Genomic DNA, 112,135 nt, shown 5'->3' on the forward strand with positions numbered 1-112,135 from the left:
CAAGAACTGACACATCACTGCCCGCTGTCAGCAGCCCCTTCGTCTGCTGACAGCGGGACACAGACCCCCGCAAGATCAATGCGGCGCTGCACTAGTGCCGCGGCAGGCAACGTTTGCCCGGTAAGGAGCGGCGTCCGGGGCGTCCTCTCGGCGTGCCGGACGAAAGCCCTCGGACTGGACGTACTTGGGGTTTCGGCCGGTGCGGCGAGAGGGCGTGCCGGGCGTCGCGACGGGGCAAACGTTGCCTGCCGCGGCACTAGGGGCCACCTGCGGCAGACGCGCCTCACAGCAGCGGGAGTCCGTCGGTCTCCCGTCGCTCCAGCCGGGTCACCAGTTCCGCCGCCGAGGACTTGATGGTCTCCAGGCCGGACCTGCCCCAGGGCCGCGGCTGTGTGTCGGCCACGCACAGGGTGCCCAGCGTCATCCCCGTGCTGTCGATGAGCGGAGCGCCCAGATAGGAGTGGATGCCGAACTCGTCGACGACCGGGTTGCCGGCGAAGCGCGGGTAGTCACGGACGTCCTCCAGGACCAGCGCCTTGCGCCGGACCACCACATGGGGGCAGAAGCCGTGGTCGCGGGCGAGTTCACGGCCCAGCACCGCCGTGGTCCCGTCCGCCCGCACCACGCGCGGTGCCCCCTGCGAGCGGTGCAGGCCGGCGAAGAACTGCCGGTGCTCGTCGATGAAGTTGACCATGGCGTACGGCACCCCGGTGAGCTCGGCGAGCCGGCCGGCGTAGGCGTCCAGCTCGGGCTCCGGACGTTCGCCCAGACCGAGTTCGCCGAGGCGGCGGGTACGGGCGGGGGCCTCTTTGTCCTCCGGAGTGAGCAGTAGCCGGCCGGCGGGACGTGACGGGTCGTACCTCATGGGCGGTCGCTGGGGACGTGGGCGCCGTGGCTCGGCGCGTGCGCCGGTGCGTGGGCGATGAGGTGCCGTACCAGGGTGAGCAGGGTCTGGACGCCCGAACTGGAGATGCGGGCGTCGCAGCGCACGACCGGGATCTCCGGCGGCAGGTCGATGGCGGCGCGGACCTCCTCCGGGTCGTAGTGGTAGGAGCCGTCGAACTGGTTGATGGCGACGATGAAGCCGAGGCCGCGCTGCTCGAAGAAGTCGACCGCGGCGAAGCACTCCTCCAACCGCCGGGTGTCGGCGAGGATGACCGCGCCGAGCGCGCCCTCGGAGAGCTCGTCCCACATGAACCAGAACCGTTCCTGGCCGGGTGTGCCGAACAGGTACAGCACGTGTTCCGGGTCGAGGGTGATGCGGCCGAAGTCCATGGCCACCGTCGTCTCGACCTTGTTCTCGATCCCGTCGAGACGGTCGGTGGCGGCGCTGACCGTGGTGAGGAGTTCCTCCGTGCTCAGCGGCGCGATCTCGCTGACCGCGCCCACGAAGGTCGTCTTGCCGACTCCGAACCCGCCCGCGACCAGGATCTTCAGTGCGGTGGGGAAGGGGTCAGAGCTGTCGTCGTAGTCCATCGAGCACTGCCTCCAGAAGGGCCCGGTCAGTCGGGTTGTGGGTGAACTCGGGGGGCTTGGTGGTCAGCGCCCCGCAGTCGACGAGGTCCGACAGCAGCACCTTGGTGACCACCGCCGGCAGCTTCAGATGGGCGGCGACCTCGGCGACCGAGACGGGTGCCCGGCACAGGTCGAGGGCCTGCTGGTGCTCGGGGCCGAGGTAGCCGAGAGGCGTGGCGCCGGTGGCCATCACGTGCGACAGGAGGTCGAGCGCGATGGTCGGCCGGGTGCGGCCGTTGCTGACCGTGAAGGGGCGCACCAGCCGTCCGGCCGCGTCGTCGAGCCAGGGCCCCTCGCCGGCCGCCGCCACGCTCAAGGCCTCATCGCCGGGGGTTCGACGGAGTGCTGCCGGGGTGCGGTGACCAGGTAGGGACGGACGCTCTTGACCAGCATCGCCATCTCGTAGCCGAGCACCGCCGCGTCGGCCTCGCGGCCGGCCAGCACGGCGAGACAGGTGCCGGAGCCCGCGGTGGTCACGAACAGCAGGGTCGAGTCGAGTTCGACGACCACCTGGCGGACCTCGCCGCCGTCGCCGAAGCGGACTCCGGCGCTGCGGCCGAGGGAGTACAGGCCGGAGGCCAGGGCGGCCATGTGGTCGGCGCTGTCGTGGTCGAGCCCGTGGACCGACTTCACGAGCCCGTCGCAGGACAGCAGAACCGCACTGGTGGTGTGCGGGACGCGCTGCACGAGGCCGCTCATCAGCCAGTCGAGATCGGATACATGGCCGGTCGGCGCTTCGCTCGCCATGGTGGATCGACTCCTTGAGGTACGAAGGTCTGCGGGAGCGGTGGGGACGGGGGTGGAGCGGGAGGGTGTGAGGGGGTGGGCCGCTGGGGTGGTCATCCGGCTGGTGCGCTCCCGTCGTGCCGGGTGGGGTGGTCCGTCCCGCGCGCCGCGGCGGGGCGCGCCTCGGCTATACGGGCCCGGTCCATGTGCGGTCCGCCCATGGGTGCCGGGGCCGTGTGGGGGCGCACCATGTGAGGGGCCGTCGCCGTGTGCTCGGGCCCCGTGTGTTCCGCCTCCAGGTGTTGCTGGGCCTCCGCCAGGCCGATGCCGCGCTGGAAGGCGGCCATCAGTCCAGGGTCGTGGCCGGTGTGGTACTCGCTGTCCTGGCGTGGCGCGGGGCCGTCGCGCAACTGGGGCGCGATGTGCTCCTGGGCGCGGCGGCGGGGCAGTTGGGGCTTGCCCATGGTGCCGCGGACGGTACCGGTGCGCGGCGTCGGCCCGGTGGTCACGTTCTCCGCGACGAGCCGCCGGTCGTCGGGCCGGATCCCGGGCACGGCCTCCGCCGGATTGGGCCGCTCGGCATGGGGACCGCGCACGGGCAGCGGGGCGGGCCCACCGCCGTCGCCCACCCCGGCGCCCCTCCCCGAACCGCCGGCGGCCGAGGCGCCGTCAGCGACAGAACCGCCCAACGTGCCGCCGTCCACCGCTGTGGTGCCGCCCACGCCGCCGTTCGCGAAGGCGCCACCCGCCACGACACCGTTCACCGCAGACCCGCCCACGGTGGTGCCGCCGCCCATGGCGTCCTGCGCCAGGCCGCCATCCGCCGCGGTGTCGCCGCCGGGGCCGGCATGCGCCGGGAACCCGTTCGGCGTCGGCGCGGCGGGGCCGGTGGCCTCCCACTGCTGTGCGGGGTGCGGGCTCGGCGGCGCGGGCACGCGGCGCCCGGGCGGCGTCTGCGGCTGCGGCTGGGCGGGCCGGGGCGGTACGGCGGCCCCGGTGGCACCGTCCTGCGGCTGGGACGCGCCCCCGGGGACGCCCGGCCGCGGGCCCAGCAACCCCTGCGGCACGACGAGCACGGCCTGCACACCGCCGTAGATGTTGGTCTGCAGCCGGACGGTGATGCCGTGCCGCCGGGCGAGCTGCGAGACCACGAACAGTCCGATCCGGCCGTCCGCCAGCAGACTGGCGACGTTGACCTGGTCGGGGTCGGTGAGCAGGGCGTTCATCTTCTTCTGCTCGCCGGCGGGCAGGCCGAGACCCCGGTCCTCGACCTCCACGGCGAGTCCCGAGGTGACGAGGTTGGCCCGCAGCAGGACCTGGGTGTGCGGGGCGGAGAACACCGTGGCGTTCTCGACGAGTTCGGCCAGCAGGTGGATCACGTCGGCGACGGCGTGCCCCCGCAGCGTGCCGTCGATCGGCGGCACGAGCTTGACCCGTGAGTACTGCTCGACCTCGGCGATGGCGGAGCGCAGCACCTCGGTCATGGACACCGGGTGGCTCCACTGCCGGCGTGAGACGGCGCCGCCGAGCACGGCGAGGTTCTCCGCGTGCCGGCGGATCCGGGTGGCGAGGTGGTCGACGTGGAAGAGGCCCTTGAGCAGGTCGGGGTCCTCGATCTCGTTCTCCAGCTCGTCGAGGATCGAGATCTCCCGGTGCACCAGGGACTGCAGCCGCCGGGCGAGGTTCACGAACACCTCGAGCTTCTGTTCGCTGCCCGCCTGGCTGGAGAGCTGGGCGGCCTGCACGACGGCGGTGACGGCGCCTTCGTGCGCCCGGCTCAGGTCGGCGGCGAGCAGCTCGAAGTCGTCGGCGTCGTCGGCGGGCGCACTGCGGGGCCCCGGCTGGGGCGGAGCCTCGCCGCGGCGCAGGGCATCGACCAGGGCGCGCAGATCGGCCTCGCCGCGGGCGGCGGCGCGACGCAGGACGCCCACCCGTTCGCTCACGGTCCGCGCGGCGCGGTCGGCTGCCACGGCCGCGATCACGATGCCGGCCAGGGCGACCGAGACGGCGCCGCCGAGGACGCCCCACAGGGCGGGGCCGGGCCGGGTCCCGGTGGAGCGGATGGTGAACAGCACGGCCGCGCTGGCGCTGAGGGCGACCGCGATGGGCGGCAGGACGGCGAGCCTGAGCAACTGGGGCCGTATGTGGTTCTCGGGCAGCGAGGCAGCGGTGCGGGCGACGGGCCGTCCGTGCCGTCCGCCCTCGCGGCGGTCTGCGCGTGCGGCCGGTGCGCGGAGGTGAGACATCGGTGTCCTCGTCGTGCTGGTCCGTCGGTGCCAGGGGCGCGGGCTGCGCGGTTCGGGCAGGCGTTGCCCGATGGACACTCACAGTAGTCGCCAAGGCATCATGTGCGGTGGGCAGTTGACAAAGTCCCACGCGGAGCGTCCCGCTCTGGTATGAGGCGTCGTACGACAGACCGATAAACCCAGCGGACGGCCGGCCCCACTCCATAAAGGATCGATCGGAGCTGGTCAGAAGCGGTCACCGGAAATGATGGAGGGCCGGGGAGCCATCGCTCCCCGGCCCTCGCCCGTCGCCGTTGCCTGTCCGCCCACCGATCGGACCGGACCGTTCGGGACCGTCACGAGCCCCGATGAGTCATCCCCTGAACATCACTGTCCGTGTCAACCGTCGGGGCCTTCTCACGCCTTCGGCTGGGTGAAGCGCAGGCTGTTGCCGAAGGGGTCCCGCAGGCCGCAGTCGATGCCGTACGGACGCTCGGTGGGCTCCTCGGTGAACTCGACGCCCTTGGCCCGCAGGGTCTCGTACGTCTTGCGGCAGTCGTCCGTGCTGAAGATGAGGAAGCCGCCGGTCGCGCCCTTGGTCAGCAGGTCGCGGACCTGCTCCGCGGTCTCCTCGGACAGCCGCGGGGGGCCGGGCTTCTCCAGCAGGACCTGGCGCTCGGGGTGCCTGGGCACGTTGACGGTGAGCCAGCGCATGAAGCCGAGGTCGGCGTCGGTGTTGACCTCGAGGCCGAGCTTTCCGACGTAGAAGTCGAGGGCCTCGTCCTGGTCGAGGACGTAGATCTGCGAGTGCGTGATTCCTGTGAACATGGGGATCACGCTACGAGCCCGCCCCCGCGAAAACTTATCCAAAACTGCTCAGTCGGCCGGACGAGGCAAACACCGAGCGGCGAACGGTGAGCGCCTGGCGGGCGGTCAGGCGCCCGGTCGCATCCACGCCATGGTGAAGCAGGTCGGTACGTCCAGGGCCACGGCCTGTTTGCGGTACTCCCTCGGTGAACGGCCCACGACGTCGCGGAAGGTGCGGCTGAAGGTGCCCGGGCTGGCGAATCCGACCTCGAAGCAGATGTCCGTGACGCTGCGATCGGTCTCCCGCAGCAGGAACATCGCCCGCTCGACCCGGCGGCGCTGCAAGTAGCGGTGCGGTGTCTCGCCGAACGTGGCGCGGAAGGTGCGCGCGAAGTGAGCCGGGGACACATGGGCGATCCGGGCCAGCGCGGGTACGTCCAGCGGCTGCGCGTAGGCGCGGTCCATCGCGTCCCGGGCCCGGAGCATCCGGCGGTTGGTCTCTTCGGCGGCGCGGCTCACGGCGTCATCACACCACGGGGTGGGCTTTCCCCGGGATACCGCATTCGAACTGCTGCTGGCCCACCAGACCGATCCCACCCGGGCCGACCGCATGGGCGACACACCGCCGCCCAGCCCGCCGGCGGCCTCACCCCCGCAGGCAGCGTCCGGCGCGAGGAGGTGCACCGGTAGCTGCGCGAACACCGCATACCGGTGGAGCCTGGCGCGGCGCCGTATCCAGTGCGGCTGGCTCTCGCCCACGAGGTCGAGGTCGTCACGAGACGCGACCGGAGTGATCTCCGGAACGGGCCACGTGCGGTTCAGCGGCAGGGACACGTCCTTCCACCAGGGACGCGTGGGCAGGTCGCCGGCAGGCTCGAAAGGCTGGCCCGGCACGGGCAGGGCGACCGCCTGCCCGACGGCGGTGGCTGCGGCCGGCGTCCACTCCCCCGGCTCGGCCCAGGGATGCGTCGAGGTGGGCCCGCATGCCCTCCTCGGGCGTCATGTGGACGCCCGCCACTGCCGTCCCGGCGACACCGTCACCGTCCGCCACGTCCGCCACGTCCGCAGAGGCGCCCGTCGAGGTGGCGGAGACCGGTCCCGGTATCCCCGCCGACGAGCTGCCGCATGTCTTCGACCGTCCGTGGCGCGGTGCCCGCGCTCGTGCCGGAGGCGGCAGCGGCCTTGCCGTGGTCAAGGAGCTGGTCACCGCCCACGGCGGCACGGTCACCGCGGGCTCCGAACCAGGCGGCGGGACGCGGATGACGCTCCGGCTGCCCAGGGCCGCGCCCGACGGGGCACGGCTCGTTCCCAGCCCCGGCGCCGAGCCGCCAGTCACCTCTCGGGCAAATACCCCTAGGGGTATTTGACGGCCCCCTTCGGATCGCCGTATTCTCGCCGGAGAGATACCCCCGGGGGTAATTGAGGAGGCAATCAAGTGGCTCGCGAAGTGACACAGGAAGCGTTCGCGGCGGCCTGGGCCGACGGCGCACTCGTCATCGACGTGCGGGAGGCGGACGAGTACGCCGCCGGACACGTGCCCGGCGCCCGCCTGATGGCGCTGCGTACCGTGCCCGCCCGGTGCGGTGAACTGCCCAGCGACCGACCGGTGTTCGTGATCTGCGCCAGCGGCAACCGCAGCAAGACGGCTGCCGACTGGATGAACTCCCGTGGCGTCGACGCCTACTCCGTGACCGGCGGCACGGGCGCCTGGGCCCGCGCCGGGCGTCCCGTCGCGGCCGGTTCGCACGAGCACGCCGCCTGACCCCGTCCGGCACCCGTGCAACGGCCAGCCGGAAAGGAGCCCGCCTTGGCCGCCACACCCTTCCCCACCGACACTCCGATCTCCGGCCGCCACCGCGTCGCCGTGATCGGCGGCGGCAGCGCCGGCATCAGCGTCGCCGCCCGCCTCCGCCGCGCCGGAGTCGGCGACATCACCCTGATCGAACCGTCCGACACCCACTGGTACCAGCCGCTGTGGACCCTGGTCGGCGGTGGCCAGGCACCCCTGCGCGCGACCCGCCGCCCCGAGGGATCGGTCATCCCGGACGGCGTGCGCTGGATCCGCCGCCGCGCCCTGGCCGTGGACCCCGACAGCCGCACGGTGGCCCTGTCCGGCGACGCCGAACTCACCTACGGGCACCTGGTCGTGGCGCCCGGCCTGCAGTTGGACTGGGGCGGCGTGCCGGGGTTGGCCGAGGCGGTCGGGCGCGACGTGGTGAGCAGCAACTACGCACCCGAGTACGCCGCGCGGACCTGGGAACTGATCCAGCAGATGCGCTCGGGCACGGCCGTCTTCACTCATCCGGCGACCCCGCTGAAGTGCGGTGGCGCCCCCCAGAAGATCGCCTACCTGGCCGCCGACCACTGGCGCAGGCGGAAGGTCCTCGACGACATCCGGATCGTCCTCGTCATCCCCGATCCGGCGATGTTCAAGGTGCCCGCCTGGTCGCAGGTCCTGGAGACGGTGGCCGCCCGGTACGGCATCGAGGTGCGGCTGCGTTCCGAGATGACCGCCGTCGACGGCCACGCCCGCGAAGTCACGGTCACCGACCACGCGAACGGCACGAAGGAGACCATCGGCTACGACCTCCTGCACGCCGTTCCTCCGCAGAGCGCCCCCGACTGGGTCAAGACGAGCCCGCTCGCCGACCCGGCCAGCCCGCAGGGCTTCGTCGCCGCCGACAAACACACCCTCCGACACCCTTCCTACGACAACGTCTTCGCCCTCGGCGACGTGGCGAACCTGCCCACGTCGAAGACCGGTGCCGCGGTGCGCAAGCAGGCCCCGGTCGTGGCCGGCAACCTGCTCGACGTCATGAACGGCCGTTCTCCGTCGCACCGGTACGACGGCTACACGTCCTGCCCGCTGGTGACCGCCCGGGACCGGATGTTGCTCGCCGAGTTCGACTACGACCTCAACCCCACCCCGTCCCTCCCGCTGCTCGACCCCTTCAAGGAGCGGCGCACGATGTGGCTGTTCAAACGGTACGGACTGCCGCCGGTCTACTGGCACGGCATGCTCACCGGCCGCCTCTGACCGGTCGGCCCGGGCACCCCCCGACCCGGGCCGACCACCGCCCCTCCGCCCTCCTACAGGGGCGGGCCAGCGCCTTCTATGTACCCCCCGGGGTAATCCACCTCGTCCGACAGGGAGGTCACCCGACCATGTTCTTCGCCCAGTACTACCTCGACTGCCTCTCCCAGGCGTCCTACATGATCGCCGACGAGACCACCGGCAAGGCCGTCGTCGTCGACCCGCGCCGCGACATCTCCGAGTACCTCACCGACGCCGCCGCCCACGGTTTCACCATCGAGGCCGTCATCAACACCCACTTCCACGCCGACTTCCTCGCCGGCCACCTGGAACTCGCCGATCGAACCGGAGCCTGGATCGGCTACGGACAGCGCGCCGAGGCCGAGTACCCCATCCACAAGCTGGTCGACTGCGAACGCATCACCCTCGGCGACGTCCAGCTCCAGATCCTCGAAACCCCCGGTCACACCCCGGAATCGATCAGCGTCCTGGTGTACGAGCACATAGGCGACGCCGTCCCCTACGGCGTGCTGTCCGGCGACGCACTGTTCATCGGCGACGTCGGCCGCCCCGACCTGCTCGCCTCGATCGGCGTGACGGCCGACGAACTCGGCCGCATGCTCTACGACACCATCCAGCACAAGCTGATGGCCCTCCCGGATGCCGTGCGGGTCTTCCCCGCCCATGGCGCCGGATCCGCCTGCGGCAAGAACCTCTCCCCCCAGCGCCAGTCCACCATCGGCGAACAGCGCGCCACCAACTACGCCTGCCGCCCGATGAGCGAGGAGACGTTCGTGTCGCTGGTGACGGAGGGCCAGCCGTCCGCGCCCGCCTACTTCGTCTACGACGCCATCCTCAACCGCAAGGCACACGGCCTGTACGACCCGGCCAACGCGCCCCGGCCGCTTTCGGTCGAGGAGTTCATGCAGCGGCGCGCGGCAGGAGCGGTCGTGGTCGACGCCCGCTCGCCGCAAGACTTCGCGCCCGGGTATCTGCGCGGCTCGGTCAACGTGCCCGCGGACGGCCGGTTCGCCGAGCAGGCCGGCATGGTCGTCGCCCCCGAACAGGACGTCGTCGTCATCGCTCCGCAGGACCGCGAGGAGGAGGTCGTCACCCGGCTGGCCCGGATCGGCTTCGACAAGGTCGGCGGCTACCTGCGCGAGCCCGAAGGCGCCTTCCCGGCCCTGGCCGACGAGATGGAACAGGCCAGCCGCCTCACCGCCGACGAACTGCGCCACCTGCTGGACGGGGACGAACCGCCGCTCGTGCTGGACGTGCGCAACACCGCAGAGCGCGAAGAGGGCTCCATCGAGGGCTCACTGCACATCCCGCTGGCCGAACTCGCGCGCCGCGTCGAGGAGCTACCGGCCTACCGTCCCCTGGTCGTGCACTGCGCGGGCGGTCACCGCTCCTCCATCGCGGCCAGCCTGCTGCGCCACCAGGGCCGTACCGACGTCTCCGACCTGCTCGGCGGCTACGGCGCCTGGCTCACCCTGCCCGCATCCGCCGACGTCTGATCCACCCGCGCACCGGGCGGCGATCAGGCTGCCGGCCGCCGCCCGCTCCCCATCGAGACAGCACGCATCACCGACAGCAGGGACCCCCGATGTCCCTCCATGCCGGCAAACCACGCCTCGACCCCGCCCGCACGCCCGGCGAGTTCCGCACCGCCCACATCCCCGGCTCCTACAACGTCCCCCTCAACACCCTGCGCGAACACCGCGCCGAACTGCGCCACCACCTCCACGAGGACGTCATCCTCATCTTTCGCTCCGGAGCTCGCGCCGCCCAGGCCGAAGAGGCCCTCGTCGAAGCCGGACCGCCCAACCTGCGCGTCCTCGACGGCTGCGTCCTGGCCTGGGAGACCGCCGGAGGCCCGCTCACCCGCGGGCCCGAACGCTTGGCCCCGTGACCTGGCCCGCCTGCTCCTCCTGCACGCCGGCCCGGCCGAGCACGGCACCGAGCCCGTCGGGCCGACACGCGAGGACTCCCCCCTGGCGTGACAGGCGATGGCGCGGCCCTGCCGCTCGCGCGGCACCGGCTCGACGACACGGCACTCGGTCGGATCACGCCCGAGGAAGGACGTACCGAACTCGGCGTTCGACCGTTCCGCCACGTCCCGCGGCAGGGTCCACCCCGCCACCGCCACGCCCGTGCCGTGGGCGGCGAACAGCGCGGCGCTGGTGGCCCGTTGATGATCCCGGTGCCCGGTGACGCCCCCCGGGTCGAACACCAGCAGGTGGCTGGGGCGCCGCTCGTCGATCAGCCGGGCCACCTCCCCGGCGAGCCGGTGCGGCGGAACACCGTCGAGGCCACCGTCCGGGTGCCCGGACAGCTCCACCCGCTCGGACACCCGGCTCCCGTGCCGCGCACCCAAGTTCGTCCGCGCGCAGGGCATGCAGGTCGCCGGGCCTGCCGTGCAGGGTGGACGCCTCGCCATGGGTGCAGCAGAGCACGGCTGTGGGCACACCGGACCGGACAGCAGGGCGAGCAGGCCACCCAGGCCGAACGACTCGTCGTCGGGATGGGCGACCACCGCCAGCACCCGCCGCATCCCGCCCGGCAGCCCGCGCCCTGCGCCCGTGTCGGCCATCTCAGGTGTAGATGATCTGGCCGCCGGCCGCGTGCTCGTAGAACTCGCCGACCGTGATGATGCCCTGGACCTGCTCGACCAGGTCATCCTTGTCGAGTTCGAAGAGGTCGACGGATGCCTTGCAAGCGTAGATGCCCGCGCCGGTGTCGGCGATCATCTCGATGAACTCCGGGATCGGCGGGATGTCGAGTTTGTCCATCTTGCGTTCCATGTAGCGGGTGACCAGGTCCGGGACCCCCGGCATGCCGCCCAGCAGGGTCGGCAGATGCAGACCGGGGTTGCCGACGGTGGCCAGCTTGATGTGCTCCCAGTGCTTCTTCGTGATGGCATCGAGGCCGAAGAAGGTGAAGAACAGGTCGGCCTCGATTCCCTCGGCGCGGGCACCGTTGGCCATGATCAGGGCCGGGTAGATCCCTTCCAGGGATCCCTTGGAGACGATGATCGAGACCTTCTCGATGGTTGCGGTGGCGGCCATGACGGCTCACGCTCCTCAGATGCAGCCGCGCGGCTTGGGGATACCGGCGATCTTCGCGGCAGTCTTCGCCGGCCCCTTGGGAAACAGCTGGTAGAGCTCCTTGACGCTCACACCGGAGGTCTTGCCGAGAACCCGCACGGTCGGGCCGGTGCCCTTGGCCGCGTACTGCTCGCGCATGAAGCGGATGACGATCCAGTGCCGGTCGGTCAGCGTGTCGATGCCGGCCTCCTTGGCGATCTGCTCGGCCATCGGCTCCGTCCAGCACGCGGGGTCGGTGAAGAAGCCCTCGTCGTCGACGGGGATGTCGGTGTTGTCGTAGGTGGTGGTGGGCATGACGGGGTCCTCTCCCCTGGGCCTGGACGCACACGTGGCCGCGGCCGGACACGTGGTTCTCAGTCCGATACGTGATGCTTGCCGTGCTCGGGCATCGCCGAGCCGATACCGGGCAGTTCCCGGCCGGGCAGCAGGCTGTGCCAGTACAGCCACTCGAAGGCGAGCTTGCCGAGGTGGGCGGCGTGCGACTCCTTCAGCAGCGGCAGACCGACCGGGCCCGGGAAATGGCCGGGCAGCGGCTCGGTGTCGTAGTTGAAGTCGATCAGCAACGCCTTGTGGAAACCCGTCTCCACGAAGCAGTTGGCGTGCCCGTCGAACGAGGCATCCAGCGGCTGCCCGGCAAGGAACCGGCCGATGTTGCGCACCAGCACCTCGCCCTCGAAATGGGCCACCGATCCGGCCTTGGAGGCGGGCAGGCCCGCCGCGTCCCCGATCGCGAACACCTCGGGCCGGACCGGGAGTTGCAGGGTGTGCGGGTCGACGGGGACGAAGCCGAGTTCGTCGCCCAGCCCCTCGGAGCGCTCCACGTACTCGGCGCCGCCGTGCAGGGGCACCACGACCGCCAGGTCGAAGGGCACTTCGCGCTCGTCGTACGACACCAGCCGACCGCGTTCGCCATCGACCTCGCCCAGGGTGAACTCCGTGACCAGCTCGATGCCCTTGTCCTTGAGAAGCCCGCCCAGCGCCCTGGCGGCGACCGGCTTGGTGAACGCCCCGTCGAGCGGGGTGGCGTACGTCAGCTCGACCCGGTCCCGGATGCCCCGGTGCTGGAAGTACCAGTCCGCCAGGAAGGCGAACTCCAAAGGCGCGACGGGGCACTTGAGGGGCAGGTCGGCGACATCGATCACCAGACGGCCGCCCTCGAAGCGCTCCAAAGCTTCGTGCAGGCCCACGGCTCCGGGAAGGTCGTAGAAGGTGAAGACCTTCTCGCGCCAGCCGGTTCCGGTCAGCCCCTCGGTCTCCTCCGGCAGCAGCCTGGCCCCGGTGGCGAGCACCAGGACGTCGTACGGCAGCCGTACGCCACCGGCGAGGTGTACAGTCCGCGCGTCCAGGTCGACCCGCTCGATCCGCGCCTGCTTGTAGTCGACGGCCGCGTCCAGCTGCCGGGGACGGGGGCGGACGAGGTGATCGGGCTGGGCCAGCCCGAAGGGCACGAACAGCAGGCCGGGCTGATAGAGGTGGTCGTCGTTCTGGTCGACGACCGTGATCCGGAACTCGCGCCGGTCGTACGTGCGACACAGGCGGTTGGCCGTCATGGTGCCGGCGGTTCCGCCACCGAGAATCACGATGTGTTTGCCCATGACCCCACTGTCGTACGGCAGATGACAGCCAGGCATGGGCCGCTGGTCCCACCCGAGTACCCACCCGGGTATTTCTTCGGCCAGGCCCACCGGCCCCAGGCCTCCATGTACCTGGCACGAACACCCTGATAAAATACCCAGCAGGGTATATCGCCGCATATGCAGGCACGAGGGCCGAACGGTCCCCGGCGCACCCCGTCCGTCCCTCACCCCGCCCCTGCACTCAGCGGTCGACTGGAGTCCGGAGCAGTCGACATCAGCGAGAAGGGCTCGGCCATGACCGGCAGCACACCGCAGACCCTCAGCACGAACCGCACCCAGTCCGGGGACGTGCACCGCCTGGAGGTCATCCACGTAGAAGGCGACGTCTACAGCGTGGACATCCGCGAACACCGCCTCCATGTCGACCAGCCGCTGGCGGCGGGCGGCACGGACACCGCGCCCACGCCCACCGAGCTCTTCGCAGCGTCACTGGCCACCTGTGTCGCGTTCTACGCGGGCCGCTACCTCCACCGGCACAGCCTGCCCCAGGCCGGTCTGCGCGTCCGCACGGAGTTCACCATGGCCACCGACCGACCGCCACGTGTCACCTCCCTGCGCCTCGTGATCGTCCCGCCGCCCGAGCTGCCCGAGCGACGGCGTGCGGCCCTGCTGGCCGTGGCCTCGCACTGCACGGTCCACACCACCCTCCACCAGCCGCCCGAGACCGGCATCGAGCTGGCGCCATGAGTACGACCTCGGTGCCGGCCGTGCCGGCACTGCTGGAGCGCATCCGCAGCGGCCTGATCGGCGACGACGAGGTACTCGACGGGCCCTACGGCCCGAAGCGAATCGTCTACGCCGACTACACCGCCTCCGGCCGCTCCCTCGACTTCATCGAGGACCTGATCCGCGAGCAGGTGCTGCCGTGCTACGGCAACACCCACACCGAGAGTTCCAGCACCGGGTTGCAGACGACCCGGCTGCGCGAGGACGCCCGCCGGATCATCCGCGACGCGGTCGGCGGCACCGAGGACGACCTCGTCATCTTCTGCGGCTCCGGCGCGACGGCCGCGGTCAACAAACTCGTCGGCATCCTTCAGCTGCGTCACCCGGAGAAGCCGCCCGAGGCCGAGCGTCCGGTGGTCTTCGTCGGGCCGTACGAGCACCATTCCAACGAGCTGCCCTGGCGTGAGTCCATCGCCGACGTCGTGGTGATCGGCGAAGATCCCGAAGGCCACGTCGACCTGGCCCAGCTCGAGGTGGGCCTACGGCGGTACGCCGATCGTCCGCTGCTGATCGGCAGCTTCTCCGCCGCCTCCAACGTCACAGGCATCCTCACCGACACCGACCGCATCGCACGGTTGCTGCACACCTACGGCGCGCTGTCCTTCTGGGACTACGCGGCGGCGGCACCGTACATCCCGATCGGGGTGGCTGAGAGCGCTCCGGGCGCCGGGGACCACAAGGACGCGCTGTTCCTGTCCCCGCACAAGTTCGTCGGCGGCCCACAGACCCCCGGCGTGCTCGTCGTGCGCCGCGAGCTGGTGCGCAACCCGGTGCCCACCGCGCCCGGCGGCGGCACGGTCGCCTTCGTCGATCCCCTCGGCCACCGTTATCTCGACGACCCGGTGGCCCGCGAGGAGGGCGGCACCCCCGCGATCGTCGAATCCATCCGGGCCGGGCTCGTCTTCGCCCTCAAGCAGGCCGTCGGCACCGACACCATCCAGGCCGCGGAAGAACACCACTGGCGCCGCGCGCTCGCCGAATGGGACCGCAACCCCGACATCGAGATCCTCGGCAACCACCACGCCCGCCGCCTGTCCATCGTCTCCTTCCGCATCCGCCACGGCGAACAGGTCTACCTGCACCACAACTTCGTCGTCGCCCTCCTCAACGACCTGTTCGGCATCCAGGCCCGCGGCGGCTGCTCCTGCGCGGGCCCCTACGGCCACCGCCTGCTCGGGATCGACGCCCCCACCTCGCACGCCCTGCTCGACGAGGTCGTCCACGGCTGCGACGGCATCAAACCCGGCTGGGTCCGCGTCAACTTCAACTACTTCATCAGTGACACCGTCCGCGACTACCTCATCGACGCCGTCGCACTGATCGCCACGCACGGTCACCGGCTCCTGCCCGACTACCGCTTCGACCCGCACACCGGACAGTGGCGCCACCACAGTGGCATCACCCGGCGCCCGCTGCGACTGACCGACGTGCGCTTCCGCGTCGACGGCCGGATCTCCGCTCCGGCCGTCCGCCACCGCCGGCTGGGCGAGGAGGCACTGTCCGGTCAACTCGCCCGTGCCCGTGCCGTGCTGGCCGCTCGTCCCGACGGGCTCGACGACGGCCCCACCGGACTGCCGGCCGACTTCGAGCGCATGCGCTGGTTCCCGCTGCCGCCCGCCTGCCTGGAACAAACCCGGGCCGGCACCGGTTGAACCGAGCAGACCAAGATACCCCACCGGGTATACAGGAGCGGAGGGAAACCCCATGCCGACCGTCGAACTGACCAAGGGCAACTTCGAGGAGACCGTCACCGGCTCCCAGATCCTGCTGATCGACTTCTGGGCCGCCTGGTGCGGACCGTGCCGGATGTTCGGCCCCGTCTACGAGAAGGCGGCCGAGCGCCACCCGGACATCGTCTTCGGCAAGGTCGACACCGAGGCCCAGCCCGAACTCGCCGGCGCCTTCCAGATCTCCTCCATCCCCACCCTGATGGCCGTCCGCGACCGGACCGTCCTGTACTCGCAGCCCGGCGCGCTGCCACCGCAGGCCCTGGAGGAACTCATCGGCAAGATCCGGGCCGTTGACATGGAGGACGTTCGCCGGAAGGCCGCCGCGGGCTCTGCGGAAGCGAACTGACGCCCAAGGCGCCCATCAACCATGAAGGGCGCCCTGGAACGTCGGGCTCAGTGGGCGCGAAGAGCGGCGAGTGCCGCGTCGAGGTCGGCCCCGCGGGCGCGGTTGTGCGGCAGCTTGCCGAGCATGACGGCCATGCCGCAGGTGTTGGTGAGGGCGGAGAAGACCAGGCCGCCCGCGATGCCGGCCGAGAGCAGGAGGAGGGCCGGATGCATGAGCAGGCCGAGAACGAGGCCGAGGAGGACCAGGCTGCCGGCAGTGAAGCGCACCTGGCGTTCCATGCTCCAGCCCGAACGGGTGTCGCAGGCGGCGGGGATGTGCAGGTCGTGCCCCTCGGCGGCCCAGGCGCCGGTGCCGCCGGCGAGGGTCGCCGTGGCGATGCCCTGCTCGGCCAGCAGCTTGCAGGCGTTCTCCGAGCGGGCGCCCGAGGCGCACACGACGAGGACGTCGCCGCGCTCGGCGGCGTGCCGTATCTCCGGCAGCGCCCGCCGGACGTGATCCTGGGGGATGTTCAGGGCGCCGGGCAGATGGCCTGAGGCGTACTCGGCGGGCGTGCGCACGTCGATGACGGTCAGCTCGTGCAGCCGCGTGCGGGCCTGGTCCGTGCCGAGGGCGACAGGGGTCGGGAAGTTGGTCATGACGAGTGCGATCCTTAACGGTCGACGCCGTCCCGAACAGGGACGTACAGTACCCCTAGGGGTATTTTTCGAGGGAGTGATCGTGGAACTGGAGCTTGAGGGTGCGGACCTGAAGGCCGTGCTGAACCGGCTGCGCCGGGCGCAGGGTCAGATCTCCGGGGTGATCCGGATGATCGAGGAGGGGCGCGACTGCGAAGACGTCGTCACGCAGCTCGCCGCAGCATCGCGCGCGCTGGACCGTGCCGGTTTCGCGATCATCGCGACGGGCCTGCAGCAGTGCGTGACCGACATGGAGTCAGGGCGCAAGAACGGTGAGGACCCGGAGGCGATGCGCGCCCGTCTGGAGAAGCTGTTCCTGTCTCTGGCCTGATCACGCATCTCTCACGACCTCATACCACCGCGTCGATGAGCATGAAGGCGGCCACGGCCAGCAGCACCAGGGCGAAGATGCGCTGAAGCGTGTGCCCGGTGACCTTCGTGGCCAGCCGCTTGCCGTCCCAGGCACCGAGGATCGCGGCTCCGATGAACGGGCCGACCACCGCCCAGTCCAGCCCCTCGACCGTGCCGGCCCGCATCGACAGTGCGGCCAGCGAGTTGACGGTGATGACCAGCAGGCTGGTGCCCACCGCGCTGCGCATCCGCATGCCCAGCACCCCCACCAGCGCCGGTACGGCGAGAAAGCCGCCGCCGACGCCGAGGACACCGGTGACCGCGCCAAGGCCGGCACCGGCCGCCGCCGCCCGCACCGGCCGTACCGTCACGGCGCCTTCCGCGGCGGGGCGGGAGCGCAGCATGCGCACGGCGGCCACTCCTGCGACCACGCCGAAGGCTGCCGTGAGCACGGCCGCCGGGACACGGGCGGCCAGTGCGCCGCCCAGCATCGCCGGGCCGATCCCGGCCGCCGCGAACAGCAGCCCGGTACGCCAGCGCACATGCCCGTCGCGGGCATGCGCGACCATCGCGGTGACCGAGGTGAGCGTGACGATGACCAGGCTCGCGGTCGTCGCCACGACGGGGCTGAAGCCGAGCAGGTAGATCAGGGCCGGGACGGCCAGCACGCTGCCGCCGCCGCCGAGCGCGCCGAGCGCCAGGCCGATGACTGCTCCGGCGGCCAGGGCGAGTATGAGTGCGCTCACGCGACGGTGCCGCTCTGTCTGCGCGCGTCCACCACCGGCAGCCCCGCCTTGGCCCAGTCCCGCATCCCGCCGACCACGTCGACGGCTTCCGAGCCCCGGGCGACAAGCAGTTCGGCGGCCTGCCGGGAGCGGTTGCCGGAACGGCAGATCACGATCAGCGGCCGTGTCTGCGCGTGGGCGGGCAGCCCCGCCCCGGCGGCCAGCGCCGACAGGGACAGGTGCACGGCCCGTGGCGCGTGCCCAGCCTGCCACTCGTAGGGCTCGCGCACGTCCAGCAGCACGGCGTCACTGCCGGCATCGGGGTTGCCGTGCCCGGTGCGTATGGCCGCCTCCTGCACACTCACGCGCCCCGGGCCGCCCCGGGCCCGTCGGAAGATGCTCATCTCGGTTTCTGGCTCCTGTTTCGTCACGTCGTCAGGGAAGATCGGCCGGCCTCCGCGGCGTCCGGCGCCGTCAAGAGGTCCGGAGGGTGAGTCCCGCCTTCTCGGCCATCTCGAAGGAGTCGTCCACGGCGACGACGTCCCGGCCGGCGGCGTCCAGCAGGGAGGCGGCGATCGCGGCGCGCATCCCGCCGGCGCAGTGCACCCAGACCTCGCCCTCGGGAACCTCGTCGAGGCGGCGGGGCAGGGTGTGGATCGGGATGTGGACCGAACCCTCGACGAATCCACCCGTACGTTCGGATGCCCGGCGCACGTCGAGGACCACGACGCCGCCCCGCAAGCACCCCGCGAGATCGGCGAACGTCGCCCGGCGGATGGACGCCGGCGTCTCGCCCGCGCGCACCCAGTCGGTCGGCCCGCCGGTGGCCGCGGCGGCCGGGCGGTCGATACCCACCCGCACCAACTCACGCTGTGCCGCTGCGAGTTGTTCGGGCGACTCGGCGAGCAGGGTGACCGGCTTGCCCCACGGGATCAGCCAGGCCAGATACGTGGCGAGCTGCCCCTCCGCCTCGAAGTTGAAGGAGCCCGCGAGGTGCCCGGCGGCGAAGGCGACCCGGTTGCGCAGATCGACCACCCACTCCCCCTCATTCAGCCGCGCGGCGATCTCGTCGGCGCCCGCGACGGGCGGCGGGGTCAGGTCGACGGGCGCGGGTCCGGCGGCGTTGGCCGGGCCCATGTGTGTGTAGTAGGCGGGCACGTCGTCCAGGCCGGCCAACAGGTCGGCGACGAAGGTGTCGACGTCCCGGGTAAGGGCCTCGTTGGACACCTTCTCCTTGCCGATGGTGGTGTCGCCGCCCTCGGCCTGGGAGGAGGAGCAGAAGCTGCCGAAGCCGTGCGTGGGCAGCGCGGCCGTCTCGTCGGGCAGCTCGGCCGCCAGCCGGTGCGCGGAGGCGTGCTGGGCGCGGGCAAGGCCCTCGGTCAGCCGGGGCTCGACCAGGTCGGGGCGGCCGACGGTGCCGATGAGCAGCGAACCACCGGTGAACGCCGCGACCACCGTGCCGTTCTCCTCCAGGACGTAGGAGGTGTGGTGCGGGGTGTGCCCGGGGGTGGCCAGCGCGCGCAGGATCAGGCCGGCGCCGGTGTCGATCTCCGTACAGTCGCCGTCGCGCACCGGTACGCGCTCAAAGGAGACGCGGGCCCCGGCGGGCACGAGGTAGGCGGCGCCCGTGATCCGGGCGAGCTCCAGGCCGCCGGTCACGTAGTCGTTGTGCACGTGCGTCTCCACAACGTGGGAGATCCGCACCCCGCGCCGAGCGGCTGCTTCCAGCACCCGGTCGAGGTCACGCGGCGGGTCGACCGCGACCGCCGCCCGCTCACCGCCCGCCAGGTAGCTCCGATTGCCGAGCCCCGACACCTCGATCGTGTCGACGAAGAACACGAGGTACTCCCTTCAGTGCAGATTTACCCCAGGGGGTATATCTTCGACGGTAGCATGAGTACCCCGGGGGGTATTTTCAAGGACAGGGAAGCCCGCGGAAAACAACTCCCGAGTACCTCGCACATCGGCTGGACACCCGTCCCGCACCACTCGAGCCGACAAGAAAGGCCATCGCCATGCGCTATGACCGCACCGTGCACCTCGACACCGACTTCGCCACCGCCGTGGAGCGCGTCCGCGACGCCCTCGCCGCCCAGGGGTTCGGCATCCTCACCGAGATCGACGTCACCGCCACCCTCAAGGCCAAGCTCGACCACGACATGGAGGACTACGTCATCCTCGGCGCCTGCAACCCGCCCCTCGCCCACCGCGCCCTGGAGACCGACCGCTCCATCGGCCTGCTGCTGCCCTGCAACGTCGTCGTGCGCCGCGACGGAAACCACACCGCCGTACAGGCCCTTGACCCGAACACCATGGTCGCCCTCACCGAACTCGACGCCCTGCGCCCGGTCGCCGAAGAGGCCACCCGCCGCCTCGACTCCGCCCTCGCCTCACTCACCACACCCGGCGCGAAGTGCTGAGCAGGGGCGCGGCCCTCACGGAAACCGCGTCGCGGGCAAGAGCGGCCCCAAGCCGGATAACCCCCGTGGTTCTGCAGGGCTTCATATACGGGTTCTCCACCGCACCCGCCTCGGGGACCCCCGGTCGGCCGACGGCGTCCGGCGGAGGACGTCGAACCTGAGGACGCCGCTCCTGACGGTCAGGTCACCCGACTTTCAGACGTTCCTCACCCGATGCGTCCCCGCGCGTGGGGACGTACGACTGCACAGCCTGGGGCTCCCACTCGACGGCCATGAGGACGACCTCACCCCCGGTCCCCTCCTCGGCGCACTCGGCCAGCCGCGTGGACAGCCGACCCAGGCACGCATCCGGCGCCAGAGTGGCCAGGCCGTCCGGAGCACGTCCACCAGCGGGTGCCCGTCCCGGCCCTCTGCTATGCGCCAGTCACCTTCACCCGAGCAATCACCCCTCTACGGGGCATGGAAGGCAGCGGCCGGTACTCCCACGCCTTCTCCTTCTGCAGCCGCGCGGACCCATGGATCGTCCGAAACGCTTGCAGCCGCTCAGCTTCCGACATGACCGCCAAGGCATCCCTCACACACCTCAGCTCGTCCATGATCAGACCTCGCCCACAAGATCGAGATCCTCACGAGCCGGCTTCACGGCGAGCGCGGGGACCGGCCACTCATGGTCAGGCACGTACCCCACACCCCGCCACCACGGCTCGACGGGCAGCACCCCGGCCGGCTCGAACGGCTGCCCCGGCACAGGAAGCGCGACCGCCTGCCCCACCGCATCAGCAGCGGCCTTGGTCCACTCACCGGGCTCGGCCCACGGATGGAAGGCCAGGTTGAAGGTCCCCCAGTGGATCGGCAGCAGCACACCACTGGGCTCGCCTTGCTGCAGGTCAAGGTGCGCTTGGACGCCCTGGACAGGGCTCATGTGAATGTCCGGCCACGCGCCCGGAACCGGCGCAGAGTCCGTGTGGTTCTTGGGCCAGAAGTCGGAGTACGCGCCGATCTGGATCATCGTGGCGTCGAACGGGCCGTGCTCGGCGCCGATGTCCTTGAAGCCCTCGAAGTACCCGGTGTCGCCGCTGTGGTAGATCCGGTGCTCGGGACCGGCGACGGCCCAGGACGCCCACAGGGTGTGCTGGGTGTTGCGCAGGCCGCGCCCGCAGAAGTGGCGGGCCGGGGTGGCGGTGAGGGTCAGGCCGCCGACCTTGGTCGCCTCGTGCCAGTCCAGCTCGCGGATCCGGTCGGCGCAGACGCCCCAGAACTCCAGGTGTTCGCCGACGCCCAGCGGGACGGCGAACACGGTGTCCGTGCCCGCCAGCGCCTTGATCGTGGGCATGTCCAGGTGGTCGTAGTGGTCGTGGGAGATGACGACGACGTCCACCGGACCGAGCGCGGCGAGCGGCAGCGGTACGGGGTGCAGCCGCTTGGGGCCGGCGAAGGGGACCGGGGAGCAGCGCTCTCCCCACACGGGGTCGAAGAGCACCCGGTGTCCGTCGATCTCGGCGAGCACGCTGGAGTGCCCCATCCAGGTCAGCCGCAGCCCGGTGGCCGGCGGGCGCGCGATGTCGGCGAGCGTGGTGCCGTGGACGGGGATGTTCCCGCTGGGGGCGCGCCGGGGTCGTTCGTCCTTGTCGAAGAAGACCTTGGCGAACTCCGTCAGGGAACCTGACGGCCGGGTCCGGGCGACGCCTCCGGGGTTCTGGAAGACGCCGTCCTTGAAGTGCGGCGATCTGCGGATGCGTGCCAGCCGCTCACCGCTCGGGTCCGCGCCGAAGGCCGCGGGCTGCAGCGCGCGGAGCCCGGAGCTCAGGGGACGGAAACCGGACACGGTACCTCCAGGTGGAGTCGGTGAGGCAGTCCATTATGGGTGCCCCTTCCGACAACACCGGGCTCGTCCGAGTCCTGCCGGACGGTTTCCAAAGAAAGACCAAAGAAACCGGGGCTGTCATCGACCGTCGGGAGCCGGGCGGTGTTGCCGTTGACACGGCCGGGGCCGCTTCCGATACTGACCGGCAGTTCAGTAAAACGCCGCCGAGGAGACCTCATGACCGCCCCGCTGATGTCGCTCACCTGGACGGACCACGTCACCGGCCGTCAGGGTTTCCTGGTCGTCGACCGGCTGGTGCGCGGTGTCTGCAGTGGCGGGCTGCGGATGCGCCCGGGCTGCACCCTGGAGGAGGTCGCCGGGCTCGCGCGCGGGATGACCATGAAGGAGGCGCTGCACTACGACCCCGAGGGCCGCTACGTCCCGCTGGGCGGCGCCAAGGGCGGCATCGACTGCGATCCCCGGGACGCGGGGGCCTACGAGCTCCTGGTGCGCTATCTGCGCGCGATGAAGCCGTACATCGAGAGCTGCTGGACCACGGGCGAGGACCTGGGGCTGACCCAGGACCTGGTGGACCGGGCGGCCACCGAGGCGGGGCTGGTCTCCTCCATCCAGGCCGTGTATCCGCTGCTGGACGACGAGGCGGCGGCCCGTGAGCGGCTCGCGGACGCCTTCGCGGTCGAGGTGGACGGCATCGGGCTCGACGAACTGGCCGGCGGCTGCGGGGTCGCCGAGGCCGCATTGACGGCGCTGGACCGGGCCGGGGTGCCGTACGAGGGCACGCGGGTGGCGGTGCAGGGGCTGGGCACGATGGGCGGGGCCACGGCGCGCTTCCTCACGCACGCGGGGCTCTCGGTCGTGGCCGTCGCCGACATCAAGGGCACGATCCTCAACCCGGCCGGCCTGGACGTCGAGGCACTGCTGGCGGCGCGCGACGCCTACGGCACCGTGGACCGTGCCGCACTGCGCCCGCAGGACCGTGAACTGCCGGGCGAGGCCTGGCTGTCCGTCGACGCGGAGGTGCTGGTGCCGGCGGCCGTCTCGTACGCGATCGACACCGTCGACCAGGAGCGGATCACCGCCCGCTGGATCGTCGAGGCGGCCAACATGCCGGTGCTGCCGGAGGCGGAGGAACTGCTGGCCGCGCGCGGGGTCACCGTGCTGCCGGACGTGGTGGTCAACTCCGGTACGAACGCCTGGTGGTGGTGGACGCTGTTCGGTGACATCGGTCCCGACGCGGACGAGGCCTTCGCCCACACGCGGCGCTCGATGCGGGCGCTGACCGAACAGATGCTCTCCCGCGCGGAGGCCGACGGGACGACCCCGAGGGCGGCCGCCCACGCCATCGTGGCGGACCGGCTGCCGGTCATCGCGGAACGGTTCGGCTGGTACCGGTGACCCCCGGCGGCACGGTCCTGGTTCCGCGGGCCGAGTAGGGTCGGCCGGCGTGGCCGTTCGACTGTGTTGTCTGCTGTGGGCCAGGCCCGGTGCGGCCGAGGCCCTCATCGTGTACGAGGACAAGGTGCTGGCGCTGCTGGGCGAGCACGGCGGACGTGTCCTGCAACGGGCCCGCACCGACGGCGCCGAGGGCGGGCCGGACGAGATCCAGCTGATCGAGTTCGACTCCGGGACCGGCTTCGACGCCTTCATGGCGGACGAGCGGCGCACCGCCCTGGCCGGCGAGCGCGACGCGGCGATCGCGCGCACCGAGCTGTACCCGGTGGAACTCGTCGAGCAGCGGTCTCACCCGGCATCGCCGGTGGCTACGGAATAAGGTGACCGCGTGGCGAGAGTGCGGTTGAGCGTGGCGGAGCGGCGCGAGGAATTGCTGCGGGCGGCGATCGAGCAGATCGAGGTGCGTGGCGTCGCGGCGGTCAGGATCGCCGACGTGGCCTCGGCGCTCGGCGTGAGCAACGCGCTCGTGCTGTACCACTTCTCCACCAAGGAGAAGCTGGTCGCCGCCGCCTTCACCTATGCGGCCGAGGACGACCTGGCTCATCTGCGCAAGCTGCTCGGCCGGCGCACCACGGCGCTGCGGCGGCTGCGCTCGGCCGTGCGCTGGTACGCCCCGACCGGTCAGGCCAAGGGCTGGCGGCTGTGGATCGAGGGCTGGGCGGCGGCGCTGCGCGAACCGGCGCTCCAGGAGGTCACCCGCGACCTCGACCGGCGGTGGAAGGCCGCGCTCGCCGAGGTCATCGCGGAGGGCGTGGCCGCGGGCGAATTCCGCTGCCCGGACCCGACGGCAGCGGCGCTGCGCCTGACGGCCCTGCTGGACGGGCTCGCCGTGCAGCTGACGTCGTACCCGGGCGCCGTGTCGCGGGCCCGCGCCCAGGAGTGGGTGGACGAGGCCGTGGCCCGCGAACTGGGCCTGGAACGGGCGGAGTCGACCGCATCAGAGGGGTGAGCGTCCCCCGTCCCGCGCCGGGGGACGCCCACCGCCCTCACGCCACCGAGGCGATCCGCATCTTGATGTCGTCCGGCGACAGCGTGCCCTTCGCCGTGACGTGGTCGCCCGAGGACTCGCCGCGCAGCCGGCGCCCGATCCACGGCACCAGGTACTCGCGCGCCCAGTGCACGTCGTCCCGCCGCACCTCGAGGGTGCCGCGCGGCGGCAGCGGCGGCCAGGGCTGGTCGGGATCGGCCGGCACCTCGAGGCCGAGGACCTGGCCGGCCCGCAGCGCCACGCGCGTGTGCCCCTCGGGCGAGAGGTGCAACCGGTCGTCGTCCCAGGCCCTGCGGTCCTGGACGGTCCTGAGGGACCACAGGTCCAGCACGGGGCAGCCGTACCTGTCGGCGATGGCCCGTACGTGCCCGTTGTAGGTGGCGATCTTGCCGCGCAGGTGCTTGAGCACGGGCACGCCACGGGTGTCGAAGCCCGTCGTCACCATCACGGTGCCGGCGGCCCGGGTGAGCGTCGCCACCGCCCGCTCGAAACGCTCGGCGACCTCGTCCGGGTCGGTGCCGGGCCGGATGATGTCGTTGCCGCCGGCACAGAAGGAGACCAGGTCCGGCGCGAGTTCGACGGCCCGCGGGACCTGGTCCGCCACGATCTGGTCGAGCAGTTTGCCGCGCACGGCGAGGTTGGCGTAGGAGAAGTCGCCCTCGGGGCGCCGGTCCGCGAGCAGCACCGCGAACCGGTCCGCCCAGCCGACCATCGCCCCGTCGGGACCGGGATCTCCCACGCCCTCGGTGAAGCTGTCCCCCACCGCGACGTACGACCCGATCACTGCTCCGCTGTCTCTGCTGTCACTTTTCGAATCGTCTGCCACGGCGGCCATGATTCACCTTCGAATGTGACCTACGCGACCGTAGGAAAGGGTTGACGGGCGGTGAGATAAACCACTGCCAAAGGGTTCACCAAGACCGGAATACCCCTCGGATCAGGGATGTTGACGGGTGAACCGCCAGACCCTGAAGTCGCCCGTTGTTCCACCAGCGGACCGTCGAGCAGTCGGAGACGATCCGGACATGGTTCGTTGCCGAGGCCGTGCCGGAAGTCGTCGTGGGCGAGGAGCCGGCCGCGATGGCGGGGTACGGCGCTCGCCGCGGCCGCGGGGGACGACCCGTGCTGTCGACACCGCCTGACGCCCCGCCACACGACCGCAACACCGAAGGCCGGACCCGGGGATCGGGGTCCGGCCTTCGGCGGCGTGTCGGGCGCGTGGTCGGCGGGGGCTAGCCGACGGCGACGCCCTTGGAGCGGAGGTAGGCGACCGGGTCCACGTCGGAGCCGTAGTTTGGCGTGGTGCGGATCTCGAAGTGCAGGTGCGGACCGGTGACGTTGCCGGTGGCGCCGGAGAGGCCGAGCTGCTCGCCCGGGGTCACGCTCTGGCCGACCGAGACGGAGATCTGGGAGAGGTGGCCGTACTGGGCGTAGTAGCCGTCGGCGAGCCTGATGACGACCTGGTTGCCGTACGCGCCGCCCCAGCCGGCGGTGACGACGGTGCCCGCGCCCACGGCCTTGACCGGGGTGCCGGTCGGGACGACGAAGTCGACGCCGGTGTGGTAGCCGCTGGCCCACATGCTGCCGGCGACGTGGTAGCCGGTGCCGATGGTGCCGCCGGTCACGGGGAGGTTGAAGCCGGTGGCGGTCGACGCGACGGCCTGGGTGACCTTCGGGGCGGAGGAGGCGCTCGACGAGGAAGAGGAAGCGGAAGAGGACGACGCGGCGGAGGGGGACGCGGACTTGGTGGTGGCGGTCGGCGTCGCCCCGCCGTCGAGGGTGAGCTTGAGGCCCGGGTGGATCAGCGACGGGTCGGCGCCGACAGCCTGGCGGTTGTCCGCGTACAGCTTGTGCCAGCCGCCCCGGACGTGCTGCTCGTCGGCGATCTTCGAGAGGTAGTCGCCGGCCCGGACCGAATAGGTGCGCACACCCCGATGGTTGGCGGCGGTCTTCTTTTCGGTCGCCTTCTTACCGACGGCCGGAAGGGACTGGACGGCCTTTTCGGAAACCGACCGGGGGGCGGACTGCGCGGTGGCCGCATGGGCGCCGGTGGCCCCCATGAGCGGCAGGGCGAGAGCGGCGCCGCCGGTTCCGGCGACGGCGATGGAGCGGGTGAAGCGCTTGGGCTTCGGGCGGCGGTGCTTACCCTTCGCGGGCATGGCGAATTCCTCTCCGTCGCCTGCGAGGTGAGCTGTCGGGTGCGGGCTGGAGATGCCCGGCCGCGTTTTTTCGGCGCGGCTTTACCCCTAGCCGTTCCGGAGACCGGAACAGGCGTCGTACCTGTGGGTCCCCCGCTCCTGCCGTTCACGGGTGAGTTGTGCGGGCTCCGGGCGGCGGCAGGACTGGGCGTCCGTCCGGATTGGTGGCGAACGTAAGCGACCAGGACGCAGAGGGACAAGCGCCGGTTCCCGTGGAATGCGTTTCCGTAGATCGACTGCCGGAATTCACGGTCACCCTCCGTGAATTACCGAACGTCCACATCACCCGAACACCCTTGAAGAGCAGATGAATTACGTGAACATGACGTGCAACGCACCGTCACGGATATGACGCTCCTCACGTGACGGTGCTCCAGCATTTCCCATTCCAGAGCGAGTTGGAATGAAGCCAGCAATTCGGACAGAAGGCTCAGATGCGGCGCAGCCGGATGACTGTCGCATCGAGGTCGCCGCGCAATCCGGTGACCAGTCCGTGATGCGACAGAACGGCCCCTCGATGAATTTCGCCCGTTTCAGGGCATTCGTACGACGCGGCCGGGTCGAGCCCGCGCAGCCGCAGGGCCGGTACGGGTTCTCCGTAACTCTGGGCCTGGAGCCAGGCGAGGACGACGGTTTCGTTCCCACGCACGTACTGCACCGCGCACAGGCCGCCCGTCGGGGGCCGCAGCCGGTGGAGGTCGCCGTGCTGGACCAAGGGGCGGATCTCCTTGTAGAGGCTCACCCAGTCGCGAGCCTCGGCGAGCTCCTCCTCGGTCCACTGGGTGAGATCCCCGCCGACGCCCAGCACGCCCGCCATGGCGCTCACGAACCGGAAGCGCAGCGAGCTGACCCGGCCGTTGAGCTGGGTGTTGGGACTGTCGGTGACCCAGGCGGCCATCACCCGCGCGGGATGGATCTGACTGAAGCCGTGCTGGATGGCGAGCCGGTCGAGCGGGTCGGTGTTGTCGGAGGTCCACACCTGGTCGGTACGGCTCATGATGCCGAGGTCGATCCGGCCGCCGCCGCCCGAGCAGGACTCGAAGGCGACGTCCGGGTGGGCGGCCCGCAGCCGGTCGAGGAGGGCGTACAGGGCGCGGACGTGGTCGACCCACAGGCGCTGCGGGTAGGGGTCGCCGGGCCAGCCCGCGTCGGTGAAGCAGCGGTTGAAGTCCCACTTCACGTAGTCGATCGAGGCGCTGGACAGCAGGGCGTCCAGTTGCTCCCAGAGGTACTCCTGGACGTCCTCGCGGGCCAGGTTCAGTACGAGCTGGTTGCGGAACTCCGTCCGCTTTCGTCCTGGTTGGTACTGCACCCAGTCGGGGTGGGCGCGGTAGAGGTCGCTGTCCGGGTTGACCATCTCGGGCTCGACCCAGATGCCGAACTGCATGCCGAGCGCGTGCACGTAGTCGGCGAGCGGCGCCAGGCCCTTGGGGAAGCGGTCGGGGTTGGGGGTCCAGTCGCCGAGTCCGGCGCGGTCGCTGGTGCGCTTGCCGAACCAGCCGTCGTCGACGACGAACAGTTCGACGCCGATGGCCGCGGCACGGCGGGCGAGCACCCCCTGCTGCTCCTCGGAGATGTCGAACTCGGTCGCCTCCCAGGAGTTGAACAGCACCGGCCGGTCCCGGTCGGCGTCGGGGATGACGTAGGCACGCTGGTAGGCGTGCCAGGCCCGGCTCGCGCCCCCGAATCCGCCTTCGCTCCACAGGCCGGCGAAGACGGGCGTGGTGTACGACTCCCCCGCGGCCAGGCGCAGCAGCCCGGAGTCGTCGTAGCCGGCGCCGCCGGTGATCTGCACGCGCGCGTCGGGGAGTTGCGCGACCGCGATCCGCCAGGAACCGGACCAGCCGAGCGCGCAGCCGTAGACCTCGCCGCGCTCCTCGGTGGCGTCCGTGTCGAGGGCGACCCAGGGCAGGTGCTGGTGGCCGGTGTGGCCGCGGCGGCTGCCGATGACCTTCTCGCCATGGGTGAGCGGCGCTGCGGTCAGCAGGGACTCGGCGGCCCAGCGGCCGTGCAGCTGGGACAGCCGCCAGCCCTCGCGGTCGGGCAGCGTCCAGGTGGCGGCGTCGGCGCGCAGCAGTTCCAGGGGCGCGGGCCCCTCGTTGTCGAGGGTCACCCAGCGTTCCACCACGTCGCGCCGCATGCGGTAGTGCAGCGTGACGAGGAGCCCGCCGTCGCGGAAGCGCAGCCGCAGGTGGTCGCCCTCCGCCTCGTACGCCTCGAAGCGCCACTCGGTGCCGCGCCGCTCCTCGGTGCGCACGGACAGAGCGGGCCGCGTGAACCGTGGGCCGCCCTCGACCGGGTACTCCTCGCGGCCGTCCAGCTGCGACTCGAAGGGCCGGTAGACGGGCAGCGGACGGACGGCGAGCGCCTCGGCGTCGGCGAGCGCGATCCGCGGCCCCCAGTGCAGGTGCAGAAGCTCGTCGTCCTCGGTGAGATGGACGGCGTAGCCGCTGGCCGGGCCGGTCAGCAGCCAGGTACGGCCGTTGTCGGAGATCTCGAGCATCTAGCCCCCACACATTCGAACAGGTGCGATCAAGCAGCAACATCATCAACGGCGGCGGCCCCCGGCGGCAACGCCTGTGGACAACTCATTGCCGTACCGACCGGTATGGTCGAGGAGGTGCCCGTCGCCGAGCCGCGCCGGCGGGGCCGAATGGGAGGAGCCCCCGTGACGCAGCAGATCCCGTCGACCGAACCGGAGCTGGCCGGAGTGCGCAACTTCCGCGACGTGGGCGGCCTGCCGACGACGGACGGACGACGGGTGCGGCACGGAGTGCTCTTCCGCAGCGGCCATCTGGCGCACGCCACGGAGCAGGACGCCGCGTTCCTGTCCTCATTGGGACTGCACACGATCTTCGACTTCCGCAACGCCGCGGACCACAAGCTGGAGGGCCCGGACGTCGAACTGCCGGGGGTGCGCAACGTGAACCTGCCGCTGTCGGATCCGGCGGACGGCTCCGGGTTCTGGAGGATGGTCCGGGACGGCGAGATCGACCAGTTGCGCGAGATCCTCGGCGACGGCCGGGCGGCGAACCGGATGATCGCCTCCTACCGCAAGATCATCAGGGAACGCACCGAGGAGCACGCGCGCGTGCTGCGTTCGCTCGCCGAGGACAGCCTGCCCGCGCTGCTGCACTGCGCGGCGGGCAAGGACCGCGCGGGCCTGTCCATAGCGGTGACCCTGCTCGCGCTGGGCGTCGAGCGGGAGGCGATCGTCGCCGACTACCTGGAGTCGAACGCCAAGCACCGCCGCTACAAGGTGCGCCGCAGCAGCACCTCCAGGGCCGGCTACTCCCCCGAGGTCATGGAACTGCTCAGCCCCCTGTTCGAGGCGCGCGCCACATACCTTCAGGCGGCCTTCGAGACGATCGACGAGACGTGGGGCGGCGTCGAGCCCTACCTGGAGCAGGGCCTCGGCGTGACGCCGGAGATCCGCGGGCGCCTGCGGGAGCGGCTGCTCGACTGACGCCGGGCTACTTGGCGCCGACCGCGAACAACAGGTAGACGAAGGCCGCGAAGAGGTGGCCCACCGCGATGTAGATGATCAGCCGCACCCACAGGGCGCGGGGAAACTTCTCTTCCATGTTTCTGTTGCTCATGGCGTGTCTCCGGTGACGGGGCCCAGGCACAGGGTGGCCGTGGGGCTCTGCAGCAGGGTGTGTACGAACAGGAGCTCGACGCCATCGGCGTCCTGGGCGGCGATCCGGTGCGGGGTCAGCGAGTCGAAGTGCGCGCTGTCGCCCGGTCCGAGCCGGTGCGCGGTGTCCCCGAGGCGCAGCCGCAGCCGTCCCTTCAGGACGTACAGCCACTCCTCACCGGGGTGCACCCGCACGATGTCGCCCTGCGAGCCGTGCGGTACGTGGACGCGCAGGGCCTGCATGCCGCGGCCGGGCGCGCCGGCCTGGTAGTAGGTCCAGCCGCCCGCGGCGGTCGGTTCCATGGCGGCGCCGCGCACGACGGCGTCCCGGTCGGCGACGGTCTCGCCCAGCAGCTCCGAGACCGTCGTACCGTAGACACGGGCGAGAGTGAGCAGCATCGGCAGGGAGGGCTGGCGCTGCCCGGTCTCCAGCCGGGAGAGATGGGCCGGTGACAGCCCGGCGGTACGCGCCGCCGCCTCCAGGGTGAGGGCGGCCCGCCTGCGCAGGGCGCGAAGCTGCGGCGCGACGGCGGGCAGTACCTGGTCCGGCCCGGCCGGGGGCTCGGCACCGGTCTCGGCTTCGGGAGAGCTCATGCTCTCCATTCAGCCGGTCGATTGCCTGTACGGCAAATTCCTTGCCTCAGAGGCAAAAGCGCCCCGGCCCCGTCACTCCGTCGCCGTCATCGTCTCGTACGCCTTGTGCCGTACGTCCGGGTCCGGATGGCGGCGCAGCACACGCAGCAGCGACCGCCATTCGTCCGGCCAGCCGAGGCTGCCGGCCGTGCGGGCCACCAGCCCCGCCGCGAGCAGACCGGGGACGGTGCCGCCGTCGCCGGCGAGCCGCTCGGCCGCCGCCAGCAGGGCCGTGCCGCGCTCGGGCCGGGCCCGGTGCGCCCAGCCCGCGTCCAGCCGGGTGGAGGCCTGGAGCGTGACCACCGTCGGGCTGCCCTCCAGTGCCTCCGCCAGATCCAGCAGCCGTCCGAGCAGCCGGTCCGGTTCCTCGGTCCGGTCCACCAACCGGCACAGCACGCCCGCGCGTTCGGCCGCCAGCAGCGGTTCGGGAGCGAGCAGCGCGGCGATCTCCTCCAGTACCTCGGGCCGTCCCCCATTGTCGGACGGGGACACCAGGGTGCGCAGCCGTTGCAGGGCCGGCAGGTCCCGGTCCTCGAGGGCCTCGCCGCCACCCTCGGGCGTGTGCATCGCGGCCAGCAGCCCGGTCACCGCGCAGTGGAAGGCGCTGCCGTCGGCCGCGCCGGACACCGGATGCGGCAGGTCGGAGAAGACCAGGTCGCGCAGCACCCACGCCGCATGGTCCCAGTGCTCCCGGCTGCCCAGGTCGCACACCGTGCCGGCGATCCGGTCGGCCAGCCCCGGCGCGTACCGGGTCCACGGGGCCAGCGCCCGCAGGAAGGCCCAGCCGGAGAACCCCTCGCACGACGCCAGGCCGGCGGCGTAGACCGCGTCGACCGCCGCCGCGTACCGGTCGCGGTGCGCCTGGGCCAGTTCCCATGGCCCCACCTCCACGACCGCCCTGAGCACGGCCGGGGTGTCGTCCCGTGCGGCGGCGTCCAGCAGCCGCCAGGCCTCCGGCACCCCCAGCAGCGGGGGCAGGGCGCGGATCACGGCGGTCCGCACGTCCGGGTGGGCATCCTCGTCGAAACCGCGGGCGAGCAGCGCCACCGCCTGACGGGGCGGCAGATGGCGGGCGGCGAGACGTACGGCCTCCTTGCGGGAGGTCACCTTCGCGGGCCGCTCCCCGGTCAACAACGCAAGCAGTGCACGGGCCAGGTCGGAGGGGGCGGTGAAACGGGCGGCTCGGCTCGCCGCGTACACGGCGACCCGGGCACGGTCGCCGCCCGCCTGCTCAAGCAGCACCGGCAGCGCGTCCTGGGGACGGTCGGTCCAGGGCAGCGCGGCGAGCGCCGCCTCGGCGACGACCACCTCCTCGTCGTCCTTGTGCCGCAGGGCCAGGGCCAGGCCCAGCTCCGGCACCGGGGCCGCGGCGCGGAGCGCGGAGGCCCGGTCGTCCAGCGGCAGCGAGCGGTCCCCCGCCGTCCGCTCGGCGAGCCGTGCCGCGGCCCGCTGCTGGCGGGGCAGCCAGCGGTCGGCGGCGGTGAGGTCCGGCAGCGGGCGCGCGGCGCCGGGCACGAGGAAACGCCCGTACGGCGGGGTGTCGGCCAGCAGGACGTCCAGCAGGTCGGTGCGGTCGCGGGAGAGCACCTGCCGTACCGGGGCGAGGACCGCCGCCGACGGCTCCCGCTCGACGATCCGGGCGGCCCGGTCCCGGCGGGTGGCGGGCGCGGCCAGCCACAGCGTCGCGGCCGCCTCGAACGTCGGGTCGTCGCCGCGCTCCAGCGCCAGGGCGAGCATGTCCTGCAGTGCGGGCATCCGCCGGGCCCGCGGGCCGAACGCGGCGGCCAGGCCGAGCAGCAGCCGGAAGTCGGACCTGGCCGCGGCGGCCTCCAGCCAGGGCCGCAGCGCCTCGAACACCTCGTGCTCCTGGCCGCGCCGCAGGACCCGGTACAGGGGTCCGAAGTCCGGTACGCCGACCCGGCCCACGATGCGCTCCAGGGTGCTCAACGCCCAGGTGCGCAGGGGCGTTTCCGCGTCCCTGGCGTGTTCGACCAGGATGCGCTCGGCGAGGGTGCGCAGCGCCGTCAGGCTGCTCGGCGAACAGTCCCGGGCCGCGAGGGCGTCGACAGCGATCCGGTCGAGCGCCTCCGCGTCGGCGGGGGCGAACAGACGCGGAGGCGTCCGGGCGAGCGCCGTCAGCGCGGCCTCGCGCACGGGGTCCTGGTCGTTGCGCAGCCGGCCGGCCACGCTCAGCACCTCGGTGATCGCCTCCCGGCCGCCGTCGCGGGCGGCGCAGGCGACGAACAGCGGCCAGGCGGCGGCGCGCTCGTCCGCGTCGGAGCGCCGGGTCGCGGCGAGCAGCGCGGCGCGCGCCTCGTCGTACGGGCCGTGGGCGAGTGTGTCCAGCTCGTCCCATGCGTCGACCCGGGAGCCGAAGTCGGCGGCGATCCTGCGCACTTCGGCCCAGCGGCGTTCGCGCGGCAGCAGGTCGAGCACGCTCAGGGCCGGGTCCCCGTCCGTCCCGTCCACGGTGACCGCGTCGAGGAAGGCCGCACGGCTGCCGGGGGCCATGGCCTTCATCAGTCCGGCCAGGTGGCCGGGGCGGTGCAGCCAGTGGCGGCCCAGCATCGGCAGGGACGGCGGCTCGGCCCGCACCAGCCTGCGCAGCACGCCGGGGGGCAGCGCGGGCTGGTAACGCGGTGTGTGCCGGTCTGGCGAGATGATCCACCGGACGACCCGCTCGGCGTCGGCGTCGACCAGCGCGCCGAGGCCGCCGTGCAGACCGGGCGGCAGGGCGGGCGGCCCGTGCCGCTCCAGCAGGGCCAGGACCCCGTCGGGCAGGCGCGGGGCGAGTGCGGCGACCGTCGTGGCGTTCTGGCGCCACCACTCCTCCCTGGCCCGGTGGTCGGACCGGTCGGCCAGGGCGCGTTCGGCGTGGGCCAGCACCGGGCCGGGGTGGCGCCGGGCGAGCCGTGGCCAGTTGTCCACGGCGTGCGCGAGCCGGGGCAGCTCCTGTGCGACGAGGGGCGTGGAGCAGGCGGGCAGCAGACGCGCGGCCTCGGCCTCGCCCCACTCCTCGCCGAGCCGCACCACCAGCCGCTCGGCGAGCGCGGTACGCCCGCCGGAGGCGAGCAGCCGGGCCAGCCGTCCGCGCAGCGCGGCCGGTGCGTCGTCGTACGCCGCCTCCACCGCCGCGTCGGGCACGGGCAGGGTGCGGGCGGCGCGCTGGGCGTACCCGGCGACGACCGCGTCCGGGTCGGCGAGCCGGGCGGCGAGGAAGCCGGCGTCCCGGCCGACGAGGGCGGCCAGCGCGGCGAGGCGGCGCCCGTAGGGGCCTTGGGCGTCGAGGTCGGTGAGGAGCGGAGCGAGTTCCCCCTGCTCCACGAGCAGGCGCGCGGTCTTGGCGGTGAGGGCGAGACGGGCCGGGAAAGACAGTCCTTCGAGTGCGGAGAGCAACTGCTCCGCGGTGGTCGGCATCCGGCGATTGTGTCGCACGGTGATCGCTCGCGCGATCGATTATTCGGGCGGCCGGGGGCCGTGGAGCAACCCCGGCCGCCCGGCGCGTCAGCGGTTGGCCACCGCCTGCTTCACCAGCGTCTTGCTGAAGTCCCACATCAGCCCGCCGCCGCTGTGCGCGTCGTCCATCACGGCCGTGAAGGCGTCCACGAACCGCTCCACGTCCGGCTCGCCGATGATCAGCGGCGGGATCAGCTTGATCACCTCCAGGTGGTCGCCGGAGACCTGGGTGAGGATCCGGTGCCGCTGGAGCAGCGGTACGACGACCATCTGCGCGAACAGTCCCTTGCGCGCGGCCTGCAGCATGGTCCAACGACTGCGCAGCTTCAGCGACTTGGGCTTGCCGAACTCGATGCCGATCATCAGGCCCCGGCCGCGCACGTCGGCGACCAACTCGTACTTGTCGACGAGGGCCGCGAGCCGGGAGCGCAACTGCTCTCCCGTGGCCCGGGCGTTGGCGACGACCTGTTCGTTCTCCATCACGGAGAGCACGGCCAGCCCCGCCGCCATGGCCTGGGCGTTGGAGCCGAAGCTCGCGGAGTGGACCAGCACCCGGTCCATGGACGAGTAGACCTTCTTGAAGATCCAGTCCTTGCCGAGCGTGGCGCCGACCGGGACGTAACCGCCGGACAGGGCCTTGGCCACGCACACCAGGTCCGGCTCGACGCCCTCCTCGTGCTGGTAGGCGTAGAAGTCACCGGTGCGGCCGAGGCCCGTCTGCACCTCGTCGGCGATGAGCAGCGCCTTGTGCCGGCGCAACAGCTCCTGGGCGCCCCGCAGATAGCCGGGCGGCGCCTCGTGCACGCCCTTGCCCTGGATCGGCTCGACGATCAGGGCGGCGACGTCGCCCTTCTTCAACTCCCGTGCGAGCGCATCGAGATCGCCGAGCGGGACGGCCGTGTCGGGCAGCAGCGGGGCGAAGCCGTCCCGGAAGCCGTCCTCGCCGTTGACCGACAGGGAGCCGGTGGTCAGCCCGTGGAAGGCGTGCTCGCAGTACAGGACACGCGGCCTGCCGGTGGCGAACCGGGCGAACTTCAGCGCGGTCTCCACCGCCTCCGTGCCGCTGTTGCCGAAGAACACCCGGTCCAGGTGCGGGCTGTGGGTCAGCAGCTTCTCGGCGAGCAGCCCGGGCAGCGGCTGGCAGTCGAAGCGGGTGAGGTCGGCGAGGGAGGCGTCGAGGACGTCGTGCAGCGCCTTGCGGACGACGGGGTGGTGGCGGCCGACGCCCATCACCCCGAACCCGGCGAGCATGTCCAGGTAGTCGTTGCCGTCCGCGTCCCAGAAGTGGGCGCCCTCGGCGCGCTCGTAGACCTTGTCGAAGCCGATCGTGTGCAGCATGCGCGGGAGTTGGTGGTTCAGGTACTTCCCGTGCAGTTCGTAGCGCTCGGCTCCGCGTTCGGCCAAGAGTGCGCCGAGGTCGAACTCCTTGGTCATTCAGCCTTCTCCTTGACGGTGCCGTTCACCTGTTCCTTGACGGCCAGTGTGTCCTCGGCCTCCTTGACGGCCAGGCTCGCGCTGATCCGCCCGGCCACCTCGACCGGCGTCAGGCCGATGTCGGCCAGCACCTCGCCGCGCTTGGCGTGCGCGAGGAACTGCTCCGGGATGCCGAACCGTCGTACGGGGACGTCGACTTCGGCGTCCGAGAGGGCCAGCGCGACGGCCGAGCCCACGCCGGCCGCGCGACTGTTGTCCTCGACGACGGCGACCAGCCGGTGCTCGGCGGCGAGGCCGGGGAGCGCCGGGTCGACGGGTTTGACCCAGCGCGGGTCGACGACCGTGCAGGAGACGCCGCGCGCCTCGAGCAGTTCGGCCGCCTGCAGGCACACGGGGGCCATCACGCCGACGGCGACCAGCAGCACCTCGGGGGTGTCCGGGCCCCGGTGCAGGACGTCGACGCCGCCGATCCGGTCGACCGCCGGGATCTCCGGTCCCACCGACTCCTTCGGGAAGCGGACCAGCGTCGGCGCGTCGTCGACGCCGACGGCCTCGCGCAGCTGGGCGCGCAACTGGTCGGCGTCCCGGGGGGCGGCGATCCTGAGGCCGGGGACGACCTGGAGGATCGACATGTCCCACATGCCGTTGTGGGAGGGCCCGTCGACGCCGGTGACGCCGGCCCGGTCGAGCACGAACGTCACTCCGCAGCGGTGCAGTGCCACGTCCATCAGCAGTTGGTCGAAGGCGCGGTTGAGGAAGGTGGCGTAGACGGCGACGACGGGGTGCAGGCCCCCGGTGGCGAGGCCGGCCGCGCTCACCGCGGCGTGCTGCTCGGCGATGCCCACGTCCCACACGCGGTCGGGGAACCTCGCGGCGAACTTGCCGAGGCCCACCGGGTGCAGCATGGCCGCGGTGATCGCGACGACGTCCTCGCGCTCCTCGCCGATCCTGACGATCTCGTCGCCGAACACCGAGGTCCAGGACGGTGCGATGGACGGCGTGAGCGGCTCGCAGGTGAGCGGGTCCATCACGCCGACCGTGTGGAAGTGGTCCTCCTCGTGGGCGATCGCGGGTTCGTAGCCGCGGCCCTTCTCGGTGAGGCAGTGGACGAGGACGGGTCCGTGGAAGCGTTTCGCACGCCTGAGCGCGGACTCGACGGCGCCGATGTCGTGTCCGTCGATCGGGCCGACGTACTTCAGGCCCAGGTCCTCGAACATGCCCTGTGGGGCGAAGGCGTCCTTGAAGCCCTTCTTCGCGCCGTGCAGGGACTCGTAGACGGTGTTGCCGACGACGGGCGTGCGCAGCAGCACCTCCTTGCCCCAGGCGAGCACCTTCTCGTAGCCGTCGGTGGTGCGCAGGGTGGCGAGGTGGTTGGCGAGGCCCCCGATGGTCGGCGCGTAGGAGCGCTCGTTGTCGTTGACGACGATGATCAGCGGTCGGTCCTTGGCGGCCGCTATGTTGTTCAGCGCCTCCCAGGCCATGCCGCCGGTAAGCGCGCCGTCGCCGATGACGGCGACGACGTGCCCCTTCTCCCCCTGCACCTGGCGGGCCTTGGCGAGGCCGTCGGCCCAGCCGAGCGCCGTGGAGGCGTGGCTGTTCTCGACGATGTCGTGCTCGGACTCCTCACGGGAGGGATAGCCGGACAAGCCACCCTTGCCCCGCAGCTTGGAGAAGTCCTTGCGGCCCGTCAAGATCTTGTGGACGTAACTCTGGTGGCCGGTGTCCCAGACGATGCGGTCGACGGGTGACTCGAAGACCCGGTGGAGCGCGATGGAGAGTTCCACCACGCCCAGGTTGGGCCCGAGATGTCCGCCGGTCCTGGCCACCGCGTGCACCAGGAACTCCCTGATCTCTTCGGACAGTTCGCGAAGTTCCGGCTTGGACAGCGCCTTCAGGTCGCGTGGTCCACGGATGTTCTCCAGAATGGTCACGCTCGGGCCCCCTTCGGTCCGTGCTGTTCAGCTCACGGTGACGGCCGGCTCCCCCGACGCGGCGCCGTCCTGTTCCATCTGCTCGGCGATCTTCATCGCCTCCTCGATGAGGGTCTCCACGATCTTCGACTCGGGTACGGTCTTGATGACCTCGCCCTTGACGAAGATCTGCCCCTTGCCGTTGCCGGAGGCGACCCCGAGGTCGGCCTCCCGTGCCTCGCCGGGACCGTTGACCACACAACCCATCACGGCTACCCGCAGGGGGACTTCCATGCCCTCCAGGCCGGCCGTGACCTCGTCGGCGAGCTTGTAGACGTCGACCTGGGCGCGCCCGCAGGACGGGCACGAGACGATCTCCAGGCGGCGCTGCCTGAGGCCCAGGGACTCCAGGATCTGGATGCCGACCTTGACCTCCTCGGCGGGCGGCGCCGACAACGACACCCGGATGGTGTCGCCGATGCCCTGGCTGAGCAGCGCGCCGAAGGCGACCGCCGACTTGATCGTGCCCTGGAACGCGGGGCCCGCCTCCGTCACACCGAGGTGCAGCGGGTACTCGCACTGGGCGGCGAGCTGCCGGTAGGCCTCGATCATCACGACCGGGTCGTTGTGCTTCACCGAGATCTTGATGTCCCGGAAGTCGTGCTCCTCGAAGAGCGACGCCTCCCACAGCGCGGACTCGACCAGCGCCTCGGGCGTGGCCTTGCCGTACTTCTCCAGCAGCCGCCGGTCGAGCGAGCCGGCGTTGACGCCGATCCGGATCGGCGTGCCGTGGTCCTTGGCGGCCCGCGCGATCTCCTTGACCTTGTCGTCGAACTGCTTGATGTTGCCGGGGTTCACCCGCACCGCCGCGCAGCCGGCCTCGATCGCCGCGAACACGTACTTCGGCTGGAAGTGGATGTCGGCGATCACCGGGATCTGCGACTTGCGGGCAATGGTGGCGAGGGCGTCCGCGTCGTCCTGCGTGGGACAGGCGACGCGGACGATCTGACAGCCGGACGCGGTGAGTTCGGCGATCTGCTGCAGGGTGGCGCCGATGTCGGACGTACGGGTCGTCGTCATCGACTGCACCGACACCGGTGCCCCGCCCCCGACCGGCACCGGCCCGACATGGATCTGCCGCGACACCCGCCGCGCGGCGATCGGCCGGGCCGGTACCTCGGGGACGCCCAGGGAGACGGCGGTCATCGCGTCACTCCCGGTTTCCGGCGACCGTCTCGCGCATCGCGCGCAGGGACTCCTTCAGCGAGCCCATGGTGGCGAGGACGGCGGTCGGCTCGTAGCCGCAGTGCGCCATGCAGTTGGCGCAGCGCGGGTCCTTGCCGCGGCCGTACTTGTCCCAGTCGGTCTCCTCGATGAGTTCGCGGTACGTCGGCACATACCCGTCGCTCATCAGGTAGCAGGGGCGCTGCCAGCCGAAGAGCGAGTAGTTCGGGATCGCCCAGGCGGTGCACGGGAAGTCGACCTTGCCCTCGAGGAAGTCGAGGAACAGCGGCGAGTGGTTGAACCGCCACCTGCGCCGGTTGCCGCCCGCGAAGGCCTTCTTGAACAGCTCGCGGGTCTGCTCCACGCCCAGGAAGTGCTCCTGGTCGGGGGCCTTCTCGTAGGCGTAGGCGGGCGAGATCATCATCTCGTCGACCTTGAGGTCGTCGTTGAGGAAGTTGAGCACCTCGATGATGGTCTGCGGGGTGTCGGTGTTGAAGAAGGTCGAGTTGGTGGTGACCCGGAAGCCGCGCCGCTTGGCCTCCTTGATCGCCTCCACCGCCTCGTCGAACACGCCCTCCTTCGCAACGGACTCGTCGTGCCGCTCACGCAGCCCGTCGATGTGCACCGCGAACGCGAAGTACGGGGAGGGCTTGAACAGGTGCATCTTCTTGCGCAGCAGCATCGCGTTGGTGCACAGGAAGATGTACTTCTTCCGGGCCACCAACTGCCGCACGATCTCGTCGATCTGGGGGTGCATCAGCGGCTCGCCGCCGGCGATCGACACCATCGGCGCACCGGACTCCAGCACCGCTCCCACGGCCTGCGCGACCGGCATGCGCTGCTTGAGCACGCCCGCCGGGTGCTGGATCTTGCCGCAGCCCTCGCACTTCAGGTTGCATGCGAAGAGAGGCTCCAGCTCCACGATCAGCGGGAACTTGTCCCGCTTGCGGAGCTTCTGTTCGGCCAAGTACGTAGCGACCTTGATGGACTGGCGCAGTGGCATGGCCATCTGGCTCACCTCCTGGGGAGCAGCAAAGAACGGTGCCATTCGAAGAAAGCGGGAAGTACGGAACGAAGGACGCGGAAGGCTGATATTCCACCGCGCATCGTGCCGATCCGGACCAGTTCATGTTCAGGAGCGTCCACGACCACCCGTACGGCCGCAACCGGGCGCTCGCCGGTGCGCACAGCGCTCAGGAGCGTCGCCGCCGATTCCATGTCGACCGCGATTGCGCCGGTCGCGAGCAGCTCCGACCGTTCCTGACCACGGACGACGTGATCGGAGCCGGTGAGCGGCCCGGTGTGGACGGTGCGGCCGGGCACGGCGCGCACGAGTTCCTTGACGAGCACTTCGGTGCCGACGCACGGGACTCTCCCGCGCGGGTGCCGGGTCTCCTCGGCGACGACCAGGTCGCCGGGGTGCATGCCGGGGGCGAGCCCGGCGCAGAAACCGGTGGCCAGGACGGCGGCCCCGGCGAGCTCGGGCCGGGACAGGACCCGGGTGGTGGAGACCTCGGCGGCCTCGGGTCCCATGCCGGTCCGCAGCACGGTGACCGGCCCGCCGGCCCCGCCGCGGTCGCCGGCGCGCAGGGCGAAGCGCTCGATGCCGAGTGCGCAGGCGATCAGCAGCGGGGGCGGGGCGGGCTGGGTGGTCATCAGCCCCCCTTGCCGGCGGAGGCCACGACGGACGGCTCTCCGTGCACGTACCGGCCGAGCGCGGTCAGCGGGAAGACCTGCCGGTAGAGGTGGTAGTTGATGGAGAAGTCCCAGGGGAAGCCGGTGCCGGTGAAGTACGGCTCGTCCCAGGAGCCGTCCTCGCGCTGGGTGGCCGCGAGCCACTCGACGCCGCGTTCGACGGCCTTGGAGTCCTGCTCCCCCGCCGCCAGCAGCGCCATCAGCGCCCACGCCGTCTGCGAGGCGGTGGAGGCACCCCTGCCGCTCCACTTGCTCGCGTCCTGGTAGGAGCGCAGGTCCTCGCCCCAGCCGCCGTCGTCGTTCTGCACCGACTCCAGCCAGGCCACCGCACGGCGGATCGCCGGGTGCGAGCCCGGGAAGCCGGCCGCGACGAGGGCGGGTACGACGGACCCGGTACCGTAGACGTAGTTGACGCCCCAGCGCCCGAACCACGAGCCGTCCGGCTCCTGTTCGGCCAGCAGCCACTCGATGCCCCGCCGGGTGCGCGGGTCGTGGGAGAGGCCCTCGACGGCTAGCATCTCCACCACGTGGGCGGTGACGTCGGCCGACGGCGGGTCGATGACCTCGCCGAAGTCGCAGAACGGCAGCCGGTTGGGGAACGGGCTGGTGTTGTCGACGTCGAAGGCGCCCCAGGCGCCGTTCTTCGACTGCATGCCGAGGTTCCAGCGCACCCCGCGGCCGATGGCCTTCTCCACGCGTTGCGGGTCGTGGTGTCTGACCCGGCGCAGCGCGAGGACCACCTCGGCGGTGTCGTCGATGTCGGGGTAGTTGTCGTTGTGGAACTCGAACGCCCAGCCGCCGGGCGGCAGTCCGGGCCGCTTGACGGACCAGTCGCCGGGCCGGACGATCTCCTCGCCCAGCATCCAGTCGGCGGCCTTGACGAGTTGCGGGTGATCGGCCGGAACGCCCGCGTCGACGAGCGCGATGGTGGCGAGACAGGTGTCCCACACCGGTGACTGGCAGGCCTCGATCATCCGGGCCCCGTCCTCGCGCCACACCGCGAAGCGGTCCAGGGACGCCAGCCCCTCGCGCATGACGGGGTGTTCGAGGTCGTAGCCCAGCAGGTACAGGGCGATCACCGAGTACACGGCCGGCGGCTGGATGCCACCCCAGCAGCCGTCGTTCTCCTGCCGCTCGATGATCCAGCGGGCTGCGGAGTTCATCGCGGCCTTGCGCAGTCTGCGCGGCACTACCTTGCGCAGTTGGTGCAGCGCCTTGTCCAGGCGCTGGAAGGCGCCGTCCCAACTGGCCGCCGGGGCAAGGGGCTTGGGCGGGTTGGGGTTGGCCGGGTCGGTGTGCAGTTCGTCGAGGGGGAAGGGGGCGGGCCGTACCGGCCGCTTCGCGGAGACGATCGTCAGCGGAACGATGGTCTGCCGGGCCCAGCAGCCGAAGTCGTAGATGTTCAGCGGCATCCAGTGGGGGAAGTAGATCAGCTCCGGCGGGAGTTCGGGCAGGTCCTCCCACTTCCACCAGCCGAACAAGGCGAGCCAGATCCGGGTGAAGACGCGGGCCTCGGCGATGCCGCCCCGCTCGCGGATCCAGGCGGCGGCCCTCGCCATGTGCGGGGCGTCCGGCTCGTCGCCGGCCAGGCGCAGGGCGACGTACGCCTCGATGGTGGTGGACAGTTCGCCGGGTCCGCCGTAGAAGGTGGCCCAGGTGCCGTCCGCGCGCTGCTCGCCGCGGATGAAGAGGCCGGCGGCGTGCCGGGTCGAGTCGTCGAGGATGCCCAGGAACTGCCGTAGCAGCAGATCCTCGGCGTCCATCGTCACGTTGGTCTCGAGGTCGCCCTTCCACCAGCCCTGGGCGTCCTGCCGCGACAGCAGGAACTCGGTGGAGCGTTGAACCGCGCGTACGGCGGCGTCGCGAACCCCCGCCGCCACGGGGGTGGTGCTGTCGGTTTCGCTGGCCGAGGCAGCTCGGGGCGACACGGCCCCGGTGCTTCCGTCGGTCGTCGCTGTCATGGCTTCCCCTTCGTGCAGTCGTGCGAAATCGTGCTGCTGTGGGTCCGCCGTCGGCCGGTGCCTGAAACCTCCTGTCCGGCACCGGCCGGCGACTACGCGAGGACTGTTCGACCGATAATGATCATCTCTTCCGTACGACGACGAAGTCGGCGAGTGCCGTGAACCGATCCCGCACCCGGTCGGGCATGTCGATGGCGTCGAGGGCCTCGATGGCGATGGTGTGCTGACGGCGCGCCTCCTGCGCCGTCCATTCGCGGCCGCCCGCCTCCTCGATGAGGGCGGCGCGGGCCGCGAACTCCTCCTCGGAGAAGTTCTCGAAGTCGCTGCTCTTGGCGTCGGCGGCGAGGATCTCGCCGAGCCGCTCGGCGGCGGAGCCGCTCGCCGCGAGCGCGGCCACGACCGGCAGGGACTTCTTGCGCTGGCGCAGGTCGCTCCAGGTCTGCTTGCCGGTGGAGACGGGGTCGCCCCAGATGCCGAGCAGGTCGTCGACGGCCTGGAAGGCGAGGCCGAGGTGGTAGCCGTACTTCTCCAGGGTGTCGGCGGTGCGGTCGTCGGCGCCGCCGAGCACCGCGCCGATGGAGGAGGCGCAGGCGAGCAGGGCGCCGGTCTTGTTGCCCTCCATCTCCAGGCACTCCTCGACGCTGACGCGATCGCGGTGCTCGTAGGAGATGTCCTGGGCCTGGCCGTCGATCAGCGCGCGGGTGGCGGAGGTCAGACGGCGGGTGGCGCGGCCCGCCTCGACCGTGCCGAGTTCGAGCAGGACCTCGTTGGCGAGGGCGAACAGGGCGTCGCCGACGAGGATCGCCTGGGCGGGGCCGTGCACCTTCCAGACGGTGTCGCGGTGGCGGCGCTGCTCGTCGCCGTCCATCAGGTCGTCGTGCAGCAGGGAGAAGTTGTGCACGAGTTCGACGGCGACGGCGCCGGGGATGCCGGTCTCAGGCGCGGCTCCGGTGACCTCGGCGGACAGGACCGCGAGGGCGGGGCGTACGGCCTTGCCGCCGTCGCCCTCGGCGGGGTTGCCCTCGGCGTCGATCCAGCCGAAGTGGTAGGCGGAAACGGTGTCCATGGGGGGTGCCAGGCGGTCCACGGCCGCCCGCAGTACCGGTGTGGCAAGGGTCCGGCCGCGCTCGAGGAGCGCGGTCACGTCCACTGCGGTCGCTCGAGCGGCCGTCTCGGCCGGGGGCACAGTGGGCACAGTCTCTCCTCTTGTTGCGGTACCGGGGGTGCGGGGGCCGTCCGCCGCCTGCTGATCGAGCATCACGCGGCCTCCTCGACGTCGAAGAGGTGGCGGGGGCGGGGCCGGCCCAGGGCGGCGAGAGCGGCGTCCGCCGCGCTCACACCACTGCGGACCGCACTCTCCATGGTCGCGGGCCACCCGGTGGCGGTCCACGCTCCGGCCAGGTAGAGGCCGGGGGCCTTGGTACGGGCGCCGGGCCGCAGCCGTCCGACGCCGGGGGCGGGCGCGAACGTCGCCGTGCGCTCCCTGGTCACGAAGAAGTCCTTCACCTCGGCGCCACGCGTACCCGGAAGAAGGCGTTCCAGCTCCGGCAGATAGCGCTCGCGCAGCACCGCGACCGGTTCGTCGATCTCGTCGTGCGCCGCCGACTGCGACAGCGCGAGGTACTGGCCCGCGCGCAGCCCGGAGGCGTCGGTGCGGTCGAAGACCCACTGGACCGGGGTGCCGAGGGCCGCGAAGAACGGCTTGTCGAGCACCTTGCGGTCGTAGATCACGTGGACGTTGAGGATCGGCGCGGTGCCGATCCGCAGAAGACTCTCCGGTTCGTCGAGCGCACCGGCGGGCAGCAGGTCGTGCGCCTCGCGCTGGGGTACGGCGAGCACGACGGCGCCCGCGGTGAGGGTCTCGCCGGGAACCTGAACGCTCCAGCGCCCGTTCTCGTCAGTAGAGATGGAGGTGACGCGTGTACGGACCTCGGTACGCACGCCCGCGGAGTCGAGCGCCTTGCGGGCCAGCCGGTCGTGCAGTTCGCCCAGCGGGACGCGCGCCCATCCGATGTCGGCCGCTCCCGGGTCGGACAGCAGACCGGTCTTGAACACCATCGCGGCGAGCCCCAGCGAGGCGTCGCCCGCGACCGCGTTGAGGGTGGCGACCCCGACCAGGTCCCACAGGGCCTCGACGGCCCGCGCCGACTGACCGTGTGCGGTCAGCCAGCTGCCGAAGTCCTGCGTGTCCAGGGTCGGATCGGCGAGGTCGAGCCCCTGCAGCGCGAGCGCGGCCCGGCCCACCCTGGCCCGCTCGGCGAGCGAGAGATGCGGATAGGTGGCGAGGCTGCGCCCCAGATGCAGCGGCACCGGCAGGGCGTCCCGCCGCAGTCTGCCCAGCCGCCGCCCCTCGGGCTTGTCCACGTCGAGCACGGGCACGTCGAGACGGTTCTGCAGCGGTGCGAGCGCCGCCGCCTCGATCCGGTCGAGGAACCAGCGGTAGGCGGTGCAGCAGCGCAGATAAACGTGCTGTCCGTTGTCGACGGTCAGGTCGCCGCGCTGGAAGGAGAAGGCGAGCCCGCCGAGACGCGGCCGGCCTTCGAGGAGGGTGACGCGGACGCCCGCGTCGGCGAGGGCGAGCGCAGCGGTGATTCCGGCGAGACCGCCGCCGATCACGACGGCGTCCCGCCCGGGTCGTCCCGGGATGTCGGCGACCAGTCCCTCGGACCGCGTGCCGTCGTTCATCGTGCGCCCTCCCCTGCGCGACCGCCGTGGTGGAACCGTGCACGGCCGGCCGTCGCAGTCAGGGACGCCGCCCCCGGGCGGAGGGTTGCGTGCCGCTTTTCTCCGGGGGAATCACCTTGGAGCGGTTTGTCCATCAGGCGCGCCTCCTGACGGTCCGCCGCGTCACATGCCGGGTGTCCAGGCCGGACAGCCCGCGCACGGCGACATAGGCCTTCTCCCGCCCGGGCAGCGAGACCCGGCCGCGCAGTACCGCCTCGGGGTCGCGTTCGATGCGGTCGAGCAGACGGCGGTAGATGCCGGCCATGGCGGCGACGCAGGCGCCGCTGCGCCGGTCGAGCATGGGCAGCAGCCGGTAGCCCTCGGCGAAAAGGGCGCGGGCCCGTCGCACCTCGAAGTGCACGAGCCCCGCGAAGTCGGAGCCCTCCGGCGGGTTCGGGCCGTTGAACCCGGCCGAGCACCCGAACTTCGCCAGGTCGTCGGCGGGCAGATAGGTGCGCCCGCCCTCGGCGTCCTCGCGGACGTCCCTGAGGATGTTCGTCAGCTGCAGGGCGAGCCCCAGCGTGTCCGCGTACTCGGGCGCCCGCTCGGCGCCGCGCGCGCCCGGTTCCGTACCGAACACGCCGAGCGAGAGCCGGCCGATGGCACCCGCGACACAGCGGCAGTAGACCTTGAGGTCGTCCCAGGTCTCGTAGGTCTCGCCGCGCACGTCCATCAGCACGCCGTCGATCAGCTCGTCCAGACCGCCGAGCGGGATCGGGAAGGCGCCGGCGGCATGGGCGAGCGCGACGGCGACGGGGTCGATGTCGTCCTCGGTGACCGCGCCCTCGCGCACCCGGGTCAGCAGCGCCCGGGTGTCCTCCAGTCTCGCCGCCTTGGCGTCGCCGGCCAGGTCGCCGTCGCCGATGTCGTCGACGCGCCTGGAGAACGCGTAGAGCGCCGACATCGCGCGCCGCTTCGGCGTCGGCAGCAGCCTGATGCCGTACGCGAAGTTGCGCGCCTGCTGTCCGGTGACGGTCTCGCAGTAACGGTAGGCGGCGAGTACCGGTGCGGACACGTGTGGTTCGAGCTCCACGGTCCGGATCACCCCTCTCCTCGCAGAGTCACGCCCACCTCGCGCAGCAACTGCAGCTTGCCGGGCTCGGGCGGGCCGGGAAGTACGTCGTAATCGGCGGCGGCGATCGCTCGGACCGCCGCCCTTCCCCCCGCCACGAACCCCGCGAGCAGCAGCTTCAACCTGCCGTGGACGCTACCCACCAGGGGGGCGCCTTCATTCAGGAGACCGCGGGCGCGTTCTGCTTCGTACGCGACCAGTGCGCGCACCGATGCGCCCGCGGTGGGTGCGGCGAGATCCGCCTCCTGGACATGGAACCTCTTCATGTCCTCGGCGGGGAGGTAGACGCGGTCGCGGCCGAGGTCCTCGGCCACGTCCTGCAGGTGTTCGACGATCTGGAGAGCGGTGCAGATCGCGTCCGACAGGCGGACGCGCTCGGGCGTCGAGGTGCCGGTGACGGACAGGACCAGGCGGCCCACGGGGTTGGCCGACAGCTCGCAGTAGGCGAGCAGGTCGTCGTAGGTCTCGTAGCGGCTGACGAGCTGGTCCTGGCGGTTGGCGGCGATCAGGCCGCGGAAGGGCTCGGGGGTGAGGGAGCGGCGGCGCACGGTGGGCTGCAGGCGGCGCAGCAGGGGGTGGCGGGGCTCGCCGGTGAAGACCAGGTCCAGGTCGGCCTCGAAGGCGTCCAGGAGCAGCAACCGGTCCTCGGCGTCCCGGGGCGACACGCCGAGCAGCCTGGCATCGCCGCCGCCGGGGGCCAGGTCGCCGTCGCCGATGTCGTCGACGAGGCGGGCGAAGCCGTAGACGGCCATGAGGTCCTCCCGCCAGGCCCTGGGCAGGAAGAAGGGCGCCACGGGGAAGTTCTCGCCCGCGGCCTTGTCGAGCGTGCCGCGCTCCGGATCGAGGGGGCGCGACGTGCCGGTTCCCGTCACCGCTCGCTGCCCGTGGCGGGGACGGCACAGGCTGCTGCGTTGAGCTGGGGAGTTTCCGTAGCCATTGCCGTCACATCTCCCGTTCTACACCGCCGACCCAATACACACTATTTCGGACACGCCGCCCGGCCGTCCGCGCGGCCGCCCCGCTGGTGGGTGTCGCGCATTATCGCCCCACTTTGCCGCGTTTCGGGACCGGTACAGCTTACGTTGTACAACGCAGTGAGCTTCGCTGGGGTGTCCTGCACATCACAACAACACACCGATTGGTGTCAAGATTCCTTGGGTGAGCCCGAGTTGACGTTTCCTTTGCAGACGCGGGGCCCCGCCGCGAAGGTTGCGACGGGGCCCGGCGATCCGCTGGGGCAGGTGTGTCCAGGTGGGGGTGGGCTACTTGCCGGTGAACTTCTCGTACTCCTTGAGGACCTCTTCGGTGGGCCCGTCCAGGCGCAGCTCGCCGCGTTCCAGCCACAGGACGCGGTCGCAGGTGTCGCGGATCGAGTTGTTGTTGTGGCTGACCAGGAACACCGTGCCGGCCGTGGCGCGCAGCTCCCGGATGCGTTCCTCGGAGCGCTTCTGGAACTTGCGGTCACCGGTGGCCAGCGCCTCGTCGATCATGAGGACGTCGTGGTCCTTCGCGGCGGCGATGGAAAACCGCAGGCGGGCCGCCATGCCGGAGGAGTAGGTGCGCATCGGCAGGGTGATGAAGTCGCCCTTCTCGTTGATCCCGGAGAAGTCGACGATGTCCTGGTAGCGCTCCCTGACCTGCTCGCGGGACATGCCCATGGCGAGGCCGCCCAGGATGACGTTCCGCTCACCCGTGAGGTCGTTCATCAGGGCCGCGTTCACGCCGAGCAGGGACGGCTGGCCGTTGGTGTAGACCTTGCCGCTCTCGGCGGGGAGCAGCCCGGCGATGGCGCGCAGCAGGGTCGACTTGCCGGACCCGTTGGAGCCGATCAGGCCGACCGCCTCGCCGCGGTAGGCGACGAAGGAGACGCCCTTGACGGCGTGCACCTTGCGCACCCCGCGCTCCTCGCCGCGCTTGAGGATCCTGCTGAGGGCGGCGGTGGCGCTGCCCTTGCCGGTCTTGGCGCCGTGCACGCGGTAGACGATGTGCAGTTCGTCGGCGATGACGGTGGGAACGCGCTCGCCCTGCTGTCCGGTGTTCTGCTCAGCCACGGCCGTACCTTTCCTCCGCCTTCCAGAAGTACACGAAGCCGCCGAGGGCGAACAGCGCGGCCCAGCCGCCGGCGACCGCCCAGACGTGGTCGGGCAGGTTCTCCGAGCCGTAGCCGTCGATGAGGGCGAAGCGCATCAGGTCCATGTAGATCGCGGCCGGGTTCCACTGCAGGACGGTCGCCACCCACTGGGGCTTGTCGGCCAGCATGACCGGGATGGAGAACATCACGCCGGACGCGTACATCCACGTCCGCATCACGAAGGGCATCAGCTGCGCGAGGTCCGGGGTCTTGGCGCCCGCCCGGGCCATGATCAGGGCGAGCCCGGTGTTGAACAGGAACTGCAGGGCCAGCACCACCGGGATCAGCAGCCAGGACAGGTCCGGGTAGCTCCCGAAGCCGGCCGCCACGGCGAACAGCACGATCATCGAGTAGAGCAGCTGCTGGAGCTGCTGCAGCGCGAAGGAGATCGGCAGCGAGGCGCGCGGGAAGTGCAGCGCGCGCACCAGGCCGAGGTTGCCGGAGATCGCCCGCACACCCGCCATCACCGAGCTCTGCGTGAAGGTGAACACGAACACCCCGGTGACCAGGAACGGGATGTAGATGTCGCGCGGCAGGCCGCGGTTCGCCTTGAGGAGCAGGCCGAAGATGAAGAAGTACACCGCCGCGTTCAGCAGCGGGGTCGCCACCTGCCACAGCTGGCCCAGCTTCGCCTGGCTGTACTGGGCGGTCAGCTTCGCCCGGGAGAAGGCCAGGATGAAGTGACGCCGGTTCCAGAGCTGGCGGACGTACTCGACGAGGGAGGGGCGGGCACCGCTCACGCTCAGCCCGTACTTGGAGGCGAGCCGGCGCGCCGGGAGGTCCTCGTCGGGCGGCACGGCCGCGACCGGGGCGACCCTGCCTTCGTGCGTTGTCTCACTCACTGGTGGGTAACTCTCGTCCTCGTGATGGCCCGGTCGGTGCGGGCACGGCATGAGCCCCGGTACCCGGACGGGGTCCGACGGCTCCGTTGAACGCGTGTGCTCTTCGGATACGAGCTTGTCAGATCACGGGAGGCCGGCCCAGTCGGGTCAGCCGCCACACGGTACGCCACTTCATCGGCCGGCGGGGGCCGCACGGCGTGCTCCAGCCCTCGCGGAAGCCGCCGAACCAGGCCCTGAGGGCGGGCCCCGAGGGACGGCGGACGAGGGTGAGCAGCATCCAGACCCCCAGGTAGACGGGGACCAGCGGCGCGGGCAGGTTGCGGCGGGCGAGCCACACGCGGTTGCGGGCGACCATGCGGTGGTAGACCGCGTGCCGCGAGGGGGCCGTCGTCGGGTGGTGGAGCACCATGTCGGACCGGTAGTCGATCATCCAGCCGGCGTCCAGGGCCCGCCAGGCGAGGTCGGTCTCCTCGTGGGCGTAGAAGAACTCGTCCGGCAGGCCGCCGACCTCGGCGAAGACCTGGGTGCGGACGGCGTTGGCGCCGCCGAGGAAGGTGGTGACCCGGGAGGAGCGCATCGGGTCCTTGGCGCGCAGCCGCGGGACATGCCGGCGCTGGGTGACCCCGGAGTCGGGGTCGGCGATGCGGAAGCTGACGATGCCGAGTTTCGGGTCGGCCTCGAAGGCCTGCCGGCACAACTCGGCGGTGTCGTGGCCGGGCAGGAGTCCGTCGTCGTCGAGGAACATCAGGACGTCGACGTCACGGCCGCTGGGACCGAAGGCCTCGATGCCGACGTTGCGGCCGCCGGGGATGCCGACGTTCTCGGGCAGTTCGACGGTCCGGACGCCGTCGGGGACGTCCGGGACGGGCGAGCCGTTGCCGACCACGACCACCTCGACCGGGTCGCCGTCCTGCTTGGCGACCGAGTCGAGGAGGGCGCGGAGTTCGTCGGGGCGGTTGCCCATGGTGATGATCACCGCGCCGACCTTCATGGCGCTCACTTCAGCCTGCTGGAGGCGAGGATGGACACCAGGTGCAGCAGGGTCTGCAGCAGCGCGATGCCGGCCAGGACGGCGACGCCGAGCCGGGAGAAGAACAGGTCGCCGCGCACTTGATCGACGATCGCCAGGACCAGGATCAGCAGCGACGCCTCGATGCCGAGGATGAGCCGGTGGAACCGCAGCAGCGACGCGGCCCTGCGGGCCAGCGCCATGCCGGAGGAGCGCATCTCGGCGGCGGCCTCCTTGACGGGCGGCAGCCCGCCCTGGTGCCGGGCGACGCCCACGAGGTCGGTCTCCGCCTTGATCAGGATCGCACCGAGCGCGGCCAGCGTGCCGAGGAAGGCCCACAGCCAGTCGACACGGCCGCTGCCCCACAGGTCGGCGGCGCGCAGTCCGAAGCCGACGAGCACGGCCGCGTCGGTGAGGTAGGCGCCCACGCGGTCCAGGTAGACACCGTTGAGCGAGTACTGCTTCTTCCAGCGGGCGATCTCACCGTCGACGCAGTCGAGGAGCAGGTACATCTGGACGCAGACCACGCCGAGCACGGCGCCCGGGATCCCCGGCACCAGCAGCGCCGGGGCGGCGAGCACGCCGAAGACGGTCATCAGGTACGTGAGCTGGTTGGGCGTGACCCTGGTGTTCACCAGGTAGCGGTCGACCCGCAGGGACACCTCGCGCATGTAGAGGCGTCCCATCCAGTGCTCACCGCTGCGCCGGTCCTTGACCCCGACGGGGTGGACGACCGGACGGAGTTCAGCTACCGATGGCCTTGACATAGTCGGCGTAGATGTCCTTGATCTGGTCGGTTTCGAGGTCGAGGTGTTCGAGGATGGTGTAGCGGCCTGGCCGGGTCTCCGGCGCGAACTCCACCGCGCGGACGAACTCGTCCGCCGTGAAGCCGATCTCCTCCGGCAGCACCGGAAGCCCGTGTCGGCGCAGCACCCCGGCCATGTGGGCCGCCTGCTCGCGCGCGCCCCGCAGGTACATGGCGAAGGCGGCGCCGAGGCCGCACTGCTCGCCGTGGCTCGCCGCGCGCTTGGGGAACAGCAGGTCGAAGGCGTGGTTGATCTCGTGGCAGGAGCCCGACGCCGGACGCGAGTCGCCGGAGATGGACATCGCGACGCCGGTGAGCACCAGCGCCTCCGCGAGGACCTGGAGGAAGTCGTTGTCGCCGACCGAGCCCGGGTGCCGGAGCACGGCCTCGCCGGCCTGCCGGGCCATGGCCGCGGCGAGCCCGTCGATCTTTTCGCCCTTGACCCGGTTCGCGAGCTCCCAGTCGGCGACCGCGTTGATGTTGGAGATCGCGTCGCCGATGCCCGCGCGCACGAAGCGCACCGGGGCCTCGCGGATGACGTCGAGGTCGATGACGGCCGCTATCGGGTTGGGCACACCGTACGATCCGCGGCCCGCGTCGTTGTCGAGGGTGGCGACCGGTGAGCACAGGCCGTCGTGCGCGAGGTTCGTCGGTACGGCCACCAGCGGCAGCCCGATACGGGCCGCGGCGAACTTGGCGCAGTCGATGATCTTGCCGCCGCCGAGCCCGACGACCGCGTCGTAGTGGCCGGCCTTCATCTCGCCGGCCAGCCGAATCGCGTCGTCGAGGGTGCCGCCGCCGACCTCGTACCAGGTGGCACCCGGCAGCGAGGGTTCGAGGCGCTCGCGCAGCCGGGCGCCGGATCCGCCGCTGACGGCGACGGCCAGCCGGCCGGAGTGCGAGATGCGCTCGTCCGCGAGCACGCAGGCCAGGTCGTCGAGGGCACCCGCGCGGATGTCCACGACGACCGGGGAGGGAATCAGCCTCGTCAGTACTGGCACGCGATCTCCCGTCCGCGGGCGAGATCGTCGTGGTTGTCGATCTCGACCCACTTGACCTCGCCGATCGGCGCCACGTCGATCCGGAAGCCGCGGTTGACGAGTTCCTGGTACCCGTGCTCGTAGAACTGCTGCGGGTCGGTCTCCCAGACGGTCTTCAGGGCGTCGGCCAGTTCGGGGGCCGCGTCGCCCTCGATGAGCGTCACGCCGATGTACTCACCGGTCGCCTCGGCCGGGTCCATCAGCTTGGTGATCTTCGTCATGCCCTTGGCGGGGTCGACGACGACCTTCATCTCCTCGTCGGCCAGGGACTTCACCGTGTCCAGGGCGAGGATGATCCGCTTGCCCTCGCCACGCGCGGCGAGCAGGGTCTTCTCGACGGAGACCGGGTGGACGGTGTCGCCGTTGGCGAGGATCACGCCGTCCTTGAGGGCGTCACGCCCGCACCACAGGGAGTAGGCGTTGTTCCACTCCTCGGCCTTGTCGTTGTCGATGAGCGTGAGCCTCAGACCGTACTTCTGCTCCAGGGCCGTCTTGCGCTCGTACACGGCCTCCTTGCGGTAGCCGACGATGATCGCGGCTTCCGTGAGGCCGATCTCGGCGAAGTTGCCGAGGGTCAGGTCGAGCACCGTGATCGAGTCCGCTATGCCCGCGGGCCCCACCGGCACCAGCGCCTTGGGCAGGCTGTCGGTGTAGGGGCGCAGACGCCGTCCGGCGCCGGCCGCGAGCACGAGGCCGATCATGCGGGTTCTCCTTCGTCGTGTACGGCGGGGGCGCCACCCTTGTGGGCAGCCACCCAGAAGCGGATGCTCTCGACGAGCACCACCAGGGCGACGGCCACGGCGAGGACCGTGAGCGCGGCCTTGAACTGCGCCGCGGTGAGCGCGGCGGCCAGGACGGTGACCAGCAGGGTCCGTCCCTCGTGCCCCCCGATGGCGCGCACCAGCCAGGCCGGGGGCGCTCCGGCGTTGCCGCGGATGCGGTACACCGTGTCGTAGTGATGGTAGGCGACGGCCGCCACCAGCCCGAAAGCCGCGGGAAGCGCTCCCTTCACGTCCGCCTCGGCCGCGAGGACCAGGACGGTGCCGTATTCGGCGGCGCGCAGCAGCGGGGGGACGAGCCAGTCGAGGGCGTCCTTGAGGGGACGGTGCAGCGCCTGGCCTGCGGTGCACGCGTAGACCAGGGCGCCCGCGACGGGGGCCCAGGTGACGCCGGAGAACAGGGAGACGGCGAGGACGGCCGTGCCGGCGGCCGCCACCAGCAGCGGGGCGCCGAGGCGGGCGCGCGTGACGCGGGCCACGAGGGAGGCGAGGGGGCCGTTGTCCGCGAGGTCCGCCAGCGCCGTCGCCGCCCGGTCGGTCCGCCGCGCCTTCCGCGTCAGCGACCGCAGAACCCGGCCCGCCGTCGTGTACGTCGCCGCGAACGCGCAGCCGGCGAGCAGGGCGTAGAAGGTGATGCGCGGGGTGGTGACGGCTGTCAGGACGGCGATCATCGCCCAGCGCTCGCCGATCGGCAGCACGATCATGCGCCGCATCCACACCGTCCAGCCGACGCCGTCGAGCTTGTCTGAGAAGGCCGCCGTGGGGCTGGTGTTGCCGGTGGCGTCAGTGCCTACGACGTGCGCCTCGTTGAAGGAGAAGTCGACGACGTGGCGGCAGGTCTGCAGGACCATCGCGCCGAGGGCGAGCGCCCAGACGTCGTCGCCGCCGCGGGCCGCTCCGAGGGCGAGGCCCGCGTAGTAGGCGTATTCCTTGGCCCGGTCGAAGGTGGCGTCCAGCCAGGCGCCGAGGGTGGAGTACTTGAGGGCGTAGCGGGCGAGCTGGCCGTCGGTGCAGTCCAGGACGAAGGAGCAGATCAGCAGCGCGCCCGCGGCGACGAACCCGGCCCGCGTGCCGGTGGCCGCGCACGCCGCCGCTATGAGCGCGGTGAGCAGGGAGGCCGTGGTGACCTGGTTGGGAGTCAGGCCGCGGCGCGCGCACCAGCGGGCGATGTAGCGGGAGTAGGGGCTGATGAAGAACGTGGTGAAGAAGCCGTCCCGGGACTTCACGGCGGACTTCAGGCGTACCGCCTCGTCGTCGACGTTCGCCACGGCCTGCCGGGCCTCGTTGCGGGCCTGCGGGTCGGTGGGGACGGCGGCGACCAGGCCGCCGAGCTCGGGGCGGTGCACGTCGGCACCGTCGTCGCCGAGCGCGGTGACGAGGCGGTCGGGGAGGCTGTCGACGGCGAGCGCGATCCCGCCGCCCGTCGCGTCCTCGCGGGCGGTCGCGTCCTCGCGGGCCAGCACGCGGGTGATCGCCGACCGGCTATCGGGCCGCGCGGTGAGGGCGCCCGGGATCGCGGCGAGCGGGAAGCGCGGGTCGGTGAGGCCGAGGCGCAGGGCGTGCAGGTGACCGACGAACCGGGCGTCGACGAGGGCCACCCGCTGGTCTTTCGGCGTCTGGGCGATAAGTCGCTCGGTGTGGGCGGCGTCGACGGCGATCCGGACCTCGAAGCCGAGGGACCGCAGATCGGCCTCGATCGAGGATCCGGGGACCGGCTGTCCGGTGAGGATGGCGGTCGACAACCGAACTCACTCCCTGGGTGCCGACGCGGGGGCGCCGGTCATGTGCACGATGGGCGCGCCCGTTGGCGGTACCAGGCGGGCGGCATGTCGGCAGAGGCTATCGGATGGCTGCGGAGCGCCGTTCACCGCCCGTTCACGGGCCGATCAGCGGTGCCTCCCCCGGCCTTTGCCGCGATCATCATCGGTGATCGGGGGGCCCGCCCACAAACCGCCCCCCACAGAACGGGCATTGGGGACATCGGGTCGCGGCGTGCCGTGTCGGCATAGGGTGGTCGACCATGACATGGCTGATCATGGGCGGTGCTGGATACATCGGGGCGCATGTGGCGCGGGCGCTTAAGGGCGCGGGAAGCGAGGTCGTCGCCCTCGACGACCTCTCGACCGGGTATGCCGAGCGGCTGCCGGCCGACATCCCGCTCGTCGAGGGCTCCGCCCACGACTCCGCCCTGCTCAAACGGGTGTTCGCCGAGTACGGGGTGAGCGGCGTGGTCCATCTCGCGGCGCTCAAGCAGGTAGCCGAGTCGGTGGCGAAGCCCACCCGCTACTACGAGGAGAACGTCGGCGGTCTCGCTCGGCTCCTGGAGGCCACCGGGGAGGCCGGGATCACCCGGTTCCTTTTCTCCTCCTCGGCGGCCGTGTACGGCAACCCGGACGTGGACCTGATCACGGAGGCCACCGCGTGCGCCCCGGTGAACCCGTACGGCGAGACCAAGCTCGCCGGCGAGTGGCTGGTCCGGGCGGCGGGCCGGGCGCACGGCATCGCGACGGTGTGCCTGCGCTACTTCAACGTGGCGGGCGCGGGCGCGCCCGAGCTGGCCGACCGGGGCGTCTTCAACATCGTCCCGATGGTCTTCGACCGGCTCACCCGCGACGAGGAGCCGCGGATCTTCGGCGCCGACTACCCGACGCCGGACGGCACCTGCGTGCGCGACTACATCCATGTCGCCGACCTCGCCGAGGCGCATCTCGCCGCGGCGCGCCGATTGGAGTCGGACGCGAGCGGCGACCTCACGGTCAACATCGGTCGTGGCGAGGGCGTTTCCGTACGCGAGCTGATCGCGGTGATCGGCGAGGTGACCGGTGAGCGGCGCGCTCCGGTCATCGAGGGCCGCCGTCTTGGCGACGCGCCGCGCGCCGTCGCCTCCGCCGAGCGGGCCGCAGCGGAGCTCGGCTGGAACGCCCGGCTCGGGGTGCGGGAGATGGTGGAGTCGGCCTGGCGTGGCTGGCGGCTGCACCAGGGCGCCTGACCCGGGCGGTTCCCACCACCGGGTGCCGGGCACGATCACCTACCGGGCCCTGTTCGGCGTCCGACCGGTCGCGGCCGTGGTCCGCGCCGCGCGCGGGACATGCGGGCGTGCCGTGAAGTGCCGGGAGTGCCTGATTCGTACGGCACACTTGGGGGCGCGAAGACCGATGCGAAGGATGGGCATGCCGATCACACCTGCCACCGCGACGCACACTCCGTCGAACGGCACCGCAGACGCAATTTTGCTGGAACTGGTCGACGAGGACGGCGTGACGATCGGCACCGCGGAGAAGCTCGCCGCCCACCAGCCACCGGGTCGGCTGCACCGGGCTTTCTCGGTCTTCCTCTTCGACGAGCACGGCCGACTGCTGCTGCAGCAGCGCGCGCTCGGCAAGTACCACTCCCCCGGCGTGTGGTCCAACACCTGCTGCGGCCACCCCTACCCCGGTGAGGCGCCCTTCGCGGCGGCGGCCCGGCGCACGTACGAGGAGCTGGGGGTCTCACCGTCGCTGCTCGCCGAGGCGGGCACGGTGCGCTACAACCACCCGGACCCGGACTCGGGCCTCGTCGAGCAGGAGTACAACCACCTGTTCGTGGGGATGGTGCAGTCCCCGCTCCGGCCCGACCCGCAGGAGGTCGGCGCGACCGCCTTCGTCGCCCCCGCCGAGCTGGCCGAGCGGCACGCCAAGGACACCTTCTCGTCGTGGTTCATGACCGTGCTGGACGCGGCCCGCCCGGCGGTCCGCGAGCTGACGGGCCCGTCGGCCGGCTGGTGACCGCCCTCAGAGCACCCGTACCGGTTTGAGTGGCAGGGCGGCCCAGATCACCTTGCCGCCGCTCGCGGTGTGCTCGACGTCGCACACCCCGCCCGCCTCCCGGGCGATCTCGGTGACCAGGAGCAGCCCCCGGCCGCCGGTGCGGCCGTGGTCGGCCTCCAGGGCGGTCGGGCGGTAGGGGTGGTTGTCCTCCACGGACACCCGCACCCACTCGGCGCCGACGGCGACCTCCACGGCGAGCGTCGGCGACAGCAGCGCCGCGTGCTTGACGGCGTTGGTGGCCAGTTCCGAGACGATCAGCAGCAGGCCCTGCACCAGGTCGTCGGAGGCGGGCACGCCCTGGCGGTACAGCAGGTCCCGTACGGCGTGTCGCGCCTGCGGGACCGAGGCGTCCACGGCGGGGGCGGTGAACCGCCAGACGCCTTCGTACGGCAGTGGGTCCGGGGGCCCCGGGTCGGGGTGCTCGCCGGCGCCGCCCTCTGGGCGTGGGCCGGACCCGCGCCCGTGGTTCTCCATCGTCCGGTCGCCACCCTCGCGCTCGATTGTCACCACACGTCGAGTGTTGGTAACGAAGAGCTCCACCCCGGATGTCTGAACAGAAGTCAGCGACTATCGAGCGTTTGTGACCGCCCGTTTGCGACAAGGTCCAGAGCCGGACCGTTCCTGTCCGCCGTGCCGGAACTTCGCGAACTATTCGGGTTGTACGGGTTCGCCGGTCCCGCCGGGTGTCGTAGCTCACCTCCCTCTGCTTGATCACGGGCCCCAGGGCGGGGCTGGTGCCGCGGCAGGCAACGTTTGCCCGTGAAGGAGCGGCGTCCGGGGCGTCCTCTCGGCGTGCCGGACGGAATGCCCCGTCGATGGACCGGACGTACTTGGGGTTTCGGCCGGTGCGGCGAGAGGACGTGCCGGGCGTCGCGACGGGGCGAACGTCGCCTGCCGCGGCACTAGCATCCGGCTCATGGAGCCGCAGCTGCTGCACGGCGTCGCCGACTCGGTCGCCACCGTCGTCATCCACCACCCCGCCAAGCGCAACGCCATGACGGCCGCGATGTGGGCGGCGCTGCCGCCGCTGCTGGACACCCTCGCGGCCGATCCGGCCGTACGGGCGCTGGTGCTGACCGGGGAGGGCGGCACGTTCTGCGCCGGGGCCGACATCTCCACGCTGCAGGGGTCGCCCGAAAAGGCGCAGACGCTGGCGGTGCGGGCGGAGGAGGCCCTGGCCGCCTTTCCCAAGCCGACGCTGGCGGCGATCCGCGGGCACTGCGTGGGCGGCGGGGCGCAGCTGGCGGCGGCCTGCGATCTGCGGTTCGCCATGGAGGGCGCGCTGTTCGGGGTCACCCCGGCGAAGCTCGGCATCGTCTACCCGGCGTCCTCCACCCGCCGGCTGGTGTCGCTGGTGGGCCCGGCGACCGCCAAGTACCTGCTGTTCTCCGGCGAGCTGATCGACGCGGAGCGGGCGCTGCGCACCGGCCTGGTGGACGAGCTGCTGCCGCAGGGCGAACTCGCCCGGCGGGTCGCGGAGTTCACGCGGATTCTGGCGTCCCGCTCCCAGCTCACGCAGGCCGCCGCGAAGGAGTACGCGAACGGGCGGACCGACCGGGACGCGCACTGGAGCGAGCAGGCACGCGCGGGCGGTGACACCGCGGAGGGGGTCGCCGCGTTCCTGGAACGCCGGCAGCCGCGCTTCACCTGGTCGGTTCCCGGCCGGCCCGGGTGACCGGGGCCGGAGGCGGGGACCCGGATCTCTCCCGGCCGTCGTGGCCGGGGAGGAAAGCGGAAGTCCGTGTTCCGTGCGATAGCCGACGTCCTGCGCCAGATCGGTGGCGCGATCGCCACCGTCGTGACGCTGCCCTTCCGGGCCCTGGCCCGGCTCTTCGGCGGGGCCTCCGGCTCGGCGCGGGGTCACCGCGCCTGATCCCGCCCGTTCCGCCTCGCCGGGGGCGCCGCCCTGATCCCCGGCTGTCGGTGCCGCCTGCCACAATTGCCGCGCAACCTCAGTGAGAAGGCGGTACGGGATCGTGACGACACCCGGGTCCGGCGCAGTCGGGACCATCGAAGGCAGGATCGCCGAGGAACTCGGCGTACGGGAGCGGCAGGTCAGAGCTGCCGTGGAGCTGCTCGACGGCGGTTCGACGGTGCCCTTCATCGCCCGCTACCGCAAGGAAGCGACCGAGATGCTCGACGACGCGCAGCTGCGCACGATCGAGGAGCGGCTGCGCTATCTGCGGGAGCTGGAGGAGCGGCGGACCGCGATCCTCGACTCGGTGCGCGAGCAGGGCAAGCTCACCGAGGAGCTGGAGGCGCGGATCCGGGGCGCCGAGACCAAGGCGCGCCTGGAGGACATCTACCTGCCGTTCAAGCCCAAGCGGCGTACCAAGGCGCAGATCGCGCGGGAGGCGGGCCTGGAACCGCTCGCCGAGGGACTCCTGAGCGACCCGGGTGTGGACCCGCTCGCCGCGGCGGCCGCGTTCGTCGACGCCGACAAGGGCGTGGCCGATCCGCAGGCCGCACTCGACGGCGCCCGCGCGATCCTCACCGAGCGGTTCGCGGAGGACGCGGACCTGATCGGCGAGCTGCGCGAGCGCATGTGGGCGCGCGGGCGACTCGCCGCCAAGGTGCGGGAGGGCAAGGAGGAGGCGGGCGCCAAGTTCGCCGACTACTTCGACTTCGCCGAGCCGTTCACCGCGCTGCCCTCGCACCGCGTCCTCGCGATGCTGCGCGGCGAGAAGGAGGAGGTCCTCGACCTCGTCCTGGAGCCGGAGGAGCCGACGGACGGGCCCTCGTCGTACGAGGGGATCGTCGCCCACCGGTTCCAGATCGCCGACCGGGGCCGCCCTGCCGACAAGTGGCTCCTGGACACCGTGCGCTGGGCCTGGCGCACCCGCATCCTGGTGCACCTGGGCATCGACCTGCGCCTGAGGCTGCGCACCGCCGCCGAGGACGAGGCCGTCCAGGTGTTCGCCGCCAACCTGCGCGACCTGCTGCTCGCCGCCCCCGCCGGCACGCGCGCGACGCTGGGGCTGGACCCCGGCTTCCGCACGGGCGTGAAGGTCGCCGTCGTCGACGCCACCGGCAAGGTGGTGGCGACCGACGTCATCTACCCGCACGTGCCCGCCAACAAATGGGACGAGGCGATCGCCAAGCTGGCCCGGCTGGCCGCACAGCACCAGGTCGAGCTGGTCGCCATCGGTAACGGTACGGCCTCCCGCGAGACCGACAAGCTCGCCGGCGAACTCATCACCAGGCACCCCGAGCTGAAGCTCACCAAGGTGATGGTGTCGGAGGCCGGCGCCTCCGTGTACTCGGCGTCCGCGTTCGCCTCGCAGGAGCTGCCCGACATGGACGTGTCGCTGCGCGGCGCCGTCTCCATCGCGCGCCGGCTGCAGGACCCGCTCGCCGAGCTGGTGAAGATCGACCCCAAGTCGATCGGTGTCGGCCAGTACCAGCACGACCTGTCCGAGGTGAAGCTGTCGCGTTCGCTGGACGCGGTGGTGGAGGACTGTGTGAACGGCGTCGGCGTGGACGTCAACACGGCGTCGGCCCCGCTGCTCGCCCGGGTCTCCGGCATCACCTCCGGGCTGGCCGAGAACATCGTGGCGCACCGCGACGCCAACGGGCCGTTCCGGTCCCGTACGCAGCTGAAGAGTGTGGCGCGGCTCGGGCCCAAGGCCTACGAGCAGTGCGCGGGTTTCCTGCGGATCCGCGGCGGCGACGACCCGCTCGACGCGTCCAGCGTGCACCCCGAGGCCTACCCGGTCGTCCGGCGGATGGTGAAGACCTCCGGGCAGGAGGTGGCCTCGCTCATCGGCAACACCGGCGTGCTGCGGTCGCTGAGGCCGGGAGACTTCGTGGACGAGACGTTCGGGCTGCCGACCGTCACCGACATCCTCAGGGAGCTGGAGAAGCCGGGGCGCGACCCGCGGCCCGCGTTCAAGACAGCCACCTTCAAGGAGGGCGTCGAGAAGATCTCCGACCTGGAGCCGGGGATGGTCCTCGAGGGCGTGGTCACGAACGTCGCTGCGTTCGGGGCGTTCATCGACGTGGGTGTGCACCAGGACGGGCTCGCGCACGTCTCGGCACTGTCCAGGACCTTCGTCAAGGACCCCCGGGACGTGGTGAAGCCGGGGGACATCGTCAAGGTGAAGGTGCTGGACGTCGACATTCCGCGCAAGCGGATCTCGCTCACGCTGCGGCTGGACGACGAGGCGCAGGCCTCCGGCGGGGAGCGCCGGCAGCAGCGTGGCGGGCGGCCGCCCCAGCAGCGGCAGAGCGGCGGCCGGGGCGGTCAGGGCGGCGGTTCTCGGCAGGCCCCGCCGCCGGGCAACAGCGCGATGGCCGACGCGCTGCGCAAGGCCGGGCTGCTCAATCCCGGGAAGGGCAAGCGCTGACGGCTCGGTGAAACCGCCCCGCGCCCGGGAAAGGGGCGCGGGGCCTGCTTTCCCCCTAGAGTGATCGGCATGCCCGCATCACGTGCCATCACCTGGGAAGTCATGGAGAGCCGGGGCTACGAGACCTCCTGGGTCGAGCTCGGCGACGGCACCCTGCGCGCCCGCGGCCGGGCCGTGGGGACGACCCCGGAGCCGTACTGGATCACCTACGAACTCGAGACCAACGACAGCTTCGTGACCCGGCGCTTGCTGGTCACGGCGGAGACGGAGAGCGTGCGGCGCTCCCTCGACCTGGTGCACGACGGACGGGGCCGGTGGACCGCCGACGGGGAAGCGCTGCCCGGGGTCGAGGGGGCGATCGACTGCGACCTGGGGCTGTGTCCGCTCACCAACACCATGCCGGTGCTGCGGCACGGGCTGCACCGGGGGCCCGGCGAGCGGGAGTTCCTGATGGCGTGGGTGTCGGTGCCGGGGCTGGTCGTACGGCCGTCCCGGCAGGTCTACACCCACCTCGGCCGGACCGACGGGGGCGGCCACGTCCGGTACGCGTCCGGGGACTTCCGCAGCGACCTGGAGTTCGACGCGGACGGCTGCGTGGTCGACTACCCGGGGCTGGCCCGGCGTCTGACGTCCCGTTAGAAGGGCCCTAGCGCTCGGTCACCTTGCCGTCGGCCACCTCCAGGCGGCGCGTCACGTGGACCGCGTCCAGCATGCGGCGGTCGTGGGTGACCAGGAGCAGGGTGCCCTCGTAGGCGTCGAGGGCCTGCTCCAGTTGTTCGATGGCCGGCAGGTCGAGGTGGTTGGTCGGCTCGTCGAGGACCAGGAGGTTGACGCCCCGGCCCTGCAGCAGGGCGAGGGCGGCCCGGGTGCGCTCGCCCGGGGAGAGGGTCGCCGCCGGACGCAGCACATGCTCGGACTTCAGGCCGAACTTGGCCAGCAGCGTGCGGATCTCGACCGGCTCGGTGTCCGGGACGGCCGCGTGGAAGGCGTCCACCAGGGCCTGCGGGCCGTGGAACAGCCGACGGGCCTGGTCGACCTCGCCGACCAGCACGCCGGAGCCGAGGGCGGCGTGACCGGAGTCCAGCGGGACGCGGCCCAGCAGGGCGCCGAGCAGGGTCGACTTGCCCGCGCCGTTCGCGCCGGTCACCGCCACCCGGTCCGCCCAGTCGACCTGCAGGGAGACCGGGCCGAAGGTGAAGTCGCCACGCCTGACCTCGGCGTCCCGCAGGGTGGCCACGACGGCACCGGAACGCGGGGCCGAGGCGATCTCCATGCGCAGCTCCCACTCCTTGCGGGGCTCCTCGACGGCGTCCAGGCGTTCGATCATGCGCTGGGTCTGGCGGGCCTTCGCGGCCTGCTTCTCGCTGGCCTCGCTGCGGAACTTGCGGCCGATCTTGTCGTTGTCGTTGCCCGCCTTGCGGCGCGCGTTCTTGACGCCCTTGTCCATCCAGGAGCGCTGCATCTGGGCCCGGTCCTGCAGGGCGGCGCGCTTGTCGGCGTACTCCTCGTAGTCCTCGCGGGCGTGCCGGCGGGCCACGTCCCGTTCCTCCAGGTAGGCCTCGTAGCCGCCGCCGTAGAGGGTGATCTGCTGCTGGGCCAGGTCGAGTTCGAGCACCTTGGTCACGGTGCGGGTGAGGAACTCGCGGTCGTGGCTGACGACGACGGTGCCGGCGCGCAGGCCCGTCACGAAGCGTTCGAGGCGCTCCAGGCCGTCCAGGTCGAGGTCGTTGGTCGGCTCGTCGAGGAGGAAGACGTCGTAGCGGGAGAGCAGGAGGGAGGCGAGTCCCGCCCGGGCCGCCTGGCCGCCGGACAGGGACGTCATCGGCTGGTCCAGGTCGACCGCCAGGCCCAGGGAGTCGGCGACCTCCTCGGCCCGCTCCTCCAGGTCCGCGCCGCCGAGGTCGAGCCAGCGCTCCAGGCTGGTCGCGTAGGCGTCGTCGGCCCCCGGGGCGCCGTCGACCAGGGCCTGGGTGGCCTCGTCCATCAGGCGCTGCGCCTCGGCGACGCCGGTGCGGCGGGCCAGGAACTCCCGCACGGTCTCGCCGGGCCGTCGCTCCGGCTCCTGCGGGAGGTGCCCGACGGTGGCCGTCGGCGGGGAGAGCCGCAACTCGCCCTGCTCGGGCGCGAGCAGCCCCGCGAGCATCCTGAGCAGCGTGGACTTGCCCGCGCCGTTGGCACCGACCAGCCCGATCACGTCGCCGGGCGCGACGACGAGGTCGAGCCCGGTGAACAGCGAGCGGTCGCCGTGCCCGGCGGCGAGGTTCTTGGCGACGAGGGTGGCAGTCATCAGGTCGCCGATCCTATCCGCCGCGCCCGGTGCACTCAGCGGGCCATAGCCTTCACCAGCACGCTTCCCGCCGTCCGCGCCACCAGGAAAGACTCGCCCCGCACCGCCCGGGCGTCGAGCGCGATGCGGTGGCGGCCCGCGTCGAGGACGCCGTCGAAGACCTCCTGGGCGTGGGTCCGGTAGAGGCGGTCGAGGCGGTACGCGGTGACGCGGACCCGGCAGGGCGAGGTGACCTCGACGCCCGCCTCGCCGTCGGCGGCGACCAGACGGGTCAGCCGGCGTTGTCCGGCCGGGCTGCGGTCCAGGGCGTGTTCGATCTGGGCGACGAGGAGCGGGACGATCGGGGCGAGCCCTTCGACGTACGCCACCTCGACCCCGGCCTGTTCGAAGGCGCGGCGTACCGCCGTGCGCGCTTCAGGGGTCACCGCGCGGCCGAAGGCGACGGCGCCGTAGGCGCGCAGTTCGTCGGCGGGGACGTCGTTGGCGTCGTGGGCGATGTCGGCGCCGACGCCGATCGTGCGCAGGGCCGCGGCGAGCTTGGCGAGGAGGGCGACCCTGGCACCGATCAGCAGGACCCGGCGGCGTGCGGTGGGCGCCTCGCCGTCGAGGAGGGCGGCCAGCGCCGCGCGGTACTCGCTGCCGTGGAAGCGGAACGGCCCTATGCCGTGGTAGCCGTTCAGCTCCAGGTCGGCGTGCTCGCCGGTCTGCCAGGCGAAGTCCCGCCAGACGTAGTCCGCGCCGTCCCGTTCGATGACCGCGGTGACCGCGCCACAGGCCAGGTCGGCGCAGTCGGGGCAGCCGTAGACGACGTACCGGCCGTCCGGCAGCGGGGCGGGGGCCTCCAGCAGGAGGGCGCGGACCTGTTCGGTGAAGATCGCGGGCGGTATGTCGGAGGCGAGCGGGGAGACGGCGTCGAGGTCGGAGAGCCGGAACAGCAGCGGGCGTCCGTCGACGATGAAGTCCACGAAGTCCCGGTGCACCTGGTGGTCACCGTTGGCGAGGACTCCACCGGCACGCATCGCCGGTGCCAGGCCGAAGGTCGCGTACTCGACAGACATGCTGTGAGTATTCCCGCCGTGGAAGCGGTCTGCGCACGGCATGTGGCATTCCGCTACTGTCCCCGGATGGAGAGCGGACGCAACAACGACGTCGTCGTGGTCGGCGGCGGTGTCATCGGTCTGACGACGGCCGTCGTGCTGGCCGAGCGCGGTGCCCGGGTGCGGGTATGGACGCGGGATCCCGCGGAGCGGACCACCTCGGCGGTCGCGGGGGCGCTGTGGTGGCCGTACCACATCGAGCCGAAGGGGCGGGCGCGCGCCTGGGCGCTCCAGTCCCTGGACGTGTACGAGGAGTTGGCGCTGCGGCCCGGGGCGACCGGCGTACGCATGGTCGAGGGCGTCATGGGCGAGACCGCGGTGGACGAGGTGGCGTGGGCCGCCGCCCGGGTTCCGGGGCTGCGGGCGTCGACGGCCGAGGAGTACGCCGGGTCCGGGCTGTGGGCGCGGCTGCCGCTCATCGACATGTCGACTCATCTGCCCTGGCTGCTGGAGCGGTTGTCCAAGGCCGGCGGGGTGGTCGAGGAGCGGACGGTCACCGGCCTCGCGGAAGTGGATGCCCCGGTGGTGGTCAACTGCACGGGTCTGGGGGCGCGGGAACTGGTGCCGGACGCCTCGGTGCGGCCCGTGCGCGGGCAGTTGGTCGTCGTGGAGAACCCCGGCGTGCGCACCTGGCTGGTCTCGACGCGGGCGGGCGGCGAGATGGCGTACTTCTTCCCGCAGGCAGGACGGCTGCTGCTGGGCGGCACGGCGGTCGAGGACGAGTGGTCCACCGAGCCGGATCCCGCGGTGGCGGAGGCGATCGTACGGCGGTGCGCGGCGCTGCGGCCCGAGATCGCGGCGGCACGGGTACTGGAGCACCGGGTGGGGCTGCGGCCGGCCCGTGACGCGGTCCGGCTGGAGCGCGAACCGCTGCCGGACGGGCGGGTCCTGGTGCACAACTACGGCCACGGCGGGGCGGGCGTGACGGTGGCGTGGGGCTGCGCGCAGGAGACGGCCGGGCTGGTGGACCCGGCCGTCTAGTGCCGCGGCTGGCAACGTTCGCCCGGTAAGGAGCGGCGTCGTGGGGGCCCCTCCCGCTCGAGCGAAGTCGAGAGTGGGGGAGCGTCCTCTCGGCGTGCCGGGCGGAATGCCCCGTTGATGGACCGGACGTACTTGGGGTTTCGGCCGGTGCGGCGAGAGGGCGTACCGGGCGTCGCGACGGGGCGGACGTCGCCTGCCGCGGCACCAGTGCCCCGGGACTGGGGTGAGCTAGCCCAGGGGAACGCGGAGCGGGCCGTTCGGCTCGGTGACGCCGGTCAGGTGGGGGGCCGGCCTGGACGGGGTTGCCGTACCCGAGGTGGCGAGGGCGAAGGCCGCCGGGCCGCCGACCAGGGGGACGCGGGCCTGGGTGCGGGACAGGTCCAGGGTGAGTGTCGGGCGGTCGGCGGGCGGGTCGATGAGGTCCTTGTCCGTGCCCGCGACGATCAGGGCGAGGCGGTGGCCGGCCGGGACGACGTGGTCGGTGGCCGCGAGGTGCAGGGTGGTGGTGTACGCCTTGCCGGGGGTGAGCGGGACGCCCTTCCGGTCGGAGGCGTAGTGGCCGAGGTCGGCCCAACCACGGCTGAGGACCGTGTAGTCGACGGCCTTCGTCTTCGCCTCGGTGTTCAGGAAGCAGGCGCTGTCGCCGGACGTGCTCGCGCCCCAGCAGCTCCGGTCGGTGAGGGTGGTGATGCCCTCGTCCGCGTCGGTGTAGTCCCGGATGGTGTCGGGGCCGAGGTCGACCAGGACGGCGGAGAGGTGGGCTGTCCGGGTGGTCGGGGTCGCGGTGACGGTCACCTCGGAGGAGCCGGACAGGCGCAGGTCGTGGGAGAGCGGCCGGGTGACGAAGCCCGCTTTGTCGGCCGTCGCCTTGCCGACTTGCGCCGCCCAGTCCGTCTCGCTGTGCTGCGGGTCGTCGGTGAAGGTCTCGGTGCCCGAGCCGTGTGTCAGGCCGAGGGTGCCGACACCCGGCTGGGGGCCGGCGGCCGGGCGCAGGGTCGTGGTGGCCGTGCCCCGGGGCGGCCAGGTCTTCGAGGTGGTCCACTGGTCGGGGTGGCGTTCGATGTCGGCCATCGGTTCGCGGTCGATTCCGTTGTCGTAGCCGAGGAGTTCGTGGTCGAACCAGCGGTGCAGGGTGTCGACCCAGGCGCCGCGGCGGTAGTCGAACGGGTCGACGTGCCCGGTCTGGGACAGCCAGATCTTGCGCTCGACGCCGTGCTTGGCCAGCGCGTCCCACCACTGCCCGAAGTGCTTGGTGCGGACGTTGAGGTCCTGCATGCCGTGCACGAGGAAGACGCTCGCCCGCACCTTGCCGGCGTCCTTGACGTAGTCGCGCTCGGTCCAGAACGGCGTCCAGTCACCGGTGCGCGGGGCGCCCGCGACGATCTTCCGCTGGACGGCGGCGCACCTGGCCTGCGCGCCGGGACTGTCGACGTAGTCGGAGAGCGAGTCGGGGCCGGAGTCGTAGAGTGGGGCGCCCTGGGCGAAGTAGTAGTCGTACCAGGAGGAGATGGCGCTGATCGGGACGATGGTCCTCAGGCCCCTCACGCCGGTGGCGGCGACGCCGTTGGCGATGGTGCCGTCCCAGCTCTTGCCGATCATGCCGGTCCGGCCGTTGGTCCAGCCCGCCGTGGCGCGGACGGTCCCGGTGCGGGTCGTGTACGCCTTGGCGCGTCCGTTCAGCCAGTCGACGACCGCCTTCGCGGACTGGATGTCGGAACGGCCGCCGACGTCCACGCAGCCGTCGGAGCGGTTGGTGCCGGCGAGGTCGACGCCGACGAAGGCGTAGCCGCGCGGGACGAAGTAGTTGTCGTAGAAGAGCGGCATCTGGACGACGTCGCCGTTCGCGTCGTACGTCTTGAGCTGGCTCTCGTTGCCGCGGCCGCAGCAGGAGTAGTAGGGGCTGGCGTCCATGATGACGGGGACCCTGCGGTGCCGCTGGGCGGGTTCGCGGGGGCGGACGATGTCGACGGCGACGCGGTCGCTCTTTCCGTCGCCGTCGCCGTCGAGTCCGGTGTCCACCCATACGGCCTCGCGGATGGCGTTCGCATAGGAGTAGACGGGCCGGCTCTCCCGGGGGGCCGCGTGGGCCGCCGCCGGGGAGAGGAAGGCTGCCGTGAGGACGGCGGCGACGACCGCCGTCACCAGCGGTCTCCAGGTCGTGAAGGGCATGCGTATCGGCATGCGCGGGACGGTACATCGGTCAACTCCCGTGCAGAAGAGGGCAGTAGAAGGCCGGAAGGGACGGAAGTGGCCGAATGAAGCCCCTGGGCCGGGGGCGGTCGTGACGGCCGAATGGCGATCGTGTGACACGTGGCGCCATGGACATGCCCGGGGACACAGGGAGTCAATAGGCTCCGCACATCCGAACAGACCCTCGTGCCCCTACCACTTGGAGCTTTCGTGCACCGCAGAATTCTCGCGCCGGGCGCACTGGCCGCCGCGTCCCTGATGCTGGCGATCCCGGCGTCGGCAGCGAGCTACTCCCCCGGCGCCCCGGGCATCGGCGACCCCTACTACCCGGCCTACGGCAACGGCGGCTACGACGTCTCCCACTACGACCTGCGGCTCCAGTACCAGCCCGCCACCGACGAGTTGTCCGGTACGGCGACGATCCTGGCGCGGACCACGCAGGACCTGTCGAGCTTCGACCTGGACTTCCTGCTGGACGTCAGCGAGGTCCGCGTCAACGGCGCGAAGGCCGCCTTCACCACCTCGGGCCAGCACGAACTGGTGATCACGCCGAGGACACCGCTGGACAAGGGCACGGCGATCACCGTGGTCGTGCGCTACAGCGGGGTGCCCTCGACGAAGAGCGCGTACGGCTTCAACACCTGGCACCGCACCCCGGACGGGGCGGTCGCCGCCGACGAGCCCGAGGCGGCCTGGTGGTGGTACCCGAGCAACGACCACCCGCTGGACAAGGCGACCTACGACGTGTCGGTGGCGGTGCCCGACGGCACCCAGGCCATCTCCAACGGCACGCTCCAGTCCACCACTTCGAAGCTCGGCTGGACGCGTTACAACTGGCGCGAGAACAAGCCACAGGCGACGTACCTGACCACGCTGGCGGTCGGGAAGTTCGACATCACCACCGGCACCTCCGACGGCGGGGTGCCGATCGTCAACGCCTACAGCAAGGACCTCGGCGACAACGACGGGGCGGCGCGGGCGAGCGTCGAGCGCACCGGGGAGATCGTCGACTGGCTGAGCGGCTACTTCGGGCCGTATCCGTTCTCCTCGGCCGGCGGGTACGTGCCCAACACGACGACCGGGTACGCGCTGGAGACGCAGACCCGCGTGTACTACAGCCCGAAGCAGTTCGCGAACGGCGCCAACACGTCCGTGGTGGTGCACGAGTTGGCGCACCAGTGGTACGGCGACAGCGTGTCGCTCAAGGGCTGGAAGGACATCTGGATCAACGAGGGCTTCGCACGGTACGCGCAGTGGCTGTGGTCCGAGCACGAGGGCGAGGGGACGACACAGCAACTCGCCGACTACGTGTACGCCTCGCATCCGGCCGACGACGCCTTCTGGACCGTGAAGCCGGGCGATCCCGGGCCGGACAACCAGTTCGACATCGCCGTGTACGACCGGGGCGCGCTGGCGATCCAGGCGCTGCGCAACGCCGTCGGCGACGACGCGTTCTTCGCCATTCTGAAGGGCTGGCCGCAGGAGCACGCGTACGGCAACGCGTCGGTGGCCGACTTCGAGGCGTACGCCGAGCGGGTGTCCGGGAAGCCGCTGGGTCCGCTGTTCGACACCTGGCTGTTCCAGCCGTCGAAGCCCGCGGCGCCGGCGGCCCGGGCCGCCTCCATCGCGGGGTCGTCGAAGACGCCGGTGCGGCCCCGGTCGTGGAGGAAGATCGCGGCGACCGACGACGCCCGCTGAGGGACCTTCGCCCGGTACGGCGCGGCTCTCCCACAGGTCCCGCACGTATCGGGCACAAGGTTTCGCAGTACTGGTGTCACAGCGATACTGCTGCACATGACGACCGACACCGCCGAGCCGACGCTCACGATCGACGAACTGGCCGCGCGGGCCGGCATCACGGTCCGCACGGTGCGTTTCTACAGCACCAAGGGACTGCTCCCGCCGCCGGTGATCGGTCCGCGGCGGGTGGGGCACTACGGGCCGCAGCACGTGGCCCGGCTGGCGCTGATCGAGGAGCTGCAGCACCAGGGCATGACGCTGGCTGCGATCGAGCGGTACATGGAGCAGCTGCCGCCGGACCTGAGCGACCACGACCTGGCCATCCACCGGGCCGTGGTCGCCTCCTGGGCCCCGGACACCGTGCAGACCGTCACGGCCGAGGAGCTGCGGCGCCGGGCGGGACGGCCGCTCACCGAGGACGACGTGGAGCGGCTCACGGCGATGGGGGTGGTGCGGGCCGACGGGGACGGCCACCGGGTCGACTCGGGGCTGCTGCGGCTCGCCGTGCAGCTGCTGGACGTGCCGCTGTCCCAGGAGGCGATCCTCGCGGCGCGCGCGGTACTGATCGAGCACTCCCGGGCGGCGGCGCACGAACTGTCGCAACTGTTCCGGGGCGAGGTGGCCGAGCGGGCCGAGGAGGACGTGAAGTCGCTGTCGGCGCACATGCAGCCGCTGGTGGTGCAGGCCCTGCTGACGACGTTCCAGCGGTCGCTCACCGAAGAGGTGCGCGGGTGGCTCGCGGACACCCAGGAAGGCCGGCCCGCCTGACCGGCCGGGCGGCCTTCCGGATGGCATGAGGTCCGGCGAGGTCACGCGTCCGAGAAGCGCTCCCCCTTCTCGGCCTTCTCCACCAGCAGCGCGGGCGGCGTGAACCGGTCGCCGTAGCGGTCCGCGAGTTCCTGGGCGCGGGCCACGAAGCCGGGCAGGCCTCCCTCGTAGCCGTTGACGTACTGCAGTACGCCGCCCGTCCAGCCGGGGAAGCCGATGCCGAAGATCGAGCCGATGTTGGCGTCGGCGACGGAGGTCAGGACGCCCTCCTCGAGGAGCCTGACCGTGTCGAGGGCCTCGGCGAAGAGCATGCGTTCCTGCATGTCCCGGAACGGGATCTGATGGCCCGGCCTGGTGAAGTGCTCCCGCAGGCCCGGCCACAGGCCCGTGCGCCTGCCGTCGTCACCGTAGTCGTAGAAGCCCGCTCCCCCGCTGCGGCCGGTGCGGCCGAACTCGTCCACCATGCGGTCGATGACGGCCTCGGCGGGGTGCGCCGGCCAGGTGCCGCCCGCCTCCTCCACGGCCCGCTTCGACTCGTTGCGGATCTTGCGCGGGAGCGTGAGCGTCAGTTCGTCCATCAGGGACAGGACCTTGGCGGGATAGCCCGCCTGCGCCGCCGCCTGTTCGACCGAGGCGGGCTCGATGCCCTCGCCGACCATGGCGACGCCCTCGTTGATGAAGTGCCCGATCACCCGGGAGGTGAAGAAGCCCCGGGAGTCGTTGACGACGATCGGGGTCTTCCGGATCTGGCGGACCAGGTCGAAGGCGCGGGCGATGGCCTCCGCGCCCGTCCGCTCCCCCTTGATGATCTCGACCAGCGGCATCTTGTCGACCGGCGAGAAGAAGTGCAGGCCGATGAAGTCGGCCTGGCGCTCGACGCCCTCGGCCAGGGCGGTGATCGGGAGGGTGGAGGTGTTGGAGCACAGCAGGGCGTCCGGCGCGACGAGGTGCTGGATCTCCTGGAAGACCTTGTGCTTGAGCTCCGGGTTCTCGAAGACGGCCTCGATCACCGCGTCGCAGCCCGCGACGTCGGCGGGGTCGGCGGTGGGGGTGATGCGGGCCAGCAGGGCGTCCGCCTTCTCCTGGGTCGTACGGCTCCGGGAGACGGCCTTGGCGCACAGCTTCTCGGAGTAGCCCTTGCCCTTGGTGGCCGCTTCGAGCGACACGTCCTTCAGGACGACCTCGATGCCGGCGCGGGCGCAGGAGTAGGCGATGCCCGCGCCCATCATCCCGGCGCCGAGAACGGCGACCTTGGTCACCTGGCGCGGCTCGATGCCCTTGGGGCGGTTGGCGCCGGAGTTGACGGCCTGCAGGTCGAAGAAGAACGCCTGGATCATGTTCTTCGAGGTCTGGCCGGCGGCGAGTTCGACGAAGTAGCGGGCCTCGATGACCTGGGCCGTCTCGAAGTCGACCTGGGAGCCTTCGACGGCCGCCGCGAGGATGTTGCGCGGGGCGGGATAGGGGGCTCCGCCGGTCTGCTTGCGCAGGTTGGCCGGGAAGGCGGGCAGGTTGGCCGCGAACCGGGGGTTGGCGGGGGTGCCGCCCGGGATGCGGTAGCCCGGCTTGTCCCAGGGCTGCTGCGAGGCGGGGTTGGCGTCGATGAAGGCGCGGGCCCGGTCCAGCAACTCCTCGGGCGTGGCGACGACCTCGTCGACGAGGCCGTTCGCCAGCGCGCGCCGCGGGTCGTACTGGGTGCCCTGGAGCAGCACCTTCAGCAGGGCGTCGGCGATGCCGAGGAGGCGGACGGTGCGGACGACTCCGCCGCCGCCGGGGAGCAGGCCCAGGGTGACCTCGGGGCAGCCGATCTTGGCGCCGGGCGCGTCCAGTGCGATCCGGTGGTGGCAGGCGAGGGCGAGCTCGTAACCGCCGCCCAGGGCCGCGCCGTTGATCGCGGCGACGACCGGCTTGCCCAGGGTCTCGATGCGGCGCAGGTTGCGCTTGATCGCCATGCCGCCGTCGAAGAGGTCCTGCGCGGTCTCGGGGGTGACGCGGATGAGGTCGCGCAGGTCGCCGCCGGCGAAGAAGGTCTTCTTGGCGGAGGTGAGGATGATGCCGCGGACGGAGTCCTTCTCGGCCTCCAGCCGGTCGGTGACCACGGCGAGGGAGTCGCGGAACGCCTGGTTCATGGTGTTCGCGGACTGGTTCGGGTCGTCGAGGACGAGGGTGACGACGCCGGTGCGGTCCTGTTCCCAGCGGATGGTGGTGGGCTCAGTGCTCATGAGGGTGTGCTCCGTGTGATCCGTGGGAGGGGGTCAGACGCGCTCGACGACGGTGGCGATGCCCATGCCGCCGCCCACGCACAGGGTGGCGAGGCCGTACCGCTTGTCCTGGCGCTCCAGTTCGTCGACGAGCGTGCCGAGGATCATCGCGCCGGTCGCGCCGAGGGGGTGGCCCAGCGCGATCGCGCCGCCGTTGACGTTGACCTTGTCCAGGGACAGGCCCATGTCGCGCGCGAAGCGCAGGACGACGGCCGCGAAGGCCTCGTTGATCTCCACGAGGTCGATGTCGTCGACGGTCAGCCCGGCCTTGGCGAGCGCCTTGCGGGTGGCGGGCGCGGGGCCGGTGAGCATGATGGTCGGCTCGGAGCCGGAGACGGCGGCGGAGACGATCCGCGCGCGGGGAGTGAGCCCGTACCGCTCGCCGATCTCCTTGGTGCCGATGGCGACCAGGGAGGCGCCGTCGACGATGCCGGAGGAGTTGCCCGCGTGGTGGACGTGGTCGATCCTCTCCACGCAGTGGTACTTCTGCAGGGCGACGGCGTCGAAGCCGCCGAGGTCGCCGATGTCCGCGAAGGACGGCTTCAGCCCCGCGAGGGAGTCGGCCGTGGTGCCGGGGCGCAGGTGCTCGTCGTGGTCGAGGACCGTCAGGCCGCTGCGGTCCTTCACCGGGACGACGCTGCGGTCGAAGCGGCCCTCCTTCCAGGCGGTCGCCGCCCGCTCCTGCGACAGCGCCGCGTACTCGTCGACGTCCCGCCGGGAGAATCCCTCGATGGTGGCGATCAGGTCGGCGCCGATGCCCTGCGGCACGAAGTTGACGGCGAGGTTGGTCATCGGGTCGTTGAACCAGGCGCCGCCGTCGGAGGCCATCGGCACCCGGGACATCGACTCCACGCCGCCCGCGAGGACGAGGTCCTCGAAGCCCGAACGGACCTTGGCGGCGGCCATGTTGACGGCCTCGAGACCCGATGCGCAGAAGCGGTTCTCCTGCACGCCGGCGACGGTGTCCGGCAGGCCCGCGGCGATCGCGGCGATGCGGGCGATGTCGGAGCCCTGGTCGCCGACCGGGCCGACGACGCCGAGCACGATGTCGTCGATGGCCGCCGGGTCCAGGTCCGGGAAGCGGCCGCGGATCTCGTGGATGAGTCCGACGACCAGGTCGATGGGCTTGGTGCCGTGCAGGGCGCCGTTCGCCTTGCCGCGGCCCCGCGGGGTGCGGATCGCGTCGTACACGTACGCTTCGGTGGTCACTTCGAGCGCCTTTCGGGGGTGAGGGTCAGCCCAGCAGGGAACGGCCGATGATCTCCTTCATGATCTCGGTGGTCCCGCCGTAGATGGTCTGGATGCGGCCGTCCGTGAAGGCCCGGGCGACGGGGTACTCGCTCATGTAGCCGTAGCCGCCGTGCAGTTGGAGGCAGCGGTCGGCAACCCGCTTCTGCAGTTCCGTCGCCCACCACTTGGCCATGGAGGCGTGCACGGCGTCGAGTTCCCCCCTCGCGTGATCCTCGATTGAGCGGTCGAGGAAGGTGCGGGTGACGGCGCACTCGGTGGCCATCTCCGCTATTTCGAACCGGACGTGCTGTTTGGTGGCGAGGGGCCGGCCGAAGGCCTCGCGCTCCTTGACGTACTCGGTGGTGATCTCCAGCAGGTGCTCGGCGGCGGTGATCGCGGAGACGGCGATGCTCAGCCGCTCCTGCGCCAGGTTGGTCATCAGGTGGCCGAAGGCGCCGTGCGGCTCGCCGAGCAGGTTCTCCTTGGGCACGCGCACGTCGTGGAAGAACAACTCCGCGGTGTCCTGTGCCTTCTGCCCGATCTTGTCGAGGTTGCGGCCCCGCTCGAATCCCTCCATGCCGCGCTCGACGACCAGCAGCGACAGCCCGCGGGCACCGCCTTCCGGCGTCGTCCTCGTGACGACGATCACCAGGTCGGCGAGGATCCCGTTGGAGATGAACGTCTTGGAGCCGTTCAGCACCCAGTGGTCGCCGCGGTCCTCCGCGCGCGTGCGGATGCCCTGGAGGTCGGACCCGGCGCCCGGCTCGGTCATGGCGATCGCGGTGATCAGCGTGCCGTCGCAGAAGCCGGGCAGCCAGCGCCGCTTCTGCTCCTCGGTGGCGAGCGAGGTCAGGTACGGGCCGATGATGTCGTTGTGCAGGCCGAGGGCGAGTCCGGGCGCACCCGCGCGCGTGAACTCCTCGGCGAGGACGGCGCTGTAGCGGAAGTCGGGGGTGCCCCCGCCGCCGTACTCCTCGGGGACGGCGAGGCCGAGCAGCCCCTGCTTGCCGGCCGCCCGCCAGGCCTCGCGGGAGACGATGCCGTCCTTCTCCCACTGCTCGTAGTACGGCAGCACCTCCCGGGCCAGGAAGGCGCGCACGGTCTCGCGGAACGCGTCGTGCTCGGGGGCGAAGATCTGCCGCTTCATGCCGGCCCTTCCAGGAGATCCGGTACGTCCCACTCGCGCGCCACCTCGGCGGTGTCCGCGCCGGGCCGGGCGGGGCCGGTGCGTACGGCCGTCGGAGTGGCGGAGAACCGGGGCGCGGGCGCCGGCTGGGTGATGCCGCCGTGGTCGGTGAAGGTGCCGCGGGCGGCCAGGTGGGGGTGCCCGGGGGCCTCGCGCAGCGACAGTACGGGCGCCACGCACGCGTCGGAGCCCTCGAAGAGGGCCGTCCACTCGTCGCGGGTACGGGACTTGAAGCGGGCGGCGACGGCCTCGCGCTGCTCGCCCCAGCGGGTCCGGTCCTTGCGGTCACCGGCGTGCTCCGACAGGCCCATCAGGGTCACGAACTCCTCGTAGAACTGCGGCTCCAGGGCGCCGACCGCCATGTACCCGCCGTCGGCCGTCTCGTAGGTGCCGTAGTACGGGCAGCCGCCGTCCAGGAGGTTGGCACCGCGCCGGTCCTGCCAGCCGCCGGCGGCGAGCATGCCGTGGAGCATCGCGGAGAGGTGGGAGGTGCCGTCCACGATGGCCGCGTCGACGACCTGCCCGGCGCCGCCCGCGCGGGCGTGGTGGAGGGCGGCGAGGACGCCGACGACCAGGTAGAGCGAGCCACCCGCGTAGTCGCCGAGGAGGTTGGCGGGGACGGCCGGGGGCCGGTCGGGTTCGCCGATCGTGCCGAGGGTGCCGGTGAGGGCGATGTAGGCGATGTCGTGGCCGGCGCGGTGGGCGAGCGGTCCGTCCTGGCCCCAGCCGGTCATGCGGCCGTAGACGAGCCCCGGGTTGCGGGCCAGGCAGGGTTCCGGGCCCACGCCGAGGCGTTCCGCCACGCCGGGGCGGTAGCCCTCGATGAGGATGTCGGCGCGTCCGGCCAGGTCGAGGACGCGGGTGGGGCCGTCCGGGGACTTCAGGTCGACGATCACCGAGCGCTTGTTGCGGTTGGTGACGTCGTAGGCGGGGTCGATGGCGAGGCCGGCTCCGCCGGGGCGGTCGACGCGGACGACGTCGGCGCCCAGGTCGGCGAGGAGCATGGCGGCGAACGGGCCCGGCCCGATGCCGGCCAGCTCGACCACGCGCACACCGGTGAGCGGCCCCTGTCCTGGCGTCGTCGCCATCCAGCCCCCAGAGGTGGTCTCGGGTATGACACAACTGATGTAACACCAGCGATGCTAGGAACACGTTCCACCGAGCACAAGCCCGAGCGAGCAAGCGCTTGGCCAATTGTCGACGGAGGCCACCGCTCACCGCCGGGGTCCTCGACGGGCTCCGCACTCCTCACGCTAGCCTCGGCCACCGACAACGGCGCGAGCTGTGGACCGAGGGGTGTCATGAGCAGGCTGACCGGGACGGACCGTCCGTACGACATCGTGCTCTTCGGAGCCACCGGCTTCGTCGGGACGCTCACTGCGGAGTATCTCGCCGCGCACGCCCCGGAAGGGCTGCGCTGGGCGATCGCGGGCCGCAGCGAGCGCAAGCTCGAAGAACTGCGTGAGCGGCTGCCCGGCGGCGAGCGGGTCGGGGTGCTGCGCGCGGACGTGGCGGAGCCGGGCTCGGTGCGGGAACTCGCCGAGCACGCGCGCGTGGTGGCGACGACCGTGGGGCCGTACGTGAGCTACGGCGGGGATCTCGTCGCAGCCTGCGCGGACACCGGTGCCGACTACCTGGACCTGACCGGTGAGCCGGAGTTCGTGGACCTGACGTACGTCCGCCACGACGCACGCGCGCGGGAGACCGGTGCGCGGCTGGTGCACGCCTGCGGGTTCGACTCGGTCCCGCACGACCTGGGCGCGTACTTCACGGTGCGGCAGTTGCCGGAGGGGGTGCCGCTGACGGTCGACGGGTTCGTCACCGCCGACGCCACCTTCTCGGGCGGCACGTTCGCGTCCGCGCTCAACCAGTTCGCGCGGCTGCGGCCGATGCTGGCCGCCGAACGCGACCGGCGGCGGCACGAGCCGCGCCTGGTGGGCCGGCGGGCCGTCGCGCCGACGGGCGTGCCGCGGTACGCGAAGGAGGTCGGTGCCTGGGCGCTGCCGCTGCCGACCATCGACCCGCAGATCGTGCACCGCTCGGCGAAGGCGCTGGAGCGCTACGGTCCCGACTTCCGCTACCGCCACTACGCGGCCGTGCGGCGCCTGCCGGTCGCCGTGGGCGGGGTGGCGGCCATGGGCGCGCTCGTCACCGCGGCCCAACTGCCGCCCGCCAGGCGCTGGTTGTCGGACCGGCTCAAGCCCGGTGACGGGCCGGGCGCCGAGAAGCGGGCGAAGAGCTGGTTCTCGGTCCGCTTCGTGGGCGAGGGCGGTGGCCGACGGGTGTTCACGGAGGTCGCGGGCGGCGACCCCGGCTACGACGAGACGGCCAAGATGTTCGCCGAGTCGGCGCTGTCCCTGGCCTTCGACGACCTCCCCGAGACGGCCGGCCAGGTCACCACGGCGGTCGCGATGGGCGACGCCCTGACCGAGCGTCTGCGCCGGGCCGGCATCACCTTCCGGGTGGCCGCCGAGCGCTGAACCGCCGGTGAACCGTCCCTACAGCGACCACCCGGCGACCGTGTAGATCATCCCGGCTATCCACCCCAGCCCCGCCAGCACGGCGAGCACCAGAGCGGCCGTCACGGCACGCTCGACAGGGCGGTTCGGGTCGGCGAGGGGCTTGGAGGCGCGGGCGCGGTGCGTCGTCATGCGGGCAAGACTGCCGATCTGGGGCGCGCGTCCACATCCGTACGGGTACTCAGTCCGGGTACTCAGGCCGCCGCCCGCAGAGCCCTGCGGCACAGGGCGTCCGCTCTGCGGGTCGTCTCCGGGAGGCGGTAGGCGGGGGTCAGGGCGAGGACGTGGGCGCAGGCGTTGTCGAGGGAGGTGCGGTGTCCGACGGAGACGAAGACCGGCTTCACGGACTCCCGGGTGCGCAGGGCGCGGCCGACCTCCTCGGCTCCGGCGAGGAGCGGCGAGGCGCTGCCGCGCGGGGCGGGCGGGTCGTCGTAGGTGAAGGTGAAGGGGTTCTTGGCGACGCCGATGGTAGGCAGGCCGGTCAGCACGCCGAGGTGGGCGGCGAGGCCGAAGCGGCGGGGGTGGGCGCGGCCGTAGCCGTCGCAGACGACGAGGCCCGGCGGGCACGGCAGGGTGTCCAGGGCGGCGAGGACCGTGGGGAGTTCACGGAAGGCGAGCAGGCCGGGCACGTACGGGAAGGAGACGCGGCCGACGGCGGTGGCCTCCGCGACGACCTCCAGGGTCGCGGCGTCGAGGACCACCGCCGCCGCGGCGACGACGTCCCGCTCGTCGTCGTACGCCACGTCCACGCCCGTCACATGGCCCGTGCCGGGCGGGGGGCCCGGCTCGTCGAGCGCCACCCGGGCCCGCAACTCGTCCTGGACGGCGCGGGCCTGCTCCTCGGTGGTGGGCCAGTCCGGCGGGACGCGTACGGTCGTCATGATGGGACGAGCGTACGTCCCGGGCCGGGCGCAGTACGCTCGCGATCATGTTCGTACTGGGGAGACGAACGGCTGAACCTTCTCGGCCTCAGCCCTTCTTCGAGTCCAGCGCGCGCTGCAGCTGGTCCTTGTTCATGTGGGAACGGCCTTCGATGCCGCGCTGCTTGGCCTCGTTGTACAGCTGGTCCCGGGTCGGCCCCTGGGAGCCGGTCCGGTTGCCCGACCGCTGGCCGCCGCGCTTGCTGGAGGACATGTCCTTGGTCGAGCTGCGGCTGGCGGTCTTCGACTCGCCGGAGCGGGCCCGTTCCTTGTTGACCGTCCGGGCCGCGATCTCCTTGGCGCGTCCGGTGCTCTCGCCACGGTCCTCGGCGCTCTTCTTGATGTGCTCGTACTGGCGCTCACGCTTGGAGCTGGAGCCTGCGGGCATGGTTGCTCACTCCTTTCGCAGTCGGCGGCCGGGTACCCGCATTCCGGTACCTCACCGCTCCAGGCGTGCCACCCGCCCCTGCTCCCCGGCCGCCCAGCAGCCGAGGTCGGCGGCGCAGTCCACGGTGTCGTACGAGCCGGTGTCGACGGTCCGCCAGGTGCGGCCGCCGTCCGTCGTGAGGTCGGTGCCGGTGGGGCCGACGGCGAGGGCGGCGGCGCGGCTGTGCGGGAGCCAGGCGGCACCGGAGCGGTAGGCGGACGGCGGCTGGGCGGCCGGCTGCCAGGTGCGGCCGCCGTCGTCCGTGCGGGCCGCGGCCTGCGGCGAGGCCTGGTCGGCGCGGTAGTCGCCGCCGACGGCGAGGCCGTGGGTGCGGTCGCGGAAGGCGAGCGCGAAGACGCCCTTGGCGGGGTCGCCCGCCGGAATCGCCGTGTCGGCGGCCGTCCAGGTCAGCCCGCGGTCGCCGGAGTGCAGCACGCGCGCGCGGGCGCCGCCTCCGGTGGCCAGCCACACGTCGGACGGGCCGGAGGCGACCAGGCACTGGCCGCTCGCCGCGAAGCCCGCCTCGCCGTCGAGGGCGGCCGGCATGCCCTGGTTCGGGAGCACCTTCCAGGAGCGGCCGCCGTCACCGGTCGACAGGATGCGGAACCTGCCGTCCACGGGGTCGCTCACGGCGAGGCCGTGACGGCGGTCGAAGAAGGTCAGACAGTCGTAGAACGCGTTCGGATCGGTGTTGCGGAAGGACTCGGTCCAGCTCGTGCCGCCGTCCTCGGTGCGGTAGACCCGGGAGGCCTCGCCCTCACCGATGGCCAGCACCACGGCCCGCCGGGCGTCGAACGCCTCGATGTCCCGGAACTGCAGATCGGCGGCGCCGGGCGGCGAGACGTCGTGCCAGCTCGCCCCGCCGTCGGTGGTGCGCAGGACCGTGCCCTTCGTCCCGGCCACCCACGCGGTGTCCCGGCCCACCGCGGACAGCCCACGGAAGCGGACGTCGGGCGTACCGGTGTCCTTGAGCACCCAGTGCGGCGCCCCGTGCCGCGACGGCTGCGCCTGCGCGGGTACGGCGGTCAGGGCCGCCAGCGCGGCCGAACACACCGCCCCCGCCGCCACCGTACGAAACGTCCGCCTCACCTGTCGCGTCTTCGCCAAGCGCCTCATGGCGGGCGAAGCTAGCCGACCGGCCGGACGCCGTCCAGAGGGCTGTGCGGCCGCAAGTGGCCGTCGGTGCACGGGAGGTGGGCCCCGTCACTTCTGTGAATGAACGCGGTGACAGAGGTCACTAGAAAAGGGTGTGCACGGATGGGCTGGTTCCTGCGTCTTCAGCAGTGTCCGGCCAGATCCGTCGCGAGGGCCCGTCCAGCCGTCACAGCCGTCACAAGGGAGCAAGGCGTTGTCCACCCTCATCGAGCAGCCCGTCGAGGCCCGCCTCGTGGCCGCCGCGCCACGTATGCCGAGCATCCCCGCCACCCTGCGCTACGACCGCCGCGATCCGTTCGCGGTTCGCATGAGCTTCCCCGCCCCGGCCACCCTGGAGGGCGTGGAGGTCTGTTGGACGTTCGCGCGCGAACTCCTCGCCGCCGGCCTCGAGGAGCCCGAGGGGCACGGCGACGTACGGGTGCGGCCCTACGGCTACGACCGGACCGTGCTGGAGTTCCACGCCCCCGAGGGGACGGCCGTCGTGCACGTCCGCTCGGAGGAGGTACGGCGGTTCCTCGGCGCGGCCAACGAGATGGTGCCGGTGGGCCGGGAACACCTGCAGCTGGACCTCGATCACGACCTCGCGGAACTGATGCGGGACGCCTGAGCGGTCAACTCCTCGCGCCCAGCAGGGCGTTGAACTCGCCGTGGTCGAGTCCGCCGGCCAGTGCCCCGTAGGTGCCCGTCGTCAACAGCTCCCGTGCGGCACGGCGCACCAGGGCGTGGGCGGCCAGGGCCAGTGAGGAGCCGGTGCTCACGCGGGCGACGCCCAGCGAGGCCAGTTCCGCCACGGACGGCGTGGCGGGACCGGCCAGCACGTTGAGCGGCCCGTCGATGCCGTCGACGAGGAGCTTCACCGTGGCCGGGTCGGCGGCTCCGGGGACGAAGATCCCGTCCGCGCCGGCGGCGAGGAAGGCCGCGGCGCGTTCCAGGGTGGGGGCGACTTCCGCCGGGCCCCTGAGGTAGGTGTCGATCCGGGCGTTGACGAACAGGGGCAGCCCGGCCGCGTCGGCGGCCGCGCGGACGGCGGCGATCCGCTGCGACTGTTCGGCGACGGGGCGCAGCGCGGGTCCCCCCGGCTCGTACAGCGCGTCCTCGATGTTCACGCCGACCGCGCCCGCGTCGACGACCGCGCGGACCGTCTCGGCCAGGCCGGTCGCGTCCGCCGCGTAGCCGCTCTCGATGTCCGCGCTGACCGGCACGCCGACCGCCGCGGCGATGCGGGCGACGGCGGTGAGGGCCGTGTCCCGGTCCAGGCGGTCGCCGTCCGGGACGCCGAGCGTCCAGGCGAGACCCGCGCTGGTGGTCGCGACGGCCGCGGCACCCGCGTCCTCGACGACGCGGGCACTGGCGGCGTCCCAGGCGTTGGGCAGGACCAGCGGGCTGCCGGGGACGTGGAGGGAGCGGAAGGCCAGGGCGCGCTCGCGCGAAGTCGTCGTCATGTCGCTCACCCAACCAGCGGTCGCCCGGCGGGGGCTGGCGGGAATCCGACGTCAACGTGGGACGGGTGCCAGGGCCGAGCACAGCGCGTCGAGGATCGCGCCGATCCCGGTGCGCTCGACCAGCTCCCCGACGCGCTCCTTGTGGCGTTCGCGGTCCCCGTCGGGAAGCAGTGCGGGCAGCTCGGCGGCGACCGCGAGGGCCACGGCGGCCGCCTCCCGCTCGGAGACCTCCGCGACCGGCACGGGCCCCTCCAGGACCCGGCGTGCCTCGTCCCGCAGCGCCTCCAGGACGGCCGTGCTCTCGAGGACGTGCGCCACGCTCGGGAAGACGCCGAGGACCCGCTTCCTCTCCGCCCGCAGCCGGCCGTCGGCGGTGAGCTGCTCGCGTACCGCGTCGGACGTCACGCGCGCGTGCAGCGTCACCCAGGTCCGCCAGCGGTGCGGCCGGGACTCCCGGACGAGTTCCAGGAGCCCGTCGAGGACCGGGTCCGCGACGAGGGTGTCCATGTCGGACGGCGTGGCGATGCCGTCCTCGTCGGTGAGCAGGCCGCGCAGGGCCAGCTCGGTGAGGGCGCCGGCCCGCACCAGGTGGGCGGCGTCCATGGCCTCGGGCGTGGTGTCCCAGGCCAGCAGGCACAGGCGGGCCGGGAGCGAGAGCGGACCGTGCGGCACGAGGTCTCCTTGGTGCGGTGCGAGGGAGGGCACGTTAATGCGTTGACAGTGCCCGCCGGCCCTCCTACGGTGTACAGCGGTTCTGTTGCCGTCGACAGGAGAAGGACGTTGCTCCTCTGAGGTCTTGAGACACCGCGTCACACACCTGAGGTGTGTGCGCCGTGCGCGACCTCGGCAGTCGAGCCGTCCCGACGGAGCAGGGCCTTCTTCCTTGCCGTTCCTCCCTTCGGGTTCCGCCTTTCGCTCGTGGTCGCGGGTGTCTCGATACGCGTTTGCCCCTGACCGCACCAAGCAACCGCGAGGCCCCGTATGTCTTCATCCATCACCTGTACCTCCCTGTCCTTCTCCTGGCCCGACGGCAGCCCCGTCCTGGAGGGACTGGACGTCGCCTTCGGCCCGGGCAGGACCGGCCTGGTCGGCGTCAACGGGTCGGGAAAGTCCACCCTGTTGAAGCTGATCGCCGGTGAACTCACCCCGTCCGACGGCCTCGTGCGCGTCACCGGCGAGGTCGGGCACCTTCCGCAGAACGTCACGCTCGACACGCGGCTGCGCGTCGACGAGGCGCTCGGCATCGCCGCCAAGCGGACCGCGCTGCACGCCATCGAGGCGGGTGACGTGGCCGAGGAGCACTTCGAGACGCTCGGCGACGACTGGGACGTGGAGGAGCGCGCGCTCGCCACGCTCGGCGAACTCGGGCTCGGCCACATCCAGTTGGACCGCACCATCGGCGAGGTCTCCGGCGGCGAGTCGGTGCTGCTGCGCCTGGCGGCCCTGTTGCTGCGCCGCCCGGACGTCCTGCTCCTGGACGAGCCGACCAACAACCTCGACCTGTACGCGCGCAGGCGGCTGTACGCGGCCGTGTCCGCGTGGCCCGGAGTCATGGTGGTGGTCAGCCACGACCGCGAACTCCTGGACCTGGTCCACCAGATCGCCGACCTGCACTCCGGAGAGGTCACCTGGTACGGCGGCAACTTCTCCGCCTACGAGGAGGCGCTGGCGGTCGAGCAGGAGGCGGCCGAGCGGATGGCGCGCGTCGCCGAGGCCGACTTCCGCAAGCAGAAACGCGAACTGGCCGACGCCCAGGTCAAACTGGCGCGCCGCAAACGCTACGGGCAGAAGATGTGGGACCAGAAGCGGGAGCCGAAGATCGTCATGGGGGCGCGCAAGCGGGCGGCGCAGGAGTCCGCGGGCAAGCACCGCCTGCTGCACGAGGAGCGGCTCAGCGAGGCGAAGGAACGGCTCGACGAGGCGGTGGAGGCCGTGCGGGACGACGACGAGATCCGCGTCGACCTGCCGTACACGGCCGTACCGCCGGGCCGTACCGTCCTCACACTGATGGACCTGGAGCTCGCGTACGGCGCGCGCGTGGCCGGGGGCCTCGACCTGCGCGGCCCGGAGCGGGTGGCGCTGATCGGACGCAACGGCGCCGGCAAGACGACGCTGCTGCGGACGATCGCCGGGGAGCTGGCGCCGGTGTCGGGCGAGGCGCACGCGCACGTGCCGCTGCGTTTCCTGCCGCAGCGTCTCGACGTCCTCGACGGCGAGCTGTCGGTCGCCGAGAACGTGGCCCGGTTCGCGCCGGGCGCCACCAACAACCGGGTCCGGGCGCGCCTTGCCCGCTTCCTGTTCCGGGGCGCCCGGGCCGACCAGAAGGCGGCGACGCTGTCCGGCGGCGAGCGCTTCCGGGCGGCCCTGGCGGCCCTGATGCTGGCCGAACCGGCGCCGCAGCTGCTGATGCTGGACGAGCCGACGAACAACCTCGACATGGCGAGCGTCCGGCAGCTGACCACGGCCCTGGAGTCGTACGAGGGGGCGCTGGTCGTGGCCAGTCACGACCTGCCGTTCCTGGAGTCCGTCGGCATCACCAGGTGGCTGCTGCTCGACGGCGAGCTGCGGGAGACGACGCCCGAGGAGGTGGGGCGGCCCGGTCTCGGCAGGAGCACAGCCTGACCACGGGGGTTTTGCCCGCGCGGATCCGGCCCGCATGATGGTGGACCGGGCCCCGATCACGGGGCCCGGTCCACTGTCCCGCCGATACGGAGTCCCGTCGTGCCCAGCAAGAAGGCCCTCGTCCGCCGCCCCAGCCCGCGCCTCGCCGAAGGTCTGGTGACGCACATCGAGCGGGAGAAGGTCGACGCGGACCTCGCCGTGGAGCAGTGGGAGGCGTACGTCGAGGCGCTGCGGGCGCACGGCTGGGAGACGGTCGAGGTGGACCCGGCCGACGACTGCCCCGACTCGGTGTTCGTCGAGGACACGGTCGTCATGTACAAGAACGTCGCGCTGATCACCCGGCCCGGCGCCGAGTCGCGGCGCGAGGAGACCATCGGCGTCGAGGAGGCCGTGGCCCGGCTCGGCTGCTCGGTGAACTGGATCTGGGAGCCGGGCACGCTGGACGGCGGTGACGTGCTGAAGATCGGCGACACGATCTACGTCGGCCGGGGCGGACGCACCAACGCGGCCGGCGTGCAGCAACTGCGCGCCGCCTTCGAACCGCTCGGCGCCCGGGTCGTCGCCGTGCCGGTGAGCAAGGTGCTGCACCTGAAGTCGGCGGTCACCGCGCTGCCGGACGGTACGGTCATCGGGCACATCCCGAAGGTCGACCGGCCCTCGCTGTTCCCGCGCTTCCTGTCGGTGCCGGAGGAGGCCGGCGCCCATGTGGTGCTGCTCGGCGGCGACAAGCTGCTGATGGCGGCGAGCGCGCCGAAGACGGCGGAACTCCTCACCGACCTCGGCTTCGAGCCGGTGCTGGTGGAGATCGGCGAGTTCGAGAAGCTCGAGGGCTGTGTGACGTGCCTCTCGGTGCGGCTGCGGGAGCTGTACGCCTGACGGGTGATCCACTCCCTCGTCAGGCCCCCGGACCTGTGTGTCCTGGGGCCATGCGACGATCCGGCGGAGATCTTCGACCAGGGCTTGATCAGGAATGTTTACAACGGGCTTAACCTACGGTTTCGTAACCTACGGATTCGTAGCCTACGATTCCGTAGGTTCCGGCCCGCTCGCCGGTCCGTCCCTTTCCTGTCGTGCGTCCCCCTGGAGTTCCCGTGACGATTACTTCCCCGCACCTCGGCAGCCCCGCCGTCTGGACCGACGCCCGGCTGCTGTACGCCCTGGAGGAAGTGGTCGAGCAGGAACTCAACCGGCACCTGAAGGTCGCCAAGGACTGGATGCCGCACGAGTACGTGCCGTGGTCGGACGGCCGTAACTTCCCGGGCCTGTTCGAGGACGGCGAGGCCTGGGACAAGGAGCAGTCGAAGGTCACGGAGATCGGCCGCATCGCGCTCGTGGTGAACCTGCTGACGGAGGACAACCTCCCCAGCTACCACCACGAGATCGCCTCGCTCTTCGGCCGCGACGGCGCCTGGGGCACCTGGGTGCACCGCTGGACGGCCGAGGAGGGCCGGCACGGCATCGTCATGCGCGACTACCTGCTCGCCTCGCGCGCGGTGGACCCGGACAAGCTCGAGCAGTTCCGCATGGCCCACATGAGCGAGGGCTTCGAGTCCGACAACCGGCACTCCATGCTGCACTCGGTCGCCTACGTCGCCTTCCAGGAGCTCGCGACCCGTATCTCGCACCGCAACACCGGGCACCAGTCCGGCGACCCGGTCTGCGACCGCATGCTGACGCGCATCGCGACCGACGAGAACCTGCACATGGTCTTCTACCGCAACCTTCTCAAGGCCGCGTTCGAGCTCGCCCCCGACCTCACGATGCAGGCCGTGCGGGACGTGGTCGTGAACTTCCGCATGCCGGGTCACGGCATGCCCGGCTTCGAGCGCTTCGCCGCCCAGATGGCCATCGGCGAGGTCTACAACCTGCGCATCCACCACGACGACGTCCTGCAGCCGGTGCTGCGCTTCCTGAAGGTCCTGGACATCGACGGCCTCGGCCCCGAGGGCCGCCAGGCCCAGGAGGAACTCGGGATGTTCATGGGCGGTCTGGACGCCGAGGCGCTGAAGTTCGACGAGAAGCTGGCGGCGCGCAAGGCACGGATGGCGGCACGGGCCGGCGCCTGACGGCGTCCGGGCGGGGGGCTCGCGGCACCCTCGGATCACCGGTTGTCGAGCCGCCTGAGTTCCAGCCGCTCCTTCTCCGACAGCCCGCCCCACACGCCGAACCGTTCGTCGTTGCGCAGCGCGTACTCCAGGCACGCCGGGCGCATCTCGCACATACCGCAGATGCGCTTCGCCTCGCGTACCGAGCTGCCCGGCTCGGGGAAGAAGAACTCCGCCCCGGTCTGCGCGCACAGCGCCTGGGCCCGCCAGTCGAGGCCGGCCGGGGTGATCGTGTCGATGTGCATGGACGGGATCGTGCCGGGCGGCGAAAAACGTTCGATCAACGCGCGATCAACGGCGCCGCGCACGGCCGCCGCCACCCGATGGTGGCGTGCCGGCACCGCGGGGCGCACGGCGGCGCGCGGAAGGGCGTGGAAGTGCGGGGGAACCGGCTCCGGCAGCGATTGTCAGTGGGGGGTGCAAGACTCGGCAGAGCAGACAACGGGACCCTTCCGAGGAGGGCGATGATGCTCACCACCCGTTTCGTCAACGGCGCTCCCAACTGGCTCGACGTCGGCACCTCCGACATCGACGGCGCCGCTTCCTTCTACGCCGGTCTGTTCGGCTGGACGTTCCAGTCGGCGGGCCCGGACGCCGGTGGATACGGCTTCTTCCAGTTGGACGGGAAGACCGTGGCCGGCGGCATGCAGACGACGACCGAGCAGGGTCCGCCCGCCTGGACGGTCTACTTCCAGAGCGCGGACGCCGAGGCCACCGCGAAGGCCGCCGAGCAGGCGCACGGCAGCGTGCTCGTGCCGCCCATGGACGTGATGGGCGAGGGGCACATGGCGATCCTGGCCGACAAGGCGAGCGTGCCGTTCGGCATCTGGCAGCCCGGCCGGACGAAGGGCATCGACAGGGCGAACGAGGCGGGCGCCCTGTCCTGGGTCGAGCTCTACACCCCCGACATCGCCGCGGCCGCCTGGTTCTACCACGAGACGCTCGGCCTGGAGACGGCGGCGGTGCCCTTCCCGGGCGGCACGTACACCACCGTCAACCCGGCGGGGGGCGGCGAGGACTCGATGTTCGGCGGCATCGTGCCGCTGAGCGACGACCCGTCGGAGGACAGCGCCTACTGGCTCCCGTACTTCGAGGTCACCGACACGGACGCGACGGTCGACAGGGCCCGGGAACTGGGCGGCACCGTCCGCGTCCCCGCCACGGACATCGAGGGTGTGGGCCGGTTCGCGAAGCTGGCCGACCCGTACGGCGCCCGCTTCGCCGTCATCAGGAGCGCACCCCCGCAGGCATAGCCACAGGGGCCGGGGGTTACGCCGAGGCTCGCCGTACCAGCGTCGTCGGCAGTACGACACCGGGCGGCGCGCCTCTCCCCTGGTCGGCTCCTCGGTGCCCGAGACGGCGCAGCAGCAGCCGTGCCATCAACCGCCCCATCTCCTCGATGTCCTGACGGACCGTCGTGAGCGGCGGATCCGTCTGCTCGGCGACCGGCAGCATGTCGTCGAACCCGATCACGGCCACGTCCTCGGGCACCCGCCGCCCGCGCTCCCGCAGCACCCGCAACGCGCCGGCGGCGGAGAGGTCGTTCGCGGCGAAGACGGCGTCCACGTCCGGGTGCCGCTCAAGGAGTTCCCGCATCGCCCGTTCCCCGCCGGCCGGGGTGAAGTCGCTCTCCACGACCAGCCCCGGGTCGGCGTCGCCCATGACGTCCCGGAAGCCGTCGAGCCGGTCCGCCGCGGAGGTCTGGTCGAGGGGGCCGGAGATGTGCGCGACGCGGGTGCGCCCGAGGGCCACGAGGTGACGTACGGCCTCGCGGGCCCCGCCCCGGTTGTCGCTGTCGACGTACTCGGCGTCGCCCCGTCCCTCGCCCCAGCCGGGCCGGCCGCCGAACACGGTCGGCACCCCGGCGTGCTGTATCAGCCCGGGCAGCGGGTCGTCGAGGTGCAGGGAGAAGACGAGCGCGCCGTCGACATGGCCGCCGGCGAGGTAGCGGCCGACGCGCGCGTGGTCGTCGCGCCCCTCGGTGAGCAGCAGCACCAGCTGGTTGTCGTGCGCCGTCAACTCCTTGCTGATGCCGCGCAGTTGCAGGGCGAAGAAGGGGTCGGCGAAGACGCGGGTCTCCGGTTCGGCGATGACCACGGCGACCGCGTCGTGCCGCCTGGTGACCAGGCTCCGGGCGGCCTGGTTGGGCACGTACCCGAGTTCCTCGACGGCGCGCCGCACCCGCGCGACCAGCGGCTCCCGCACCCCGTCCGCACCGTTGACCACCCGGGACACGGTCGCCCGCGACACCCCGGCCCGGGCGGCCACGGCCTCCAACGTGGGACGCGGCGCTGTGTCGGTCACTTCGGGCTCCTCACCTGCGGGTGCGGATCAGGATAGCTCCGGCCGTCCGACCACGTGAGAGCGCTCTCGGTTCGGCGCAACGGCTTTCAGGAACGACTGCCCGATCAGGCGCCCGCGGACCCGTCCTTCCTCGCCCGGCTCGGCTGAACCCGCTTGGGCTCCCCCGGCATCTTGGGGTATTCCGGTGGGTACGGCAGGTCGCCGAGGCCGTGGTCGTGTTCGTCGCGGCGGGCCAGTTCCAGCAGGGGCTCCAGGGAGTAGCGGTGGTCGTCCATGTCCGCGTGCACGTCGCCGAGTTCGGCGAAGCGCGCGGGCATCGTGGCGATGTCGAAGTCCCGGGGGTGCGCGACGCCGACCTCCTCCCAGCGCAGGGGCGCGGAGACGGGGGCGTGCGGGCGGGGGCGTACGGAGTAGGCGGAGGCGATGGTGCGGTCGCGGGCGGTCTGGTTGTAGTCGATGAAGATCTTCTCGCCCCGCTCCTCCTTCCACCACTTGATCGTCACGTGGTCCGGCATCCGGCGTTCCAGTTCGCGGCCCACGGCGATGGCGGCGCGACGCACCTGGGTGAAGGTCCAGCGCGGTTCGATCGGCACGAAGACGTGCAGGCCGCGGCCGCCCGAGGTCTTGGGGAAGCCGGTGAGGCCGCCGAACTCATCGAGGACGGCCCGTAGTTCGTGAGCGGCGCGGACGGCGTCGTCGTAGTCGGTGCCGGGCTGGGGGTCGAGGTCGATGCGGAGTTCGTCGGGGCGGTCCACGTCGTCGCGGCGCACCGGCCAGGGGTGGAAGGTGAGCGTGCCGAACTGGGCGGCCCACAGCACGGCGGCCTCCTCGGTGGGGCACATCTCGTCGGCGCTGCGGCCGCTGGGGAAGGTGATGTGGGCGGTCGGGATCCAGTCGGGCATGTTCTTCGGCGCGCGCTTCTGGAAGAAGGACTCGCCGGTCACGCCCTCGGGATAGCGCTCCAGGGTGGTGGGGCGGTCGCGCAGGGCGCGCAGGATGCCGGGGCCGACGGCGATGTAGTACCGGGCGAGGTCCAGCTTGGTGAAACCGCGCTCGGGGAAGAAGACCTTGTCCGGGCTGGAAAGCCGGACCGTGCGGCCGCCCGCCTCCAGTTCCACCGCTGCACCCATGCGGCCACGGTAGGCGCACCGCGCACACCTCGCACACCGGGCGAGAGGTGATGTGAGCGCGCAGAATCGGACTCATGGATCTGCCGGTGATGCCGCCCGTGAAGCCGATGCTCGCCAAGTCGGTGGCGAAGATCCCGCCGGGCATGCAGTACGAGGCCAAGTGGGACGGGTTCCGGGCGATCGTGTTCCGCGACGGCGCCGAGGTCGAGCTGGGCAGCCGTACCGGAAAACCGCTGACCAGGTACTTCCCGGAGCTGGTGGCGGCGCTGCGGGAGCGGGTGCCGCAGCGGTGCGTAGTGGACGGGGAGATCGTCATCGCCCGCGAGGGACGGCTCGACTTCGACGCGCTGACCGAGCGCATCCACCCGGCGGACTCCCGGGTGCGGATGCTCGCCGAGCGGACCCCCGCGTCGTTCGTGGCCTTCGACCTCCTCGCGCTGGGGGACGAGGCGCTGACGGACGTGGAGCTGACCGACCGGCGGGCGCTGCTGGCCAGGGCACTGGACGGCGTGACCCCGCCGGTCCATCTCGCGCCGGCGACGACCGACATAGAGGTGGCACAGAGCTGGTTCGAACAGTATGAGGGGGCCGGTCTCGACGGCGTCATCGCCAAGCCGCTCACCCTGCGCTACCGCCAGGACGAGCGCGCCATGTTCAAGATCAAGCACGAGCGGACGGCGGACGTCGTGGTGGCGGGCTACCGCTGGCACAAGAGCGGGCCCGTCGTCGGTTCGCTGCTGCTCGGGCTCTACGACGACGAGGGCCGCCTGCAGCACGTGGGCGTGTCCGCGGCCTTCCCGATGAGACAGCGGGCCGAGCTGGTCGCGGAACTGGAGCCGCTGAAGATGGACGACGTCGTGGGGCATCCCTGGGCGGCCTGGTCCGAGGAGGCGGCGCACGAGACGGCCCGGCTGCCGGGGGCACCGAGCCGCTGGTCGGGCAAGAAGGACCTGTCGTGGGTGCCGCTGCGGCCGGAGCGGGTGGTCGAGGTGGCGTACGACCACATGGAGAACGGGGCCCGCTTCCGGCACACCGCCCGCTTCCGCCGCTGGCGCCCGGACCGGACCCCGGAGAGCTGCACCTACGCCCAGCTGGAGGAGCCGGTGCGCTATGACCTGGACGAGATCCTCGGCTCCCCCGGCTGACTCAGGGCCGCATCAGCACCTTCACGGCGCCGTCCTGCTTCTTCTGGAACATCTCGTACGCGTGGGGCGCCTCGGTGAGCGGCACGTGGTGGGTGGCGAAGTCGTCGACGCCGAGCCGGTCCTCGTCGGTCAGGTACGGCATGATGTCGTCGCTCCAGCGGCGCACGTTGGCCTGGCCCATGCGGATCTGGACCTGCTTGTCGAACAGGGTCAGCAGGGGCAGCGGGTCGGCCATGCCGCCGTAGACACCGGTGAGCGAGAGGGTGCCGCCGCGGCGCACCAGGTCGATCGCGGTGTAGAGGGCGGCGAGCCGGTCGACGCTGAAGCGCTCGGCGAAGGGGCCGCTGAGTTTGCGCGGCAGCAGGGTCGAGGCCTGCTGGGCGAGGCGGGCGGCCACGCTGCCGTGCGCCTCGGTGCCGACCGCGTCGATCACGGCGTCGGGACCGCGTCCGTCGGTCTCGTCACGGATCGCCTCGACCAGTTCCTTCTCGCTGTCGAAGTTCCTCAGGTTGTACGTCTCCACGCCCCGCGCACGGGCCCGGCGCAGCCGGTCGCTCACCAGGTCCACGCCGAACACCCGCCCGGCGCCGCGCTCCTGGGCCACCCGGCAGGCCATGTCGCCGATCGGTCCGAGCCCCAGCACGGCGACGCTGCCGCCCTCCGGAACGCCCGCGTACTCGACCGCCTGCCAGGCGGTGGGCAGCACGTCGGAGAGGTAGACGAACCGGTCGTCCGGCGGGCCCTCGGGCACCTTGATCGGGCCGAACTGGGCCTGCGGGACGCGCAGGTACTCGGCCTGGGCGCCCGGCACGGCACCGTAGAGCCGGGTGTAGCCGAACAGGGCGGCGCCCATGCCCTCGCTGGTGACCTGGGTGGTCTCGCACTGGGTGGGCAGCCCGGTCAGGCACATCCAGCAGTTGCCGCAGGCGATCTGGAACGGCACCACCACCCGGTCGCCCGCCGCGAGGTCCGGCACCCCGGGGCCCACCTCCTCGACGATGCCCATGGGTTCGTGTCCGAGGATGTCGCCCGGTGTCATGAACGGGGTGAGGACCTCGTACAGATGCAGGTCGGAGCCGCACAGTCCCGAGGACGTGACGCGGATGATCGCGTCGGTCGGCTCCTGGATCTTCGGATCGGGCACGTCCTCCACCCGTACGTCCCGCTTGCCCTGCCAGGTCACAGCCTTCATCGCGTGGTGCTCCCTCCGTCGCGTCGGGTCTCCGGTGGCACGGTCAGCCCCGGGTACCCGAGGCCTGTGCGCCGAAGCACCACGCCGTCGGCCGTTCGGAGTCGTTCGCCGTCGTTCGGCGCTTCCGACGGGCCCGGTCGCGACCGGGCGGGTATGGCCACCGATGTCGCTGACCGGGGCGCTGCCGGCCGCCGTGGCGACGGCCGCGCTCGCGGCGGGCTGCACGGGACAGCATCACGGGGACGACGGACGGGGCCGGACGAAGGCACCGAGCCCCGCGCAGATCACCCCGGCTCCGGCAAGGAGCACCGCGAGCCCCGGCCACGTCCTCGCCGTGAAGATCGACAACGCGACGGACGCCCGGCAGCGCCAGTACGACGACCCGACGCTCGCCTTCTCCGGCGCCCAGAGCGAACTGCTGCCGCTGATCGACAAGGCCCCGCTCAGGGCAGAACCGCCGGTCAAGGCCTCCGCCGCCTACGTCCGCGGCAGCACCCGGGCGGCGCCGCACAACCTGTACCTCCACCCAGCCCGCCTGATGCGTTCGGCGCCCGGCCCCGGCGCGCTCACCAACGGTTTCCGCTACGGCGCCGCACCCGCCGGCGGCCGACCCGATACCTCGCTCACCGTGCGCCACCCCGCCGCCCGCTTCACCTTCACCTGGTCCGGCGGCCGTCACGGCTGGCATGTCGCGATGGACGGCACGCCGAGTGTCACGGCGGACGGCCAGCCGGTGACCCCGGCGACGGTCGTCGTGCAGTACGTGCGGGTGCGCGGGTCCCGCTTCCACGACTTCCTCGGCAACGCCACCCCCTTCACCGAGACGGTCGGCTCCGGCCGGGCGACGGTGCTGCGCGACGGCAAGGCCTACGACGTCGGCTGGAAGCGCGCCCGGGACACGGACGGCACGGACTTCACGACCGGCGACGGCAGGCCCGTCGACTTCGCGAAGAGACAGGTGTGGGTGGTGTTCACGCCGGCCTCCTGACCGGCGCGACGGACTCAGCCCTGCGTGATCAGGGGTTCCGCCGGGTTGCGCAGTTCCTCGGCCGCGTCCGCGACCCGCTGGATCAGGTCGAAGAACACCGCCTGCTCGGCGGCGGACAGCGGGGCGAGGAAGACCTGGTTCATCCGGGCGGTGCGCACGGTCAGCTTGCGGTGGGTGCGCACGCCGTCCTCCGTCAGACGCAGCAGGAAGCGGCGGCCGTCCTGCGGGTCGCGCACCTTGTCGAGCAGGCCGCGCCTGCCGAGCCGGCTGATCACCTCGGCGATGGTGGACCGGTCGAGCCCGACCCGCTCCCCCACCGTGCGCTGGTCCAGGCCCGGCTCGGCGACCAGCGCGTTGAGGACCGCGAACTGCGGCGAGGTGATCTCCTCCGAGACCATCGTGTTCCACAGCAGGTAGTGGGCCTGCTGCAGCCGCCGGGCGAGATGCCCGGGGTGGGTGGTGAGGTCCACCGCTGCCATCTGCGCTCCCCAGTCGAATTCGTTGGTGCACTGAACGATACCCGCCGCCTTCTCCGCTGTCTTCAGCCTGCGCGTCACGGTCGACCTCGACCTTTTTCGAGGTCTTGACGTCGGACGGCCCGGATGGCAGCGTGAAGGAAACGTCACCAAAATACTCAGTGCCCTGATTAGTTAGCCGGGGAACCCGCCATGACCCTCACCCAGCACGACATCGACCAGGAGATCGCGGCCGAGCACGCCGCGTACGAGAAGCGGGTCGCCGACGGCGCGCCCGTCGAGCACCACCCGCGCCGCGACTACGCGCCGTACCGCTCCTCGGTGCTGCGCCACCCCAAGCAGCCGCCGGTCTCCATCGACGTCAGCAAGGACCCGGAGCTGGTGGAGCTGCACTCCCCCGCCTTCGGCGAGCGCGACATCACCGAGATCGACAACGACCTCACCCGACACCACCGGGGCGAGCCGATCGGCGAGCGCATCACGGTCTCCGGCCGGCTGCTCGACCGCCACGGCAAGCCCGTGCGCGGCCAGCTCGTCGAGATCTGGCAGGCCAACTCCGCGGGCCGCTACGCCCACCAGCGCGAGCAGCACGACGCGCCGCTGGACCCGAACTTCACGGGCGTCGGCCGTACGATCACGGACGCCGAGGGCCGCTACCACTTCACGACGATCCAGCCCGGGCCCTATCCCTGGCGCAACCACGTCAACGCCTGGCGGCCGGCCCACATCCACTTCTCCATGTTCGGGACCGCGTTCACGCAGCGGCTGGTGACCCAGATGTACTTCCCGAGCGACCCGCTGTTCCCCTACGACCCGATCATCCAGTCGGTGACGGACGACGCGGCGCGGCAGCGGCTGGTCGCCACGTACGACCACGGCCTGTCCGTACCGGAGTTCTCGATGGGCTACCACTGGGACATCGTGCTGGACGGCCCGAACGCCACCTGGATCGAAGAAGGACGCTGACCCGCCATGACGAAGATCGACACCAGCAGGCCGGAGAACGTGCTGCCCACCCCGTCGCACACGGTGGGTCCCTTCTACGGGTACGCGTTGCCCTTCCGTGGCGGCGAGGAGATCGCGCCCGTCGGGCACCCGGACACCGTCACCGTCCACGGGTACGTCCTCGACGGCGAGGGAAAGCCGCTGCCGGACGCCTTCCTGGAGCTGTGGGGCGCCGACCCGGACGGCAACGTGCCGACCGCCGACGGTTCGATCCGGCGCGACCCGGCGACCGGCGGCTATCTGGGCCGCAACGGCGTGGAGTTCACCGGCTGGGGGCGCGTCCAGACGGACGCCGACGGCCACTGGTACGCGCGCACGCTGCGGCCGGGCGCCCGCGGGCGCAGTGCCCCGTACATCAGCGTGTGCGTGTTCGCGCGCGGGCTGCTGGTGCACCTGTTCACCCGGATCTACCTGCCGGGCGACGAGGCCGCGCTGGCGGCCGACCCGCTGCTCGCCCGGCTGGACGTTCAGCGGCGCGACACGCTGGTCGCGCGGGACGAGGGCCGGGGCACCTACCGTTTCGACATCCGCCTTCAGGGCGAAGGCGAGACGGTCTTCCTGGAGTTCACGTGACCTCTGCCGATCCCGACGCCGCAGGCCTGCTCGCCCCCGGGTGGGCAGGCTCCCCGGCCGCCGCCGCGACCTCCGACAGCGCCTTCCTCCAGGCCCTGCTCGACGCGGAGGCGGCCCTCACCCGCGCCCAGGCCGCCCTGGACCTCGCCCCGCACGAGGCGTCGGCAGCGGTGACCGAGGCGGCCGACGCCGACCGCTTCGACGTGCGCTCCCTCGCCGAGCGCGCCCGCTTGGGCGGCAACCCGGTCATCCCGCTGGTCGCCGACCTGACGCGGGCCGTGGGCGAGGAGTACGGCCCCTACGTCCACCGGGGCGCGACCAGTCAGGACATCATGGACACGGCCCTGATGCTGGTCGCCGTGCGCACCCTGGACCTGATCCTCGGCGACCTCGCCCGCACCGGGCGGGCGCTGGCCCGGCTGGCCGCCGAGCACCGCGACACCGCGATGCCCGGACGCACGCTCACCCAGCACGCCGTGCCGACGACGTTCGGGCTGAAGGCGGCCGGCTGGCGCTCCCTGGTGCTCGACGCACGGGACCGGACCAGAACCGTGCGGGACGGGCTGCCCGCCCAACTGGGCGGCGCGGCCGGGACCTTGGCGGCCTTCACCGCCTACGGCACCGAGGACACCCGGGCCCTGACGGCCGCCTTCGCCGGTGAACTCGGCCTCCAGGAGCCGCTGCTGCCCTGGCACACCCTGCGCACCCCCGTCGCCGACCTCGCCGGCTGTCTGGCCTTCGCCGCCGGGGCGCTGGGCAAGGTGGCCGCGGACGTGCTGGTGCTCGGCCGTACCGAGATCGCGGAGCTCGCGGAGGGCAGCGGGGGCGGTTCGTCGGCCATGCCGCACAAGGCCAATCCCGTACGGTCCACGCTGATCGCGTCCGCCGCCCGGCGGGCGCCGCAGCTCGCGGCCACCCTGTACGCGTCCCTGGCGGCGGAGGACGAGCGGCCCGCCGGGGCCTGGCACGCCGAGTGGGAGCCGCTGCGGGACCTGCTGCGGCTGGTCGGCGGAGCCGCCCGGGACGCGGCCGAACTGGCCGAGGAGCTGCGGGTGAACGCGGAGGCCATGCGCGAACACCTGGGTCTCACCCACGGGTTGATCGTCTCCGAGCGACTGTCCGCCACACTGGCCGCCCGGCTCGGGCGCGCCGAGGCCAGGACCCTGATCACGGAACTGGCCCGGCGCGCCTACGCCGAGGGCCGGTCGCTCGGCGAACTCCTCGCCACCGAACCCCGGTTGAAGGACGTCGACCTCGACGAGGCCACCGACCCCGCCCGCTACACCGGCTCCGCCGGAGCCCTCACCGACCGTGCCCTGGAGCGACGTTGACCGGGAAAGTCCTCAACCATCGTGCCGAGGGGCCCACTTCGGCTCCCCCGCTGCTGCTCGGGCCCTCGCTGGGCACCTCGTACGCCCTGTGGGACAAGGTGGCGCCCGAACTGTCCATCACCCACCGGGTCGTCCGCTGGGACCTGCCGGGGCACGGCGGTTCGGCGGCCGATCTGATCGGTCCCGGGGCGAGCGTCGGTGACCTCGCCGACCTGGTGCTGGCGCTCGCCGACTCGCTCGGCATCGAGCGGTTCGCCTACGCCGGTGTGTCGCTCGGCGGTGCCGTCGGCCTGCATCTCGCCGTGCACCACCCCGAGCGGGTCACCTCGCTGGCGGTGATCTGCTCCTCGTCCCACTTCGACGGGGCGAAGCCCTGGCAGGAGCGGGCCGAGCGGGTCCGGCGGGAGGGACTCGAGTGGCTGGTGGAGAGCGCCGACGCACGCTGGTTCACTCCCGGTTTCACCGTCCCGGAACTGGTACGGGACCAGGCTGCCGCCGACCCCGAGGCGTACGCCGCCTGCTGTGACGCACTGGCCGCCTTCGACCTGCGGGACCGGCTCCCGGAGATCTCCGCGCGCACGCTGCTGATCGCCGGCCGCGAGGACCGGGCGACACCGCCGCCCCACCTGCGGGAGATCGCGGACGCCGTGCCGGGCGCGGCGCTCGTCGAGCTCCCGGGCGCGGCCCACCTGGCGCCCGCGCAGTGCCCGAACGCCGTGCTGACGGCGCTGCGCACGCACCTCGGCGCGGGCGCGCGGCGGGGCATGGAGGTGCGGCGGGAGGTGCTCGGGGACGCGCACGTCGACCGTGCGCAGGCCCGCCAGACGCCCTTCACCGCCCGCTTCCAGGACTTCATCTCGCGTTACGCCTGGGGCGAGATCTGGACCGACCCGACCCTCTCGCGCCGCGAGCGCAGCATGATCACCCTGACCGCGCTGGTCGCCCACGGCCACTACGAGGAGCTGGCCATGCACGTGAGGGCGGCCCGGCGCAACGGGCTCACCCCGGAGGAGATCGGCGCGGTGCTGCTCCAGACGGCCGTGTACTGCGGGGTGCCGGCGGCGAACTCGGCGTTCGCGGCGGCCCAGCGGGTGCTGGCCGAGGAGGGCGACGACAGCCAAGGGTGACCCTGGCGGTCGTAGCTCCAGCAGCATCTCGCACCCGGCGTCGGCGCGTGCCTACGGTGGAGCCATGTCCACGATTCTCATCACCGGCGCCACCTCCGGTCTCGGCCGGTACCTCGCCTTCGAGCTGGTCCGCTCCGGGCACGTCGTCCTCGCGCACGGCCGTGACCCGGACCGGACCGAGCGGCTGGTCGAGGAGCTGCGCCTGGAGGGCGACGCGGAGGCCTTCGTCGCCGACCTCGCCTCGCTGGCGCGGGTCCGCGAACTGGGCGCGCACGTGGCCGGCGCGCATCCCGACCTGGACGTGCTGATCAACAACGCCGGGGTGGGAGCGGGTGCCCCCGGGAGCGGACGCGAGCTGAGCGCCGACGGGCACGAACTGCGGCTGGCGGTCGACTACCTGGCCCCGGTGGTGCTCACCCGCGCCCTGCTGCCGGTGCTGCGCGCGAACACACCGGCGCGCGTCGTCAACGTCGGCTCGGTCGGCCAGGAACCCGTCGACTTCGACGACATCGAGTTCCGTCGCGGCTACGCCGGTTTCGCGGCCTACTGCCGCGCCAAGTTCGCCCTCGCGGCCCACACCTTCGCGTTGGCCGAGGAGTTGGCGGACACGGGCGTCGCGGTGAACGTCCTGCACCCGGCGACCTTCATGGACACCGCGATGGTCCGCGAGGGCGGCGTCACCCCGTGGACCACGGTGGCCGACGGAGCACCCGGTGTGCTGGCCCTGGCGACCCAGGACCTGGGCACGGGAGGCTACTTCGACGGCACACGCCCGTCCCGGGCGCACGAGGCGGCGTACGACCGCGACGTGCAGAAGCGACTGGCGGCCGTCACCGACCAGTTGCTGGCCCTCTAGGTCCGAAACTGACGGGCGTTGTTGACAGGTGGGAATCTCAGCGCAGGCCCCGCCCGGTCTCCAGCACCTCCCGGGCCTGCGCCACCAGCCCGTCCGCGCCGCACGAACGGGCCAGTGACAGGCCGCGGTTGAGCTCGGCCACCGACCGTGCGGCGATCCCGTACTCCACCCGCGCCGCCGCGTGCTCGTACTGACACGGCGAGGCCTCGAGGTAGGCCACCGCCTGGGCGGCCAGCCGCACCGCCCGCTGTCCGGTCTCCAGCGCGGCGGCGCACCGCAGGGCCTCGCCGATCGCTGTGTCCGTCCCGAACCGCTCCGCGTGCCGACGGGCGTCGACGGCGAGCCGGGCCGCCCGGGACGGGTCCTCCGTGGCGAGGGCGCGGGCGAGGTCGAGGGCCCAGGGCACGAGCACCGGGTTGTGCCGGCCCCGCGCGGCGGCGGCCTTCTCGGCCTGCTCGAGTTCGTTGACGCCGTCCTTGGTACGGCCGACGGCGAGCAGCAGCCGGCCGCGCACGGAACGCGGGTCGGGCACCACGATGGTGGACGGGTAGGGCGGCGCGAAACCGAACTGTTCGGCGATCTCCCAGGCCTCCTCGACATGGCCGCGGGCGAGCAGCGTGTCGACGAGGTTGCAGGTCGCCGTCCAGTACAGCGGCAGTCCGCGGCCCACCCGCTCGGCGAGCCGTACCGCTTCCCGCAGCGAGGTCTCCGCCTCCCGCAGCCGGCCGCGCCTGCGGTGCCCGAGGCCGACGTAGGCGTGGGCCAGGGCGAGGTGGCCGCCGCTCCAGCCGGCCGACTCGTAGGCGCGCAGGGCCTCGGTGCACAGGCTGTCGGCGCGGTCGAGACGGTCGGTGTAGAGGTAGGAGCAGGCGAGCATCAGCCCGAGTTCGATGCCCCACTCGGTGTCGGTCCAGCCGAGTCCCGGGGCGAGGCGGCCGTTGACGAGGGAGCGGTCGCAGAACTCGGCGACCTCCTCGGCGCTCTCGCCGCGGTTGAGGGCGTCGAAGCCGCGCAGCATGAGCAGGGCGCGCTCGGAGTTGTCACGGCCGGTGCAGGTCGCGGCGAGTGCCGCCAGCCGCTCGGAGCGGTCCGCCGAGACGGCCTCACCGGAGATGCCCTCCCACATGAACTGGACGGCCTGCAGCCGCAGTTTCGCGGGACCGTCCCGGTGCCGGGCCGCCTCCGCCTCGACCGTGCGGACGGCCTCCTGCAACTGGTCGTTGTGCAGCAGCGCCTGGGAGAGGCGGAAGACCGCGTCCACCCGCTCGTCGCCGTCGAGGCCGGGCATGCCGAGCGCGGACCGGAGGTGGCCGATGGTGGTGGCGGGGGCCGTCAGGAGGGTGGCACAGCCCAGTTCGTACAGGACGCGCGCGTGGACCTCGGGGAGGGGCGGTTCCCGCAGGGCGCGCTCCAGGCAGCGGCGGGCCGCGTCCGGGGCGCCGACGGCGAGGTGTTCGCGGGCGGCCTCGCGCAGCTGCTCGACGACTTCCTCGTCGTCGTCCGGGTGCACCTGGAGCAGGTGCCGGGAGGCCATCGCGGCGCCGAGTCCCGAGTCGGTGATGATCTGGGCGGCGATGCCGTGCATGGCCGTCCGCAGGGCGTCCGGGATGGAGTTGTAGACGGCGGAGCGGATCAGCGGGTGGACGAACACCAGGTCGCCGTCGTCCGCCTGGCGGTTCGCGGGGTCGGGCTCGGTCAGGATGCGGGCGTTGCGCAGCAGGTGGGCGCAGCGCACCGCGTCGTCGTGGTCCATGGTGGCGAGGCGGGCGACCAGGCCGACGGAGATGCCGGTGCCGAGGATGGCGGCCGCCCAGGCGAACCGGGTGGCCTCGATGCCGAGTTCCTCCAGCCGGGCGACGAGGCCGCCGCCGCGGGCCGAGCGGTTCAGGGCGCGCAGTTCGGCGGCCGCCGCCTCGGTCGGCTCGAGCTCGCTGTCGCGCACCTTGGCGAGGAGTTCGACGGTCTCGTACGGGTTGCCGCCGGTGACGGCCCACACCTCGCGGCAGAAGGGGGCGTCGGCGTGGCCGCCGAGCGTGGCGCGGGTGAGTCCGGCGGTGGCCTCCGGGGTGAGGGGGTTGAGAACGGCCGCGGGCCGGCCGGCGGCGGCGACCGCCTCGAGGAGCCGGGCGCCCTCGCCGCCGACCTCGCCGGGCCGCCGGGCGACGACGACCAGGACGGACAGGTCGTCCAGCCGTTCGGCGAACGCGGCGAGCCAGCGCAGGGTCTCCAGGTCGGCCCAGTGGGCGTCGTCGATCAGCAGCACCAGCGGCCAGTCGCGCCGGGCCAGCCTGCGGACGGCGGTGACCAGGCCGTCGCACACGCCCTGCGGGTCGGCCTGGCGCTCGCCGGGTTCGGTGATGCCCAGGGCGGGGCCGGCCACGTCGTACCAGTCGCCGAGGTACTCGCGGGCCTCCTCCGGCAGCAGCGACATCAGCGCGGGCTGCAGCAACTGGCGCACCACGTTGAAGGGGACGGACCTCAGGGTCTCGGCGCCGCGGGCCGACCAGACCGTGCAGCCGCCAGCCTCGGCGATGCGCCGGGTCCGGGCCAGCAGTGCGGTCTTGCCGAAGCCCGCCTCGCCCCGGATCAGCAGCAGGCTGCCAGAGGAGGCACGGTCGGCGCGCAGTGTGTCGATCGCCCGCACGACTTCGGCGACCTCGTCTTCGCGCTCCCACAGGGAAGCCGAGGCGGCCTCCGTGGGCCCGACCTCCGTCATCCCGCTACCTCCCCAAGTCGCCCGAACGACGTACAGACCTCGAGCGTAGCCGTCCGGCGTCGGCCTGCGGAGGGCGGTCCCGGCAGCTGTTGCCGTGACGGGTGACGGTCGGCACGGACGGGCGACGGCCCGGGGCCGTGACCTGGCCCGGTAGAGCCGACAGATCGTCAAAGGTCGTTGAAGCAAAGGTTTCTTCGGGACAACACGAGGACAGGCGGGACGCGTCCGCGCTATGGGGCGAGCGGGTGCGGAGCTCCGGCTCGAACGCCGAGGCCGGATCCTCTCATCCCGCTTTCACCGACGCCTCATACGGTGGGGCCATGACGCAGGTGACTCCTCCCGGGTGGTATCCCGACCCGGGGCAGACGAGTGAGGGTCCCGCCACCGAACGCTGGTGGGACGGCAAGGCATGGACGGACCAGACCCGCCCCGCGGGGTCGGCCGCCGTTTGGGGTCCCCCGGCGCAGCAGCCGGCGGCCGGGGCCGCTCCGGCGTACCCGGCGTATCCCGGCTATCCGGAGTACCCGTTCCAGCCGGCGGCCGCCCCGCGGCGCGGGCTGCGCACGGGCATAGCGGTCGCGGTGGCCGCCGCGGTGCTCGCGAGCATCGGCGTGGGCGTGTGGGCGCTGACCGGTCACGGCGGCTCGGGCGGCGGGACCGTCGGCTCGCAGCGGGGTCCGGGCGGCCCGGGCGGCTTCGGCGGCCAGGGCGGTCCGGGCGGCGGCCAGGGCGGCTCGGGCGGTTCCGGTGGCGGTCAGTCGCCCGGCCCGGGGCAGTCCCAGGCACCGAAGATACGCAGCGGTTCGGTGACCGACCCGATCAGCGGCATCAGCCTGCCCATCCCGGCCGACTGGTACGGGCAGCAGATCGCGGTGGGCGCGTCGGTGACCTCCGACCAGTCCTACAAGTGCCCCGGCGACACCTCCCAGACCTGCACGAAGGGCGGCGCGTACTCCGCGCCCGCCGCGGTCCTGAAGACGGCGGGCAGCACGGCCGAGGCGGTGGCGAAGGCCGACATCGCGGCGAACGCCCAGGAGTCCTACGGCAAGAGCTACGGCTCGATCACCTCGCACGACGTGCTCGCGTCCAAGGCTGTCACCGTGGCCGGGCAGAAGGGCTATCTGGTCCGCTGGAAGGCCGTCACCAGCAAGGGATCCGACGGCTACGTCGAGTCGCTGGCGTTCCCTTCGCCCGCGGACCCCTCGCAGATCGTCGTGGTCCGCTTCGGCGTCGACGTCGGCGAGAAGCAGTCCGTGATCGACGAGATCACCAGCGGCATCCAGGTGTCCACCGGCGGCGGGGACGGCCGGAAGATCTGACGCCGGTCCCCGGACGACGGCCGGCCGGGCGGGGCTCCCCTCCGCTCAAGGAGGAGCCCCACCCGGCCGGGGGTGCGCGCCGCCCCCGTCCCCACGGTGCGGCGCGAACAGGTCACCGTCCAGTCATCCCGTGGACGGCGGCCTGCGTCTCAGGTCAGGCCCAGGGCGGGCAGTACGGCGGCGTCCACGAAGCCGACCAGGTAGTCGGGATCGGCGTACCCCTCGCCCAGGACGGGGCGGGCCCGGACGATGCCGAACATCTGGGCGGGGATGAACTCCAGCGCCGGGTTGTCGGCGGGGACCTCGCCGCGCTCGACGCCGCGCCGCAGGATCTCCCGCAGCGCCTCGACCTCGGGGTAGACCAGCGCCTCCCGCAGCGCCTTGGCGAGCTCCGCGTCCTGGGTGACGGCGTGACCGAGGGCCTGCAGCAGCTTGGTGTCGGTGCTGGACCAGCGTCCGATGGCGCGGGCGGCCTCGCGCAGGTCGTCCGCGAGCGACCCGGTGTCGATGCCGCCGAGACGCTTGCTGCTGCGGGAGCGCAGGGCGGCCACCACGAACTGGGGCTTGGTCCGCCACTGCCGGTACAGCGTGGACTTGCTGCACCGGGTGCTGGCGGCGACGCCCTCCATGGTCACGGCCTCGTACCCGCACTCGCGGACCTGTTCGAGCACGGCGTCGAAGAACTCCTGCTCACGCTCCGGCGTGATCTTGGAGCGGCGCGAGGCGGTGACCGGCTCCGGTCCGTCCGCGGCCTGCGACGTCATGTGCTCTTCCCCTTCTCCCGAGCGTTCTTCCGGGCGGCGCCCCCTCCACATCCTTATCCCGGCTTTATTCCCGGGACCTGGTGTGGTGTTCCTCAATCGATACGCCAGTGTACCGGAACGCCTCCGTATCGGTACACTCCCGTATCGGAACGCTTTCGTTTCGGGACGCTCGCGTACCGATGAGTTCCGGCCCCCGCGGGGGTCCCGACACCAGCACACCGCACCACCGTCAGCGAAGGGGCCGGGGGATGAATGCCCGCACCGAGCGTGCAGAAGGGGAGACCGGCGCAATAGCGCGGCCTCCGCTCGTCCGTGAGCTCCTGCTCGTCGCAGGGCTCTTCCTCGTCTACAAGCTCGGCCGCCGGCTGGCGACCGGCCACACCGGCGAGGCCCTGCACAACGCCCGGCACGTGTGGGAGTTCGAGCGAGCGGTCCATCTCCCCGGCGAGGGCTCGGTGCAGTCCCTGCTGCTGCACGGCGACACCCTGGTGCGGGTGGCGAACACCTACTACGCCACCGTCCACTTCCCCGCCACCGTGGCCTTCCTGGTCTGGCTCTACCTGCGGCGCCCCGCGCACTACGTCTGGGCCCGCCGGGTGCTCGCCACCGTGACCTCGGCGGCCCTGGTGCTGCCCTTCGTGTTCCCGCTGGCGCCGCCGCGCATGCTGGCCGCCACCGGCCTCGTCGACACCGCGCACGTGTACGGCCCCTCGGTGTACGGCCCGCCCTCCTCCGACCACCTCTCCAACCAGTTCGCGGCGATGCCCTCGCTGCACTTCGGCTGGGCCCTGATGGTGGCGATCGGCCTGATCGCGGCGACCAGGTCCCGCCTGCGCTGGCTGTGGCTGCTGCACCCGCTGGTGACGCTGCTGGTGATCGTCGGCACCGCGAACCACTACTGGCTCGACGCGATCGCGGCCACCGCGATGCTCGGCGCCGCGCTCGCCCTGATCCGTCCCGTGACCTCCTCCGGGCAGAGCCCCCTCTCGCGTCGCCCGCGGCAGGCCACGGTCACCACGGCCGGTCGCGGCACCGAACAGCTCGCTCCCGTCACCGACGACACCGTCCTGGTCGGAGCGGGCCGATGACCGCCACCCTCGTCGCCGTCGCCCTGTCCCTGGTCTCCGCCGTCGCCTACGCGGCCGCGGCCGTCGCCCAGGAGCGGCTCGCCGCCCGCAGCGCGGACACCGGCATGCTGCGCCTGCTGGCTGCGGGCGCCTGGTGGGCGTCGGTCGGCCTCAACGCCGGCGCGGCCCTGCTGCACGTGGTCGCCCTCAAGTACGGCCCGCTCACGGTCGTCCAGCCCCTCGGCGCGCTGACGCTCGTCGCCGCGGTGCCGATGGGGGCGCGGGCGGCCGGGCGCAGGGTGAGCACGACCGAGTGGCGGGGTACGGCGCTCACCCTGGCCGGCCTTGCCGCGCTGCTGGTCACCGCGTCGGGGTCGGCGCCCGAGCAGGTGCTGAGCCTGACCGAGGCGGTGGCGGTCGCGGGCACCACGGCCGCGCTGATCGGTCTGCTGGCGCGGCCGGGAGCCCGTCCCGGCCTGCGTCACGCCACGGCGTCCGGCTTCGCCTCGGGTGTGGCCTCGGCGCTGACCCAGACGGTGACGGTGGCGGCGACCCACCACTCGGGCCCGGTGCTGAGCGTGCGGGTCGTCCTGGTGGCGGTCCTGGTGGCCGCCTTCGCGGTGGGCGGCCTGCTGCTGTCGCAGACCGCGTACCGCGGCGGCCTCGGCGCACCCCTCGCGGTGGTGACCCTGTCCAACCCGGTGGCGGCCGCGGTGATCGGCCTCACACTGCTGGGCCAGGGCCTGCGCGGCGGTGCGGCGGGCGTCCTGCTCGGCCTCGCGGGCGCGGCACTCGCGTCCCGGGGCGTGGTCCTGCTGACCCGTGCGACCCCCGTCGAGCCCGACGAGGAGCACCCGGTGGCGGCGGTGCTGGCCCTCAAACCGGAGACGGCCACCCGCGAACCGGCGCTGGTGCCCCGGCAGTCCGTCGACCCGGGGCACCTCACCTCACTCTGACAGCAGTCAGCCGAGACCGCGCGAGTCCTGCTTGAGCGCGGTGTCGACGGTGAGCGCCGTCGCCACGACCAGGCTCAACAACGGCTCGGGCAACTGGTAGTGGATCTGCAGCACATAGTTGTCCGCGGTCGTGAACATGGTCTTGGCGAGCCCCTCCCACGTCTTCGTGATCCGGGCGACCTCGTTCTCGGCGTGGTCGACGATCGCGAAGTTCCAGGCCCGCCAGTTCTCCGCCTTGATCGCGCCGACCTGCTGCCCGTCGACGTTCATCGCGAAGTTGATCTTCCCGATCATGTTCTGCTGAACGATCTCACCGACCGTCGACCCGTCCGGACGCGACACGATCATCCGGGACTTGAACACCTTCGCGGGCCGGGTCAGCACCAACTGCGGCTGCCCGTGGGCGTCCCGGATCTCCAGCCGGTGCGTCATGAACTGGTCGAGGCTGGAGACGAACCGCGCCACCTTCCTCAGCGCGCTCTGCCCGACCTCGGTCACCGAGCCGATCTGGTTGCCGTTCTGGTCCATGACCTTGTACTCGTTGGTCAACTCGATCAGCTTGGCCTTCTGGTTGACCACCAGGACCGGCTCGGTGAACAGCGTGCCGCCACCGGGGCCGCCGGCCGCGACCCCGGCCTGCTGCTGCACCTGACGCCGCACCTGCGGGTCCGGGCCCGCGGGCTGCTGCGGCACCTGCTGCTGAGCCGCCTGCTCGGCGTGCGTGTGCTGGGTCCACTGGGCTCCGTCCCAGTAACGGAGCGTCTGGGGCGCCCCGTGCGGATCCGGGTACCAGCCTGCAGGTGTGTTCGAATGCGTGGTCACCGGGGCACACTACCGCGCACCCGCCGGCACCTGGCCAGCCCCGGCGACCCGCCCTGCATCACCCTTCACCCGCCCCCTACGCGGTCAGGATGGCCGGGTCGCTTACGCCCGGACGCCCGTTCTCGACATGCCCGGCGAACCGCCGTACGAACGCCGGGTCCGCCTCGGAGGTGACGGTGAGGTCGTACCAGCGCCGGCTGCCCGCCAGGTCGACGGTGTGCCGGACGGTCGCACCCGAACGCACCGTGATGGTCCGCGCCTTGTGGCCGTAGCTGCCGCTCAGCCTCAGCCGCACGGTCCCGGAACCCCTGTTGGTGAAGGTGAGCTCGATGTCGTCGCCGTGATGGCGGGCGGTGACCTCGGCTCCGGCGGTCTTGTTGACACCCTTGAAGGTCCGCAGGAACCCGTTGGGCCCGTGCACGGTCAGGTCGTAGGAGCCGTTCGAGTACGCCGAGTTCCAGGTGTCCGCCACGGACTTGCCGGCCTCCGTGGTGTAACTCCAGGGGCCGTCGGTGCGGTTGCCGGAAGTGACCAGGAAGGCGGCGCCCGCCTTCGGCCCCGAGGCGAAGGTGAGCGTGAACTTCCCGGCGGCCGCGTCCACCGAACCGTCCACGTGCGGGGCGTACTTGAGCGGTCGGGCCGGGCGCAGACCGCGCTCCTGCCGGGGCAGGGAGCCCTGGGCGGGCGGGGTGGGCACGTAGTCGGGGTGGCGGTTCTTGTCCGGCGGCTGATAACCGTCGGTGCCGGGCAGCGCGACCGGCCTGGTGTCCTTGTGGGAGAAGTCGAACGCCGAGGTCAGGTCGCCGCAGATGGCGCGCCGCCAGGGCGAGATGTTCGGCTCGTGCACCCCGAAGCGGCGCTCCATGAACCGGATGATCGAGGTGTGGTCCATCGTCTCGGAGCAGACGTAACCGCCCTTGCTCCAGGGCGAGACGACGATCATCGGCACCCGCTGGCCGAGCCCGTAGGGGCCCGCCGGGTGGCTGCCGTCGCCCTTGAACAGGTCCGGACCGACGTCGACGGTCGACTTGCCCTGCGCGGCCGAGCCGGGGGCGAACGGCGGGATCTGGTGGTCGAAGAAGCCGTCGTTCTCGTCGTAGGTGATGAACAGCGCCGTCCTCGCCCACACCTTGGGGTCGGCGGTGAGCGCGTCCAGGACCTGGGAGACGTACCAGGCGCCGTAGTTCGCGGGCCAGTTGGGGTGCTCGGTGAAGGCCTCGGGGGCGACGATCCAGGAGATCTTCGGCAGCTTACCGCCCTTGACGTCGGCCTTGAGCCGGTCGAAGAAGCCCTCGCCCTTGCTGGCGTCGGTGCCGGTGCGGGCCTTGTCGTAGAGCGGGTCGCCGGGCTTGGCGTTCTGGTACTGCTTGAAGTACAGCAGCGAGTTGTCGCCGTAGTTGCCGCGGTAGGCGTCCTGGATCCAGCCCCAGCCGCCGGCCGCGTCGAGGCCGTCACCGACGTCCTGGTAGATCTTCCACGAGACGCCGGCCTTCTCCAGGCGCTCAGGGTAGGTGGTCCAGGCGTAACCCGCTTCGTCGTTGCCGAGGACCGGTCCGCCGCCCTGGCCGTCGTTGCCCGTGTAACCGGTCCACATGTAGTAGCGGTTCGGGTCGGTCGAGCCGATGAACGAGCAGTGGTACGCGTCGCAGATGGTGAAGGAGTCCGCGAGCGCGTAGTGGAACGGGATGTCCTTGCGGGTCAGGTACGCCATGGTCGTGGACCCCTTGGACGGCACCCACTTGTCGTACTCGCCCCCGTTGAAGGCTGCGTGTCCGTCGTTCCAGCCGTGCGGGAGGTCCTGGATGAACGCCAGGCCCAGGTCGTCGGCGTCGGGGTGGAACGGCAGGATCTCCTTGCCACCCGCGTCCTGCTGGTGCCAGACGGACTTGCCGTTCGGCCAGGTCACCGGGCGCGGGTCACCGAAGCCGCGGACGCCTCTGAGTGAACCGAAGTAGTGGTCGAAAGAACGGTTCTCCTGCATCAGGACCACGATGTGCTCGACGTCCTCGATGGACCCCGTGCGGTGGTTGGCGGGCAGCGCGGCGGCGCGCTCGATGCTGTTGGACAGTGCGGTGAAGCCGGTGGTCGCGCCCGCGAGTTGCAGGAATCGGCGCCGATTTACTTCGGGCATGGGTGAGTGCCTCTCATCCTGGGTGCGGATGGCCGGAACGTGACGGACTGCGCGCGGTGCGAGTGTTCCAAGAGCAACAAACGTCAGGGAAGGGTCCGGTGGCGTCCGTGTGAAAGTCGGGGGTACGGGAGACGTCGGCTACCGGGCGCGCAGGGTCCGTCACCGGACTCTCCGGCCCGCAACCGCGTGCGCTGCGGGCCGCCGTAGCCGCTCTGCGCGACCAGGGGTGAACCGGGGTCAGGGCGGCTACGGCGGCCGCGAGGAGAGCGACGATGCCCCTGTGCAGGTACTCGACGGCGGCGAAGGCAGGCCGCCGCCGATGCCGGCGAGGTGGGCGGGCACGTCGGTGAGCACGCTGCGGAAGAGTCCGGCGAGTTGCAGCGTGGCGCCCGCGGACATCGACGGCAGCCGCAGCAGCACCCGGCCACGCGGCTCGGCGGCATCTCCGTCAACGGCAGCAACCGCACCCCGCGGCACAGCCGCAGGCATCCGTCTCGCGCCGACCCGAGGACCAAGGGTTCTTCACGCCGGCCGGCCGCCCGAACGTGACGGGCCTGTGGTCACAGGCGGGCTCCGTCGCCCAGCGAGCACGCGCACCCCGAACTCGTGGCAGGCGCCTGAAGACCCCGGGCTGCGGGCCTGCTCAGTGGCCCTCGTTGATACGGCGCAGGAAGGCGCGTGTGCGTTCGTGGGCGGGATCGGTCATGAGCTTCTCAGGGGGGCCTTCCTCCAGGACGGCTCCCTGGTCGAACATGACCAGCCGGTCCGCGGCGGAGCGGGCGAAACCCATCTCGTGCGTGACGACGATCATCGTCATGCCGTCGTCGACGAGTTCCTTCATCACGGCGATGACCTCGCCGACCATCTCGGGGTCGAGGGCGCTCGTCGGTTCGTCGAAGAGCATCAACTCCGGCTTCATGGCGAGGGCGCGGGCGATGGCGACGCGCTGCTGCTGGCCGCCGGACAGGGCCGACGGCCGCGACGACGCCTTGTGTCCGAGGCCCACCCTCGCCAGGAGCTCCTGCGCCTGCCCCCTGGCCTCGGCCTTCGGCATGCCGAGGACCTTCGCCGGCGCGACGGCCACGTTGTCGAGCGCGGTCAGATGGGGAAAGAGGTTGAAGCGCTGGAAGACGAAACCGATGTTGCGGCGGCGCTCGGCCACCACCTTCGGCCGCTCCTCCACCGGCCGTTTCCCCACCGGCCGATCGGAGCCGGACGCCCACGGCCGGTAGCCGACCGGGCGGCCGTGGACGAGGATCTCCCCTTCGTCGATGCGTTCGAGGTGGTTGAGGCAGCGGAGGAACGTGGTCTTGCCGGACCCGGACGGCCCCACCACGACCACGACCTCGCGGGCCTTGACGTCCATGGAGACACCGTTCAGCACCCGGACGTCACCGAAGCGCTTGACCACCCCGCGTGCCGACATCACCGCCGACGCGTCGGCCGGCCCGGCGGACGCCCCGGCCCCGTGACCCGCCTGTTCCCCGGCCTGCCTCGTGATCGGTTCCATGTCAGTGGGCCTCCTTGCCTACGAGCGTGGCGTCCTCACGGCCGACGGTGCGGCCCAGGCTGCCACCGGTGAGCCGCTCCCGCAGCGAGGGTGCGGCGACCACCTGTCCGGGATCGGCGAGTCTGCGCTCGATGAACCGCTGGACGAACGACCACACCGTCGTCAGTGCGAGGTAGTAGCAGGCGGCGACGAGGAAGATCTCGAAGGTCTTGAAGGTCGCCGAGTTGATCGACTGCGCGGTCAGGAACATCTCCTGCAGGCCGATGACCGACAGAAGGGAGGTCGACTTCATCATCAGGTTGAACTCGTTGCCCAGCGGCGGCACGATGATCCGGATCGCCTGCGGCAGCAGTACGACCCGCATGGTCATCGCCGGGGTCATACCCAGCGCCTGCGCCGCCTCCGCCTGCCCGGGATCGATGGCGTCGAGGGCCGCGCGGAAGATCTCGGCCATGTACGCGGCCTCGTTCACGGCGAGCGTCAGCGTGGCCGCCTGCACGACGCCGAGGAGCACGAGCCCGCCGACCTGGATGTCACCGAAACGGTAGATGCCCGCGGCGGCGAGGCCGTTGTAGACGAGGACGAGTTGGACGAGCAGGGGCGTGCCGCGGATCAGCCAGACATAGGTCCGGCCGCCCCAGCGCAGCGGGGAGAAGCGGCTGCGCTGGGCCAGGGCGACGGCGAATCCGAGGAGCACACCGAGCAGTTGGGCGATGACCGATATGTAGACGGTGCGCCAGAGTCCGTCGAGGAACGCCCCGGAGGGCGAGAACAGGTAGTGCCAGAAGAACGGCCAGTCGAAGCCGGCCGGCTGCCCTGCGTCGGCGAGCACGGTTGCGTGGGTCACGTGGTCTTCTCTCTGCGCGCCTGCCGGGGAATCAGTTGGCGATGTCGTCGCCGGTCAGGTTCCACTTCTTGAGGATCGCGTCGTACGTGCCGCTCTTGCGTACCGCTGCCAGCGCCTGGGTGAGCGCGTCGTGCAAGGACGTGTCGTCCTTGCGGGTCGCGGCTCCCACCTTGATCCGATTGAACGGTTCGCCCACGAGGCCGAAGGTGCCCGGCTGTTGCTTCAGGACATACGCGGCGGTCTCCAGCGTCGTGCCGTAGGCGTCCACCAGTCCGAGGCGCAGTTGCTGGAGGGCGTCGCTGTCCTTGGTGAACTGCCGGATGTCGATCTTCGGCTTCCCGGCCGCGGCGCACTTCCCGGACTGGTCGGTGAGGTACTGCACGACGGTCGTGCCCGTCTGCCCGGCGGCCTTCCTGCCGCACAGGTCGCTCGCGCCCTTGATGGACTTGGCGTTCTTCTCGGCCACGACGAGGGTGTTGGAGGCGTACATGTACGGGACGAAGTCGACGACCTTCTCCCGTTCCGGCTTGATGTAGAGCTGGCTGATGATCGCGTCGCACTGCTTGGCCTGCAGCGCCGGGATGATCCCGTTGAAGCTGGTGTTGGCCCAGTTCGCCCGGACCCCGAGTTCGGCGGCCAGTGCGTTCCCGAGTTCGATCTCGGCTCCCACCGGCTTCTGCGCGGTGTCGTAGTACGTCAGCGGCGGCGCGCTGATGTCCGAGCAGTAGGTGATCTGACCGCCCTTCACGAGCGCACCGGCGGGCACCTTGACCGACGCCGCCTTCGTGGGGGTGGCGTCGGTGCTGCCGGAAGTCCCGGCGCATCCGGTGAGGGCCATGGCGGCCGCGGCGGTGGCGCCGGTCAGCACGGACACCGATCGGCGGGAGAAGCAGAGCGACCTGGCCATTTCCGAACCCCTTTGAGAGTTCGCGCTGTTGCGCGGCGATGTAGTCAGTGCCATAGTCGATAACGTTGACTATGGCAGCGAAGCTAGGCCCGTCGCTCTCGGACTGTCAAGAAGTCCGTTGTAACGCGGCGGTTAAAGAGGCCGCACCGTACGCGGCCGCCGGCGCACTCGGGAAAGGGAACGATGTCCGCATTCACCGAACGCCCACTCGTCGCGAGGGGCGGGGAATGGGCCGTCGCGACGCCCCACGCCGCGGCGAGCGACGTGGCCGCCGAGGTACTGCGCAGTGGCGGCAACGCGGTCGACGCGGCGCTCGCGGCCGCCGCCATGCTGACGGTGGTGTACCCCAACCAGTGCTCCGTCGGCGGCGACCTGCTGGCCCTGGTGGGCACCCGGGACGGCGACATCCGCTTCGTCAACGCCGGCGGCCGGTCCCCCCGCGCGGTCGACGTGGCGTCGTTGACGGCGGCGCACGACCTGATGCCCGTGCTCGGCGCCCTGCCGGTGACGGTTCCCGGTGTGGTCGCCGGGTGGGGCGCACTCGCCGTGACCTGGGGCACCCGTCCGCTCGCCTCGGCGCTCGCGCCCGCCGAGGCCGCCGCCCGCGAGGGGGTGCCGGTGGCTTCCGGACTGGCCCACGACCTCGCCCGCGAGAGCGGCAACCTGGCGCGCGATCCCGGCATGCGCGGCGTGTTCTTCGCCGACGGCGAGGTCCTCGCGGCCGGACAGACGCTGCGCCAGCCCCACCTCGCCCGCTCCCTGGCCCAGATCGGCTCGGAAGGCCCCGCCGCGATGTACGGCGGAGAGGTGGGCGCCAGCCTGGTCAAGCTGCTCGCGGCCGGGGGCTCCGCGATGACGGAGGAGGATTTCGCCGCGCACACCGTGGAGTTCTCCCAGGCGCTCGCCGCGGAGTACGACGGTGTCGAGTACCTGTCGGCCGGTGCGAACTCGCAGGGCCTCTACTTCCTCCAGGGACTCAAGGCACTCGACGTGGCCCGCACCGTCCGCGGGCCGCTCGACCCGCTGGGCCGCGACGCCGGCGTGGTCGCCTC

At 71.9% G+C, this 112,135-nt stretch carries 105 protein-coding genes, 2 pseudogenes and 1 riboswitch (1 of these 108 cut by a window edge); of the genes and pseudogenes, 40 read left to right on the top strand and 67 right to left on the bottom strand.

All coding sequences use genetic code 11. The features are described 5' to 3' along the window. Window positions 1-283: 283 nt before the first annotated feature. The 7 genes from ACIRVK_RS27650 to ACIRVK_RS27680 all read right to left on the bottom strand — a co-directional run bounded on the left by ACIRVK_RS27650 (window position 284) and on the right by ACIRVK_RS27680 (window position 5,792). Window positions 284-865: a GAF domain-containing protein gene (locus ACIRVK_RS27650; protein ID WP_404251621.1), complete on the bottom strand. Its 582-nt coding sequence runs from the start codon at window positions 863-865 to the stop codon at window positions 284-286. Beyond that, window positions 862-1,476: a GTP-binding protein gene (locus ACIRVK_RS27655; protein WP_404251623.1), complete on the bottom strand. Its 615-nt coding sequence runs from the start codon at window positions 1,474-1,476 to the stop codon at window positions 862-864. The genes ACIRVK_RS27650 and ACIRVK_RS27655 overlap by 4 nt, the downstream gene beginning before the upstream one ends. After that, window positions 1,454-1,825, bottom strand: a complete 372-nt coding sequence (locus tag ACIRVK_RS27660) for a DUF742 domain-containing protein (protein WP_404251625.1) — start codon at window positions 1,823-1,825, stop codon at window positions 1,454-1,456. The genes ACIRVK_RS27655 and ACIRVK_RS27660 overlap by 23 nt, the downstream gene beginning before the upstream one ends. A 2-nt stretch (window positions 1,826-1,827) precedes the next feature. After that, window positions 1,828-2,262, bottom strand: a complete 435-nt coding sequence (locus ACIRVK_RS27665) for a roadblock/LC7 domain-containing protein (protein WP_404251627.1) — start codon at window positions 2,260-2,262, stop codon at window positions 1,828-1,830. Between the two features lie 92 nt (window positions 2,263-2,354). Next, window positions 2,355-4,487, bottom strand: a complete 2,133-nt coding sequence (locus tag ACIRVK_RS27670) for an ATP-binding protein (RefSeq protein ID WP_404251629.1) — start codon at window positions 4,485-4,487, stop codon at window positions 2,355-2,357. Window positions 4,488-4,883: 396 nt separating this feature from the next. Next, window positions 4,884-5,294 (bottom strand): VOC family protein, encoded by a 411-nt coding sequence (locus tag ACIRVK_RS27675; RefSeq protein WP_404251631.1) that lies wholly within the window; start codon window positions 5,292-5,294, stop codon window positions 4,884-4,886. Window positions 5,295-5,399: 105 nt separating this feature from the next. Continuing rightward, on the bottom strand, window positions 5,400-5,792 hold the full coding sequence (locus ACIRVK_RS27680) for a helix-turn-helix domain-containing protein (protein ID WP_404251633.1): 393 nt from the start codon (window positions 5,790-5,792) through the stop codon (window positions 5,400-5,402). 482 nt (window positions 5,793-6,274) lie between these two features. Between ACIRVK_RS27680 and ACIRVK_RS27685 the strand changes: the two genes are divergently transcribed. The 5 genes and pseudogenes from ACIRVK_RS27685 to ACIRVK_RS27705 form a co-directional block, all read left to right on the top strand. Continuing rightward, a complete protein-coding gene (locus ACIRVK_RS27685) occupies window positions 6,275-6,640 on the top strand; it encodes a sensor histidine kinase (protein WP_404251838.1) in 366 nt (121 codons plus the stop codon). A gap of 68 nt (window positions 6,641-6,708) precedes the next feature. Beyond that, entirely contained in the window at window positions 6,709-7,035 is a 327-nt protein-coding gene (locus tag ACIRVK_RS27690) for a rhodanese-like domain-containing protein (RefSeq protein WP_109494997.1), read from the top strand. Window positions 7,036-7,080: 45 nt separating this feature from the next. After that, entirely contained in the window at window positions 7,081-8,310 is a 1,230-nt protein-coding gene (locus ACIRVK_RS27695; protein WP_404251636.1) for an FAD-dependent oxidoreductase, read from the top strand. Between the two features lie 128 nt (window positions 8,311-8,438). Next, window positions 8,439-9,824 (top strand): rhodanese-like domain-containing protein, encoded by a 1,386-nt coding sequence (locus ACIRVK_RS27700; protein ID WP_404251638.1) that lies wholly within the window; start codon window positions 8,439-8,441, stop codon window positions 9,822-9,824. A gap of 89 nt (window positions 9,825-9,913) precedes the next feature. Then, window positions 9,914-10,207, top strand: a pseudogene (locus tag ACIRVK_RS27705) (rhodanese-like domain-containing protein); the annotation flags it as partial. A gap of 282 nt (window positions 10,208-10,489) precedes the next feature. Here ACIRVK_RS27705 and ACIRVK_RS27710 read toward each other — a convergent pair. The 4 genes and pseudogenes from ACIRVK_RS27710 to ACIRVK_RS27725 all read right to left on the bottom strand — a co-directional run. Then, window positions 10,490-10,987: pseudogene (locus ACIRVK_RS27710) on the bottom strand (PIG-L family deacetylase); the annotation flags it as partial. After that, on the bottom strand, window positions 10,902-11,375 hold the full coding sequence (locus ACIRVK_RS27715; protein ID WP_404251640.1) for a DsrE/DsrF/DrsH-like family protein: 474 nt from the start codon (window positions 11,373-11,375) through the stop codon (window positions 10,902-10,904). The gene ACIRVK_RS27715 and the pseudogene ACIRVK_RS27710, both read right to left, overlap by 86 nt. A gap of 15 nt (window positions 11,376-11,390) precedes the next feature. Further along, a complete protein-coding gene (locus ACIRVK_RS27720) occupies window positions 11,391-11,708 on the bottom strand; it encodes a TusE/DsrC/DsvC family sulfur relay protein (RefSeq protein ID WP_404251642.1) in 318 nt (105 codons plus the stop codon). A 59-nt stretch (window positions 11,709-11,767) separates the two neighbouring features. Beyond that, window positions 11,768-13,009 (bottom strand): NAD(P)/FAD-dependent oxidoreductase, encoded by a 1,242-nt coding sequence (locus ACIRVK_RS27725; RefSeq protein WP_404251644.1) that lies wholly within the window; start codon window positions 13,007-13,009, stop codon window positions 11,768-11,770. Window positions 13,010-13,285: 276 nt separating this feature from the next. Here ACIRVK_RS27725 and ACIRVK_RS27730 point away from each other — a divergent pair, with 276 nt between their 5' ends. The 3 genes from ACIRVK_RS27730 to ACIRVK_RS27740 are packed head-to-tail and all read left to right on the top strand — an operon-like array spanning window position 13,286 to window position 15,853. Beyond that, entirely contained in the window at window positions 13,286-13,738 is a 453-nt protein-coding gene (locus ACIRVK_RS27730) for an OsmC family protein (RefSeq protein ID WP_404251646.1), read from the top strand. Next, the gene (locus ACIRVK_RS27735) at window positions 13,735-15,429 is read left to right on the top strand and encodes an aminotransferase class V-fold PLP-dependent enzyme (protein WP_404251648.1); all 1,695 of its coding nucleotides are present in this window, start codon (window positions 13,735-13,737) and stop codon (window positions 15,427-15,429) included. The genes ACIRVK_RS27730 and ACIRVK_RS27735 overlap by 4 nt, the downstream gene beginning before the upstream one ends. Window positions 15,430-15,481: 52 nt before the next feature. Next, window positions 15,482-15,853: a thioredoxin family protein gene (locus tag ACIRVK_RS27740; protein WP_404251650.1), complete on the top strand. Its 372-nt coding sequence runs from the start codon at window positions 15,482-15,484 to the stop codon at window positions 15,851-15,853. A gap of 47 nt (window positions 15,854-15,900) precedes the next feature. On the opposite strand, the gene ACIRVK_RS27745 is transcribed toward ACIRVK_RS27740, so the two are convergent. Beyond that, complete coding sequence (locus ACIRVK_RS27745; protein WP_404251652.1) at window positions 15,901-16,488, bottom strand: rhodanese-like domain-containing protein; 588 nt, start codon at window positions 16,486-16,488, stop codon at window positions 15,901-15,903. Between the two features lie 82 nt (window positions 16,489-16,570). On the opposite strand from ACIRVK_RS27745, the gene ACIRVK_RS27750 reads away from it, so the two are divergent. Beyond that, complete coding sequence (locus tag ACIRVK_RS27750) at window positions 16,571-16,858, top strand: metal-sensitive transcriptional regulator (protein WP_047017838.1); 288 nt, start codon at window positions 16,571-16,573, stop codon at window positions 16,856-16,858. A gap of 19 nt (window positions 16,859-16,877) precedes the next feature. On the opposite strand, the gene ACIRVK_RS27755 is transcribed toward ACIRVK_RS27750, so the two are convergent. The 3 genes from ACIRVK_RS27755 to ACIRVK_RS27765 form a co-directional block, all read right to left on the bottom strand. Beyond that, the gene (locus ACIRVK_RS27755; protein WP_404251654.1) at window positions 16,878-17,624 is read right to left on the bottom strand and encodes a sulfite exporter TauE/SafE family protein; all 747 of its coding nucleotides are present in this window, start codon (window positions 17,622-17,624) and stop codon (window positions 16,878-16,880) included. Beyond that, the gene (locus tag ACIRVK_RS27760; protein WP_404251656.1) at window positions 17,621-18,007 is read right to left on the bottom strand and encodes a rhodanese-like domain-containing protein; all 387 of its coding nucleotides are present in this window, start codon (window positions 18,005-18,007) and stop codon (window positions 17,621-17,623) included. The genes ACIRVK_RS27755 and ACIRVK_RS27760 overlap by 4 nt, the downstream gene beginning before the upstream one ends. Window positions 18,008-18,077: 70 nt before the next feature. After that, window positions 18,078-19,442: a rhodanese-like domain-containing protein gene (locus tag ACIRVK_RS27765; RefSeq protein ID WP_404251658.1), complete on the bottom strand. Its 1,365-nt coding sequence runs from the start codon at window positions 19,440-19,442 to the stop codon at window positions 18,078-18,080. 176 nt (window positions 19,443-19,618) lie between these two features. Here ACIRVK_RS27765 and ACIRVK_RS27770 point away from each other — a divergent pair, with 176 nt between their 5' ends. Next, window positions 19,619-20,023 (top strand): DUF302 domain-containing protein, encoded by a 405-nt coding sequence (locus ACIRVK_RS27770; protein ID WP_404251660.1) that lies wholly within the window; start codon window positions 19,619-19,621, stop codon window positions 20,021-20,023. Between the two features lie 598 nt (window positions 20,024-20,621). On the opposite strand, the gene ACIRVK_RS27775 is transcribed toward ACIRVK_RS27770, so the two are convergent. Further along, window positions 20,622-21,848, bottom strand: a complete 1,227-nt coding sequence (locus ACIRVK_RS27775; protein ID WP_404251662.1) for an MBL fold metallo-hydrolase — start codon at window positions 21,846-21,848, stop codon at window positions 20,622-20,624. Between the two features lie 216 nt (window positions 21,849-22,064). Between ACIRVK_RS27775 and ACIRVK_RS27780 the strand changes: the two genes are divergently transcribed. From ACIRVK_RS27780 to ACIRVK_RS27790, 3 genes are read left to right on the top strand one after another with little or no spacing between them, the layout of a single operon-like run. Continuing rightward, window positions 22,065-23,243 (top strand): Glu/Leu/Phe/Val dehydrogenase dimerization domain-containing protein, encoded by a 1,179-nt coding sequence (locus tag ACIRVK_RS27780; protein ID WP_404251664.1) that lies wholly within the window; start codon window positions 22,065-22,067, stop codon window positions 23,241-23,243. 49 nt (window positions 23,244-23,292) lie between these two features. Further along, window positions 23,293-23,619, top strand: a complete 327-nt coding sequence (locus ACIRVK_RS27785) for a hypothetical protein (RefSeq protein ID WP_404251666.1) — start codon at window positions 23,293-23,295, stop codon at window positions 23,617-23,619. Between the two features lie 9 nt (window positions 23,620-23,628). Beyond that, on the top strand, window positions 23,629-24,249 hold the full coding sequence (locus tag ACIRVK_RS27790; protein WP_404251668.1) for a TetR/AcrR family transcriptional regulator: 621 nt from the start codon (window positions 23,629-23,631) through the stop codon (window positions 24,247-24,249). A gap of 37 nt (window positions 24,250-24,286) precedes the next feature. On the opposite strand, the gene ACIRVK_RS27795 is transcribed toward ACIRVK_RS27790, so the two are convergent. From ACIRVK_RS27795 to ACIRVK_RS27805, 3 genes are all read right to left on the bottom strand, one after another. Continuing rightward, on the bottom strand, window positions 24,287-25,072 hold the full coding sequence (locus ACIRVK_RS27795; protein ID WP_404251840.1) for an SGNH/GDSL hydrolase family protein: 786 nt from the start codon (window positions 25,070-25,072) through the stop codon (window positions 24,287-24,289). A 448-nt stretch (window positions 25,073-25,520) separates the two neighbouring features. Further along, window positions 25,521-26,447 carry a peptidoglycan DD-metalloendopeptidase family protein gene (locus ACIRVK_RS27800; RefSeq protein WP_404251670.1) on the bottom strand — a complete coding sequence of 309 codons (927 nt, stop codon included), beginning with the start codon at window positions 26,445-26,447 and terminating at the stop codon, window positions 25,521-25,523. A gap of 4 nt (window positions 26,448-26,451) precedes the next feature. Next, window positions 26,452-26,611, bottom strand: a riboswitch (cyclic di-AMP (ydaO/yuaA leader). A 305-nt stretch (window positions 26,612-26,916) separates the two neighbouring features. Then, the gene (locus tag ACIRVK_RS27805) at window positions 26,917-28,989 is read right to left on the bottom strand and encodes an alpha-galactosidase (RefSeq protein WP_404251672.1); all 2,073 of its coding nucleotides are present in this window, start codon (window positions 28,987-28,989) and stop codon (window positions 26,917-26,919) included. 165 nt (window positions 28,990-29,154) lie between these two features. Between ACIRVK_RS27805 and ACIRVK_RS27810 the strand changes: the two genes are divergently transcribed. Beyond that, window positions 29,155-29,952, top strand: a complete 798-nt coding sequence (locus ACIRVK_RS27810) for a tyrosine-protein phosphatase (protein WP_404251674.1) — start codon at window positions 29,155-29,157, stop codon at window positions 29,950-29,952. 7 nt (window positions 29,953-29,959) lie between these two features. Here the strand turns inward: ACIRVK_RS27810 and ACIRVK_RS27815 are convergent, their stop codons facing one another. From ACIRVK_RS27815 to ACIRVK_RS27915, 21 genes are all read right to left on the bottom strand, one after another. Next, window positions 29,960-30,085 (bottom strand): DUF6126 family protein, encoded by a 126-nt coding sequence (locus tag ACIRVK_RS27815; protein ID WP_404251676.1) that lies wholly within the window; start codon window positions 30,083-30,085, stop codon window positions 29,960-29,962. Then, window positions 30,082-30,717: a helix-turn-helix domain-containing protein gene (locus tag ACIRVK_RS27820; protein ID WP_404251678.1), complete on the bottom strand. Its 636-nt coding sequence runs from the start codon at window positions 30,715-30,717 to the stop codon at window positions 30,082-30,084. Before ACIRVK_RS27820 ends, ACIRVK_RS27815 begins: the two co-directional genes overlap by 4 nt. Window positions 30,718-30,789: 72 nt before the next feature. Then, window positions 30,790-34,173: a hypothetical protein gene (locus ACIRVK_RS27825; RefSeq protein WP_404251680.1), complete on the bottom strand. Its 3,384-nt coding sequence runs from the start codon at window positions 34,171-34,173 to the stop codon at window positions 30,790-30,792. An 87-nt stretch (window positions 34,174-34,260) separates the two neighbouring features. Next, window positions 34,261-35,646, bottom strand: a complete 1,386-nt coding sequence (locus ACIRVK_RS27830) for an aspartate aminotransferase family protein (RefSeq protein WP_404251682.1) — start codon at window positions 35,644-35,646, stop codon at window positions 34,261-34,263. Then, window positions 35,643-37,577, bottom strand: a complete 1,935-nt coding sequence (dxs, locus tag ACIRVK_RS27835) for a 1-deoxy-D-xylulose-5-phosphate synthase (protein WP_404251684.1) — start codon at window positions 37,575-37,577, stop codon at window positions 35,643-35,645. Before dxs ends, ACIRVK_RS27830 begins: the two co-directional genes overlap by 4 nt. Window positions 37,578-37,604: 27 nt before the next feature. Then, on the bottom strand, window positions 37,605-38,762 hold the full coding sequence (gene ispG, locus ACIRVK_RS27840) for a flavodoxin-dependent (E)-4-hydroxy-3-methylbut-2-enyl-diphosphate synthase (protein WP_404251686.1): 1,158 nt from the start codon (window positions 38,760-38,762) through the stop codon (window positions 37,605-37,607). 4 nt (window positions 38,763-38,766) lie between these two features. Continuing rightward, the gene (gene hpnH / locus ACIRVK_RS27845) at window positions 38,767-39,789 is read right to left on the bottom strand and encodes an adenosyl-hopene transferase HpnH (protein WP_404251688.1); all 1,023 of its coding nucleotides are present in this window, start codon (window positions 39,787-39,789) and stop codon (window positions 38,767-38,769) included. Between the two features lie 5 nt (window positions 39,790-39,794). Next, window positions 39,795-40,436 carry a 1-hydroxy-2-methyl-2-butenyl 4-diphosphate reductase gene (locus tag ACIRVK_RS27850; protein ID WP_404251690.1) on the bottom strand — a complete coding sequence of 214 codons (642 nt, stop codon included), beginning with the start codon at window positions 40,434-40,436 and terminating at the stop codon, window positions 39,795-39,797. Continuing rightward, entirely contained in the window at window positions 40,436-42,436 is a 2,001-nt protein-coding gene (shc, locus tag ACIRVK_RS27855; protein ID WP_404251692.1) for a squalene--hopene cyclase, read from the bottom strand. Before shc ends, ACIRVK_RS27850 begins: the two co-directional genes overlap by 1 nt. A gap of 121 nt (window positions 42,437-42,557) precedes the next feature. Beyond that, window positions 42,558-43,622: a polyprenyl synthetase family protein gene (locus ACIRVK_RS27860; RefSeq protein ID WP_404251842.1), complete on the bottom strand. Its 1,065-nt coding sequence runs from the start codon at window positions 43,620-43,622 to the stop codon at window positions 42,558-42,560. 71 nt (window positions 43,623-43,693) lie between these two features. Beyond that, the gene (gene hpnE, locus ACIRVK_RS27865; RefSeq protein WP_404251694.1) at window positions 43,694-45,121 is read right to left on the bottom strand and encodes a hydroxysqualene dehydroxylase HpnE; all 1,428 of its coding nucleotides are present in this window, start codon (window positions 45,119-45,121) and stop codon (window positions 43,694-43,696) included. Then, entirely contained in the window at window positions 45,118-45,255 is a 138-nt protein-coding gene (locus ACIRVK_RS27870; protein WP_404251696.1) for a DUF6380 family protein, read from the bottom strand. Before ACIRVK_RS27870 ends, hpnE begins: the two co-directional genes overlap by 4 nt. Then, entirely contained in the window at window positions 45,255-46,205 is a 951-nt protein-coding gene (gene hpnD / locus ACIRVK_RS27875; RefSeq protein ID WP_404251698.1) for a presqualene diphosphate synthase HpnD, read from the bottom strand. The genes ACIRVK_RS27870 and hpnD overlap by 1 nt, the downstream gene beginning before the upstream one ends. Beyond that, entirely contained in the window at window positions 46,202-47,104 is a 903-nt protein-coding gene (gene hpnC / locus ACIRVK_RS27880) for a squalene synthase HpnC (RefSeq protein ID WP_404251700.1), read from the bottom strand. The genes hpnD and hpnC overlap by 4 nt, the downstream gene beginning before the upstream one ends. Before the next feature lie 390 nt (window positions 47,105-47,494). After that, window positions 47,495-48,283, bottom strand: coding sequence for an ABC transporter ATP-binding protein (locus ACIRVK_RS27885; protein ID WP_404251702.1), 789 nt, complete (start codon window positions 48,281-48,283; stop codon window positions 47,495-47,497). Then, window positions 48,276-49,205 carry an ABC transporter permease gene (locus ACIRVK_RS27890; protein ID WP_404251704.1) on the bottom strand — a complete coding sequence of 310 codons (930 nt, stop codon included), beginning with the start codon at window positions 49,203-49,205 and terminating at the stop codon, window positions 48,276-48,278. Before ACIRVK_RS27890 ends, ACIRVK_RS27885 begins: the two co-directional genes overlap by 8 nt. 118 nt (window positions 49,206-49,323) lie before the next feature. After that, window positions 49,324-50,196, bottom strand: a complete 873-nt coding sequence (locus tag ACIRVK_RS27895; protein WP_404251844.1) for a glycosyltransferase family 2 protein — start codon at window positions 50,194-50,196, stop codon at window positions 49,324-49,326. 5 nt (window positions 50,197-50,201) lie between these two features. Beyond that, window positions 50,202-50,981, bottom strand: coding sequence for a CDP-alcohol phosphatidyltransferase family protein (locus tag ACIRVK_RS27900; protein WP_404251706.1), 780 nt, complete (start codon window positions 50,979-50,981; stop codon window positions 50,202-50,204). After that, window positions 50,959-52,020: an iron-containing alcohol dehydrogenase family protein gene (locus ACIRVK_RS27905; protein WP_404251708.1), complete on the bottom strand. Its 1,062-nt coding sequence runs from the start codon at window positions 52,018-52,020 to the stop codon at window positions 50,959-50,961. The genes ACIRVK_RS27900 and ACIRVK_RS27905 overlap by 23 nt, the downstream gene beginning before the upstream one ends. Continuing rightward, on the bottom strand, window positions 52,008-52,760 hold the full coding sequence (locus ACIRVK_RS27910) for a sugar phosphate nucleotidyltransferase (protein ID WP_404251710.1): 753 nt from the start codon (window positions 52,758-52,760) through the stop codon (window positions 52,008-52,010). Before ACIRVK_RS27910 ends, ACIRVK_RS27905 begins: the two co-directional genes overlap by 13 nt. Then, entirely contained in the window at window positions 52,757-54,580 is a 1,824-nt protein-coding gene (locus tag ACIRVK_RS27915) for a DUF5941 domain-containing protein (protein WP_404251712.1), read from the bottom strand. The genes ACIRVK_RS27910 and ACIRVK_RS27915 overlap by 4 nt, the downstream gene beginning before the upstream one ends. Window positions 54,581-54,858: 278 nt before the next feature. Between ACIRVK_RS27915 and galE the strand changes: the two genes are divergently transcribed. Beyond that, window positions 54,859-55,827: a UDP-glucose 4-epimerase GalE gene (gene galE, locus ACIRVK_RS27920; protein WP_404251714.1), complete on the top strand. Its 969-nt coding sequence runs from the start codon at window positions 54,859-54,861 to the stop codon at window positions 55,825-55,827. A gap of 181 nt (window positions 55,828-56,008) precedes the next feature. Next, window positions 56,009-56,602, top strand: coding sequence for an isopentenyl-diphosphate Delta-isomerase (idi, locus tag ACIRVK_RS27925; protein WP_404251717.1), 594 nt, complete (start codon window positions 56,009-56,011; stop codon window positions 56,600-56,602). Between the two features lie 6 nt (window positions 56,603-56,608). Here the strand turns inward: idi and ACIRVK_RS27930 are convergent, their stop codons facing one another. Beyond that, complete coding sequence (locus ACIRVK_RS27930) at window positions 56,609-57,118, bottom strand: ATP-binding protein (RefSeq protein ID WP_404251846.1); 510 nt, start codon at window positions 57,116-57,118, stop codon at window positions 56,609-56,611. A 442-nt stretch (window positions 57,119-57,560) separates the two neighbouring features. On the opposite strand from ACIRVK_RS27930, the gene ACIRVK_RS27935 reads away from it, so the two are divergent. The 4 genes from ACIRVK_RS27935 (at window position 57,561) to ACIRVK_RS27950 (ending at window position 61,629) form a co-directional block, all read left to right on the top strand. Then, the gene (locus ACIRVK_RS27935; RefSeq protein ID WP_404251719.1) at window positions 57,561-58,319 is read left to right on the top strand and encodes an enoyl-CoA hydratase/isomerase family protein; all 759 of its coding nucleotides are present in this window, start codon (window positions 57,561-57,563) and stop codon (window positions 58,317-58,319) included. Window positions 58,320-58,385: 66 nt separating this feature from the next. Beyond that, window positions 58,386-58,517, top strand: coding sequence for an LPFR motif small protein (locus ACIRVK_RS27940; RefSeq protein ID WP_260844787.1), 132 nt, complete (start codon window positions 58,386-58,388; stop codon window positions 58,515-58,517). Between the two features lie 103 nt (window positions 58,518-58,620). Continuing rightward, window positions 58,621-60,990, top strand: coding sequence for a Tex family protein (locus tag ACIRVK_RS27945; protein WP_404251721.1), 2,370 nt, complete (start codon window positions 58,621-58,623; stop codon window positions 60,988-60,990). Between the two features lie 69 nt (window positions 60,991-61,059). Then, a complete protein-coding gene (locus ACIRVK_RS27950; protein ID WP_404251723.1) occupies window positions 61,060-61,629 on the top strand; it encodes a putative glycolipid-binding domain-containing protein in 570 nt (189 codons plus the stop codon). A 7-nt stretch (window positions 61,630-61,636) separates the two neighbouring features. Here the strand turns inward: ACIRVK_RS27950 and ACIRVK_RS27955 are convergent, their stop codons facing one another. Both ACIRVK_RS27955 and ACIRVK_RS27960 read right to left on the bottom strand, forming a co-directional pair. Beyond that, on the bottom strand, window positions 61,637-63,277 hold the full coding sequence (locus ACIRVK_RS27955) for an ABC-F family ATP-binding cassette domain-containing protein (RefSeq protein ID WP_404251725.1): 1,641 nt from the start codon (window positions 63,275-63,277) through the stop codon (window positions 61,637-61,639). A 35-nt stretch (window positions 63,278-63,312) separates the two neighbouring features. After that, the gene (locus ACIRVK_RS27960; RefSeq protein WP_404251727.1) at window positions 63,313-64,335 is read right to left on the bottom strand and encodes an oxidoreductase; all 1,023 of its coding nucleotides are present in this window, start codon (window positions 64,333-64,335) and stop codon (window positions 63,313-63,315) included. A gap of 66 nt (window positions 64,336-64,401) precedes the next feature. Between ACIRVK_RS27960 and ACIRVK_RS27965 the strand changes: the two genes are divergently transcribed. Continuing rightward, window positions 64,402-65,355, top strand: coding sequence for an FAD-dependent oxidoreductase (locus ACIRVK_RS27965; RefSeq protein WP_404251729.1), 954 nt, complete (start codon window positions 64,402-64,404; stop codon window positions 65,353-65,355). Window positions 65,356-65,583: 228 nt separating this feature from the next. Here ACIRVK_RS27965 and ACIRVK_RS27970 read toward each other — a convergent pair whose 3' ends face one another. Then, on the bottom strand, window positions 65,584-67,536 hold the full coding sequence (locus ACIRVK_RS27970; protein WP_404251731.1) for a Xaa-Pro dipeptidyl-peptidase: 1,953 nt from the start codon (window positions 67,534-67,536) through the stop codon (window positions 65,584-65,586). A 219-nt stretch (window positions 67,537-67,755) separates the two neighbouring features. Between ACIRVK_RS27970 and ACIRVK_RS27975 the strand changes: the two genes are divergently transcribed. Then, window positions 67,756-69,243, top strand: coding sequence for a M1 family metallopeptidase (locus tag ACIRVK_RS27975; protein WP_404251733.1), 1,488 nt, complete (start codon window positions 67,756-67,758; stop codon window positions 69,241-69,243). Between the two features lie 96 nt (window positions 69,244-69,339). Further along, window positions 69,340-70,053 carry a MerR family transcriptional regulator gene (locus ACIRVK_RS27980; protein ID WP_404251735.1) on the top strand — a complete coding sequence of 238 codons (714 nt, stop codon included), beginning with the start codon at window positions 69,340-69,342 and terminating at the stop codon, window positions 70,051-70,053. A 41-nt stretch (window positions 70,054-70,094) separates the two neighbouring features. On the opposite strand, the gene ACIRVK_RS27985 is transcribed toward ACIRVK_RS27980, so the two are convergent. The 4 genes from ACIRVK_RS27985 to ACIRVK_RS28000 are packed head-to-tail and all read right to left on the bottom strand — an operon-like array spanning window position 70,095 to window position 75,815. After that, complete coding sequence (locus ACIRVK_RS27985; RefSeq protein ID WP_404251737.1) at window positions 70,095-72,272, bottom strand: 3-hydroxyacyl-CoA dehydrogenase NAD-binding domain-containing protein; 2,178 nt, start codon at window positions 72,270-72,272, stop codon at window positions 70,095-70,097. 33 nt (window positions 72,273-72,305) lie between these two features. Beyond that, entirely contained in the window at window positions 72,306-73,520 is a 1,215-nt protein-coding gene (locus ACIRVK_RS27990; RefSeq protein ID WP_404251739.1) for an acetyl-CoA C-acetyltransferase, read from the bottom strand. Between the two features lie 25 nt (window positions 73,521-73,545). Beyond that, window positions 73,546-74,688: an acyl-CoA dehydrogenase family protein gene (locus ACIRVK_RS27995; protein ID WP_404251741.1), complete on the bottom strand. Its 1,143-nt coding sequence runs from the start codon at window positions 74,686-74,688 to the stop codon at window positions 73,546-73,548. After that, window positions 74,685-75,815 carry a CaiB/BaiF CoA transferase family protein gene (locus tag ACIRVK_RS28000; protein WP_404251743.1) on the bottom strand — a complete coding sequence of 377 codons (1,131 nt, stop codon included), beginning with the start codon at window positions 75,813-75,815 and terminating at the stop codon, window positions 74,685-74,687. The genes ACIRVK_RS27995 and ACIRVK_RS28000 overlap by 4 nt, the downstream gene beginning before the upstream one ends. Window positions 75,816-76,028: 213 nt before the next feature. Here ACIRVK_RS28000 and ACIRVK_RS28005 point away from each other — a divergent pair, with 213 nt between their 5' ends. Next, window positions 76,029-77,207 carry a saccharopine dehydrogenase family protein gene (locus ACIRVK_RS28005; RefSeq protein WP_404251745.1) on the top strand — a complete coding sequence of 393 codons (1,179 nt, stop codon included), beginning with the start codon at window positions 76,029-76,031 and terminating at the stop codon, window positions 77,205-77,207. 18 nt (window positions 77,208-77,225) lie between these two features. Here ACIRVK_RS28005 and mmpA read toward each other — a convergent pair whose 3' ends face one another. The 4 genes from mmpA to ACIRVK_RS28025 form a co-directional block, all read right to left on the bottom strand. Next, window positions 77,226-77,378, bottom strand: a complete 153-nt coding sequence (gene mmpA, locus ACIRVK_RS28010; protein WP_404251747.1) for a morphogenic membrane protein MmpA — start codon at window positions 77,376-77,378, stop codon at window positions 77,226-77,228. Window positions 77,379-77,440: 62 nt separating this feature from the next. Then, complete coding sequence (locus tag ACIRVK_RS28015) at window positions 77,441-78,127, bottom strand: endonuclease V (protein WP_404251749.1); 687 nt, start codon at window positions 78,125-78,127, stop codon at window positions 77,441-77,443. A gap of 88 nt (window positions 78,128-78,215) precedes the next feature. Next, complete coding sequence (locus ACIRVK_RS28020; protein WP_404251751.1) at window positions 78,216-78,554, bottom strand: plasmid stabilization protein; 339 nt, start codon at window positions 78,552-78,554, stop codon at window positions 78,216-78,218. A 51-nt stretch (window positions 78,555-78,605) separates the two neighbouring features. Next, window positions 78,606-79,709 (bottom strand): WD40/YVTN/BNR-like repeat-containing protein, encoded by a 1,104-nt coding sequence (locus tag ACIRVK_RS28025; protein WP_404251753.1) that lies wholly within the window; start codon window positions 79,707-79,709, stop codon window positions 78,606-78,608. Between the two features lie 232 nt (window positions 79,710-79,941). On the opposite strand from ACIRVK_RS28025, the gene ACIRVK_RS28030 reads away from it, so the two are divergent. After that, the gene (locus tag ACIRVK_RS28030; RefSeq protein WP_404251755.1) at window positions 79,942-80,355 is read left to right on the top strand and encodes an SsgA family sporulation/cell division regulator; all 414 of its coding nucleotides are present in this window, start codon (window positions 79,942-79,944) and stop codon (window positions 80,353-80,355) included. Window positions 80,356-80,359: 4 nt separating this feature from the next. Here the strand turns inward: ACIRVK_RS28030 and ACIRVK_RS28035 are convergent, their stop codons facing one another. Together ACIRVK_RS28035 and ACIRVK_RS28040 are read right to left on the bottom strand one after the other, a co-directional pair. Next, window positions 80,360-81,190, bottom strand: a complete 831-nt coding sequence (locus tag ACIRVK_RS28035; RefSeq protein ID WP_404251757.1) for an isocitrate lyase/phosphoenolpyruvate mutase family protein — start codon at window positions 81,188-81,190, stop codon at window positions 80,360-80,362. A gap of 51 nt (window positions 81,191-81,241) precedes the next feature. Next, window positions 81,242-81,862 carry a GPP34 family phosphoprotein gene (locus ACIRVK_RS28040; protein ID WP_404251759.1) on the bottom strand — a complete coding sequence of 207 codons (621 nt, stop codon included), beginning with the start codon at window positions 81,860-81,862 and terminating at the stop codon, window positions 81,242-81,244. A gap of 309 nt (window positions 81,863-82,171) precedes the next feature. Between ACIRVK_RS28040 and ACIRVK_RS28045 the strand changes: the two genes are divergently transcribed. The 3 genes from ACIRVK_RS28045 (at window position 82,172) to ACIRVK_RS28055 (ending at window position 85,878) form a co-directional block, all read left to right on the top strand. Beyond that, the gene (locus ACIRVK_RS28045; protein WP_404251761.1) at window positions 82,172-83,812 is read left to right on the top strand and encodes an ABC-F family ATP-binding cassette domain-containing protein; all 1,641 of its coding nucleotides are present in this window, start codon (window positions 82,172-82,174) and stop codon (window positions 83,810-83,812) included. A gap of 99 nt (window positions 83,813-83,911) precedes the next feature. Further along, a complete protein-coding gene (gene ddaH / locus ACIRVK_RS28050; protein ID WP_404251763.1) occupies window positions 83,912-84,688 on the top strand; it encodes a dimethylargininase in 777 nt (258 codons plus the stop codon). Window positions 84,689-84,903: 215 nt separating this feature from the next. Then, window positions 84,904-85,878: an acyl-ACP desaturase gene (locus tag ACIRVK_RS28055; RefSeq protein WP_404251765.1), complete on the top strand. Its 975-nt coding sequence runs from the start codon at window positions 84,904-84,906 to the stop codon at window positions 85,876-85,878. Between the two features lie 35 nt (window positions 85,879-85,913). Here ACIRVK_RS28055 and ACIRVK_RS28060 read toward each other — a convergent pair whose 3' ends face one another. After that, window positions 85,914-86,162 (bottom strand): WhiB family transcriptional regulator, encoded by a 249-nt coding sequence (locus ACIRVK_RS28060; protein WP_404251767.1) that lies wholly within the window; start codon window positions 86,160-86,162, stop codon window positions 85,914-85,916. A 222-nt stretch (window positions 86,163-86,384) separates the two neighbouring features. Here ACIRVK_RS28060 and ACIRVK_RS28065 point away from each other — a divergent pair, with 222 nt between their 5' ends. Further along, window positions 86,385-87,170 carry a VOC family protein gene (locus ACIRVK_RS28065; RefSeq protein ID WP_404251848.1) on the top strand — a complete coding sequence of 262 codons (786 nt, stop codon included), beginning with the start codon at window positions 86,385-86,387 and terminating at the stop codon, window positions 87,168-87,170. Window positions 87,171-87,186: 16 nt separating this feature from the next. On the opposite strand, the gene ACIRVK_RS28070 is transcribed toward ACIRVK_RS28065, so the two are convergent. Further along, a complete protein-coding gene (locus ACIRVK_RS28070; protein ID WP_404251769.1) occupies window positions 87,187-88,221 on the bottom strand; it encodes a LacI family DNA-binding transcriptional regulator in 1,035 nt (344 codons plus the stop codon). A gap of 104 nt (window positions 88,222-88,325) precedes the next feature. Then, window positions 88,326-89,351: a non-homologous end-joining DNA ligase gene (gene ligD, locus ACIRVK_RS28075; RefSeq protein WP_404251771.1), complete on the bottom strand. Its 1,026-nt coding sequence runs from the start codon at window positions 89,349-89,351 to the stop codon at window positions 88,326-88,328. Between the two features lie 74 nt (window positions 89,352-89,425). Here ligD and ACIRVK_RS28080 point away from each other — a divergent pair, with 74 nt between their 5' ends. Next, complete coding sequence (locus ACIRVK_RS28080) at window positions 89,426-90,496, top strand: ATP-dependent DNA ligase (RefSeq protein ID WP_404251773.1); 1,071 nt, start codon at window positions 89,426-89,428, stop codon at window positions 90,494-90,496. A gap of 1 nt (window position 90,497) precedes the next feature. Here ACIRVK_RS28080 and ACIRVK_RS28085 read toward each other — a convergent pair whose 3' ends face one another. Then, on the bottom strand, window positions 90,498-91,688 hold the full coding sequence (locus ACIRVK_RS28085; protein WP_404251775.1) for a zinc-dependent alcohol dehydrogenase: 1,191 nt from the start codon (window positions 91,686-91,688) through the stop codon (window positions 90,498-90,500). 163 nt (window positions 91,689-91,851) lie between these two features. Here ACIRVK_RS28085 and ACIRVK_RS28090 point away from each other — a divergent pair, with 163 nt between their 5' ends. Further along, complete coding sequence (locus tag ACIRVK_RS28090) at window positions 91,852-92,676, top strand: DUF3048 C-terminal domain-containing protein (RefSeq protein ID WP_404251777.1); 825 nt, start codon at window positions 91,852-91,854, stop codon at window positions 92,674-92,676. Window positions 92,677-92,690: 14 nt separating this feature from the next. Here the strand turns inward: ACIRVK_RS28090 and ACIRVK_RS28095 are convergent, their stop codons facing one another. Beyond that, window positions 92,691-93,155, bottom strand: a complete 465-nt coding sequence (locus ACIRVK_RS28095; protein WP_404251850.1) for a MarR family winged helix-turn-helix transcriptional regulator — start codon at window positions 93,153-93,155, stop codon at window positions 92,691-92,693. 189 nt (window positions 93,156-93,344) lie between these two features. On the opposite strand from ACIRVK_RS28095, the gene pcaH reads away from it, so the two are divergent. The 5 genes from pcaH to ACIRVK_RS28120 all read left to right on the top strand — a co-directional run bounded on the left by pcaH (window position 93,345) and on the right by ACIRVK_RS28120 (window position 98,044). Next, window positions 93,345-94,118 (top strand): protocatechuate 3,4-dioxygenase subunit beta, encoded by a 774-nt coding sequence (pcaH, locus tag ACIRVK_RS28100; protein ID WP_404251779.1) that lies wholly within the window; start codon window positions 93,345-93,347, stop codon window positions 94,116-94,118. Between the two features lie 6 nt (window positions 94,119-94,124). Then, window positions 94,125-94,730, top strand: coding sequence for a protocatechuate 3,4-dioxygenase subunit alpha (gene pcaG / locus ACIRVK_RS28105; protein WP_404251781.1), 606 nt, complete (start codon window positions 94,125-94,127; stop codon window positions 94,728-94,730). Continuing rightward, the gene (gene pcaB / locus ACIRVK_RS28110) at window positions 94,727-96,061 is read left to right on the top strand and encodes a 3-carboxy-cis,cis-muconate cycloisomerase (protein ID WP_404251783.1); all 1,335 of its coding nucleotides are present in this window, start codon (window positions 94,727-94,729) and stop codon (window positions 96,059-96,061) included. Before pcaG ends, pcaB begins: the two co-directional genes overlap by 4 nt. Then, window positions 96,058-97,188, top strand: a complete 1,131-nt coding sequence (pcaD, locus tag ACIRVK_RS28115) for a 3-oxoadipate enol-lactonase (RefSeq protein ID WP_404251785.1) — start codon at window positions 96,058-96,060, stop codon at window positions 97,186-97,188. Before pcaB ends, pcaD begins: the two co-directional genes overlap by 4 nt. Window positions 97,189-97,252: 64 nt before the next feature. Beyond that, complete coding sequence (locus tag ACIRVK_RS28120; protein WP_404251787.1) at window positions 97,253-98,044, top strand: SDR family NAD(P)-dependent oxidoreductase; 792 nt, start codon at window positions 97,253-97,255, stop codon at window positions 98,042-98,044. A gap of 37 nt (window positions 98,045-98,081) precedes the next feature. Here ACIRVK_RS28120 and ACIRVK_RS28125 read toward each other — a convergent pair whose 3' ends face one another. Further along, window positions 98,082-100,760 (bottom strand): ATP-binding protein, encoded by a 2,679-nt coding sequence (locus tag ACIRVK_RS28125; protein ID WP_404251789.1) that lies wholly within the window; start codon window positions 100,758-100,760, stop codon window positions 98,082-98,084. A 320-nt stretch (window positions 100,761-101,080) separates the two neighbouring features. On the opposite strand from ACIRVK_RS28125, the gene ACIRVK_RS28130 reads away from it, so the two are divergent. Further along, window positions 101,081-102,079 carry a DUF2510 domain-containing protein gene (locus ACIRVK_RS28130; RefSeq protein ID WP_404251791.1) on the top strand — a complete coding sequence of 333 codons (999 nt, stop codon included), beginning with the start codon at window positions 101,081-101,083 and terminating at the stop codon, window positions 102,077-102,079. A 149-nt stretch (window positions 102,080-102,228) separates the two neighbouring features. Here ACIRVK_RS28130 and ACIRVK_RS28135 read toward each other — a convergent pair whose 3' ends face one another. Then, window positions 102,229-102,843, bottom strand: a complete 615-nt coding sequence (locus tag ACIRVK_RS28135) for a TetR/AcrR family transcriptional regulator C-terminal ligand-binding domain-containing protein (protein ID WP_404251793.1) — start codon at window positions 102,841-102,843, stop codon at window positions 102,229-102,231. A 248-nt stretch (window positions 102,844-103,091) separates the two neighbouring features. Between ACIRVK_RS28135 and ACIRVK_RS28140 the strand changes: the two genes are divergently transcribed. Both ACIRVK_RS28140 and ACIRVK_RS28145 read left to right on the top strand, forming a co-directional pair. Beyond that, on the top strand, window positions 103,092-103,931 hold the full coding sequence (locus ACIRVK_RS28140; RefSeq protein WP_404251795.1) for a phosphatase PAP2 family protein: 840 nt from the start codon (window positions 103,092-103,094) through the stop codon (window positions 103,929-103,931). Further along, window positions 103,928-104,866 (top strand): hypothetical protein, encoded by a 939-nt coding sequence (locus tag ACIRVK_RS28145; protein WP_404251797.1) that lies wholly within the window; start codon window positions 103,928-103,930, stop codon window positions 104,864-104,866. The genes ACIRVK_RS28140 and ACIRVK_RS28145 overlap by 4 nt, the downstream gene beginning before the upstream one ends. A gap of 6 nt (window positions 104,867-104,872) precedes the next feature. Here ACIRVK_RS28145 and ACIRVK_RS28150 read toward each other — a convergent pair whose 3' ends face one another. From ACIRVK_RS28150 to ACIRVK_RS28175, 6 genes are all read right to left on the bottom strand, one after another. Next, entirely contained in the window at window positions 104,873-105,688 is an 816-nt protein-coding gene (locus ACIRVK_RS28150; RefSeq protein ID WP_404251799.1) for a phospholipid scramblase-related protein, read from the bottom strand. A 76-nt stretch (window positions 105,689-105,764) separates the two neighbouring features. Then, a complete protein-coding gene (locus ACIRVK_RS28155; protein ID WP_404251802.1) occupies window positions 105,765-107,819 on the bottom strand; it encodes a phosphocholine-specific phospholipase C in 2,055 nt (684 codons plus the stop codon). A gap of 246 nt (window positions 107,820-108,065) precedes the next feature. Then, the gene (locus ACIRVK_RS28160; protein WP_404251804.1) at window positions 108,066-108,296 is read right to left on the bottom strand and encodes a hypothetical protein; all 231 of its coding nucleotides are present in this window, start codon (window positions 108,294-108,296) and stop codon (window positions 108,066-108,068) included. A 166-nt stretch (window positions 108,297-108,462) separates the two neighbouring features. Further along, on the bottom strand, window positions 108,463-109,245 hold the full coding sequence (locus tag ACIRVK_RS28165) for an amino acid ABC transporter ATP-binding protein (RefSeq protein WP_404251852.1): 783 nt from the start codon (window positions 109,243-109,245) through the stop codon (window positions 108,463-108,465). Between the two features lie 85 nt (window positions 109,246-109,330). Continuing rightward, window positions 109,331-110,176, bottom strand: a complete 846-nt coding sequence (locus ACIRVK_RS28170; protein ID WP_404251806.1) for an amino acid ABC transporter permease — start codon at window positions 110,174-110,176, stop codon at window positions 109,331-109,333. Window positions 110,177-110,207: 31 nt separating this feature from the next. Then, window positions 110,208-111,083 carry an ABC transporter substrate-binding protein gene (locus ACIRVK_RS28175; RefSeq protein WP_404251808.1) on the bottom strand — a complete coding sequence of 292 codons (876 nt, stop codon included), beginning with the start codon at window positions 111,081-111,083 and terminating at the stop codon, window positions 110,208-110,210. 183 nt (window positions 111,084-111,266) lie between these two features. On the opposite strand from ACIRVK_RS28175, the gene ACIRVK_RS28180 reads away from it, so the two are divergent. Beyond that, window positions 111,267-112,135: the 5' portion of a gamma-glutamyltransferase family protein gene (locus ACIRVK_RS28180; RefSeq protein WP_404251810.1), read on the top strand. Its footprint extends 748 nt past the window's final position; the window shows 869 of its 1,617 coding nt (coding positions 1-869); the start codon lies at window positions 111,267-111,269; the stop codon falls past the right edge of the window.

This window comes from Streptomyces sp. NPDC101152, from assembly GCF_044768275.1.
Taxonomy (GTDB): Bacteria; Actinomycetota; Actinomycetes; order Streptomycetales; family Streptomycetaceae; genus Streptomyces.

Coding starts and splice junctions, on each gene's coding strand:
- ACIRVK_RS27650 (WP_404251621.1), bottom strand. CDS start 865: ATGAGGTACGACCCGTCACGTCCCGCCGGCCGGCTACTGCTCACTCCG.
- ACIRVK_RS27655 (WP_404251623.1), bottom strand. CDS start 1,476: ATGGACTACGACGACAGCTCTGACCCCTTCCCCACCGCACTGAAGATC.
- ACIRVK_RS27665 (WP_404251627.1), bottom strand. CDS start 2,262: ATGGCGAGCGAAGCGCCGACCGGCCATGTATCCGATCTCGACTGGCTG.
- ACIRVK_RS27670 (WP_404251629.1), bottom strand. CDS start 4,487: ATGTCTCACCTCCGCGCACCGGCCGCACGCGCAGACCGCCGCGAGGGC.
- ACIRVK_RS27675 (WP_404251631.1), bottom strand. CDS start 5,294: ATGTTCACAGGAATCACGCACTCGCAGATCTACGTCCTCGACCAGGAC.
- ACIRVK_RS27685 (WP_404251838.1), top strand. CDS start 6,275: ATGTGGACGCCCGCCACTGCCGTCCCGGCGACACCGTCACCGTCCGCC.
- ACIRVK_RS27700 (WP_404251638.1), top strand. CDS start 8,439: ATGTTCTTCGCCCAGTACTACCTCGACTGCCTCTCCCAGGCGTCCTAC.
- ACIRVK_RS27715 (WP_404251640.1), bottom strand. CDS start 11,375: ATGGCCGCCACCGCAACCATCGAGAAGGTCTCGATCATCGTCTCCAAG.
- ACIRVK_RS27720 (WP_404251642.1), bottom strand. CDS start 11,708: ATGCCCACCACCACCTACGACAACACCGACATCCCCGTCGACGACGAG.
- ACIRVK_RS27725 (WP_404251644.1), bottom strand. CDS start 13,009: ATGGGCAAACACATCGTGATTCTCGGTGGCGGAACCGCCGGCACCATG.
- ACIRVK_RS27730 (WP_404251646.1), top strand. CDS start 13,286: ATGACCGGCAGCACACCGCAGACCCTCAGCACGAACCGCACCCAGTCC.
- ACIRVK_RS27735 (WP_404251648.1), top strand. CDS start 13,735: ATGAGTACGACCTCGGTGCCGGCCGTGCCGGCACTGCTGGAGCGCATC.
- ACIRVK_RS27740 (WP_404251650.1), top strand. CDS start 15,482: ATGCCGACCGTCGAACTGACCAAGGGCAACTTCGAGGAGACCGTCACC.
- ACIRVK_RS27745 (WP_404251652.1), bottom strand. CDS start 16,488: ATGACCAACTTCCCGACCCCTGTCGCCCTCGGCACGGACCAGGCCCGC.
- ACIRVK_RS27760 (WP_404251656.1), bottom strand. CDS start 18,007: ATGAGCATCTTCCGACGGGCCCGGGGCGGCCCGGGGCGCGTGAGTGTG.
- ACIRVK_RS27770 (WP_404251660.1), top strand. CDS start 19,619: ATGCGCTATGACCGCACCGTGCACCTCGACACCGACTTCGCCACCGCC.
- ACIRVK_RS27780 (WP_404251664.1), top strand. CDS start 22,065: ATGACCGCCCCGCTGATGTCGCTCACCTGGACGGACCACGTCACCGGC.
- ACIRVK_RS27800 (WP_404251670.1), bottom strand. CDS start 26,447: ATGCCCGCGAAGGGTAAGCACCGCCGCCCGAAGCCCAAGCGCTTCACC.
- ACIRVK_RS27805 (WP_404251672.1), bottom strand. CDS start 28,989: ATGCTCGAGATCTCCGACAACGGCCGTACCTGGCTGCTGACCGGCCCG.
- ACIRVK_RS27815 (WP_404251676.1), bottom strand. CDS start 30,085: ATGAGCAACAGAAACATGGAAGAGAAGTTTCCCCGCGCCCTGTGGGTG.
- ACIRVK_RS27820 (WP_404251678.1), bottom strand. CDS start 30,717: ATGAGCTCTCCCGAAGCCGAGACCGGTGCCGAGCCCCCGGCCGGGCCG.
- ACIRVK_RS27825 (WP_404251680.1), bottom strand. CDS start 34,173: ATGCCGACCACCGCGGAGCAGTTGCTCTCCGCACTCGAAGGACTGTCT.
- ACIRVK_RS27830 (WP_404251682.1), bottom strand. CDS start 35,646: ATGACCAAGGAGTTCGACCTCGGCGCACTCTTGGCCGAACGCGGAGCC.
- ispG (WP_404251686.1), bottom strand. CDS start 38,762: ATGACCGCCGTCTCCCTGGGCGTCCCCGAGGTACCGGCCCGGCCGATC.
- hpnH (WP_404251688.1), bottom strand. CDS start 39,789: ATGGCCATGCCACTGCGCCAGTCCATCAAGGTCGCTACGTACTTGGCC.
- ACIRVK_RS27850 (WP_404251690.1), bottom strand. CDS start 40,436: ATGACCACCCAGCCCGCCCCGCCCCCGCTGCTGATCGCCTGCGCACTC.
- shc (WP_404251692.1), bottom strand. CDS start 42,436: ATGACAGCGACGACCGACGGAAGCACCGGGGCCGTGTCGCCCCGAGCT.
- hpnE (WP_404251694.1), bottom strand. CDS start 45,121: ATGAACGACGGCACGCGGTCCGAGGGACTGGTCGCCGACATCCCGGGA.
- ACIRVK_RS27870 (WP_404251696.1), bottom strand. CDS start 45,255: ATGGACAAACCGCTCCAAGGTGATTCCCCCGGAGAAAAGCGGCACGCA.
- ACIRVK_RS27895 (WP_404251844.1), bottom strand. CDS start 50,196: ATGAAGGTCGGCGCGGTGATCATCACCATGGGCAACCGCCCCGACGAA.
- ACIRVK_RS27900 (WP_404251706.1), bottom strand. CDS start 50,981: ATGTCAAGGCCATCGGTAGCTGAACTCCGTCCGGTCGTCCACCCCGTC.
- ACIRVK_RS27910 (WP_404251710.1), bottom strand. CDS start 52,760: ATGATCGGCCTCGTGCTCGCGGCCGGCGCCGGACGGCGTCTGCGCCCC.
- galE (WP_404251714.1), top strand. CDS start 54,859: ATGACATGGCTGATCATGGGCGGTGCTGGATACATCGGGGCGCATGTG.
- idi (WP_404251717.1), top strand. CDS start 56,009: ATGCCGATCACACCTGCCACCGCGACGCACACTCCGTCGAACGGCACC.
- ACIRVK_RS27930 (WP_404251846.1), bottom strand. CDS start 57,118: ATGGAGAACCACGGGCGCGGGTCCGGCCCACGCCCAGAGGGCGGCGCC.
- ACIRVK_RS27935 (WP_404251719.1), top strand. CDS start 57,561: ATGGAGCCGCAGCTGCTGCACGGCGTCGCCGACTCGGTCGCCACCGTC.
- ACIRVK_RS27950 (WP_404251723.1), top strand. CDS start 61,060: ATGCCCGCATCACGTGCCATCACCTGGGAAGTCATGGAGAGCCGGGGC.
- ACIRVK_RS27955 (WP_404251725.1), bottom strand. CDS start 63,277: ATGACTGCCACCCTCGTCGCCAAGAACCTCGCCGCCGGGCACGGCGAC.
- ACIRVK_RS27960 (WP_404251727.1), bottom strand. CDS start 64,335: ATGTCTGTCGAGTACGCGACCTTCGGCCTGGCACCGGCGATGCGTGCC.
- ACIRVK_RS27965 (WP_404251729.1), top strand. CDS start 64,402: ATGGAGAGCGGACGCAACAACGACGTCGTCGTGGTCGGCGGCGGTGTC.
- ACIRVK_RS27970 (WP_404251731.1), bottom strand. CDS start 67,536: ATGCCGATACGCATGCCCTTCACGACCTGGAGACCGCTGGTGACGGCG.
- ACIRVK_RS27980 (WP_404251735.1), top strand. CDS start 69,340: ATGACGACCGACACCGCCGAGCCGACGCTCACGATCGACGAACTGGCC.
- ACIRVK_RS27985 (WP_404251737.1), bottom strand. CDS start 72,272: ATGAGCACTGAGCCCACCACCATCCGCTGGGAACAGGACCGCACCGGC.
- ACIRVK_RS27995 (WP_404251741.1), bottom strand. CDS start 74,688: ATGAAGCGGCAGATCTTCGCCCCCGAGCACGACGCGTTCCGCGAGACC.
- ACIRVK_RS28000 (WP_404251743.1), bottom strand. CDS start 75,815: ATGGCGACGACGCCAGGACAGGGGCCGCTCACCGGTGTGCGCGTGGTC.
- ACIRVK_RS28005 (WP_404251745.1), top strand. CDS start 76,029: ATGAGCAGGCTGACCGGGACGGACCGTCCGTACGACATCGTGCTCTTC.
- mmpA (WP_404251747.1), bottom strand. CDS start 77,378: ATGACGACGCACCGCGCCCGCGCCTCCAAGCCCCTCGCCGACCCGAAC.
- ACIRVK_RS28015 (WP_404251749.1), bottom strand. CDS start 78,127: ATGACGACCGTACGCGTCCCGCCGGACTGGCCCACCACCGAGGAGCAG.
- ACIRVK_RS28020 (WP_404251751.1), bottom strand. CDS start 78,554: ATGCCCGCAGGCTCCAGCTCCAAGCGTGAGCGCCAGTACGAGCACATC.
- ACIRVK_RS28025 (WP_404251753.1), bottom strand. CDS start 79,709: ATGAGGCGCTTGGCGAAGACGCGACAGGTGAGGCGGACGTTTCGTACG.
- ACIRVK_RS28035 (WP_404251757.1), bottom strand. CDS start 81,190: ATGACGACGACTTCGCGCGAGCGCGCCCTGGCCTTCCGCTCCCTCCAC.
- ACIRVK_RS28045 (WP_404251761.1), top strand. CDS start 82,172: ATGTCTTCATCCATCACCTGTACCTCCCTGTCCTTCTCCTGGCCCGAC.
- ACIRVK_RS28060 (WP_404251767.1), bottom strand. CDS start 86,162: ATGCACATCGACACGATCACCCCGGCCGGCCTCGACTGGCGGGCCCAG.
- ACIRVK_RS28065 (WP_404251848.1), top strand. CDS start 86,385: ATGCTCACCACCCGTTTCGTCAACGGCGCTCCCAACTGGCTCGACGTC.
- ligD (WP_404251771.1), bottom strand. CDS start 89,351: ATGGGTGCAGCGGTGGAACTGGAGGCGGGCGGCCGCACGGTCCGGCTT.
- ACIRVK_RS28080 (WP_404251773.1), top strand. CDS start 89,426: ATGGATCTGCCGGTGATGCCGCCCGTGAAGCCGATGCTCGCCAAGTCG.
- ACIRVK_RS28085 (WP_404251775.1), bottom strand. CDS start 91,688: ATGAAGGCTGTGACCTGGCAGGGCAAGCGGGACGTACGGGTGGAGGAC.
- ACIRVK_RS28090 (WP_404251777.1), top strand. CDS start 91,852: ATGTCGCTGACCGGGGCGCTGCCGGCCGCCGTGGCGACGGCCGCGCTC.
- ACIRVK_RS28095 (WP_404251850.1), bottom strand. CDS start 93,155: ATGGCAGCGGTGGACCTCACCACCCACCCCGGGCATCTCGCCCGGCGG.
- pcaH (WP_404251779.1), top strand. CDS start 93,345: ATGACCCTCACCCAGCACGACATCGACCAGGAGATCGCGGCCGAGCAC.
- pcaG (WP_404251781.1), top strand. CDS start 94,125: ATGACGAAGATCGACACCAGCAGGCCGGAGAACGTGCTGCCCACCCCG.
- ACIRVK_RS28120 (WP_404251787.1), top strand. CDS start 97,253: ATGTCCACGATTCTCATCACCGGCGCCACCTCCGGTCTCGGCCGGTAC.
- ACIRVK_RS28125 (WP_404251789.1), bottom strand. CDS start 100,760: ATGACGGAGGTCGGGCCCACGGAGGCCGCCTCGGCTTCCCTGTGGGAG.
- ACIRVK_RS28130 (WP_404251791.1), top strand. CDS start 101,081: ATGACGCAGGTGACTCCTCCCGGGTGGTATCCCGACCCGGGGCAGACG.
- ACIRVK_RS28135 (WP_404251793.1), bottom strand. CDS start 102,843: ATGACGTCGCAGGCCGCGGACGGACCGGAGCCGGTCACCGCCTCGCGC.
- ACIRVK_RS28140 (WP_404251795.1), top strand. CDS start 103,092: ATGAATGCCCGCACCGAGCGTGCAGAAGGGGAGACCGGCGCAATAGCG.
- ACIRVK_RS28145 (WP_404251797.1), top strand. CDS start 103,928: ATGACCGCCACCCTCGTCGCCGTCGCCCTGTCCCTGGTCTCCGCCGTC.
- ACIRVK_RS28155 (WP_404251802.1), bottom strand. CDS start 107,819: ATGCCCGAAGTAAATCGGCGCCGATTCCTGCAACTCGCGGGCGCGACC.
- ACIRVK_RS28165 (WP_404251852.1), bottom strand. CDS start 109,245: ATGTCGGCACGCGGGGTGGTCAAGCGCTTCGGTGACGTCCGGGTGCTG.
- ACIRVK_RS28175 (WP_404251808.1), bottom strand. CDS start 111,083: ATGGCCAGGTCGCTCTGCTTCTCCCGCCGATCGGTGTCCGTGCTGACC.